The sequence below is a fragment of the Paenibacillus sp. J22P218 genome (assembly GCF_056269195.1).
The window spans coordinates 461370-576712 of sequence record NZ_JBWDNL010000005.1 but is presented as its reverse complement, the minus strand read 5'-3'; the positions used below and the strand labels follow the sequence as shown (position 1 = coordinate 576712).

Annotated in this window: 96 protein-coding genes (2 of these 96 cut by a window edge); 61 read left to right on the top strand and 35 right to left on the bottom strand. The window is 51.6% G+C overall.

Annotated features, from left to right (window positions below):
• The 7 genes from AC0YN0_RS23585 to AC0YN0_RS23555 all read left to right on the top strand — a co-directional run.
• Window positions 1-416, top strand: partial view of a family 78 glycoside hydrolase catalytic domain gene (locus tag AC0YN0_RS23585; protein WP_475823461.1) — the end only. It extends 2248 nt beyond the left edge of the window; 416 of the gene's 2664 nt are visible here — the last part of the coding sequence; its start codon lies beyond the left edge, outside the window; its stop codon occupies window positions 414-416.
• 673 nt (window positions 417-1089) lie between these two features.
• Entirely contained in the window at window positions 1090-1983 is an 894-nt protein-coding gene (locus tag AC0YN0_RS23580; RefSeq protein WP_442052499.1) for an ABC transporter permease, read from the top strand.
• 3 nt (window positions 1984-1986) lie between these two features.
• The gene (locus AC0YN0_RS23575; RefSeq protein ID WP_442052498.1) at window positions 1987-2883 is read left to right on the top strand and encodes a carbohydrate ABC transporter permease; all 897 of its coding nucleotides are present in this window, start codon (window positions 1987-1989) and stop codon (window positions 2881-2883) included.
• Window positions 2884-2958: 75 nt separating this feature from the next.
• Window positions 2959-4662 carry a type 2 periplasmic-binding domain-containing protein gene (locus AC0YN0_RS23570; protein ID WP_475823460.1) on the top strand — a complete coding sequence of 568 codons (1704 nt, stop codon included), beginning with the start codon at window positions 2959-2961 and terminating at the stop codon, window positions 4660-4662.
• Window positions 4663-4760: 98 nt separating this feature from the next.
• Entirely contained in the window at window positions 4761-6548 is a 1788-nt protein-coding gene (locus AC0YN0_RS23565; protein WP_475823459.1) for a cache domain-containing sensor histidine kinase, read from the top strand.
• Window positions 6548-8146 carry a response regulator transcription factor gene (locus tag AC0YN0_RS23560; protein WP_475823458.1) on the top strand — a complete coding sequence of 533 codons (1599 nt, stop codon included), beginning with the start codon at window positions 6548-6550 and terminating at the stop codon, window positions 8144-8146. Before AC0YN0_RS23565 ends, AC0YN0_RS23560 begins: the two co-directional genes overlap by 1 nt.
• A 41-nt stretch (window positions 8147-8187) precedes the next feature.
• Window positions 8188-11007, top strand: coding sequence for a sugar-binding domain-containing protein (locus AC0YN0_RS23555; RefSeq protein ID WP_475823457.1), 2820 nt, complete (start codon window positions 8188-8190; stop codon window positions 11005-11007).
• A gap of 52 nt (window positions 11008-11059) precedes the next feature.
• Here AC0YN0_RS23555 and AC0YN0_RS23550 read toward each other — a convergent pair whose 3' ends face one another.
• On the bottom strand, window positions 11060-11803 hold the full coding sequence (locus tag AC0YN0_RS23550) for an SDR family NAD(P)-dependent oxidoreductase (RefSeq protein ID WP_475823456.1): 744 nt from the start codon (window positions 11801-11803) through the stop codon (window positions 11060-11062).
• 131 nt (window positions 11804-11934) lie between these two features.
• On the opposite strand from AC0YN0_RS23550, the gene AC0YN0_RS23545 reads away from it, so the two are divergent.
• The 3 genes from AC0YN0_RS23545 (at window position 11935) to AC0YN0_RS23535 (ending at window position 14098) form a co-directional block, all read left to right on the top strand.
• Entirely contained in the window at window positions 11935-12930 is a 996-nt protein-coding gene (locus AC0YN0_RS23545) for a Gfo/Idh/MocA family protein (RefSeq protein ID WP_475823455.1), read from the top strand.
• A gap of 75 nt (window positions 12931-13005) precedes the next feature.
• On the top strand, window positions 13006-13257 hold the full coding sequence (locus tag AC0YN0_RS23540) for a hypothetical protein (RefSeq protein ID WP_475823454.1): 252 nt from the start codon (window positions 13006-13008) through the stop codon (window positions 13255-13257).
• Window positions 13258-13378: 121 nt separating this feature from the next.
• Window positions 13379-14098: a YebC/PmpR family DNA-binding transcriptional regulator gene (locus AC0YN0_RS23535; protein WP_475823453.1), complete on the top strand. Its 720-nt coding sequence runs from the start codon at window positions 13379-13381 to the stop codon at window positions 14096-14098.
• Window positions 14099-14162: 64 nt separating this feature from the next.
• Here the strand turns inward: AC0YN0_RS23535 and AC0YN0_RS23530 are convergent, their stop codons facing one another.
• Together AC0YN0_RS23530 and AC0YN0_RS23525 are read right to left on the bottom strand one after the other, a co-directional pair.
• Window positions 14163-15725, bottom strand: a complete 1563-nt coding sequence (locus tag AC0YN0_RS23530; protein ID WP_475823452.1) for a sensor domain-containing diguanylate cyclase — start codon at window positions 15723-15725, stop codon at window positions 14163-14165.
• A 130-nt stretch (window positions 15726-15855) separates the two neighbouring features.
• Complete coding sequence (locus AC0YN0_RS23525) at window positions 15856-16410, bottom strand: GNAT family N-acetyltransferase (RefSeq protein WP_475823451.1); 555 nt, start codon at window positions 16408-16410, stop codon at window positions 15856-15858.
• Between the two features lie 719 nt (window positions 16411-17129).
• On the opposite strand from AC0YN0_RS23525, the gene serC reads away from it, so the two are divergent.
• Together serC and serS are read left to right on the top strand one after the other, a co-directional pair.
• Window positions 17130-18224, top strand: coding sequence for a 3-phosphoserine/phosphohydroxythreonine transaminase (gene serC / locus AC0YN0_RS23520; RefSeq protein ID WP_475823450.1), 1095 nt, complete (start codon window positions 17130-17132; stop codon window positions 18222-18224).
• A gap of 14 nt (window positions 18225-18238) precedes the next feature.
• Window positions 18239-19516 carry a serine--tRNA ligase gene (serS, locus tag AC0YN0_RS23515; protein ID WP_475823449.1) on the top strand — a complete coding sequence of 426 codons (1278 nt, stop codon included), beginning with the start codon at window positions 18239-18241 and terminating at the stop codon, window positions 19514-19516.
• A gap of 75 nt (window positions 19517-19591) precedes the next feature.
• Here the strand turns inward: serS and AC0YN0_RS23510 are convergent, their stop codons facing one another.
• Entirely contained in the window at window positions 19592-20242 is a 651-nt protein-coding gene (locus AC0YN0_RS23510; RefSeq protein WP_475823448.1) for a DUF2306 domain-containing protein, read from the bottom strand.
• A gap of 103 nt (window positions 20243-20345) precedes the next feature.
• Window positions 20346-20918: a TetR/AcrR family transcriptional regulator gene (locus tag AC0YN0_RS23505; protein WP_475823447.1), complete on the bottom strand. Its 573-nt coding sequence runs from the start codon at window positions 20916-20918 to the stop codon at window positions 20346-20348.
• A gap of 247 nt (window positions 20919-21165) precedes the next feature.
• On the opposite strand from AC0YN0_RS23505, the gene AC0YN0_RS23500 reads away from it, so the two are divergent.
• The 3 genes from AC0YN0_RS23500 (at window position 21166) to AC0YN0_RS23490 (ending at window position 23027) form a co-directional block, all read left to right on the top strand.
• Window positions 21166-21348, top strand: a complete 183-nt coding sequence (locus AC0YN0_RS23500) for a DUF3934 family protein (RefSeq protein ID WP_442048781.1) — start codon at window positions 21166-21168, stop codon at window positions 21346-21348.
• Between the two features lie 13 nt (window positions 21349-21361).
• Complete coding sequence (locus tag AC0YN0_RS23495) at window positions 21362-21919, top strand: hypothetical protein (RefSeq protein ID WP_475823446.1); 558 nt, start codon at window positions 21362-21364, stop codon at window positions 21917-21919.
• 340 nt (window positions 21920-22259) lie between these two features.
• Window positions 22260-23027 (top strand): PIG-L family deacetylase, encoded by a 768-nt coding sequence (locus tag AC0YN0_RS23490; RefSeq protein WP_475823445.1) that lies wholly within the window; start codon window positions 22260-22262, stop codon window positions 23025-23027.
• A 58-nt stretch (window positions 23028-23085) separates the two neighbouring features.
• Here AC0YN0_RS23490 and AC0YN0_RS23485 read toward each other — a convergent pair whose 3' ends face one another.
• Both AC0YN0_RS23485 and AC0YN0_RS23480 read right to left on the bottom strand, forming a co-directional pair.
• The gene (locus AC0YN0_RS23485) at window positions 23086-24276 is read right to left on the bottom strand and encodes an oxalate decarboxylase family bicupin (RefSeq protein ID WP_475823444.1); all 1191 of its coding nucleotides are present in this window, start codon (window positions 24274-24276) and stop codon (window positions 23086-23088) included.
• Window positions 24277-24332: 56 nt separating this feature from the next.
• Window positions 24333-25241 (bottom strand): LysR family transcriptional regulator, encoded by a 909-nt coding sequence (locus tag AC0YN0_RS23480; protein ID WP_475823443.1) that lies wholly within the window; start codon window positions 25239-25241, stop codon window positions 24333-24335.
• A gap of 133 nt (window positions 25242-25374) precedes the next feature.
• On the opposite strand from AC0YN0_RS23480, the gene AC0YN0_RS23475 reads away from it, so the two are divergent.
• Window positions 25375-26115, top strand: coding sequence for an SDR family NAD(P)-dependent oxidoreductase (locus tag AC0YN0_RS23475; protein WP_475823442.1), 741 nt, complete (start codon window positions 25375-25377; stop codon window positions 26113-26115).
• Window positions 26116-26199: 84 nt separating this feature from the next.
• Here the strand turns inward: AC0YN0_RS23475 and AC0YN0_RS23470 are convergent, their stop codons facing one another.
• Window positions 26200-26556 (bottom strand): winged helix-turn-helix transcriptional regulator, encoded by a 357-nt coding sequence (locus AC0YN0_RS23470; RefSeq protein ID WP_475823486.1) that lies wholly within the window; start codon window positions 26554-26556, stop codon window positions 26200-26202.
• Between the two features lie 188 nt (window positions 26557-26744).
• On the opposite strand from AC0YN0_RS23470, the gene AC0YN0_RS23465 reads away from it, so the two are divergent.
• Window positions 26745-27914 carry an MFS transporter gene (locus AC0YN0_RS23465; RefSeq protein ID WP_475823441.1) on the top strand — a complete coding sequence of 390 codons (1170 nt, stop codon included), beginning with the start codon at window positions 26745-26747 and terminating at the stop codon, window positions 27912-27914.
• Between the two features lie 48 nt (window positions 27915-27962).
• Here AC0YN0_RS23465 and AC0YN0_RS23460 read toward each other — a convergent pair whose 3' ends face one another.
• Window positions 27963-28952: a lipoate--protein ligase gene (locus tag AC0YN0_RS23460; protein ID WP_475823440.1), complete on the bottom strand. Its 990-nt coding sequence runs from the start codon at window positions 28950-28952 to the stop codon at window positions 27963-27965.
• Between the two features lie 66 nt (window positions 28953-29018).
• On the bottom strand, window positions 29019-32411 hold the full coding sequence (locus AC0YN0_RS23455) for a DEAD/DEAH box helicase (RefSeq protein ID WP_475823439.1): 3393 nt from the start codon (window positions 32409-32411) through the stop codon (window positions 29019-29021).
• Between the two features lie 320 nt (window positions 32412-32731).
• Here AC0YN0_RS23455 and AC0YN0_RS23450 point away from each other — a divergent pair, with 320 nt between their 5' ends.
• The 3 genes from AC0YN0_RS23450 to AC0YN0_RS23440 all read left to right on the top strand — a co-directional run bounded on the left by AC0YN0_RS23450 (window position 32732) and on the right by AC0YN0_RS23440 (window position 35256).
• Window positions 32732-33712, top strand: a complete 981-nt coding sequence (locus AC0YN0_RS23450; protein WP_475823438.1) for an aldo/keto reductase — start codon at window positions 32732-32734, stop codon at window positions 33710-33712.
• Window positions 33713-33781: 69 nt separating this feature from the next.
• Window positions 33782-34339, top strand: a complete 558-nt coding sequence (locus AC0YN0_RS23445; RefSeq protein WP_475823437.1) for an NUDIX domain-containing protein — start codon at window positions 33782-33784, stop codon at window positions 34337-34339.
• Window positions 34340-34533: 194 nt separating this feature from the next.
• Complete coding sequence (locus tag AC0YN0_RS23440) at window positions 34534-35256, top strand: DNA-binding response regulator (RefSeq protein ID WP_475823436.1); 723 nt, start codon at window positions 34534-34536, stop codon at window positions 35254-35256.
• 1676 nt (window positions 35257-36932) lie between these two features.
• Here the strand turns inward: AC0YN0_RS23440 and AC0YN0_RS23435 are convergent.
• Both AC0YN0_RS23435 and AC0YN0_RS23430 read right to left on the bottom strand, forming a co-directional pair.
• Window positions 36933-38315 carry a YheC/YheD family endospore coat-associated protein gene (locus AC0YN0_RS23435; RefSeq protein WP_475823435.1) on the bottom strand — a complete coding sequence of 461 codons (1383 nt, stop codon included), beginning with the start codon at window positions 38313-38315 and terminating at the stop codon, window positions 36933-36935.
• Between the two features lie 91 nt (window positions 38316-38406).
• On the bottom strand, window positions 38407-39159 hold the full coding sequence (locus AC0YN0_RS23430) for a YheC/YheD family protein (protein WP_475823434.1): 753 nt from the start codon (window positions 39157-39159) through the stop codon (window positions 38407-38409).
• A gap of 243 nt (window positions 39160-39402) precedes the next feature.
• On the opposite strand from AC0YN0_RS23430, the gene AC0YN0_RS23425 reads away from it, so the two are divergent.
• The 3 genes from AC0YN0_RS23425 (at window position 39403) to AC0YN0_RS23415 (ending at window position 43151) form a co-directional block, all read left to right on the top strand.
• Window positions 39403-40443: a YheC/YheD family endospore coat-associated protein gene (locus AC0YN0_RS23425; protein ID WP_475823433.1), complete on the top strand. Its 1041-nt coding sequence runs from the start codon at window positions 39403-39405 to the stop codon at window positions 40441-40443.
• Between the two features lie 160 nt (window positions 40444-40603).
• Window positions 40604-41860: a C40 family peptidase gene (locus AC0YN0_RS23420; RefSeq protein WP_475823432.1), complete on the top strand. Its 1257-nt coding sequence runs from the start codon at window positions 40604-40606 to the stop codon at window positions 41858-41860.
• Window positions 41861-42068: 208 nt separating this feature from the next.
• Window positions 42069-43151, top strand: coding sequence for a CapA family protein (locus AC0YN0_RS23415; RefSeq protein WP_475823431.1), 1083 nt, complete (start codon window positions 42069-42071; stop codon window positions 43149-43151).
• Between the two features lie 102 nt (window positions 43152-43253).
• Here AC0YN0_RS23415 and AC0YN0_RS23410 read toward each other — a convergent pair whose 3' ends face one another.
• Window positions 43254-43775 carry a C40 family peptidase gene (locus AC0YN0_RS23410; protein WP_337100221.1) on the bottom strand — a complete coding sequence of 174 codons (522 nt, stop codon included), beginning with the start codon at window positions 43773-43775 and terminating at the stop codon, window positions 43254-43256.
• A 331-nt stretch (window positions 43776-44106) separates the two neighbouring features.
• Between AC0YN0_RS23410 and map the strand changes: the two genes are divergently transcribed.
• Entirely contained in the window at window positions 44107-44850 is a 744-nt protein-coding gene (map, locus tag AC0YN0_RS23405) for a type I methionyl aminopeptidase (protein WP_475823430.1), read from the top strand.
• A gap of 79 nt (window positions 44851-44929) precedes the next feature.
• Here the strand turns inward: map and AC0YN0_RS23400 are convergent, their stop codons facing one another.
• Window positions 44930-46729, bottom strand: a complete 1800-nt coding sequence (locus AC0YN0_RS23400) for an ABC transporter substrate-binding protein (RefSeq protein ID WP_475823429.1) — start codon at window positions 46727-46729, stop codon at window positions 44930-44932.
• A 126-nt stretch (window positions 46730-46855) separates the two neighbouring features.
• Here AC0YN0_RS23400 and AC0YN0_RS23395 point away from each other — a divergent pair, with 126 nt between their 5' ends.
• Window positions 46856-48352 carry a DUF4153 domain-containing protein gene (locus AC0YN0_RS23395; RefSeq protein ID WP_475823428.1) on the top strand — a complete coding sequence of 499 codons (1497 nt, stop codon included), beginning with the start codon at window positions 46856-46858 and terminating at the stop codon, window positions 48350-48352.
• Window positions 48353-48381: 29 nt separating this feature from the next.
• A complete protein-coding gene (locus tag AC0YN0_RS23390) occupies window positions 48382-49266 on the top strand; it encodes a metallophosphoesterase (protein WP_475823427.1) in 885 nt (294 codons plus the stop codon).
• A gap of 161 nt (window positions 49267-49427) precedes the next feature.
• On the opposite strand, the gene AC0YN0_RS23385 is transcribed toward AC0YN0_RS23390, so the two are convergent.
• Together AC0YN0_RS23385 and AC0YN0_RS23380 are read right to left on the bottom strand one after the other, a co-directional pair.
• Complete coding sequence (locus AC0YN0_RS23385) at window positions 49428-50459, bottom strand: ParB/RepB/Spo0J family partition protein (RefSeq protein ID WP_475823426.1); 1032 nt, start codon at window positions 50457-50459, stop codon at window positions 49428-49430.
• Between the two features lie 68 nt (window positions 50460-50527).
• Window positions 50528-51355, bottom strand: a complete 828-nt coding sequence (locus AC0YN0_RS23380) for a hypothetical protein (RefSeq protein ID WP_475823425.1) — start codon at window positions 51353-51355, stop codon at window positions 50528-50530.
• A gap of 276 nt (window positions 51356-51631) precedes the next feature.
• Here AC0YN0_RS23380 and AC0YN0_RS23375 point away from each other — a divergent pair, with 276 nt between their 5' ends.
• The 4 genes from AC0YN0_RS23375 (at window position 51632) to AC0YN0_RS23360 (ending at window position 54921) form a co-directional block, all read left to right on the top strand.
• Window positions 51632-52540, top strand: coding sequence for an aldo/keto reductase (locus tag AC0YN0_RS23375; RefSeq protein ID WP_475823424.1), 909 nt, complete (start codon window positions 51632-51634; stop codon window positions 52538-52540).
• Window positions 52541-52751: 211 nt separating this feature from the next.
• Window positions 52752-53150: a VOC family protein gene (locus AC0YN0_RS23370; protein WP_475823423.1), complete on the top strand. Its 399-nt coding sequence runs from the start codon at window positions 52752-52754 to the stop codon at window positions 53148-53150.
• A gap of 167 nt (window positions 53151-53317) precedes the next feature.
• Window positions 53318-53776, top strand: a complete 459-nt coding sequence (locus tag AC0YN0_RS23365) for an RrF2 family transcriptional regulator (protein ID WP_475823422.1) — start codon at window positions 53318-53320, stop codon at window positions 53774-53776.
• A gap of 122 nt (window positions 53777-53898) precedes the next feature.
• A complete protein-coding gene (locus tag AC0YN0_RS23360) occupies window positions 53899-54921 on the top strand; it encodes an LLM class flavin-dependent oxidoreductase (RefSeq protein WP_475823421.1) in 1023 nt (340 codons plus the stop codon).
• A 194-nt stretch (window positions 54922-55115) separates the two neighbouring features.
• On the opposite strand, the gene AC0YN0_RS23355 is transcribed toward AC0YN0_RS23360, so the two are convergent.
• Window positions 55116-55745, bottom strand: a complete 630-nt coding sequence (locus tag AC0YN0_RS23355; RefSeq protein WP_475823420.1) for a M15 family metallopeptidase — start codon at window positions 55743-55745, stop codon at window positions 55116-55118.
• Between the two features lie 218 nt (window positions 55746-55963).
• Between AC0YN0_RS23355 and AC0YN0_RS23350 the strand changes: the two genes are divergently transcribed.
• The 5 genes from AC0YN0_RS23350 to AC0YN0_RS23330 all read left to right on the top strand — a co-directional run bounded on the left by AC0YN0_RS23350 (window position 55964) and on the right by AC0YN0_RS23330 (window position 60226).
• The gene (locus tag AC0YN0_RS23350; protein ID WP_475823419.1) at window positions 55964-56407 is read left to right on the top strand and encodes a MarR family winged helix-turn-helix transcriptional regulator; all 444 of its coding nucleotides are present in this window, start codon (window positions 55964-55966) and stop codon (window positions 56405-56407) included.
• A 30-nt stretch (window positions 56408-56437) separates the two neighbouring features.
• Complete coding sequence (locus tag AC0YN0_RS23345) at window positions 56438-57412, top strand: ring-cleaving dioxygenase (protein ID WP_475823418.1); 975 nt, start codon at window positions 56438-56440, stop codon at window positions 57410-57412.
• 49 nt (window positions 57413-57461) lie between these two features.
• Window positions 57462-58076 carry an alpha/beta hydrolase gene (locus AC0YN0_RS23340; protein ID WP_475823417.1) on the top strand — a complete coding sequence of 205 codons (615 nt, stop codon included), beginning with the start codon at window positions 57462-57464 and terminating at the stop codon, window positions 58074-58076.
• Window positions 58077-58232: 156 nt separating this feature from the next.
• Window positions 58233-58691, top strand: a complete 459-nt coding sequence (locus tag AC0YN0_RS23335; protein ID WP_475823416.1) for a hypothetical protein — start codon at window positions 58233-58235, stop codon at window positions 58689-58691.
• 89 nt (window positions 58692-58780) lie between these two features.
• Window positions 58781-60226 carry an amidase family protein gene (locus AC0YN0_RS23330; protein ID WP_475823415.1) on the top strand — a complete coding sequence of 482 codons (1446 nt, stop codon included), beginning with the start codon at window positions 58781-58783 and terminating at the stop codon, window positions 60224-60226.
• A gap of 12 nt (window positions 60227-60238) precedes the next feature.
• On the opposite strand, the gene AC0YN0_RS23325 is transcribed toward AC0YN0_RS23330, so the two are convergent.
• Both AC0YN0_RS23325 and AC0YN0_RS23320 read right to left on the bottom strand, forming a co-directional pair.
• A complete protein-coding gene (locus tag AC0YN0_RS23325) occupies window positions 60239-61132 on the bottom strand; it encodes a DUF6999 family protein (RefSeq protein ID WP_475823414.1) in 894 nt (297 codons plus the stop codon).
• A complete protein-coding gene (locus AC0YN0_RS23320) occupies window positions 61129-62994 on the bottom strand; it encodes a 3-oxoacyl-[acyl-carrier-protein] synthase III C-terminal domain-containing protein (protein ID WP_475823413.1) in 1866 nt (621 codons plus the stop codon). Before AC0YN0_RS23320 ends, AC0YN0_RS23325 begins: the two co-directional genes overlap by 4 nt.
• Before the next feature lie 163 nt (window positions 62995-63157).
• Between AC0YN0_RS23320 and AC0YN0_RS23315 the strand changes: the two genes are divergently transcribed.
• The 3 genes from AC0YN0_RS23315 (at window position 63158) to AC0YN0_RS23305 (ending at window position 65318) form a co-directional block, all read left to right on the top strand.
• Entirely contained in the window at window positions 63158-63706 is a 549-nt protein-coding gene (locus AC0YN0_RS23315) for an RNA polymerase sigma factor (protein WP_475823412.1), read from the top strand.
• Window positions 63651-64748 carry a DUF4179 domain-containing protein gene (locus AC0YN0_RS23310; protein WP_475823411.1) on the top strand — a complete coding sequence of 366 codons (1098 nt, stop codon included), beginning with the start codon at window positions 63651-63653 and terminating at the stop codon, window positions 64746-64748. The genes AC0YN0_RS23315 and AC0YN0_RS23310 overlap by 56 nt, the downstream gene beginning before the upstream one ends.
• A 129-nt stretch (window positions 64749-64877) precedes the next feature.
• Window positions 64878-65318 carry a disulfide oxidoreductase gene (locus AC0YN0_RS23305; RefSeq protein WP_475823410.1) on the top strand — a complete coding sequence of 147 codons (441 nt, stop codon included), beginning with the start codon at window positions 64878-64880 and terminating at the stop codon, window positions 65316-65318.
• A gap of 71 nt (window positions 65319-65389) precedes the next feature.
• Here AC0YN0_RS23305 and AC0YN0_RS23300 read toward each other — a convergent pair whose 3' ends face one another.
• Both AC0YN0_RS23300 and AC0YN0_RS23295 read right to left on the bottom strand, forming a co-directional pair.
• A complete protein-coding gene (locus tag AC0YN0_RS23300) occupies window positions 65390-67807 on the bottom strand; it encodes a hypothetical protein (RefSeq protein WP_475823409.1) in 2418 nt (805 codons plus the stop codon).
• Between the two features lie 89 nt (window positions 67808-67896).
• Window positions 67897-68952, bottom strand: coding sequence for a M42 family metallopeptidase (locus tag AC0YN0_RS23295; RefSeq protein ID WP_475823408.1), 1056 nt, complete (start codon window positions 68950-68952; stop codon window positions 67897-67899).
• Window positions 68953-69140: 188 nt separating this feature from the next.
• On the opposite strand from AC0YN0_RS23295, the gene AC0YN0_RS23290 reads away from it, so the two are divergent.
• Entirely contained in the window at window positions 69141-69770 is a 630-nt protein-coding gene (locus tag AC0YN0_RS23290) for a hypothetical protein (RefSeq protein ID WP_475823407.1), read from the top strand.
• A 161-nt stretch (window positions 69771-69931) separates the two neighbouring features.
• Window positions 69932-70792 carry a DUF4362 domain-containing protein gene (locus tag AC0YN0_RS23285; protein ID WP_475823406.1) on the top strand — a complete coding sequence of 287 codons (861 nt, stop codon included), beginning with the start codon at window positions 69932-69934 and terminating at the stop codon, window positions 70790-70792.
• Between the two features lie 6 nt (window positions 70793-70798).
• Here the strand turns inward: AC0YN0_RS23285 and AC0YN0_RS23280 are convergent, their stop codons facing one another.
• Entirely contained in the window at window positions 70799-71107 is a 309-nt protein-coding gene (locus AC0YN0_RS23280) for a thioredoxin family protein (RefSeq protein WP_475823405.1), read from the bottom strand.
• A 96-nt stretch (window positions 71108-71203) separates the two neighbouring features.
• Here AC0YN0_RS23280 and AC0YN0_RS23275 point away from each other — a divergent pair, with 96 nt between their 5' ends.
• The 3 genes from AC0YN0_RS23275 (at window position 71204) to AC0YN0_RS23265 (ending at window position 73145) form a co-directional block, all read left to right on the top strand.
• On the top strand, window positions 71204-71500 hold the full coding sequence (locus AC0YN0_RS23275; protein WP_475823404.1) for a hypothetical protein: 297 nt from the start codon (window positions 71204-71206) through the stop codon (window positions 71498-71500).
• An 89-nt stretch (window positions 71501-71589) separates the two neighbouring features.
• Window positions 71590-72108 (top strand): hypothetical protein, encoded by a 519-nt coding sequence (locus AC0YN0_RS23270; RefSeq protein ID WP_475823403.1) that lies wholly within the window; start codon window positions 71590-71592, stop codon window positions 72106-72108.
• A 221-nt stretch (window positions 72109-72329) separates the two neighbouring features.
• Window positions 72330-73145, top strand: a complete 816-nt coding sequence (locus AC0YN0_RS23265; RefSeq protein WP_475823402.1) for a BclA C-terminal domain-containing protein — start codon at window positions 72330-72332, stop codon at window positions 73143-73145.
• Window positions 73146-73352: 207 nt separating this feature from the next.
• Here the strand turns inward: AC0YN0_RS23265 and AC0YN0_RS23260 are convergent, their stop codons facing one another.
• Both AC0YN0_RS23260 and AC0YN0_RS23255 read right to left on the bottom strand, forming a co-directional pair.
• Entirely contained in the window at window positions 73353-74987 is a 1635-nt protein-coding gene (locus AC0YN0_RS23260) for a response regulator transcription factor (protein ID WP_475823401.1), read from the bottom strand.
• On the bottom strand, window positions 74977-76812 hold the full coding sequence (locus tag AC0YN0_RS23255; RefSeq protein WP_475823400.1) for a sensor histidine kinase: 1836 nt from the start codon (window positions 76810-76812) through the stop codon (window positions 74977-74979). The genes AC0YN0_RS23260 and AC0YN0_RS23255 overlap by 11 nt, the downstream gene beginning before the upstream one ends.
• Before the next feature lie 198 nt (window positions 76813-77010).
• Between AC0YN0_RS23255 and AC0YN0_RS23250 the strand changes: the two genes are divergently transcribed.
• The 15 genes from AC0YN0_RS23250 (at window position 77011) to AC0YN0_RS23180 (ending at window position 97677) form a co-directional block, all read left to right on the top strand.
• Window positions 77011-78378, top strand: coding sequence for an ABC transporter substrate-binding protein (locus AC0YN0_RS23250; RefSeq protein WP_475823399.1), 1368 nt, complete (start codon window positions 77011-77013; stop codon window positions 78376-78378).
• Between the two features lie 196 nt (window positions 78379-78574).
• The gene (locus AC0YN0_RS23245; RefSeq protein WP_475823398.1) at window positions 78575-79459 is read left to right on the top strand and encodes a carbohydrate ABC transporter permease; all 885 of its coding nucleotides are present in this window, start codon (window positions 78575-78577) and stop codon (window positions 79457-79459) included.
• Between the two features lie 28 nt (window positions 79460-79487).
• Window positions 79488-80381 (top strand): carbohydrate ABC transporter permease, encoded by an 894-nt coding sequence (locus tag AC0YN0_RS23240; RefSeq protein ID WP_442048729.1) that lies wholly within the window; start codon window positions 79488-79490, stop codon window positions 80379-80381.
• Window positions 80382-80883: 502 nt separating this feature from the next.
• On the top strand, window positions 80884-81768 hold the full coding sequence (locus AC0YN0_RS23235; protein WP_475823485.1) for an ABC transporter permease: 885 nt from the start codon (window positions 80884-80886) through the stop codon (window positions 81766-81768).
• Between the two features lie 43 nt (window positions 81769-81811).
• Window positions 81812-82714: a carbohydrate ABC transporter permease gene (locus AC0YN0_RS23230; RefSeq protein WP_337100189.1), complete on the top strand. Its 903-nt coding sequence runs from the start codon at window positions 81812-81814 to the stop codon at window positions 82712-82714.
• 101 nt (window positions 82715-82815) lie between these two features.
• Window positions 82816-84483: an extracellular solute-binding protein gene (locus tag AC0YN0_RS23225; RefSeq protein WP_475823397.1), complete on the top strand. Its 1668-nt coding sequence runs from the start codon at window positions 82816-82818 to the stop codon at window positions 84481-84483.
• 92 nt (window positions 84484-84575) lie between these two features.
• Window positions 84576-85718: a response regulator transcription factor gene (locus AC0YN0_RS23220; RefSeq protein ID WP_475823396.1), complete on the top strand. Its 1143-nt coding sequence runs from the start codon at window positions 84576-84578 to the stop codon at window positions 85716-85718.
• 42 nt (window positions 85719-85760) lie between these two features.
• Window positions 85761-87551, top strand: coding sequence for a sensor histidine kinase (locus AC0YN0_RS23215; protein WP_475823395.1), 1791 nt, complete (start codon window positions 85761-85763; stop codon window positions 87549-87551).
• 224 nt (window positions 87552-87775) lie between these two features.
• On the top strand, window positions 87776-88576 hold the full coding sequence (locus tag AC0YN0_RS23210; RefSeq protein WP_337100185.1) for a TerC family protein: 801 nt from the start codon (window positions 87776-87778) through the stop codon (window positions 88574-88576).
• Window positions 88577-88685: 109 nt separating this feature from the next.
• Window positions 88686-89318 carry a thymidine kinase gene (locus AC0YN0_RS23205; RefSeq protein WP_475823394.1) on the top strand — a complete coding sequence of 211 codons (633 nt, stop codon included), beginning with the start codon at window positions 88686-88688 and terminating at the stop codon, window positions 89316-89318.
• Between the two features lie 3 nt (window positions 89319-89321).
• A complete protein-coding gene (locus AC0YN0_RS23200) occupies window positions 89322-89801 on the top strand; it encodes an MEKHLA domain-containing protein (RefSeq protein ID WP_475823393.1) in 480 nt (159 codons plus the stop codon).
• A gap of 171 nt (window positions 89802-89972) precedes the next feature.
• Window positions 89973-90689 (top strand): hypothetical protein, encoded by a 717-nt coding sequence (locus tag AC0YN0_RS23195; protein ID WP_475823392.1) that lies wholly within the window; start codon window positions 89973-89975, stop codon window positions 90687-90689.
• Window positions 90682-91422 carry a hypothetical protein gene (locus AC0YN0_RS23190; protein WP_475823391.1) on the top strand — a complete coding sequence of 247 codons (741 nt, stop codon included), beginning with the start codon at window positions 90682-90684 and terminating at the stop codon, window positions 91420-91422. Before AC0YN0_RS23195 ends, AC0YN0_RS23190 begins: the two co-directional genes overlap by 8 nt.
• A gap of 199 nt (window positions 91423-91621) precedes the next feature.
• On the top strand, window positions 91622-94270 hold the full coding sequence (locus tag AC0YN0_RS23185) for an NPCBM/NEW2 domain-containing protein (RefSeq protein WP_475823390.1): 2649 nt from the start codon (window positions 91622-91624) through the stop codon (window positions 94268-94270).
• A 206-nt stretch (window positions 94271-94476) separates the two neighbouring features.
• Window positions 94477-97677: a fibronectin type III domain-containing protein gene (locus AC0YN0_RS23180; RefSeq protein WP_475823389.1), complete on the top strand. Its 3201-nt coding sequence runs from the start codon at window positions 94477-94479 to the stop codon at window positions 97675-97677.
• Between the two features lie 79 nt (window positions 97678-97756).
• Here the strand turns inward: AC0YN0_RS23180 and AC0YN0_RS23175 are convergent, their stop codons facing one another.
• From AC0YN0_RS23175 to AC0YN0_RS23145, 7 genes are all read right to left on the bottom strand, one after another.
• Window positions 97757-98293, bottom strand: a complete 537-nt coding sequence (locus AC0YN0_RS23175; protein ID WP_475823388.1) for a superoxide dismutase family protein — start codon at window positions 98291-98293, stop codon at window positions 97757-97759.
• 113 nt (window positions 98294-98406) lie between these two features.
• On the bottom strand, window positions 98407-100677 hold the full coding sequence (locus tag AC0YN0_RS23170; RefSeq protein ID WP_475823387.1) for a sulfatase-like hydrolase/transferase: 2271 nt from the start codon (window positions 100675-100677) through the stop codon (window positions 98407-98409).
• 45 nt (window positions 100678-100722) lie between these two features.
• Window positions 100723-101508, bottom strand: a complete 786-nt coding sequence (locus AC0YN0_RS23165) for an ABC transporter permease (RefSeq protein ID WP_475823386.1) — start codon at window positions 101506-101508, stop codon at window positions 100723-100725.
• Window positions 101509-101535: 27 nt separating this feature from the next.
• Window positions 101536-102324, bottom strand: coding sequence for an ABC transporter ATP-binding protein (locus AC0YN0_RS23160; RefSeq protein ID WP_475823385.1), 789 nt, complete (start codon window positions 102322-102324; stop codon window positions 101536-101538).
• A 4-nt stretch (window positions 102325-102328) separates the two neighbouring features.
• Window positions 102329-103372: an ABC transporter substrate-binding protein gene (locus tag AC0YN0_RS23155; RefSeq protein ID WP_475823384.1), complete on the bottom strand. Its 1044-nt coding sequence runs from the start codon at window positions 103370-103372 to the stop codon at window positions 102329-102331.
• Window positions 103373-103402: 30 nt separating this feature from the next.
• Window positions 103403-104335: a formylglycine-generating enzyme family protein gene (locus tag AC0YN0_RS23150; protein ID WP_475823383.1), complete on the bottom strand. Its 933-nt coding sequence runs from the start codon at window positions 104333-104335 to the stop codon at window positions 103403-103405.
• Window positions 104328-104822: a MarR family winged helix-turn-helix transcriptional regulator gene (locus tag AC0YN0_RS23145; protein WP_475823382.1), complete on the bottom strand. Its 495-nt coding sequence runs from the start codon at window positions 104820-104822 to the stop codon at window positions 104328-104330. The genes AC0YN0_RS23150 and AC0YN0_RS23145 overlap by 8 nt, the downstream gene beginning before the upstream one ends.
• Window positions 104823-105072: 250 nt before the next feature.
• Between AC0YN0_RS23145 and AC0YN0_RS23140 the strand changes: the two genes are divergently transcribed.
• Window positions 105073-106005 carry a DUF72 domain-containing protein gene (locus tag AC0YN0_RS23140; RefSeq protein ID WP_475823381.1) on the top strand — a complete coding sequence of 311 codons (933 nt, stop codon included), beginning with the start codon at window positions 105073-105075 and terminating at the stop codon, window positions 106003-106005.
• A 327-nt stretch (window positions 106006-106332) separates the two neighbouring features.
• Here AC0YN0_RS23140 and AC0YN0_RS23135 read toward each other — a convergent pair whose 3' ends face one another.
• On the bottom strand, window positions 106333-107199 hold the full coding sequence (locus AC0YN0_RS23135) for an AraC family transcriptional regulator (RefSeq protein ID WP_475823380.1): 867 nt from the start codon (window positions 107197-107199) through the stop codon (window positions 106333-106335).
• Between the two features lie 156 nt (window positions 107200-107355).
• Between AC0YN0_RS23135 and AC0YN0_RS23130 the strand changes: the two genes are divergently transcribed.
• Together AC0YN0_RS23130 and AC0YN0_RS23125 are read left to right on the top strand one after the other, a co-directional pair.
• Window positions 107356-109689, top strand: a complete 2334-nt coding sequence (locus tag AC0YN0_RS23130) for a glycoside hydrolase family 95 protein (protein ID WP_475823379.1) — start codon at window positions 107356-107358, stop codon at window positions 109687-109689.
• A 169-nt stretch (window positions 109690-109858) separates the two neighbouring features.
• Window positions 109859-112918 carry a CBM35 domain-containing protein gene (locus AC0YN0_RS23125; protein WP_475823378.1) on the top strand — a complete coding sequence of 1020 codons (3060 nt, stop codon included), beginning with the start codon at window positions 109859-109861 and terminating at the stop codon, window positions 112916-112918.
• An 873-nt stretch (window positions 112919-113791) separates the two neighbouring features.
• Here AC0YN0_RS23125 and AC0YN0_RS23120 read toward each other — a convergent pair.
• The 3 genes in view from AC0YN0_RS23120 to AC0YN0_RS23110 are tightly spaced (at most 12 nt apart) and all read right to left on the bottom strand, a layout consistent with a single transcriptional unit that may run on beyond the window.
• Window positions 113792-114559, bottom strand: a complete 768-nt coding sequence (locus tag AC0YN0_RS23120) for an ABC transporter permease (protein ID WP_475823377.1) — start codon at window positions 114557-114559, stop codon at window positions 113792-113794.
• Window positions 114560-115321, bottom strand: coding sequence for an ABC transporter ATP-binding protein (locus tag AC0YN0_RS23115; RefSeq protein ID WP_475823376.1), 762 nt, complete (start codon window positions 115319-115321; stop codon window positions 114560-114562). It abuts the gene before it with no gap.
• A 12-nt stretch (window positions 115322-115333) separates the two neighbouring features.
• Window positions 115334-115343, bottom strand: the final stretch of a protein-coding gene (locus tag AC0YN0_RS23110) for a pentapeptide repeat-containing protein (RefSeq protein ID WP_475823375.1). The gene runs 860 nt beyond the window's last position; only the last 10 of its 870 coding nucleotides appear in the window; its start codon lies beyond the right edge, outside the window — the gene reads right to left on this strand; it ends in the stop codon at window positions 115334-115336.

The window sequence follows — 115343 nt, the reverse complement described above, 5'->3', positions numbered from 1 at the left end:
CTGAATTTTGGACGGATGATTCCCGTTCCCGAAACCACGATATGATGGGACATATTTTGGAGTGGCTGTATAAGGAACTGCTAGGTATATCGTCAATACGGGATGCTTACAAGGAAATCCTCATTGCACCAGGTTGTTCGGGCTTAATCCAACGTGTAACAGGCAGCCATCGCTCTGTTAGAGGCGAGATTCATGTCGATTTCATGTCCGAGGCGAGTGGCTTGCGGTTAGCGGTCAGCTTGCCTCCGAATACAAGCGGAACGATTAAGCTTCCTATTGCGTCGGAAGAAACGGTAATCATGGAGAGGGACAATTTGATCAACTTTGAAATTGTTCAAGAGCATGGGCGTCTATTTGCAATTAGTCGCGTAGGTTCAGGAAGTTACCAATTTGAAGTACGACAAAAAGCAGATTAACCAAGAAACCGTAGATTTCATATTTTCTAATTTAAGATGAAAATAAGTTTGAAAAATTAGTTGGAACAAGGCTCGTGAACCCTGGTGCTGTTGGTCATATCATTTTTCAAACTGTGCTGGGGATTTCATGCCTATTGTAGAATGGCTGCGAATGCGAGCGAGCTGGAGAAGAAGTGCATCGCCTTTCTTCAGCCGCTCATAATCTAACAGCGGCTGCGTACTTGTATCTTTTTTGTGGGAGCCGTATTGCTGCTTCCTTTGCTCAACGTCGTTACTCCGATGCCCAGTTCCCGGGCTAACTGCGTTTTCTTATTCGTTTGTTCTAGATCCTCAAACGTCTTCCGTCGAAACTCTTCGCTATAACGCTTGCGTTTCTCTTCCATTGCATTCACCTCAACCTATTATTATCAATAGCATTGCAGGTCTCCATTAACGCGTGTCTACTAATTGGTCTAATCGCATGCGGGCGGATATACGTCACAGAGGCTGATTAGGCTGTATGTTTTCCACTCAAAAGAACTCTTGGCGCAGTAAAGACCATTTTGATTGTACGAAATCCATCTAAATAGTCGTCAAACGTCCAATCAATACGATGAAAATCCAATCACCGTTATATGGTTCAACTCCCCGTAAGCACTTACAATTAAGAGCAGAAGGGGGGAACTTAGACATCATGTTAGCAAGATTATACAAATACCGGTGGCAATATGTAATGATATTTCCTGCCGTGCTGCTTCTGTTTCTGTTCAATTATGTACCGATGGCGGGGATTCAAATCGCCTTCCGCGATTTTCAGATCGGCTCCTCCATTTGGGAGAGCGCATGGGTAGGCTTGGACAACTTCGCGTTTCTACAAGAACCGCAGTTTTGGGTCGTCGTCAAAAATACGCTGTTCATCTCGGTGTTGAAATTCATATTCGGGTTTCCGGCTCCGATCATCCTTGCCTTAATGATCAATGAATTAATGCATAACGGCTTCAAGAGGTTCGTTCAGTCCGTTAGCTATTTGCCCCATTTCTTCTCGTGGATTGTCGTCGCTTATATTCTGCAGTCGTTTCTGACGCTGGACGGAGGATTAGCTAACGATCTGATTGCGAGGATGGGCGGGGAACCTATCTTCTTCCTCGGATCGGAGCAATGGTTCCGACCTATGATTATCTCCAGTGGATTGTGGAAAGAGGTAGGCTGGAATACGATCCTGTATCTTGCAGCTATATCGGCAATCGATCCGCAGCTGTACGAAGCGGCTAAGGTCGAAGGAGCAGGGAAGTGGTCGCAAATCAAGCATGTCACCATTCCGGGCATTATGCCAACCGTATCGATCGTCCTTATCTTGAGCATTCCGAGCTTGATCGCCGTTGGCATGGATCAGATTTATCCGCTCATGAACCCCGCGAATATGCAGGTGGCGGATGTGCTGGATACGTATGTGCTGCGAACCGGCCTTCAGCAAGGGTATTTCGGGATGGCTACCGCAATTGGCCTGCTATCGTCCGTTATTAGCCTTATCCTAGTCGTACTCACGAATCAGCTATCCAGAAAATTGAACGGTGAGGGGTTATGGTAAGTAATGAAACGTACAACGGGTGAAAAAATATCGCAAGGCATCGTTATCGCTCTCATGCTCCTGTTATGCTTATCCGTGCTTTATCCGTTCGCTTATATGTTGGCGATATCGCTGAATGAGGGGACGGATGCGGCGAAGGGCGGAGTTTACTTATGGCCGAGAGCGTTTACGCTGATCAACTATGAAATCGTGCTTGGAAATGAAGTGATCCAGCATGCCTATCTCATTACGATTGCTCGTACGGTTGCAGGCACAATCGCCGGGCTTCTCGTTACGCTCATGGTCGCATTCGGTTTATCGTATCACCAGGTTCCGTTCCGGAAATCGATTCTGAGCTACATTTTGCTCACGATGCTTTTCAGCGGCGGACTTGTTCCGCTCTACATTCAATTGTATAACCTAGGGCTGATCAACAACTTCATGGTCTACATCATCCCGGGCATGTTCTCGGCTTGGAATATGTTCGTCATGCTGAAGTTCATTCAAGGCATTCCCGAGGCGCTCATCGAATCGGCGGAGCTGGACGGCGCAGGGCCGTTCCGTATCTTGTTCCAAATCATTGTGCCGCTGTCGAAGCCGATGCTCGCGGCAATCGGATTGTTCACCGCCGTCGGGCATTGGAATGATTGGTTCGCCGGCGCGTTCTTCGTGACCGAACAAGATCTGATTCCGGTACAGACGTTCTTGCAGCAGCTGCTGCAGGCCCAGGATATGTCGGCCATCTTAGGATCAAACTCGAATCAAGAAGCTTTAGCCAGAGGCTCGCAAATGCAGAACGTAACGCTCATGTCGGTGAAGATGGCTACCGTAATGGTAAGCGCGATTCCGATTCTGTGCGTGTATCCGTTCCTTCAGAAATATTTCGTGAAGGGCGTATTGATCGGCTCCGTCAAAGGGTAACAGCAAGCTGCTAATGGGTATAATGACTAACCATATACCAGTAATATCGATATTGAAAAGGGGAGAAAAACGAACATGTTGAAGGGCAAATGGGTACAGAAAAACAGCCTTCTTGCGATTGCGGCGGTTTTATTGGTTTCGGTTATTGCGGGCTGCTCCGGTTCGAATAATGCGAACAAGGAACTAAACGGCGCAAACACGGAACAAAGCGGTGGCGGAAGCGCGACGGGTCCGCAAAAGTTCAATCTTTGGCTGGGCTGGTCGACGACGATCAACAATGACAGCCTCGTGCAAAAATACTGGAAGGAAGAAGAGCCGGGCGTAGAAGTGGCGCTTGAGGCGACGCAGGGGGACGCGGTAACCGCGCTTAACCTGAAGCTGAACACGGGCGGCTTCAAAGACGCAGCCATATTCGGCCGCAGCGATATCGTCAAAGCGGCGATGATTCGCTCGAATAAAGTGCTTTCGGTCGAGCAATATTTCGATATGCCTGATAAATATCCGAACCTCGCGGCGATTCCGAAAGTATATTTGGATCAAATGAAGGATGCCGAAGGCCATATCTGGTCGATTCCGACTTGGTTCGATCAGAATCCTGACAATCCTTGGCCGGGCTGGGCTTCGCAATCATGGACCGTTCGCACGGATGTGCTGGAGAAAGCGGGAATGAGCGTAGCGGATTTGGCTACTATTGAAGGAGTGGAGACGTTCCTGAAAAAGGCGTCCGAGCAGAAAGACGAGTCGGGCAAGTCTCTTCTGCCGCTTAGCTTCCTGATGGATCCTAACGATACGGCCGGTTGGAACGACGAGAATGCGGTACTGAGCACATTCGGCGTCACGACGAGCGGCGGCATTATTCCGGTAGAGAAGAAAGGCGACCAATTCGTCCTTATGTATGACGATTCGCAGTATAAAGCGGCTTATCAGTGGATGAACAAAATGTACCGTTCCAATCTGATCGATCCGGAAGTCGTAACCGACAAGAAGGAACGTTATAAAGAGAAAAACAAAGCCGGACGCGTAGCGATGAATGTGGGTACCTTCTTTAACATAGACCCTGATATATGGGAAACGCTCGACGGACCGACGGAGCCAGGCTGGTTCTATCAAGTCGTTCCATTCCCGAAAGTAGCCGGCGTCGAGAAGCTTGGTGCGAATACGGTCATCAATCCGTATCCAGGCTATGATGTCTACATTAGCAAAGACAGCAAAAACATTGATGCGATTCTTAAGTTCCTTGAGTATTCGCTGCAGCCGAAGGCCGAGCAGCAAAACGTTATTAATGAAGGGCCGGTAGGCAAGTTCTGGGACTGGGTCGACCAACCGCTTGGTCTTTGGGAATATATCGATGCCGAATATGAGAAGGCGCGCAATTCCGGCGAGCCTGCTCAGAAGGCAAAAGTCACACCTGAGCTGTATATGCTTTCTTCCTACAATAACGATTGGTATCCATGGTGGAACTATGGTTCAAGCGACAAGGCCGGCAGCAAAAAAACGGCAGAGTTCACAGCGGCGGTAGGACAGATGGGCGCCGTTCGCAGCATTCAAACGCATGACCTTGTTAAGGCGAAGGAAGGCGGACTGATCGAGAAGTATTTGCCTGAGCTCGAAAATATCCGCAAGGAATACAGAGCCAAATTCATTATGGCGACCAGCGACGAGCAATTCGAGTCGACTTGGAACGCTTTCCGCGATGCCCTCGAGAAACGCGGCCACTGGTCGGAAGTGAAGCAGGAATGGCAGGAGCAATATGACATCTTAGCTAAAGAGCAAGGCTAGTTATAGTCACGGAAGGAGCAGTTCCCTCGGGAGCTTGCTCCCTTTTCCATTGTTGCGATCGCTATTTTGCCATTAAACTATGGAGAGGGGGAATTCCAATGACATTGCGCCGCAGCCTGGAAAGAATCGTTATCCGAATCACGAGCAAGATGAATCTTCGCGGAAAAATATTTTTTCTCTACGGAGCTATTATATTCGTCCCTACGATATTGCTGGGGATTGTCGCGGGTTATTTAGCACTGCAAAGCTTTAGAGATAATTATATGGTCACCATTAAAGAGGCGATGCGCCAAACGGTTCAAAATATCGAGGTTCGCAAGCAAAGCTACGACGTGCTTGCCACGCGTACGGCAACGGACGGGGAGCTTGTAGCGCGCTTAAGCCGCGATTATTCGAATATGTTCGAGCAGCTCAATACGGTTGAGTACGTCGATCGCTCCTTCGTCTTTACGAGTCAATATTTGCCGGGAATCGATGACTTCCGAATCTATCATACGAATACGATGTTAGTCCAGGACGGACGTTTGCTGTGGAAACCGGAGGGGCGCATTTTGCGGCCGGGCTTTACCGAAACCGATTGGTTCGCGAGCGCTAGCGGGGATCCAAGCGTATTAACCTGGAGCAACGTCAACAAAGACAAACTCGTCATTTCGCATAAAATTATGAGTCCGTCCGGCAATATGCTCGGTCTCATCTATATGCTGCTAGATTACAAAACGGTATTCGGCAAGCTGTTCGACCGGCCGTTCAGCGGTTCGGGCGAGCTGTCGATTATCGACGACAACAGCACGATCATCGTCTCCTCCGATCCCCAGAAGATCGGCTTAAAGCTTCAAGCGACATCGCTGAATGATTACTGGGAGGAAGCGAGCCTTACCGAGGGCTTGATGGTCGGCGGCAATTTGCTTATGGTCAGACCAATCGATTCGAATTGGCAGGTGGCCGCGCTGATTCAGATGGATGAGCTTGAGAGCCAATCGAAGACGATCCTATACGGCATTATTGCCGCTATACTCATTTTTTTGTTATGCTCCACCTTCTTAATAATGACCGTATTGAAAAATGTCGTTTGGCGCATCCGCAAGCTTGGTACCCGCATGTATGATGTCAGCCAAGGCCAATTCGACGTCAGCATTCGGAATACGGAGAAGGACGAGCTTGGCGAGCTTGAGGTATTATTCAACTCGATGTCCGGACGTCTAGGTGGGCTGGTAGAAGACATTACGCAAGCGAAGCTCAAGGAGCGGGAGCAATCATTCAAGGCGTTGCAGGCCCAGATCAATCCGCATTTTATTTATAATTCGTTAAGCCTGCTGAGATGGCGGGCGATGGATTTGCAGGACGATACGCAGCTGCGCACGATCGATGCACTGACTGCCTTTTACCGGCTGGCGCTGGACAATAAAATCAATGTGACGCAAATAAAAGGCGAGCTTGACCATGTGAGAGCTTATTTGGAAATCCAAGAGATGCGTTATCCGGGCCGTGTGAGCATCGAGTGGAATATCGATCAGGAACTGCTCGACCTGTATACGATCAAGCTGTTGCTGCAGCCTATCGTGGAGAACTGTTATTTGCACGGGAACATTACGGGAAAGAAGGACGGGTTCATCCGCATATCGGCGCAGCTGGAGCAGGATAACGTCCGATTCGAGGTGTTCGATAACGGCAGAGGCATCCAGGGCGATATGCTGGAACAAATCCGGTTAGGGAAGCAGGCGGGGAACGGCAACGGCTTCGGCACGGCCAACATTCGAGAGCGGCTACAGCTTTATTTTGAGAATAAGCATGAATTTACGATAGACAGCAAAGAGAACGAGTGGACGGCGGTAACGATTATTATACCTGCATGCGCCAATAGGCCGCAGATCAGGAAGGTGATGTGATGTTGTTAAAAGCGTTGATTGTCGATGACGAGCCTACCCATATTCAAGGACTGATACGTTATATCAAGTGGAATGATCTTGGCTACGATATTCCCTTCACGGCAGAGTCCGGTCACGAAGCGCTCGAAATCATGCGGAATGCTCCTGTGGATGTACTCATATCGGATGTTTCCATGCCTGTTATGACGGGGATCGAGCTTGTCGCGAAAGCCAAAGCCTTCCATCCGCAGCTTCAAGTGCTAATGATCAGCGGCTATAACGAATTCGAATTCGTGCAGGAAGCGATGAACGTCGGGGCGCAAGCCTATGTCCTTAAGCCGATTAAGGTGGAAGAGGTCGAGAGCAAGCTAGGCGGGTTTCGGAAGACGTTGACGAAGCTGCTGCAAATCGAGGAACAGGCGCAGGAGCTGCAGGAGAAAGTGTCCGGCAGCCTGGACATCGTCAGAGAACGGTTCGTGGCGGATGTGATCGTGGAGGCAGGCATCGATCTTGACATGCTGCATTCATGGGGGCGGTTGCTGGAGCTTCCCGCAAGCCAGCAAGAAATCGGGTTAATCGTCTTCGGCTATGATCAGTTCCACTCTTCGGGACAGGATGCGAGAGAGCGGGTCGTGATCGGCACCGGATTTTTGAAAGCGGTTCATGTCGGGCTGTCCGATTACCGGCATGTATACGTTGCGAAGACCGGTACGGATGAGATTGTCGCGTTGCATATTAATTTGACTCCCATCGAACGGGCAGCGATCGAGAAACAGCTTCTGTTCATCCAAAACGTCATGCAGGAGCAATACGGCTCAACGGTCACGATCGGCACGAGCAGAGTGTGCACGACATGGGAAGAGGTGCCGTCGCTGTACAAGGAAGTGAAATTCATGATGGCGAGATCCCGCTTGATGGAAGGCGGACAAATTTTGCATTATGACCGTTTGGACGAATCCGATTTTCAACAATTCAGGCTGCGTGAAGAGATAATCCCCGAAATTATCGGGCTTACGGAAACGGCTGCGGATGCGAGCGAGGTTGTCGATTACGTGAACAATGTTTTCGATATGCTGCTGTCTCAGCCCTCGATGTTGTTTACGTATATGCAGGCATTCGGAATGGCGCTTCTCAGCGAGCTCGCCCGCAAGCAGAAGTGGAACAAAGAGCTGGGCGGGGAAATGAATTTGGAGATGTGGCAGAAGCTGATCGATTGCAGGAGCGAGGTGCAGATCCGGGAAGTGGTGCTTGATTACGTGCAGCGCTATATGGTGATCGAAACGAAGGGCGAAGCGAACCAAAGACATAACCTGATCGGCAAGGTGACGGAGTATTTGGAGGCGCATTTCCAAGATCATATCACGGTGAAGCAGCTCGCAGAGCTCCATCATTTGAATGCGAGTTACTTGAGCGTCCTGTTCAAAAAAGAGATGGGCAAGACGATATCCGATTTTTTGCAGGAAACGCGCATGAATAAAGCAAAGGAATTGCTTCGCGATCCAAACATTAAGATCTACGAGGTGTCAGAGCAGGTCGGATTTCAAACGTCGGCGTATTTCGCTTATTTGTTCAAGAAGACAACGGGCTATACGCCGCAGGAATTTAGAGATTACCATTAAGGCAATATCAAGCCAAGGACGAGGACTGGGGGCATATTCATATGATCATAGATTCAATAGCGGGTGCGTGGAGATTTTGCCTAGATGCGTCAAAGCAGGGCATCGAGCGTCACTATTTTAAAGAGAAGCTGCAGGAAAAGATTCAGTTGCCCGGGACGACGGCGGAGAATAAGAAAGGCGAGTATAACAAAGCTAGGGAAATTGCCCATCTTACAGAAGCCTACCCGTTAGTCGGGTATGCCTGGTATCAGCGCGAAATTGAGATTAAGGAAGAATGGGCGGGCAAGCCGATTCGGCTGTTTATGGAACGAACGAGAGTAACGCAGGTGTGGATCGGGGAGCAATGGATTGGCTCGCAGAACAGCGTCAGCGCGCCGCATGTCTATGAATTTGGAGTAATGAAGCCTGGTAATTATACGTTAACGGTACTTGTCGACAATAGCGGATTGCCGATAAAAGGCGGTCATATGACTTCTCCCGATACGCAGACGAACTGGAACGGGCTGCTCGGCAGACTCGAGCTTCAGGCGATGGAATTGATTCGTCTGGACAATATCCAAGCGTTCCCGGATGTAGCGAATAAGTCCGTTCGGTTGAAGTTTGACGTGCATAACGATACAGCAGTTACGGAAGGTGTCTATGTTTCAATTGCGCTCGCGGACATGATAGGGGAAGGAGCAAGCTGCGATACACCTCAGGAAAACACAACTTTGCTTCAAGCGGTACCGGGAAAGCAGACGATGCAAGTCAGTTATGAGCTTGGGGAAGAGATTGCGTTATGGAGCGAATTCGCGCCAGTCCTATATCGCCTGCGCATCGGTCTTGAGGCGGCAGCGAGCGGGAGCTCGTACCGTGATGAGCGGTTTGTAACCTTCGGTATGCGTCAATTCGCAACGGAAGGAACACAGTTTACGAATAACGGCAGCAAAGTCTTTTTGCGCGGCAAGCATGATGCGCTTGCTTTCCCTTTGACGGGTTACGCGCCGATGACTGTCGAAGAATGGGTACAGGTGCTGTCTATCGCCAAATCCTACGGTATCAATCATTACCGATTCCATACTTGCTGCCCGCCGGAAGCGGGATTTATGGCTGCCGATCTGCTCGGCGTCTACTTCGAACCGGAGCTACCGTATTGGGGGGCTTTTCAAGAACCGGGGGACAAGGATTACGACGAAGCGAGAGCGGAGTATTTGCGGAGCGAAGGTTTGCGTATACTAGATGCTTACGGCAACCATCCTTCCTTTGCCTTATTCACGCTTGGCAACGAACTGCATGGAAGCCGCCCGGCAATGTCGGCGCTTCTGAAGGAATATCGGGAGCATGACAACAGACGCTTGTACGCCGAGGGAGCGAACAACTATTTCTGGGCGCCATCGTTTTCGGAGGAATCGGATTTCTGGGTGACGATGCGAACGGGGGTTGGCGGCTCGATCGTGCGGGCTTCGTTCTCTCACGCGGATCTGCCGCTTGGCCACGTGCAGACTAGCTACCCTTCAACGGTCGTAGACTATAGAGACAATCTGCCGGACGCTCCGATTCCGATCGTCGGACATGAGATCGGTCAATTTCAATCGTTTCCGAATTTTGACGAGATCGATAAATATACAGGCGTCTTAGAGGCGCGCAATTTTGAAGTGTTCCGCGAACGGCTGCAGCATGCCGGCATGTTAAGTCAAGCCGATGATTTCTTTAAGGCATCGGGACAGCTTGCGGTTATATGCTATCGCGAAGAAATCGAAGCCGCTTTGCGCACGCCTGGCTTCGGCGGTTTTCAACTGCTCGATCTGCAAGACTTTCCCGGCCAAGGAACGGCATTAGTCGGCGTACTCGATGCGTTCATGGAATCCAAAGGGTTCATCGAACCGGAGCGTTGGCGCGAGTTCTGCTCGGACATCGTATTGCTTGCGAGATTTCCGAGGTATACGTATACCGTAGGCGAACATTTCGAAGCGCAATTGGAAATGGCGAATTACGGCGGCATCGCGCTTGAGGACGTTCAATTGGAGTGGTCGCTTAAGCAAGGAGAGAGGTTCATCGGGAATGGAATGACTGCGGCCAAGGATGTAGGCCAAGGCATATTGGAGTTTATGGGGACGATTCGAATCGATCTGTCTCACGCAGAGCTAGAGGCACCAGGCAAGTTGGAGCTGGAACTGAGATGGAAGGGCAGCGCGGTCACGAATCATTATCCGATTTGGGTCTATCCTGCGGACGTTGATACGAATCCGGCCGATTCCGTTCATATCCGCAGGTCGCTTGACGAAGAGACAGCCGAATTGCTTGCGGGCGGCGGTCGGGTGCTGCTTATACCTGATCAAGAGCAGCTCACCTCCCACATTCAAGGATTTTTTGCATCGGACTTCTGGTGTTATCCGATGTTTCGCTCCATTTGCGAAGGGAATAATGCGGCGCCTGCACCGGGAACGCTCGGCCTGTTATGCGACGAGCAGCATCCCGCGTTCAAAGCGTTTCCGACCGAGTTCCATAGCAATTGGCAGTGGTGGCCGATTGTCATGAACTCGCGTTCGCTTATTCTGGATGAGTGGCCGGATACATTCCGTCCAGTCGTACAGGTCATCGACAATTTCGAGCGCAATCATAAGCTGGGTCTAATTGTCGAAGCTAAGGTAGGCAATGGAAGCTTGCTTGTATGCGCAAGCGATCTGATCGGGCAGCAAGATAAGCCGGAAGCGCGCCAACTGCTGCATAGCTTGCTGCAATATGCGGCTTCCGCGGACTTCAAGCCGTCCGAGGAGTTAAGCTTCGAGCAGCTGCGCGCGGTCTTAGACCCGAATGCGGCGGTCGAAAGGCAGTCGCATCGCGGAGAAGCTGTCCTTAATCCTTCTTACCCGAACGAATAACAATAGCCGCCCTGTCTTCTAAGCACAGGGCGGCTAGCTTATGTGTAATCGTCTATTGCGCGGTGTAGCCGCCGTCTACGAGCAGCGTTGTGCCCGTAATGAAGGAAGCATCATCGCTCGCTAAGAACAAGACGGCTTTGGCGACTTCTTCAGGCTTGCCGAGGCGTCCCATCGGATGCAGCGAGACCAAATGCTGATTGAGCGCTTCATCACGTCCCGCGATCAGCGGCGTATCGATATAGCCGGGACAGATGGCATTCACGCGAATGCCTTGCTGCGCGTAATCGATGCCCATCGATTGCGTCAGCAGCTTGACGCCGCCTTTGGCTGCGGCGTAGGCGTTCACTCCGCCTTTGCCGACGTGGCTATGGATCGAGCCGCAGTTGACGATCGCGCCGCCTGTTCCTTGCTCAAGCATCTGCTTCACGGTATACTTGCCGCTATAGAACACGCCGGTTAAGTTAATATCGATCATGCGCTGCCAGTCTTCCCCAGTCAGCTCATGGACCGAACCGCCGGCTCCGATGCCGGCGTTGGCGAACAGAATATCGAGCTTGCCGTATTTGGCAACTGTTTGGGCAACCATATTGGCTACGTCAGCTTCTTTGGACACATCTGTCTTCACGAACAGTGTATCGAAGCCCGCTGCATTCATCTCATCGGATACGGTTTGTCCGCGATCGGAGTAATCAGCGATAACGACCTTTGCGCCTTCTTGGGCGAACAGCTTGGACGTTACTTCTCCAATGCCGCTGCCTCCGCCGGTTATAATGGCTACTTTATTTTGAAATCGCATATTTTCAGCTTCCCTTCTGTATGTCAAGTTTGACCAGTTACTAGTATGTCTTAAGCACGAGCTTTCGATTATGATGAAATAACTTTATAATAAGGTTAGCTATTATTATTCATTAAGGGGTGGACGAGAACGTGACAGTGAAAACGATTAATTGGGGTATCGCAGGTCCGGGCGGGATTTCTTCGAAATTCGCTACTGACTTGGCACATGCTGAAGGCGCCAAACTAGTAGCCGTTGGGGGAAGAAACCTAGAGAAGGCCGAAAGCTTCGCTAGTAAATTCAATATTCCTCGTGCTTACGGCAGCTTGGAAGAGCTTGCCGCTGACGAGGAAGTAGATATTGTTTATATCGGGACGCTGCATCCTGCCCATAAAGAAAACGCGCTTATGCTGCTGCGCGCAGGCAAAGCGGTTTTATGCGAGAAGCCGTTCACGATGAATGCGGCGGAAGCGGAGGAAATGATTCAATTGGCGCGCCAAAGCGGCGTGTTCTTGATGGAAGCGATGTGGACGCGTTACTTGCCGCCGATTCGCAAAGTAAGAGAATGGCTGGCAGAGGGTCACATTGGCGAAGTGCGCATGGTTAAGGCCGACTTCGGCTTCAATATCGGTTGGGCGCCGGAAAGCCGCCTGCTTGATCCGAAGCTTGGCGGCGGAGCGCTTCTGGATGCGGGCATCTACCCGATATCCTTCGCTTCAATGGTATTTGGCGAGCAGCCTGCGAACATTATGAGCAGCGCTCGAATCGGACAGACTGGCGTGGACGAGCAGTTCTCCCTCTTGTTCGAATACGAGGGCGGCAGGACAGCGGCTCTGAACGGCGCAGTTCAGCTTGGTATGGTGAGCGACGCTTATATCTACGGCACGAAAGGTTATATTCATGCGCCGAACTTCTTGTTCGGAAAGTCGGCTACGCTGCATGTATCCGGCTCGGAACCGGTTCGGTTCGAGGACGGCCGCGAACAGAGCGGCTATAACTTCGAAGCCGAGGAAGCGATGAATTGCTTGCGCGAAGGCAAGCTGGAGAGCGCAACGATGCCGCTGGACGAGACGCTTGCGATTATGCAGACATTGGATACGATCCGTTCGCAATGGGGCTTGCGCTACCCGGCGGACGAGCAAGTCTAATAGACACAGCTGAATTTATAATCGAGTCGCCGGGTACGTGACCGGTGGCTCGATTTTTTTGGGAGGGCAAGACAGATGGCATTGGAAGCAGAGAAAGCGGCGGTCGTCGCGGTAACGGGCGTGCCGGCCGAGATGCTGGAGCAGTCCGAAGGTTATGATGGAAGCATTGTGTTCGTATCCGGGCTAACGGGCAAAAGATACTCCGTAGCGTCAGTAAGCGAGGTTGCGGCTTGGACGGACGAAGAGAAGCAGGATATGCAAATGTTCGGCGAGCATGGAGGATTATGCGTCTATGAGCTTAAGGCGTGGTGGGGCAGTTTACTCTAATAATCGACAATCCCTCTGCGGCGGGGTTGCATTCCCCTGCGGATAACCTATAAAATATTAGTAATCACGTACAAGCATCATTCACGTACTTAATTTATGAGCGAAAGAGAGCGGGAACAGTATGGGACGTAAGTGGAATAATATTAAAGAAAAGAAAGCTTCGAAGGACGGGCAAACAAGTCGTATCTACGCTAGGTTCGGACGCGAGATCTATGTAGCGGCGAAATCCGGCGAGCCGGATCCGGAATCGAACCGCGCGCTGAAGGTTGTGCTTGAGCGTGCAAAGACGTACAACGTGCCGAAAGCGATCATTGACCGTGCGGTTGAGAAAGCAAAAGGCGGTGCGGAAGAGAATTACGACGAGCTTCGTTATGAAGGCTTCGGGCCTAACGGCGCGATGGTCATCGTCGATGCGCTTACGAATAACGTGAACCGTACCGCGTCCGAGGTGCGCGCTGCCTTTACGAAGAACGGCGGCAGTTTGGGCGTTAGCGGCTCCGTAGCCTATATGTTCGATGCAACAGCGGTTATCGGTCTTAGCGGCAAAAGCGCCGACGAAGTATTTGAGATTTTGGTGGAAGCGGAAGTGGACGTTCGCGACGTCATGGAGGAAGAAGACACGGTAATCGTTTATGCCGATCCCGAGCAATTCCATGCCGTACAGGAAGCGCTTAAGAACGCCGGCATAACCGAATTCTCGATTGCCGAGCTGACGATGCTTGCTCAGAACGATCTGACGCTGCCTGCAGACGCGCAAGCGCAGTTCGAGAAAATGCTTGATGTCATCGAGAATCTCGAAGACGTGCAGCAAGTGTACCACAACGTCGAGCTGGAAGAGTAGAACTTAGAAGCTAGAAGAAGAGACGGGGCTGCGGCCACGTCTCTTCTTTGGTTATATTCAAGTCTTAACCTATGCTTACTTTGTTTCTTCCTGATTGTTTGGAACGGTATAAAGCGTCATCTGCCGTCTGCATCATGACCTCCAGCTCGCCCTGGCTGTCATCGATGGAAGCGACCCCAATCGATACGGTAATAGGCTTCCCGATTGGACTGACGGCTTGTTCGATGGTTGTTCGAATATGCTCTGCGAGCAGATAGGATCCGTCTAGATTCATATTTGGCACCAGGATAACAAATTCTTCCCCGCCGTATCGGCAACAAACCACATCATCGTCGTAGCTTGTCAGCTCTAACATATTCTGAGCAAGAAACTTCAATACCTCATCGCCCATTGGGTGTCCATAAGTATCGTTTACGCATTTGAAGTGGTCAATATCGAGAATCATATAACAGAACGGCGTATTCGAATTAATCCAGCTCTGCAACACCTTATCCATCGTTCGCCTGTTGTTTAACCCCGTCAACGTATCCTTTTGTGCTTCGGTCGCGAGCGTATGAATTTGTTCCTGCATCATGCTGATCGCTCTTGTCATTGCTTTTTGAAGCTGCTTGGCTTCATAGTACCAGCTCTGAGTTTTTGGAAACGGCATCGCTTGATTGCTTTCATTCAAATTTTCTGCGAAATGAGCGAGCTTATATAAAGGCCGGGAAATGTATCGGATCAAGACGAAAGCCAAAGCGATTAGCAATAAAATTAACGGAACGGAATATAGGCAAATGTTCCAAATCAAATTTCTAGCGGAAACCGTTACGGTAGAAGCAGGAGTTTGGGATACAATTCCCCAACTGGCTTCCGGAACGGGAGCATATCCGGCGTTCATCTTTTCGCCAACCGTGTTCGTTACCACTTTTGTGCCAATGTGGCCGCTTACGACTTGCTGAACAGCAGGGTTTTCCAGCACGACATCGCCTATTCTCGTTTTGTCGGGGTGGTATAGCAGCTCGCCTTTGTTGGAAACGACATACACATAGGAGCCGCTGTCACTACTGGTATGCGTGCCTAGTACGCTCTCTAATATATTTGATTCATGCAGATAGATGGAGCCAGCCAAAAACCCTTTGTAATCGCCTGACTGATCGAAGATTGGGACGGATACAAGAATAATAAAGCGTCCCGTAATGGCGATATAGGGCTCTGAAATTAACGGTTTCTTAAGCGCAAGCGCTTGTATCGCAGCATCGCTGGTCAACGTTTTGTTCACGACACCGAGAGCCTCCGGCGAACTGAGCAGGACAAGACCTGCTTCGTTCACGACGAATAAGGAGTTGAACATATTATTGCTTCGTTTGATGAAGTTAAGCGTTAATTGAGCGTTCTTCAAATCTTGATGAGATATGTAATCGGCAGATTCGGTTAATGTTTTTTTGGCAGAGGTTAATAGATCGTTAGTCGTCTGGGCAAGCTTCTCCGCGTTGATTCGATTGAATTCGAGCGTGCTGGAGATAAGTGATTGTTTGTCACTGTTGTAACCGACAATAGCGCAGACGACAAGCGTGACGAGAACCGAGAAAACGATGAGTATATTAACTAAATTATTAAGGGTAAGTCCTCTGTGCTGTGTTCGCATAACGATGTACTCCTTGTCCCCAATTCACTTACATTACTGTATATATATTTATTACATTACAGTAATGATAGGTAAGCGTCAAAGACAAGTTGGGCTATAGGAAATAACATCATTGTCGTGCTTTGCGGGTTCAATGCCTCTTAAGCGTATAATGGTGGAATCTCTCACCGTCGATCTCGATTTGCCCGGCAGGTGTGAAGCCGCAGCGCAGAATGACCCCAATAGAGCCCGTATTATGCGTAAGGGCAAGCGCGTGAAGCTCCGTAACTTGGGCCTGAGCGAATAAATAATGAATTAGCCCTGATGCCGCTTGCGTCGCATAACCTTTGCCTCTATGATCTTTGGACACGGCGTACATAATCTCGCGATTCGGCTCTGGCAGCTCTTCCTTCGGACCCGTGCAGCACCAACCGATAAAAGCGCCGGTTTCCTTATGAATAATGCCTAAGCGAAGTCTTATATCGTGAACGGGACGCCCTTCCTCCACGGTCTTCAGAAATTGTTTGTTTTCCGGAATTTCATAGTTCGCTATCCAGTCGGCGCGCTGCTCCTTCGGCACGTTCCAATCCGGCAGAAACGTATAAATTTCCGGTTGCATCGTCAGCGCCTGCAATTCATCCAAGTCTTCAAGCTGGTATTCCCGCAAGTAGATATCTTTGCAGTCAATCGTAAATAATGGATTCATAGGGGATGATTGTTCTCCGTTCTAAAAGTGATTTGGTTTGTCGTCGCTGTTGCTGGTATTACTCTTTACTTTAACATGTGGCTGTTATGGAGCGATCGGTATAAAATGGTTTTAAAGAATTGATGTTTCATGTAATCAAGATCGCTTAGCGTGTTCGCCAGTCGCGGGATGCTGGCTAGATGTTCGGTAAAGACGGCTATATTGGATTTCTGCAGAGTAGAGAACCTCTAAGGGCATTGTTTAACTGCTAGATTGGATATTTGCAGCAACTTCCCGCTTGAATGGGTAAAGTGGCGGTATTCGGAGCAAAGTTAGTGCGAATATCCAATATAGGCTTTGAATTTCCCCAATATCGGCAAAAGTTAATGCAAATATCCAATATAGACACTACTAGTGAGGCCATTTCAATAATAGCGTACCGAATTAAATAGTTGTGTTGACATTCCTTTCGCTGCGTGTATATAATGTGTGCAATATCAAACATTCGGATCATGCCTATGAAGAGATTCCAACTCGGAGGCGTTCTCGTCAAGAGTGTTCCCTAGCGGAATACGTCCTAAGTTAACCGGCCCGCCCGTTACCGCGGAACCAAGAGGATCGAGACAGCGCTTGTCGCTGCTTCGGTCAAGTTGGGTGGCACCGCGAGCAGACGCTCCTCGTCCCAATAAGACGAGGGCGTCTTTTTGTTTTCCAAAAAACGAGGAAACGGACGGTGCAACATGCAAAACATGAAGCGGAATTACAATTTCAACCCGGGACCGGCGGCGCTGCCGCTGGAAGTATTGGAGGAGGCGCAGCGGCAATTCGTTGCCTACGGCGGAGGCGGCATGTCGATTATGGAGATGTCGCACCGGAGTGCGGCGGTCGAGCGGATGGTTGCGGAGACGGAGGAGCTGTTCAAGAAATTGCTCGGACTTCCCGATACGTACCGGATCTTGTTCATGGGCGGAGGAGCAAGCATGCAATTTGGTCTCATCCCGATGAACTTTCTGAAGGAGGGGCAGACGGCGCATTATATACTGTCGGGCAGCTTCTCGGATAAAGCCTATTCGGAGGCTCGCGCTGTCGGCAATGCGGTCGTGGCGGCGAGCAGCAAGGATGCGAAGTGGCGCGTGCTGCCGGATACCGCTGATCTGCCGATCGGGGAGGATGCGGCTTACGTCCATATAACGACGAACAATACGATTGAAGGCTCGCAGTTCGGCTCTATTCCGGACACGAACGGCGTACCTCTGATCGGCGATATGACGAGCGACATCATGAGCCGTAAGCTCGACTTCAATCGATTCGCAATGTTTTATGCGGGAGCGCAAAAAAATCTAGGGCCGGCGGGAGTGACGGTAGCCGCGATTCATGAAAGCATGCTTGCCGGCTGCTCGGATCGCATTCCGACGATTATGAAGTACAGCACGTACGCGGACAACGACTCGCTGTACAATACGCCTCCGGTTCATTCGCTCTATATGACGAAGCTCGTATTGCAATGGACCGAACGCCTTGGCGGCGTTGCGGCAATGGAGCGGCTGAGTCAGCAGAAGGCTGCCCTGCTCTACGGCGTTATCGATGCAAGCGACGGCTTCTATCAAGGCGTCATCGAGCAGCCTTATCGTTCGAGCATGAACGTAACTTGGCGCATGAAGGACGAGGCGTTGGAACGCCGGTTGATTGCAGCAGCTGAGGATCTCGGCATCGAAGGACTGGCCGGACATCGCAGCGTCGGCGGCTTGCGTGCGTCGATCTATAACGCTGTATCGCTTGAGGCGTGCGAAGCGCTTGCCGACTTGATGACAGACTTTCAGCGGACTCGCGGTTAAGGGAGGGATTACTCATGCTGAACATGGCATTTATTCGCGAACAGCAAGCGGTGCTTGAGCAGATTGCGGCTAAGAAAGGCATCGAAGTATCCATTCCCGAGCTGCTCGAGCTTGATGATAGGAAACGCGGCTTACAGCAAACGATCGATGGTCTGCGGCATACGCGCAATGCACTCTCGGAGCAAATCGGCATAAAGCTGTCGAAGGGCGAGCAGCAGGATGCAGAGAGGATGAAGCAAGAGGTAAGGCAGACGAATGCGGCTTTAACGGAGCTAGAGGCCGAGCTTGGTGAGTTGAATACTAAGCATGAGCGTTTGCTGCTGCTTGTGCCTAATTTCGTATCGCCCGATACACCGGACGGGGCATCGGATGCAGACAATGTGGAGATTAGGAAGCACGGCGAGCCTCCGGGATTTGAATTCGAGCCGAAAAATCATGTGGAGCTGGCCGAGCATCTCGGCATGCTCGACATCGCGCGCGGTGTTAAGATCGGCGGCAGCCGCAACTATGTGCTGAAGGGTGCAGGCTTCCATTTGCATCACGCCGTTCAACGCCTGGCGATGGATGTGCTCGAAGCAGACGGCTTCACGCCAATGGACGTGCCGATGATGGCTCGGGGCGAGTCGTTCCGCCATTCGGGATTCCTGCCGCTCGGACAGGAGCAGCTCTTCCGCCTTGAGGAGGACAATAAATACCTCATCGGCACCTCGGAGGTGAGCCTCATATCGGGCTTCAGCGACGAGATTGTGGATGCTCGCGTACCGATCCGATTAGCGGCAATGTCGGCCTGCTTCCGCCAAGAGATAGGCTCGGCGGGACGGGATGTGCATGGATTGTACCGTGTGCATCAGTTCGCGAAGGTCGAGCAGGTTGTTATCTGCGAGAATGACCCGGCGCTCTCGGAGCGTATGCTTCAAGAGATGACTGCGAATGCGGAGCGAATTCTGCAACTGCTGGAGCTCCCTTACCGGGTCGTGGCTGTATGTATCGGCGATATGTCGCAGAAGACGTATAAACAATTCGATATCGAGACCTGGATGCCGAGTAGGCAAGCGTACGGGGAGACGCACTCGTCGTCGAACCTGCTCGACTTCCAAGCTCGCCGCGCCAACATTCGTTACCGTGCGGCTGACGGGAAGCTGCGTTATTGTCACACGCTTAACAATACGGCTGTGGCAACGCCAAGAATATTAATTCCTCTGCTTGAGAATCATCAGCGTGAGGATGGCAGCATCTACATTCCGAAAGCGCTGCGGCCTTATATGAAAGGCATGGAATATATAGAAGGTTAGCCGCAGCTTCCACAGATGAAAGGCGTCCGCTTCGATCGAAGGATCGATGCTGGACGCCTTTTTGCGTGTGTCTGCTTAAGCGCTCAATGTATTGCGCGTCGCCGGACGCTTCTTCCTGCGGATCAGCCATTCCGCCACAAACAGATTCGGAATCCAGCAGATCCAGGCGATCACGGCATAATAGATATCAAAGACTTCTTGCCCGAATAAAACCATGGACAGCGGCAAATAGGCGCGAAGCGTTACGCCGGCGAAAGCAAGCGCGTAGCTCCGCAGCATCCACTTGCCATGCGCGGCGGGATCGCGGCGGACGATAATCGCCGCTATGCCGATGCCCGTTGAGATGAGCCATATGATCGCAAGTAGTCCGAAACCTAACATGCCGGAGATACCTCCGGATGCATAGAACGACAAGTAGAGGCCTGTTACTCCGCCAACTGCTATTGCAAGCGTATAGAGCATGCCAATGGCCCGATGTAAGCCCAGATGCGTCAGGCGCAGCCTTTTCACGAACTGCAACCAGCCGATTAGCAAGGCGAATGCCGCCGACATGGCATGCACGGTGAGCCACGTCATCCAGCTTCCGCTCAGCTCCATCTCTTCTTTTTGCTGAACGAACGGAGTTTCCCTGCCGTCAAGAACGCCGTATAATACAAATCCGTATAAGGCGATTGCAATTGCAAATATAGCTGTAACCCATATGCCTACACAGCTTTTCTTCTTCATCGCTAGCCCTCCTTATTTTTTATTGACCTATGGTCAGTTAAGGGAATAGCTTTACCCTCTGCGGCGTGATGGACTCGCAGCAAGGCAAGCATTAATCTACTGCCTAAATGCCGCCTAGAAGGAAGGTTGCATATTGCTCGGCAGAGGATAGAACATCGGCATAAGCGCGTTTCATCGCAATGTGACGGGATACGAAGCCGTGAAGTCCAAGAAACAGCATCCAAGCTGTAGCATTGCCTTCTTCCCCTATTCGATCCATACACACTTGCACCGTTTCGGAGAAACGATTAAAGCAGCGCATCTGGTCGGCGGCGACATTGCAATCAAGCTCAGGATCGTTCATCATGAACATCATTTCGTACGATTGCGGACGATCGAGGCCAAACTTGATGTAGCCGGTCAGCACTTCATGAAGCAGCGTTATGCTTGGAGTCTTTCCGGCAATCGTCTGCTCAAGAACATCGCGCAGGCGGTCAAAATCTTGTTCGACAACTCGGGCGTACAACTCGGCTTTATCTTTAAAGTGATAGTAGATCGCTCCGTGACTGCAGCCTATGCTTAACGCCAGCGCGCGCATCGATACCGCGCGATAGCCGAATTCGATGAATCGCTCGCGGGCAGCCTCCAATATTTGATCTCGCCCCAGTTCATTGGCTGCGGTAGGTCTAGGGCTCATTAACTTCCCTCCTTATATGGTGAATTGATTATTTTCGTCATAAGCAAGATGTAGCTCCATTATTGACCGATGTTCAATTAAAATCAACCATTATTTTCAAGTTGCGAATGAAGGGTAAAGCATTGAAATTTGGCGTGCGGATATAAATAAAGAGGGCAGCAAGATTTTACAAGGCGAATTAATGGTATAATGGATGCTATCGACAAGAATGGAACGATAATGACGATGTTGGAGTGGTGAAGCAAGCATGGTAAAAGCAAAAGGCGGAACAGGTAGAGGCACGGATAAGAAAGGCTGGAATCGTTGGCAGGCTAGCGCTAAGAAGAAAGCTGCGAAAAAAATATTCGGCAAGCCTCAAGGCGCTAAAGGCGCAGATGCAAAAGGCGCAGACGCAGCAGCGAAAACGACGGCGGCTAAGAAGCCGCAATAAAGCAGGTGATTCCATGGAAGAGCATACACAAGCATCGCCTTCGGCAGAAGCAGAGGCAGAAGCGAAAGCGATATTCGAGCAATATAGAGGCAGTCTTGTAGCCATGCACAAAGCGGGTGTATTAGTACCGTATAAGGCTCATGGCATAAGTGTGGAGATAGAGGCCCAGTGGTACGCAGATATAATGGAGTCGCTTGCCAGCCGGCTGTCGATTATGAACGGGGAAGCGGTGACCGAGCTGGAGGCGATGGCTAAATATTACCCTTCTCCTGCGATATTGGAGCGGGTAGTGTCGTTCGCCTCGAGGCATATCTCCGGCGCGGATAGCTTGGTCAAGCTTGTCTATGCGGAGAAAATGATTCAGCTCATCAAGTTGATGAAAAAAACAATAACGCCCGATCTGTTGCATAGCGCATGCAAAACGACGGATCGGACGCTCAGAGACCTTATATCGCAGCCGCTCATTGTGGATGAAGGCCATTCGTTGCAGTCGTTTCAATTGAGAGACAAGCGTGCGCTCAACCTAAGAGCCAAGAACAGCTTGGATCAAATCGAAGAGCTGCTAAATTGAGATAGCTTAGTAGTAAATGAGGCTGCTATATTGGCCAATATAGCTTCCTCGGCAACTATGAAGACGGTGATCCAACCATCGCCATATGTACGGCATGCGGATCGGCGCCAGCCTCCAGAAGTATACGCACTGCCCAATATTCCTCGCATTCTACCGCTTTCCAAAAAATAAGATCACAGCAAAGCTTGCCACGCCAAGAAGCAGCATAAAGAGATCCTCTCATTTAAAAGCATGTTATGGCAGCAATTCAATGAGGACGGGCTAGTTTATTTATTTCTGTAAGCGTGTAACATTTGGAATAACCGTTGCGTTAGAAGATTGAATACAGGAGGTGCTTCTAATGCAACAACATTTAGTTGCTGTAATCGCCCATCCCGATGATGAATTCATGGCAGCAGGCTTACTCATACGGGCCAAAAAGCATGGATACCTTACGCATTTGATTTGCGGCACGCAAGGAGAGGCAGGCCGTATCAAAGGGCAGCATTTTCGCGGCAATAGGGACGAGGAGCTGAGAACGATCAGGCAGAAGGAATTCGGCGTGTCCTGCCTACTCTTGAATATAGACAGCTATCACACTCTCGGCTTGCCGGATAATAGGGCTGAAGCTTGGAATATCGAAGAGTCGGCTGCCGAGCTGGAAGCGATTCTGTTAAGCATTGGCTCCTCGGTTATTGTTACGTTCAATAGTGACGGCGGCAATCGTCATCCAGACCATGTCGCGATGCACCAGATGACGGTGCAGGCGTTCGGCGGGCTGCCGAAGAACGATTACATACTCTATTTCAGTACGCTGTTTCCCAAAAGCTTCTCGGAGGCCCATACGTTGCTGAAGCTTCCTCCGCCGATCATGGATCAAATTACGATCGATGACAACGAGGTATCCGCCATCGTCGCCTTATCCAAGGAAGAACATCTTATGAAGCTTACCGTGCTTGATATATACAGAAGCCAATTTCCGGATGAACGAGGATTATATTATAAAATGCCTTTGAAAATGCTGGAGACGGTATCGAGGTACGAGTGTTACGAAAATTTTGCTGGAGGGACAGTTGCGGACCCTTCGGATTCAAGCCGCTCTGACATGTTGTTTGATATGTTTTTGTGAGAGATTACATATAAATAATGAAATGGTGCGGAGCGGCCTTTGGCCGATTCTAGCACTTTTAAGGATAATAGGTGAAGCCGGGAAAGCGGACAACGGGCGACTTAACCTTATGCAGCTTGTTCGTGAACGCCTCATCGACGTTCAGGTTGCTCTCGACGAGCGGCTTAGGCGTGAGCGCCATCCATTGATTCAGTGAAATGTCGAGGAAGCGGTCGCTCTTGAACATTTCGAGAAACCATAGCGACTGCTCGCCTGTATTCTGGATATAGTGGCCGTAGGCAAAAGGCACGTATCCAACGTCGCCGGCTCGGTAATTGAACGTGCGCGCGACACCGTTGCCGGCGAATACGGTCATCCTGCCTTGACCGCTCAAGTAATATTGCCACTCGTCTTGATTCGGATGCCAGTGAAGCTCGCGCATGCCGCCGGGCTTGATCTCCACAAGCGCTGCTGCTATGGTCTTGGCAATCGGAAAATTGGTCGAGTCCACGATTCTTACGCTTCCGCCGGACGTCTTGATCGGCGGCTGCGCCAGCAGCCGATGCTTGAAGCTGAGCGGAATGGTGCCATAAGGCGATGCGATAGCTTCCGATTGAATAGGACCTGGAACATCAGTCTGATAGATATACACCTGTTCGCTTGGAATGCGGCTGAAGTCGCTGACAGGCACGCCGAAGTTCGCCGACAGCACTTCGGGCGGCGTATGCGCGAACCAGTCGGAGATCGATAGCGTGTTAAGGTCGGAGAAGCTGCCGTCGTCGAAGACGAGCAGAAATTCGCAACCTTCGGCGAGCCCTTGTATGGAGTGGGGCAAGCCGGCGGGAAAATACCATAAATCCCCTTCCTCGACATCGGCGATGAAGTTCCGTCCTTGTGCGTCGACGGATGTGATGCGCGCGCTGCCGAGCAGCATATAAGCCCATTCGGCCTGCTGATGCCAATGCATCTCGCGCACGCCTCCTGCGGTGAGACGCATGTTCACGCCTGCCAGTGTCGTTGCAATCGAGAGATCTCGCACCGTTATTTCCCGCGACCAGCCGCCTTCATTCAACTGCATATGCGTATCCGAGAACGAGAACTTCAAGTTCGGTATTAAGCCGGCATCCGTTGCCGGAGGAACGAGCATATCGGGATTCTCCCGATCTCTCATAATATCGCGCGGTCCGTTGTCCGTTGCTCCTTCATTGCCTCTGATCGGCTGCGGAATGTCGCCATAGAAACCGCCGTATTTGGTTGCGTCTTTATCCATTCGTGCAAGCCCCTTTCCATCGAGCTGATCCGTGTCGCATAGCGAAATGCTTCTACTTACAACTGTATGCCCAGGGCTTGGTTCATATGTTGAAGCTCATGCTTCAAGTACTGATATAGCTTCGAGACGGCAGGCTTCATCGGATGAAGGGATGTTTGGCATGCAATTCCGCTCGTCATATGAATGCCGTTATTATTGATCATACGGATGACGGTGCCGGCTGGTGGCGGCTGTAGGATAACCATGGGAACAAGCGCAATGCCCAGTCCGCATACGACATAATGCGGGAGAGCGGCCATGCTGCCAATTTCCATAGTGTCAGAGGCGATAGAACCCTGTTGATGGAGCAGGAAAGAAAGCTGCTTGCGGTAAGGGCAATTGGCTGATGTGATCAAGAGACGATGTCCCTGAATATCGCTTAGCTCAATATTTGCTGCACCTGCAAGCGGGTGCTCCTCGGGCAGCAATAAGGCGAAGGGTTCGGTAAAGAGCGGTTCAAAATAAAGCCGCTCTCCCAACTCAGGAGCGGAGCCTATTACAATATCAAGCTCATTCTGCTGCAGCCGTTCGCAAAGCGACGGCGTACTCGCTATCTCAATGGATATATGAATGCGAGGAAAGTTAGCCATGAATCCAGATAGTAAAGGCGGAAGACGGTAGCTGGCCGTTGGTTCGGTGACGCCTAAGCGGATATGGCCCGCCTCGCCTGAACGCGCATCAGTTATAGCGGCTTGAAGCCGCTCCAAGTCTTGGGCAATAGGGAGACTCTGTTCATAGAACAGTCTGCCGGCCTCGGTCAGCTTGAATTTCGTTCCCCGTTCTATGAGTTGAACGCCGAGATCGTTCTCTAATCGCTGAATTTGCATCGTGACGGTCGACTGCGCGTAATTGAGTTCTTCGGCAGCACGTTTGAAGCTCCCGTAAGCGACAATGAGCTGGAACGATTTGATCGCTTTAAGGTCCATGGCAGCTGTGCGCCTCCTTTTAAGAGTTCAATAATATTGAATTGACAATTCGGATAATTCAATTATACGTAATCGAGGCCGCGTAATAAAATAAGAATAGGTATACAATTCGTTTAATCGAGGGGGAGCTTATATGGAAGTACAGAACAAAGTCGCACTAATAACCGGAGGAGGAACGGGAATAGGAAGAGCAGTCTCGATTGAATTGGCAAGGCGGGGCGCAAGCGTTGTGATCAATTATGCGCATTCAGAAAGCGAAGCGGAGGAGACGGTCCGTATTATCCAAGAAGCAGGAGGTCGGGCCGTTGCAGTCAAGGCTGATGTATCCAAGGACAAGGAAGTTCGGGAGATGGTGGAGCTGGCATCACAAGCATTCGGAACAATCGATTTTCTCGTCAACAATGCGAGCATCACCAGGCATATACCGCTTGACGATCTGGATGCCGCAACCGAGGAAGTATGGGACGAGCTCTACGATGTCAACGTGAAGGGAATGTTCTTCTGCGCCAGGGCGGTTGCGCCTCTGATGAATCAGAACAAGCAAGGAGCCATTGTCAATGTAGGAAGCATTGCCGGTCTGACGGGATCAGGCTCTTCGCTGCCTTATGCGGTGTCGAAAGCGGCCGTGCATGGGTTAACTAAATCGCTTGCTCGTGCTCTTGCACCAGCCATTCGAGTGAACGGCGTAGCGCCCGGCGCCGTAGCGACGAGATGGTGGGAAGGCCGCGAGGAGCAAATGAAGAAGTTAAGCGGTAACGTGCTGCTGGAACGGGTATCCTCGCCGGATGAAATCGCGATGCTCATATGCTCGCTTTTGGAGCAGGATTCGATGACCGGGCAGATCGTAACCGCGGATTGCGGACAGACGCTCTAAACAGGTTGACGTTAGGAATGAAAAAAAGCTGAGAATGGCGCCAAACGACGGCCGACTCGGCTTTTTTGTATGGTTGTATGGTTGTTAGCCGCTAGTGGCAACGTCATCCGTAAGGCTCTTTTTGCCCCATTTTTGCATCCATATATCCATTTCATTAAGGGCATAACGAAAGTCTTTTCCTTTGTCCGTAAGAGAATATTCAACGGTTACTGGCACAGTCGGAAATACTTCGCGGTTCACGATACCCGTTTTCTCCAGATGGCGCAGAGTGTCCGTAAGCGATTGCGTCTTCACGACCACTATGTTTCGTTGAAGCTGCTTGAATCTTTGCGGTCCTTTATTGAGCTCGGCAATGACTAGAAAAGACCATTTTGCTCCAAGAATTTGTAACACCTCGCAAATGGAAGACAGTTCTTGAACATCTTCCGGGTTATTCTCCATCTGCTCACTCATAAAAGCTTCACCCTTCCTTATAAGCTTACTTATTGTAAGTAGATCCATTTAACAGGACAATGTCCAAATACTTTGCCTTCTTACATTAATATTGTTACCTTATTATAATGACAATTAATCGAGTAAATGCAAGTGCAAATTCGATTATTTTGTAGAGATGGAAGGGTGAAGGAACAATGAACCGATTTATTGTTTACGTGATCGCGCTAGGCGCGTTTCTAGCCGGATCTGCTGAGCTTGTCGTATCTGGAGTGGTGAGTGCGATCGCTAGCGATATGGATATTTCGTTAGCCTTGGCGGGGCAGCTGGTGACGGCTTTCTCGCTTTCGTTCGCTATTGGCACGCCAATCCTTATTGCTTTAACGGCACGCTGGGCTCGTAAAAAAGTGCTGGCTGGAGCCATTGCCGTATTTGTCTTCGGCAGCCTCGTTGCGCTGTTTAGCTTTAATTATGAGACGTTAATTGTATCGCGTATTATTCTTGGAGCCAGTGCGGGGGTGTACTCGGTTGTTGCCATTAGCTCGGTAGCGAAGCTTGTTCCCCCGACTCGAATCGGCGCTGCTATCGGAACGATTGCTTTCGGCTTCAGCGCCGCGATGGCTCTTGGCGTCCCTATCGGGGTAGCGATTGCCGATTGGTGGGGCTGGAGGTCGATCTTCATCGTGCTCGGTGCGCTTAGCTTGGTCATTCTGTTTATTCTGCTACGCATGCTGCCACAAATCGAAGGGGATGCCCATGCTTCATTCCGGTCGCAGCTTACTGTATTACGCAAGCCTGCCGTTAGCACGGGGCTTCTCATCTCGCTTATGGTATGCGTAAGCCATGCGGTGCTGTTAACGTATATTGCGCCTTTCTTAACGGATATTCTTCATATGAACAATGTGGCGCTTGGCGCAGTTATGCTGATGCTTGGGGTGTTCGGCGCCATAGGTTCGCGGATCGGGGGTTACGGTGCGGATAGATGGGGCGCAGGACAAATGATCGTGGGCAGCTTGATTATTACTTCGCTGTCGCTTGCCCTCGTGCCAGTTTTCACGATCGTTCTCATCGTTGAGCTGGCACTGCTGGCGTTATGGATGAGCTCGGTCTTTATGACGGCGCCGGCGCTAAATATGTATTTCATTCAGCAATCGCCGCAGTCTTCCAACTTCGTGCTCAGTATCAACTTATCCATCATCCATCTAGGCATTTCGCTTGGGGCAGGAGTGGGTGGAGCGGCTGTTAATGCTGCCGATACCGTGCTTTACCATCCTTGGTTCGCAAGCGGAGCGGCTTTGCTGGGGCTCACTGCAGCGGTGTTATCGTTGTCGCTGCGGAAGAAGCATGTCCATCCGATTGCGCAATAATACAGAACAGCCCCTGCTGCCACGAATGGAGCAGGGCTGTACCCTTACTTATAGGAGCTCAAGCCACTGCTCTTGGGTGACGGGGCCGAAATAGTACGGCAGGTCGATGCCGCTCACGAGCTCCTTCAGCGCAGCCGCGTCATACCGCGTGCCGATGAGGCGCTGCGCGACTTCGCCGCTGTCGCCTCTGCCGAAGAAGTCGCCGAAGATGGCTGCATCTACGATGACGCCTTCCTCGACCTGCAGGCGCACGTCGAAGGTTCCGGCGCCTTCGATCCGCTTCGACTGACGCATGTTGAAGGCGGGCGAGCGTCCGTAGTTCCACTCCCAGCTGCGGTAGCGCTCGTCCGCTAATTTTTGCACATTCGCCCAGTCCTGCTCAGTCAACTCATAGAACGGAATTTCGCTCTGATCCTCGAATATCGATGCCAGAATATGCTGACGGAATTGCTCGATTGTCATCGGTTCAGCCAGAAACTCCGTAATGTTCGCTACACGGCTGCGTATCGATTTTGTCGATTTCGACACATATTTCTCGGCATTTGCTTTCAGCGCGGATACGACGTTCTCCATCTCCGAATCGAATAGCAGCGTGCCATGACTGAACATTTTGCCTTTGGTGGAGAACTGCGCATTGCCCGAGATTTTGCGCTCGCCGACCTGAAGATCGTTGCGTCCCGTCATCTCGGCATCAACGCCGAGCTTGCGAAGCGCGCGGACGACAGGCTCCGTGAATTTCTTGAAGTTGTGGAACGACTGTCCGTCATCCTTCATGATGAAGCTAAAGTTGAGGTTGCCGAGATCGTGATAGACAGCCCCGCCCCCCGACAGACGCCGAACGACGTGCAGCTTGTTCGCCTCGACATATTCGGCGTTGACCTCTTCGACCGTATTTTGATTTTTGCCGATGATGATCGAAGGCTCATTAATATAGAAAAGCAAATAATCGTCGTTGTCAGGCAACGAGCGAAGAATGTATTCCTCCAAAGCCAGGTTAAGCGCCGGATCAGTTATGTTGTTATTGCTTATGAAACGCATCGTCTCACTCCTTCATTAGTTGCGGTTACACGCATTATACTCCGTAGCGAAGCGGCGTTCAACGCTCTAGCCCTCGAGCATGAGCAGCTCGCGCACATCCTGCTCGGTTAACGAGGTGAATGCCTCTTCGCCGCCAGATTGCACCACTTCATCGATGAGGTTCAGCTTGCGCTGCTGCAGATCGTACATTTTGTCTTCAATCGTTCCTTGCGTCACGAGGCGAATAATCTGTACGACGTTGCGCTGTCCGATCCGATGCGCGCGATCGGCCGCTTGCTGCTCGACGGCTGGATTCCACCATAGGTCGTACAGAATGACGGTATCGGCGCCGGTCAGGTTAAGGCCGGTCCCGCCAGCCTTAAGGGAGAGCAGGAACAGCTCGCGCTCTCCGGCATTGAACCGGCTGCACAGCTCGACGCGCTCGGCAGCAGGTGTACTGCCATCGAGATAGAAGTGGGAGATGCCTTGGTAGCCAAGCTGCTGTGCGATCAGGCCGAGCATCTGGGTGAACTGCGAGAAGATGAGCAGCCGCTTGCCCGCGCTCCGGCATTCCTCGATGATCTCCAGCAATTGCTCCAGCTTGGCAGAGCTTCCTTGGTAGCCCTCCACGAACAATGCGGGATGATCGCATAGCTGGCGAAGCCTCGTAATGCCTGCCAGGATGCGAATGCGATGTTTATTGAAGCTGTCCTTGTTAAGATGCTGCACCGTGTCTTGTCGCAGCTCGGCCAAGTAGGCGACGTAGAGCTTCTTCTGTTCCGGCAACAGCTCGGACGTCTGGATCGTTTCGATCTTCTCCGGCAGCTCGCCAAGTACGTCGCGCTTCAAGCGGCGCAGTAGGAAAGGCCGGATGCGCTTTGCGATCGTCTCGCGCTGCATCTCGCCGAACTGCCGGCGGCCGGGGAACAGCCCCGGAAATACGGCGTCGAATATCGACCATAGCTCCTCCAAGCCGTTCTCGACGGGCGTGCCTGTCAGCGCGAAGCGATGCCGTGCTTGCAGCGCCTTGACGGCTTGGGCTGTCTGGGTCGCGTAGTTCTTGAACGCTTGCGCTTCATCTAGGATGAGCGTATGGAACGCTTGATCTGCATAGTGCAGGATATCTCTGCGCAGCAGCGGGTATGACGTAATGATGACGTCCGTTCGCGCGGCGGTTGCGGCGTGGCTCACGATGTCATTGCGCTCCTCCTTCGTGCCGTCGGCGATGACGACGCGCACATCGGGAGCGAAACGATGGAACTCGTTAAGCCAATTGTACGTCAGCGAAGCCGGTGAGACGACGATAGCCGGAAGCCCCTCGCTTCGGATTTCGGGCAGCATGGAAATGATGAACGCGATGCTCTGGATCGTTTTTCCGAGACCCATATCGTCAGCCAGGATACCGCCGAATCGATAATGGGCGATGGTACGCATCCATTGGTAGCCATAGATTTGATAGTCCCTTAGGATGGGGACGAGTGAATCGGGAACGGCAAATTCGAGATTATCCGGATTGCGCATGTCGTCGAGCAACTGACGCAGCGACTTGCCGAGCTTGACCGTATCGCCTCGCGTCTGCCGATCGAGCAGGCGAAGGGCGCGAACGGCAGGCACGCGCAGATGCGCTCCATATTTGCCGAGAAGCTCGTCGCTTACGAAACCAAGCTCATTGATGAGCTTAATGATTTCTTGAAACTGTTCGGTTTCGAGCGGCATGAGGCCGCCGCTCGGCATCCGGTAATATTTACGTTTTTCGCTGAGCGACTTCAAAATACCTTTTATTTCGCTCTCTGGGATACCGTCAATATTGAAGGTAAATGCGAGCCAATCCGTTCGTTCGTCGACATCTATACGGACGCGAGGCGGTGGATGCTCGTTGAACAGTCTAAGCTTGACGGCGCCGGTCGCATGAATCTCGGCAAGCTTCTCCAGCTCAGGAATAATATGATATAGAAAATCGTATTGCGCGTCCTCGTCGTCGATGAAGAAGCCGCCTTCTGTTTTGCCGAAGCTCTCTTGCTCCATAAGCGCCATAATGCGCCGTTCCTGCTCGCCGTCGCGCATAATAATGCGATCCGAAGCACGCTTCGCCGATTCGCTGTTCAGCGGGTTAATGACGAAGCGGCCGTAATGGAATTCCATGCCGATCAGCAGCCGATCCTTGATGCGGTCAAGATAGAGCTTAGCCTTAAGCGGCACCTGCATGATTCGCTCGGATACCGCCTCGGAGATATGGACTGTGCCGAGCTTCATTAACCCCGGTATGACCTTCTCCATGAAAGGCTCTATCTGAGCCGATGCAATCGTAATATGCTGATTGTCCGTCTGATCCAGCATCAGCTTCAGTTCAGCCAAACGGCTGCATAGGTCCGCCGTTGTCTGCAGCAGCTTGCCCTCCGATAAGACGAGCCCATAATCTTCCATAACGGCGATTCGATCAATCCCTTGCACCTCAAGACGGCAGCTATCAGCATCGGCTGAAGTTGCTTCCGTTTGGTCGAAGCGGAACTGCAGCGGGATTGCTTCATCGGAGACATCGATGCCTTCGTAGAGGCGGCCGTCCTGCTCTAGCCTTGCTGTTCCCGCTTGGCGAAGCACTGGAAGCAGCTCTTCCCAAGAAGCAGGGGGCAGGAGCAGCATGCGCTCTCCGCCCGCGGCGCGGTTATTGCCGGAGTAGCCGAGTGCAGTCTCCCGTATCAAAGCTTCATTCCGGTAAATACGGATTAGCAGCTGCAGCACCGCATCATCCTCCGCACGGAAGCTATGGATGGCCGGATCATAGATGAAATGTTTCGAGAACGGGTAAGGCTTCCTTCGCTCTATGGAATGAAGAAAGTCTCTGATTCGCTGAACGATGTAAGGCCGACGCGCAGGCCCTGCCTTCAGCTCAATGCCGAACATCAGCTTGCGCTGGCCATATTCGTGCAGCTTCAAGGTGAACTCCGTCTCCAGCCGCGTTCTGGAATCGAAGAGCGCACCGGCACCGGTCGGCCTGACGGGCTTGTCTCCGAATAAGCCTAACAAGCCGCTTACGATTCGCTGGCTATCCTCTTCTTCTTGGGCATGCGTGTTGGAGGAACGCCGAGAATGAGCGGTACGTTTATTAGCTCTGTCGGTGAAAGAAGGGCGGCTGTCTTGCCCATCTAGAAGGGAATGGGAATGGATCGGCGCGTCGTCGCCGAATTGCTGCTCGTGGATATGCAGCAGCACGGCTGCAACATGCTTGCACAGCTTATCGGACGAATAGAAGGCAAGACAGGAGCATTCTGCGTCAACGTCTCCGTTGCCGTCTACATGAACGGTTATATGATAGCGGTTGTTGCCGTGAACGACAGCCTCGTAGCTGTGAGTGAAGCCTGGAGCAGCAGCATCTTCTTCGGTTAGCGTCACGCTTCCTTCCTGTTGAAGGGCTTCGCCTCTCTCATAAGCTGTCTCTCCGCATAATAATTTGATAATACGCTTCGTTATTCGAAAGCTCATAGCCTTTTGCTCATTCCTTTTGTGGTGAACTTTTATTTTTTTACCACGTTTAAGTTCTCTAATGCGAAAAGCATAAAGAAAATTATTCCGATTGGCGATAAAAACTTCTGTGCTTCCGAAGCCAGTTTGCTACGCAAACCTGCAGGTCGCTCATCTTCGAAGTACTTCGATAGGTGTTTTTCTCATATTAACACATCATGGAGAGGAGTTCTTTAAGCAGAGGAGGCGGGCTTAGACGTGCGCGCACGGACAAGTGTGGAATCGGAGGCAGATTGCAGTATAATAAAGTTATTTCATAGACAGAGGGAGAGGTGCAGATTATGCAATATCGCAGATTGGGCAACAGCGGCTTGAAGGTTTCGGCGCTTGGCCTCGGCACGAACGCTTTCGGCAAGCGGGCCGACGGCGATACGTCGAAGAGAATCATAGACTTAGCAATTGAGCGAGGCATTAATTTTATTGATACGGCTAACATTTATGCAGGCACTGAATCCGAGCGGCTAATTGGCGAGGCGCTTGCCGGCAAGCGGCAGCAGGTCGTATTGGCGACGAAAGCAGGACTTGTCAGGGGGCCTGGCGACAATGAGCGAGGCTCGTCGAGGTATCATTTGCAGACGGAGCTGGAGCAAAGCTTGAAGCGGCTTAAGACGGATTATGTCGATCTGTATCAAATACATACGTTCGATCCGGAAACGCCGCTGGAGGAAACGCTGCGCGCGCTTGAGGATATGATTCGATCGGGTAAGGTTCGATATATTGGAGCTTCCAATTATTATGCATGGGAGCTGATGAAGGCGCTTGGCATCAGCGACCGACTTGGCCTGAATCGGTTCGTCTCGACGCAGACGAGCTATTCGCTTGCAGACCGTACGCCGGAGAAGGAGCTTGTCCCGATGTGCCTGGATCAAGGCGTCGGCATAATTCCTTATTTTCCGCTTGCGGGTGGGATATTGACCGGGAAATACAGTGCAGCGGACAAGGCGCCCGAAGGGTCGCGCGGTCAGACTGATCCGAGCTTCGGCCGCTTCATAACCGAGCAGACGCTTGCGCTTAGCGATCAAGTCGCAGCGCTTGGCGAGCAGGCTGGCATCAGCCCAGGCATTATGTCGCTCGCTTGGTTAATGAACCGACCAGCTGTTTCGACGGTAATCGTCGGCGCTACGCGCGAGCAGCAGTTGGAAGATAATCTGCTGAGCGCCGAGCTGCAGCTCGATGCGGGGCTTATGAATGAGCTGGATGAGATCAGCGGCCCGTTCCGCAATGGCAAGCCGCTGGCCGTCTATCGGCTGCCTAAGAAATAGGTAATGGGCACGGGCGGCGCGTAACCGTAAATAGATGTGAAGACTTACTTGAGGGCAGAGGTGACAGTGGTGGAAGTTAATTTTTGCATAACTTGCGGAAGCAAAATGGAGTCGCGAGATGTCGACGGCACGGTCAGAAGAGCGTGTACGGCTTGCAGCTACGTGCATTGGGGCAACTACAGCATCGGCGTCGGGGCGCTTGTCATGAAGGAGGATAAGCTCCTTCTTGTTCGCAGGGCGCAAGAGCCTGGCAAAGGCTACTGGACGAATCCGGGCGGCTATATCGAGCAGCTCGAACCGATCGAAGAGACCATTCGGCGTGAGGTGCAGGAGGAATGCGGCATCGATGCAGCTGTGAAGAGCGTAGTCGCGCTTCGCGATCAGCCAAGGGGCATTCATAATATCTACATCGCCTTTGATATGGACTATGTAAGCGGAGATCCGACGCCGGACGGCGTAGAGGTTGATGCCGCGGGCTTCTTCTCTTTGCAGGAGATGGGGACGATGAACGTAGCAGGATTCACCCGCTGGCTCGTTGATGTCGCTTACGGTGCACGCTCGGAAGGCTTGCTGCAGGATACGAACCCGATTGTTCCTCTGAACGGGTACGGGTTGTTCCGGACTTAAATGTAGGTTGCGGCAAATTGCGTTACTGACTGCGCTACAGCAATGATATATAATGATAGGGACTAGGAATGATAGTTTTTTAGCGAAGAAAGTAGAATAACATAGACATATCTGGTGAAGCACACCGTTCATCCTTGGACTATTCGTCCGGGAAGAACGGTGTTTTTTTGTAAATAAACTAGCTAATAGGGAGTGTGAGGCTGTTGAATGGCGGCGGGAAAGTAAATGTAAGTGCAGTTGATCAGGCATACAGCAAGTGGATCGAGCTACATATTGGGAGACGTGATGTTAATAGTGAGCGCAGTCGCAGATTAGTTGAACGGAATGACCATGGGGAGAATTCCTTTGTTAAAAGCGTGTGGTGGCCGGTTGTTGGCAACTTGGATGAGCTCCATCCCGAATATGAGGTGAACGATTATCGGGACGGCAGCCGATTTCTTGATTTTGCTTATATTCGCGGCGATTATCGGATTTCAATTGAAATAGATGGCTACAACACGCATCAAAGGCATGCGTCGCGCAGAACGTTCGGAGACGATCGATTCAGACAGAACCAGTTAGTGTTGGATGAGTGGAAGGTGATTCGATTCTCTTACGACGACATTGTTGATAAGCCAAGGCAATGCCAGCAGTTCATTCAACAATTGCTAGGGAAGCTCTACGGCATGGGGCGCCAACCAGTTGAAGAGCTAGATCTGCCGGCGAGCACGTGCGAACTGCTCAGATGGGCGATCAAGCAGGGTCCAGAATTTGTGTTTAGTCCGAAGGAGGCGAGGTTGAGGGTAGGTGTATGTCACGCATCCATTCAAAAGTACCTGAAACAACTCAGAAACCTGCATCTTATTGAACCGGCCTCGGGTAGTCAGCGGATTCGTGCCTACCGCCTAACGGAGAAGGCGGTAAAGCTTCGGTTGTGACGGGTTACTGAGCGGAATAGAGCTAGAAGACAGCTCTATTCAACAAATTGTGGTGTGTTGGAGACCGATAGAGATAGAAAGTATCTCTAGCGGCAAGGGGGAGCGTCGAAAGTGAGCATACGGCGGGGATGCTGAACGGAATAGAGCTAGAAAATAGCTCTATTCAACAAACTGAGGTGTGTTAGAGAAACATAGAGATAGAAAGTATCTCTATCTGCAAGGGGGAGCGTCGAAAGTGAGCATACGGCGGGGTTGCTGAACGGAATAGAGCTAGAAAACAGCTCTATTCCACAAATCGAGATGTGTTGGAGACGGATAGAGATAGAAAGTATCTCTATCGGCAAGGGGGAGCTGCAAAAGTGAGCATACGACGGGGCTGCTGAGCGGAATAGAGCTAGAAAACAGCTCTATTCCACAAATCGAGATGTGTTGGAGACGGATAGAGATAGAAAGTATCTCTATCTACCAAGGTTGGCATCGAAAGTGAGCGTGCGGCGGTGCTGCTGAGCGGAATAGAGCTAGAAAACAGCTCTATTCAACAAATTGGGGTGTGTTGGAGACAGATAGAGATAGAAAGTATCTCTATTGGCAAGGGAGAGCGGCGAAAGTGAGCATGCGGCGGGGGTGCTGAACGGAATAGAGCTAGAAAACAGCTCTATTCAACAAATTGGGGTGTGTTGGAGACAGATAGAGATAGAAAGTATCTCTATCTGCAAGGGAGAGCGGCGAAAGTGAGCATACGGCGGGGGTGCTGAACGGAATAGAGCTAGAAAATAGCTCTATTCAACAAACTGAGGTGTGTTAGAGAAACATAGAGATAGAAAGTATCTCTATCTGCAAGGGGGAGCGTCGAAAGTGAGCATACGGCGGGGTTGCTGAGCGGAATAGAGCTAGAAAATAGCTCTATTCAACAAGTGGAGGTGTGTTGGAGATGGATAGAGATAAAAAGTATCTCTATCTGCAAGGGGGGGCGTCGAAAGTGAGCATACGGCGGGGATGCTGAACGGAATAGAGCTAGAAAACAGCTCTATTCAACAAAATTGTGGTGTGTTGGAGACGGATAGAGATAGAAAGTATCTCTATCTACCAAGGTTGGCGGAGAAAGTGGTCATACGGCGGGGTTGCTGAGCGGAATAGAGCTAGAAAACAGCTCTATTCAACAAAATGGGGTGTGTTGGAGACCGATAGAGATAGAAAGTATCTCTATCTGCAAGGGGAGCGTCGAAAGTGAGCATACGGCGGGGATGCTGAACGGAATAGAGCTAGAAAACAGCTCTATTCAACAAGTGGAGGTGTGTTGGAGATGGATAGAGATAAAAAGTATCTCTATCTTCCAAGGTTGGCGGCGAAAGTGGTCATACGGCGGGGATGCTGAACGGAATAGAGCTAGAAAACAGCTCTATTCAACAAATTGTGGTGTGTTGGAGACAGATAGAGATAGAAAGTATCTCTATCGGCAAGGGGGAGCGTCGAAAGTGAGCATACGGCGGGGATGCTGAACGGAATAGAGCTAGAAAATAGCTCTATTCAACAAACTGAGGTGTGTTAGAGAAACATAGAGATAGAAAGTATCTCTATCGTCCAAGGTTGGCGGCGAAAGTGTGCATTCGCATACGCGAGCCACATCCGAACGCCATAAAGAGGAGCGTGCCCACATCGGCACGCTCCCAACAGCTCTACCCCTTGAAGCCGGAGACGAAGAAGGCGTATTGGACGAACTTCTTCACCGAGGGACGGGCTTTGCTTCCGTCTGGATCGAGAGGGGAGGTGTCCTCCTTGGACGGCTTCGCGTTGACCTCGATCAGCCATACCCGCCCCTGCGTGTCGATCGCCAGATCGATGCCGAGCTCGGCATAGTGGCCCACGATCTGCGATTCAATCCCTTTGGCGATCAGCAGCGAGGCGCGCCGCAGCTTCGTCAATCCGCCCGCCGCCGCGGAAGAGCCCGTTCGCGCCAAAGCGGCTTTGACGGTGCTGATCGTTCCGCCCCGCGCTACGTTCGAGACGAACTGATTGTTGTCGGCGATCCGCGCTACGATCGAAGTAACGGTCCATTGCCCGGTCTCGCCCCGCTGGACGAGCGACCGGAAGTCCAGCGGCCGGCCGCCCACCGACAGCAGCTTCAGTCCGCGCTGAATCTGATGCTCGCTTTTCTTCAGCTTGGCGGCAAGCGAGCCGTACAGCTGATCCAGCGTTGCGAAGGTTTGCGCACGAATACCGGTCACATTGTTCATATGGCTCGTATATCCAGCCTCGGGAAATTCGCTCCGATACACCTTCACGATGCCTTTCCCCAGGCTTCCGTTATTCGGCTTAATGAAGACAACATCGTATTTGCTGCACATCGACTTCAGCAACTTAGCGCCCTTAAGCGGATAAGACTCAGGCAGGTAGGCGCGCAGCGAAGGCTCCTTGATAAGAGCTCCGAATACTTCCGTCTTATTCAAATATTTCTCATTGAAAAATACGGCATTATGCCGTTTCTTCGCATTTCTCACGAACCTCTGCACGTCCGGCAGCTTCTCCTTCTTGCGGGACGTGATTCGGTTATAGATGACATGGGGGACGGGAAAGCGCCCACGCACCCATTTGTCCGTATAATGCCAACCCTTAACTGCGTCGCCCGTGCTGACGATATCTTCCCCTGTGAAAAAGAAGATGGAGGCTCCATAGCTTTTGCAAAGCTCGGATAGCTCTTGGCAGAAAGTCGTATTGGGACCGAACGGCAGTAGGGTAGAGTGCCGGTTAAAGCGGCTGACAATGACCCCGATCAGCGGACCAAGCTGCACCGTCTTGGAGGAGCCTTTATAGTTGAAGCTTAGCACCTGGTCATGGACGACGCCCCATCTGGCGGCTAGCGCTGCATCGATTTGCAAGAAGCTGCCGTCAGGCGATGGCTCAGCCGTTATCTCTTGCCTGGCAGAGCCGAACGATAATGTCAGGGGCGTGCGAAAGGGAATGCTCCATTTCTTGGCGTGTGCTTCGCTGAGCAACAGTAGTGGCTCGCCTGCAGCGAACTCTTCCTGAGTGATGCGCAGCGTTACCTTTGTACTATTCATGAATACTCCTTCCCAGCACCGACTTGTTCAAACGATTCCTCTGCAAGACAGCGGAGTCGCGAAAGGCCGATAAAGCAGCAAGCAGGCGCTGTTAGGCGGATGTAGATCGGATAGCGCGAACGGACGCCGCGATCTGACCGTACAAACGCGGGTTTGAATGATAGCGGAACAGCTGGAATTGAGGCTTCGTATTGGCTTCTACCAGCCATATTTTGCGTTCCGTGTCGATAGCGATATCTAGCCCAAGCTCGGCAATCTTCGGAAAATGCTCCTTCATCGCAGATGCGATCAACAGCGATATATCCTTAATTTGCAAATACCACTCCTTGCCTTCTTCCTTCGATACGCCAAGCGCGTCGTATAGCCGAATGGCTTTGCCGCCGTTGCTATGGTTCGTCACGAAGCTGTTCGGCGCGGCAACCTTGCCCATAATGCCGAAGAAACGCCAATCGCCTTCCGGCCTAAGATGCATCAGTGCGCGAAAGTCGATCGGTTTGTCTTCAATCTTGATCAGATCTATGCCTTGCTGGACGATATAGCGCTTATCGCCGATCAGATGCTTTAGCTTCAGCGCAGCCAGCTTCTTGCTTGGATATTTATGTGTGTAGTAAGCGGTTCGGATAATATACTCTTCTTCCTCGCGCGAGACCTTCATTACGCCTTGCCCTTTCATCCCTAGATCCGGCTTGAGGAAGAGGACGGTATATTTATCGATCATTTGGATAAAATTTTTCGGCGTGAACAGCATCGTGTCGGGCAAATATTCCCTAAGCAGCGGTTCACTCCAAAGCGACTCATGCTTTAGCCACTTTCTTCCGGGATACCTGATCTGTTTGGCCTTCATGGTGAAATCTCCTCCGTGCTTCACGTAAAAGCGACTGTACGAGCGTGCAATAGGCTTCGATCGACGTCCTTTATGTTATTCGCACAGCTCCCAATGCGTACCTGTCCTCTGTCGCATTCATGAATTGGGTTATCGCCTAAGGCCCGCCTGCGGGCGAATGTCATAGGATAATGTACGGCTCCAAGCTGCAAGTCTAAGGCATCCAAGCAGAAGAGCAGATTGAGACAGGAGAGCGAATCCATCATGACAAAAATATTAGGCATAATGACGCATCGGGTGTCCCGTCCGCAAGTGTTCAGCCGCCATGCGAAGTCGGCAATCGCGGAGAAGTTCGACGGCTTGCTGATGTACACACCGCGAGACGTGAATATGAAGAAACGGCAGATTAGCGGCAATCTATATAAGAACGGCAGTTGGTCGAAAGCGACAATCCCTTTTCCGCCAATCAATCTCGACATCGGCTTCTACTCGCCCGAGGATATGCACAGAGCAACGATCGTAAAGAAGAGCAGTCAACTGCCGTTCACGGGCTATGGTCTCGGCAACAAGTGCAAAATTCAGAGCCATCTGGTGCAGTCCTCCTATTTGAAGCCCTACTTGCTTCCAACAGAACAGGTGAAGACAGCCGAAGCATTCGTCTCCTTCGTGAAGAAGCATGAGAGCGTCATGCTGAAGCCGATCAACGGCTGGGGAGGAAAAGGGATCATTCGAGTCACGCTTCATAAAGATCATTTCATCGTACAGCGGGACGGCAAGGACAATCAGCAGCTGCCGCGCGCGGAGCTAGCGAAATATGTTCGAGGCGTGCTGGGGAGCGGCAGGCATCTGATGCAGAAGTGGATTGATATTCGCAATACGAAGGGAAGCGTATTTGATATTCGCGCTCTTTTGCAGAAGAATGGATCGGGGGATTGGCAGACGAGCGGAATGGCGGTACGTGAAGGGAAACGAGGCAAGATTACATCGAACATCAAAAGCGGCGGCGACGCCTACGACGTTTCCCAGTATCTCACAAATGAATTCGGTGCCGAGATGGGGGAAAAGCTTACGGAAACGGTGACGGAGATCGCAGAATACATCCCTTCGTTCTTGGAAAAATCGTACAAATCAAGACTGTCAGAATTAGGGATCGACCTTGCCGTCGACAGGAGCGGCAAGCCGTGGCTGATCGAGGTTAACATAAAGCCCGGGAAGATGATCATGAAGCGGGTTTACGGGCAGAAGGCATGGGAGCAAAGCCTGCATATCGGTTATCAATACGCTCGTCAATTATTAGAAAAATAAGAAAATTTTCGCCCGAAATCGCTTTCATTAGGAGACGATGGACGGCTTACATATGGAACAGGCTGACAGAAATAAGGCCTTTGGTTAGATATACCAAGGAAAAGGGGGTGTAAATCTTGCTATTATAGGGATACATCTCAACGAGGGAGCTGATAGATGGATGAAGAAGAAGATTATCGTATTATCGCTGGCACTTTCACTAAGCGCGACGGGCGTTGCATTCGGCGCGGCAAGTTCAACGAAGGCGGACGCTGTAGCCAAATACAATAAGTATATTAATGCTGACAGTTATGTAAAAGATGAATTGTATAACGTAGCAGACTTCCGAGCCAAATACGTCGGACAATCGGAGACGCTAGCATATAAGCTTGTAGAGCGGGCAATATGGTATATGGAAAACGGCTATTTCGTTTATGGTCATGGAAGCAAGGCGTATGCCAAATACGGCTACGAGGATTGCTCAGGATTCACAAGTCTCGTATACGGCGACTTCGGCTATAGCATTACCGAAACGTCCAAAAATTATGACAGTGTCGGCACCAAAGTAGCAGGCGTAGGCAAGAAAAAAGTGAACGGCAAATGGCAGCTGACCGGAATTGAGAACTTACGAATTGGCGATTTGCTGACATGGCAAACAACCGACCATATTATGCACGTAGCGATCTATATGGGAACGAACCGTGATGGACAACCTGTCGTAATCGGTACGCGAAGCGATGGCAACCCAACCGCGCTCGGAACGGTAGACAGCTGGTCCTATTGGTGGGGAGAGAACTTCCACTCGGCAAGACGCGTTCTGCCAGACTCCGCCTTCACAGGCATGGCAGGCAAGACAGAGCAGGCGCCAGTAATACCGAAGTCCTACATACTTCCGCCCCAAAAATCGATCCCAAAGTGGGATAGCCCTATCGTACAACAACCGGACCCGACACCGCAACAGCCGGAAATTGTCAATCCAGGGGAAGAGCAGTCGGACAAGCAGTATGTGGTAACGAAGAAGGGCTGGGTTTCGCTGAAAGCGTCGGCAAGCTCAAGCTCGGCAACTGTAGGGCGACTGGAACTAGGACAAAAGGCTGAGCTTGTAAAAAAGGTCAACAGCTACTGGTATCAGGTCAAAGTGGACGGGAAAACGGTCTACATTACGACGAGCAGCACGTATACGGACGTCATCGGAGGGTCATCATCCGGTTCCACAACGCCGCAAGCGCAGAAGAAGGATTATGTGACGACCGTCAAAGGGTGGGTTTCGCTGAAAGCGTCGGCAAGCTCGAGCTCGGCTACGGTCGGCCGTCTGGAGCTGGGACAGAAAGCGGAGCTAGTAAAGAAAACGAATAGCTATTGGTATGAGGTCAAAGTGGACGGCAAGAGCGTCTACATTACGACAAGCGCTACGTATACGAAAGTAATCAACGAGTAGAGAAACAGCAGGAAGGGATGAAGTTCCGCCGATACAAGCGGGGCTTCATCCCTTCCTCATTTTTTTTTGACGGACAAATTATGATCTAGGCACTTATCCATACGGAGTCATTCGCCTATTCATATACTGTGTTGTGCTGCGGTCTAAGACCCCGAGGGAGACCGCTCGCTTTCACTTTTTGGCAAAGGTCATAGAACGGAGATGAATCATGAGCACGGACATTACGATTGCCGCGGTCGGCGATTTTCTAATGAAGACGAGAATTATTAATTCAGCGAAGGTGTCAGGCGATAAGGGATATTCGTTCGATCCGATATTCGAGCCTGTCGCTTCCCATCTGTGGAGCGCGGACTTTACGATCGGCAACCTGGAGACGAACTTCGGCGGGCCGAAGGCCAGCGACTATTCCATTGTTAAGCGGCATCCGAAGACGAATTGGCCGATGTTCAATTGTCCCGATCCGTTCGCCGATACGCTTAAGAACCTTGGCTTCGATGTGCTAACGACGGCCAACAACCATTGCATGGATTGCGGAATAAGCGGCCTTAAGCGCACATTGAACGTTTTGGATAAGGTAGGCATCGCACATACGGGAACGTTCCGTTCGCAGAGTGAGTCGCAAGAAATGCTTATTCATGAGGTCAAGGGTATTAAGATTGGCGTACTCGCTTATACGAAAACAACAAATAAAATTCCCGTTCCAGCCGATCACAGCTGGGCAGTCAATCTTATTGACAACTCGAAGATTGTAGCCGATCTGAAGAAGCTGAGAGCGGCGGGCGCGGAGCTTATTATTGTATGTATGCATTTCGGCAAAGAATACGGCATGTATCCGATTGACCAGCAGAAAACGCTCGTTCCCTTATTATTCAAGAACGGAGCCGATATTATTCTTGGCGCGCATTCGCATGTTATTCAACCGGCGTTATTTTATGAATCACGAGATATATGGGGCGCGAGCAAGCGCAGATTCGCCATCTATTCCCTTGGCAACTTCATCTCGACGAGGCTGTATTACAATGACCATACGCTGACCGGGCTCATTACGCACATTCAAGTTCGCAAGAACGACAACGGCAAGATCGAGATCAGGGACGTAGAGTTCATTCCGACGTGGACGCGCATTACGCGAAATGGGGCGAGAAGCAAGTTCCGCATATTGCCGCTGGCGGAGACGATCAAAGCGCAGTCGGGAGGCAGCAGCGAGCTGATACGGATGAAGAAGATGCATGAGCATGTGAAGCGGCATCTGAAGCGCAGCTCCGACGCGCCAGAACTGAAGGTTATTTAAAAATAATATTACCCTATTAACGCATCGTCTTGTCTGCCGCGCTTAATAGGGTAATATCGTTTTGTCGCCTTTAATGGCTATGATTGCGTTTTCGGAGAACGTTTACTTAATGACGCGTCTCGCAACGACGAATCTGTCTTTGTAGTAGCTGCCGCTGTAAATGTTGGAGATGACAACGTCTTGGCTGACGCTGGCGTTGTGGATCATTTTGCCGTCGCCGATGTAGATGCCTACATGACCAACGTCGCTTTTGTTTTTCGAGCCGCTATTCCATGTAAAGATCAGATCGCCTTTCTCGAATTTGCCCCATGAGACCTTCGTTCCAACCTTTGCTTGAGCGTCGTCGTCACGATTAACGAGTGTTACGCCGACATTCGCAAGTCTGTATGCCAAGTATGTGAAACCGGAACAGTCCGTTTTGTATGGAGGTTTGCTCTCTTGACGCTGATTCCAGTGTACGTAATCCACTTTATTTTTAAGGGAAATAGCTGTTTGGACAACCTTGTTTCGTTTTGCCTCCACGGATGCAGATGCTGCGAAGCTCACATCGTGTAACAATGCCGCAGCAGGAATGCTAACCGCCATCATGAGTACCGCAAGTTTTGTTTTGAATCCTTGTTTCATTAGGGTATCGCTCCTCTTCAGTAGTGTCTCACGTATTATAAATTTAAAAAATAAGCCGCGAACACCCTGCAAAAATTGGCATGGAAACCTACTCTATTCCTGTTGCCTTGGTGCAAAACGAGCGCTGGCGCAGGTTTGACGCGTTATGCCCAATGAGAATGAGAATGTATGAATATTTTTTTTCTTGTTATCGTGCTAGCGCTATGTTAGAATGCCGTATTTCCGTTATTTTACGGGTTAGATCAGGTAGTAAGCAGCTGTAATCAGTGATACGATTAGATAAGAAAAAGAAAGATGAAACCAACAACTAGAGATGGGAGCGGACGGAATTATGACTGCAGACACACAGAAGGATATAGATGGACTTAAGGAGATCGGACGCATTGTTGCGATTACTTTGAATGAGATGAAGCGGCAAGCGGAAGCGGGAATGACGACGAGAGAGCTGGATGAGCTTGGCGGACAGCTGCTTAAGAGCCACGGTGCTTTCTCCGCGCCGAAGAAGGCTTTCCAATTCCCAGGGCATACGTGTATCAGCATCAATAATGAAGTGGCGCACGGCATACCGGGCAGCCGCAGAATAGAGCCTGGCGATCTGGTCAATGTCGATGTATGTGCGGAGAAGGACGGATATGTAGCCGATACAGGCACGTCTTTTCAAATAGCTCCTTATACGGAGGAGATTCAGCGGCTCTGCAGCTTCACGCATGAAACGATGATGAAAGTCATTTCCTCTCTCAAGCACGGGGTAAAGGTGAATCAGATTGGCAAAATGTTCGAGCAGCAGGCGAAGCTTGGCGGCTATCAGATCATCGGCGATCTGTGCAGCCACGGCGTGGGCCGAGCGGTGCATGAATGGCCGCAAATCTCGCCTCTCTATAATAAGAGAGATAAGCGGGTGCTTCGCGAAGGGCTTGTCATAACGATTGAGCCGTTCCTTTCCACCGGCGCGGATTATGTCGTGCAACAGGCGGACGGCTGGACATTGTGTACACCGGACAACAGCGTTGCGGCCCAGCACGAGCATACGATCATTATTACGAAGGAAGCTCCGATTATTTTGACGGTGGCTTAGCGAATTTGGGAATGACGAAGAAGCTGTTCAAGGGCATGTATAGTCGCCCTCTACAGCTTCTTTTTTTGGTTACTAACGGTCACGTAAACCAAATGTCGCGAAATCGAACCCAGCCGAGCGACTCAAGCGAAATTCCTCGTATGGACGGATGGAAAGCGGTCTTCAAATGCTTTCGGTATAGAAACATAAGGCTATGCGAGTGCTTTAGCTCATCCTCAATCGCCAGAAACAACGCTTTCCGCTTTTGCGGGTCGGCCTCGGACAAAATCGACTGAAGCTGCTCGCCGAGCGTTGCGTACATGGCCGGCAGCATATGCTGCTGAATGCTCTTGTACAGGTCAATGAGACGAAGCTCCCTGTGCTCGTCCAGCATAACGGCGAACAAGAGCAGATCGGCTTCGAGCCTTGCTTTTCCCTTGAACTGTTCGGCAGCAATAAGCGTTATTTCAATGGAGACACCTGCTTCCGTGCAGACTTGCTGAATAAGCGCGGCATCCGCTTCATACTGCGGGATCGTCGCCAACACAAGCGTTTCCCCGTTATAGCCGGCCTCGGCTAGCCGTACGCGAATATTCGCAGCAGACAAGGCGGGTTTGTGTTCAATTTCATTCGAAGCAGCTGCAGACTGCAGCGACCAGAAGCTGTCCCCTTCTTCAATGACATCGCCGGAGAGCAACTCTAACAATCGCTCCCGGCTGATGGCCTCATCAATTGTTTCGCGGATCGCGGGATTCGCAAGCGGACCATGCTTGAGCTCATTGACCGTTACGAACTTGCAGGTCATGCCGGATTGGCGAACCTGCTGCCACTGCTCGCTCGCCGCTTCGCTCATTCGCACATTATGCATGAGCTGGAAGCTCTCCAGCTCGGGCTCCATCAATCCGCGCTCTGTCGTCTCCTCTACCGTCCATATTTCTACCCGATCCAGAAAGGCTCTCCCCTGGAAATAGGGAGCGAACGCCTCCAGTACCCATACGCCTTGTTCTTGACCAGCCAGCTTGAAAGGTCCAGTGCCTATAGGGCTGCCAAGGAATTGCCCGCTCTCCGGGTCGCATCCGTTTTGCGGTACGATAGCGGCGCGATTCGTAGCGAGGAATGCCAAAAATGCTTCGTTCCGTTCGGCTAACCGAATGCGAATTGTCGTATCATCCGGCGTCTCCATCGATGCAATCCCGGCGTAGACCCATCCGTGAAGCCCGCTCGGGGCTAGTGCACGGAGCCGCTCCAGCGAATACTTCACATCGGATGAAGACAACTCTCTTCCATTATGGAACAATACGCCCTTCCGCAAGTAGAAGGTCCACAGCGTTCGACTCTCATCGACGTCCCACGCATGAGCGAGATGCGGCAAAATCGACTCGCCTTTCGCATCCATGCGGACAAGTCCGTCGAACAGCTGATTAACGAGATGGGATTCACTCGTGTAATGAATAGCCGCAGGGTCAAGGGAATGGATACGCTGCGGAAGCGGGAAGCGTAGGATGTCGGTACGACGGTTGCCCTGCACCTCGGAGTGAAAGCCGAACTGTCCAGTAAGCCATTGCTGGAAGCGGCCTTGTACGTTTGTGGACTGCTGCGCCGACTGCACGATCGCAAGCGCGCCTTGCAGATCCTGCTTATGGACAAGCTCTTGCGCCTCTTGGAGCAGCAGGGCATCAGCGCCTGCTAAGAAGGTGAGCAGAGAGCGGTTGCCCCGACCGCGCTTCGGCTGCCATTGCAGCCAATTCTCCTGCTGCATCCGCTGCAGCAACATAACCATATTGCGGTGCGTGCATTCCAGCAATTCGGCGAGTTCCTGCGTAGTGGCTTCTACTGCTGAGCCCTCCTGCACATGAGAGTAAGCGCGTCTTAACGTGATGTAATGACGGCGTATTTTCACCAGTGAAACACTCCCGTTCTTAAAATATGAAATTTCCAGTTCGGAACTTGCACTTTTTGTTCTTGTTTTCTAGGTTACAATAAAAGGAGCTTCATCACAAATTGTGCAAAAGTAGAGGTGTAACCAATGAGAGATCCGGCGCCTTGGCAGAAGAAATACGATAGAATGGTCGTACTAGCCTGTGTTTTCGGACTTCTGAGTCAATATTTGTTCATAGATACGAGAGCGGGTCTGTCCATGCTGCTGTTTGTGGCCGCCTTTTATGGACTGTTTTTCTATGCAGTGAAAGGACGAATTGGCGGCTTCGAGAAGTGGAGGGGGCAATTCAGCTCGGCGTGGATTTTATTTGTGCCGATTGGCTTACTGACATTGACCTACAGCTTGTTCGCAAATGACGTATTCCGTGTATTGAATCGATTTGTTCTATTCGCGCTCATTATCTCGCAGACGGTGCTGCTGACGAAGAGCAGCGCCCTCCCTTGGTATCGCGGGAAATTTTACAGGGAGCTGCTGTTCTTGAGCCTCATAAAGCCATTCTCCTATGTGACAGTGCCATTCGGCTTGATCGTCAGCCGGCTGAAGGATCAGGAGAAGGGGGATGCGAAGCATTCCGCGTTCAAAAAAGTCATCATCGGCCTGCTGCTCGCCGCTCCGCTGCTTATTGTCGTCATTACGCTACTGGCGTCGGCAGATTCGATCTTTCAGTCGTGGCTGAACAATATTCCCGGGCTGTTCCAGGTAAGCGCCGTAGACGAATTCATTGGCCGCGGTCTTTATGGCGCAGTTGTCGCGCTCTACGCTTTTTGTTACATATGGGTGCTGTTGTTCCGTAAATCCGGCGGAGAGTCGAAGGAAGCTCCATTGCAAGCTGCAGGCGCAGGCGATCGGGGAAAAATCATGCTCGATCCCGTGACCGCAGGTACATTTCTTCTAAGTATGAATGCGGTATACTTATTGTTTGTGAGCATCCAATTCTCTTATTTGTTCGGCGCGGCAGGCGGGATGCTTCCCGATGGTTCGGCTTATGCCGAGTACGCCCGCAAAGGCTTTGTCGAGCTTGTTATCGTGTCTGTTATTAATGTATGCCTGCTTCTGGGAGGTCTTCATCGAATACGCCGAGCTGGCCGAGGCGCGGAGTTGGTACGGAAGCTGTCGTTGACGTCGCTTATCGTATGCACGCTCGTAATGCTCATCTCTGCTTACAGCCGTCTTTCTTTATATGAAGAAGCATACGGATATACGCAGGTTAGGCTGCTCGTACACGGCTTCATGATTTATTTGACAGTGCTATGTGTCATAGCTGTGTTCCGTATTTGGAAGGAACGCTTCTCACTCGCCAAAGCCTACATCGGCGTATCGATCGCGGCGTATGTACTCATGAACTATTTGAATATCGATGCGAGAATCGCGGGCAACAACATCGAACGATTCCATCAATCAGGCATTATTGATATGACGTATCTAAGCACGCTTTCCATGGACGCGGCTCCTGCGATCTATCGATTGGAGAAGCAGCATCCTGAGCTTGAAGGCATAGACGTGGCTGTATTGAATTGGAGACGCGAGGCAAGCTCGCATGGCAAGTGGAGGTCATGGAGCGTGGCGATACAGAGGGCTAAATGAGAGTTGGTTAAGAAAGGAGAGGGGGACCTATGCGTTTTGCAAGGCTACGAATGACGAAGAAGAAATGGTTGATTGCAGTTATTGTCGTCATTGCATTAGGAGTTCCGTTCTTATATTTCGAAAATAACGCGATTACGACGACGACGTTCCGTATGCAATCGGATAAGTTACCCAGCGGCTTCGATCGATACCGCATCGTACAGTTATCAGATTTGCATAGCAAAATGTTCGGCGATAATCAAAGCCAATTAGTCCGCAAGGTGGCTAAGCTGAAGCCTGATCTCATTGTCGTGACAGGCGATTTGGTGGATGCTAGGCGGTATAACGCGGAGACTAGCTTGACGGCGATGCGCGAGATGCTGAAGCTCGCGCCCGTATATTACGTGACGGGCAACCATGAATGGGGTTCGGGACGCTATGGCGAGCTCGAGGATGGTCTGATTGAGCTCGGCGTTCAGGTGATGCGAAATGCCGGTCAAACCATTAAGCTGGGAGATGGAAGCTTCCGCTTAATCGGCATCGATGATCCGACGTTCGACGGCAGAACATATCGGGGGAGTGTAGGCGCTGACGAGAGAATACGGAAGGTGCTTCATTCATTCGATGAAAAGACAAACAACACGCAGGAGGAACCTTTCACGGTTCTGCTGTCCCACAGGCCTGAGATGTTCGAGGTCTATTCGAACAACCGAATCGATCTGACATTCTCCGGCCACGCGCATGGCGGACAGATCAGGCTGCCTTTCCTCGGAGGACTGATGTCTCCGAATCAAGGCTTGCTGCCCCGTTACGACGCGGGCAAGTTCGTGAATGAATCATCAACGATGATCGTTAATCGCGGATTAGGAAACAGCACCTTCCCGCAAAGGCTCTTCAACCGTCCGGAAATTATTATGGTTGAGCTGACGCGATAGGTGGAAAAGGGCAAAAAGAGCCCCGCAGCAACGGGCTGCGGGGCTTAAAGTGTTTCTATATTTCAAAAGGGGGTTGAGACTTATTATAGCCCTCTATTATTAAAGAGGGATGAAAGAAATATTTCAATACGATTACAAATTATTGCTAATGTACTGTAATGTTAGGTTTGAACTTCATTCGCAGCCGATATAAGCTGCTTCACGGCGTTCCATTCGGCGAGATGTTTCTCCAGCGTGTCGATCAACTGATCGAGCATATGCGAGAAGCCAAGCTGATCCGCGGCATCGATGTTCTGCACGGAGGCTAGCAACGAGCTGCTAAGCGGGCTATGGCTCGGTATGGACGAAATAAGCTTGTAAAGCTTCGCTTCAATTGGAGCGGCAGCAACGGTGGCGGTCTGTGCGCTGCCTTCATGGACGGTGCTATCAGCAGCCCCGGCCGCAGCAGGGGCAGGCTTCGGCTCGGCGGGCTTAGCGCGCTCCGCCTTGTTCTGCTCATGGGTCGCCCAAGTTTCGAGCAAGCCGCTGCCTGTCTTGAACAGAAGCTTCGCTTTCGTGCTTTCCGAGATCGTCTTGTCCTTGAACAGCTTTGCGATCTTCTTTACATCGCTGACCGGCAGCTCATCCCGCGCGGCGATGAGCGCGATCGGATCGCGATGCTCCATCGGCAAGTCCTTAAGCGGCAGGAGTTGATCTTCGGTCAGCTTGTCTTTCCGAATCTCTGTTCCGCTGACAATCAGCTTCTTCACGGCATTGCTGAACTTCAGCAGCTCACACTTGTTCTTAATGTACGATTCCGGCTTGCCCAGCTTGCCGGACAAGTATTTGGTCGAGCTGCGGAATTTCGGGTCGTTCAGCAGCTTGTTGAACGCTTCTGCCTCTTCGATTGGAGAGAACCCTTCCCGTGTTAAGTTCTCCGCGATTTGCTCCAAATAAATTTCCAGCTCGTCCGTCACGGTGGACACGATACACGGCATAGTAGGCAGTCCAAGCATCTTGCAAGCTTTGTATCTTCTATTGCCGTAAATAATTTTGTAACGTCCGTCGCCGGTCGTTCTGACTTTAATGGGAGACAATAGGCCGATCTCCCCGATGCTCTTCATAAGCTCCTGCAACGCTTCATCGTCGAATTGGTATCTAGGCTGATCTTTATCCTCGTCAATTAAATCCGTAGCTATCTGTATAATATCCATATCATTTCTCCTATCGTTAAGTTAGGCTAACCTATTATAACCTACATAACGACATCTGGAAATTAAACTCAAACGATTTGCTTGCTGGTTGCCGCGATAATTGAGGCTATTTGTCCCTCGTAGCCATGGATTTTTGTTTTGTTGTCATTGATTTGCTTCGCGTAGTTCAGCAGCTTCGCGAACGAATCAAGCGTCCACTTCAATTCCCCTCTCTTAATCGCGTCCTTTACTATTCGAGTCTCCGCATCGAACAGCTTCTTGGTGCTGCTGTTCGTACTTTTGGCTGCCTTGATCTTCGCTTCATAAGGCTCGATACCCGAAAGAAGCTTCTTGTACGTTGCGATCTTCTTCGCGGCAGCCGCTTTCGCTGTCTTATAGGCGGCGTCCTTGCCGCGAATATCCTCGCGAGCGATGGCGACGGCAATCTTAAGACTGTCCACCTGGGGCTTCAGCAGCGCGACAGCCGTCTTGCTGTCGATGGACTTCGCCAGTCGCATCTGGCTGTTCTTCTTCTCGTACAGCGCGAATAAGTCAGCGTATTTGTCGCGAGTTTGGTCTGCTTCGGCCTTCAGCTTCGCAAGCTTGACGGCGTCGACCTGCTTGATCTTCTCCTTCACGGCGGTCTCGGCTGCCGTGTTGCGGTCATGCAGCTCGGTTATAAGCTTGTCCCACGACACCTCTTGCTTCTGTGCAGCCAGCAGATCGGTATATTGCTGCTTAAGCTTGGCAGCCGTTGTCTTGTCGGCGCTCGCGGTCATTTTGTCGAAGGCGGATTTGTACGTGACGGTGAGCTCGAACGGGGCGGCGAAGGCAGCTGGTACAGCTGTGGTTACTGCGACGACAATCGCAAGCAGCATCGTGGCAAGCAGAATCGGCCATCTTGCATTCATAATCATAAATGTTAACCTCCTCGGAATTTGACCCGCGGCAGAACGCAAAAAAAGCACCGGCAAGAAAGGGCGCGAGCGCGCCTTCTCTTACGGGTGCTTCCATCGTAAGCGGGTCGGTATTTGGTTAATTTCCACCAATATACAGGACGGGCAGGAGATTCGTCAAGCGAAATAGAAATGGATTTTAGGCGGTCAACCGTCTAAAATTGAGTTCTATCGTTTTGTATATACGGGATGTCATTTAGGCTTCTATAAGAAGCTATTAGAGGAGGGAAATTACGGGTGAGAAAAAATCAATTAGGAAGTTCGGATCTGTTTGTTAGCGAGATCGGTCTCGGCTGCATGTCGCTTGGAACGGACAAGGAAGCGGCAATGAAGCTGGTCAAGCAGGCGCTTGAACTTGGCGTCAATTTTTTCGATACGGCAGACCTGTACGATGACGGCTTGAACGAGTCGATCGTAGGCGAGGCCATTCGCAGCAGGCGGCAGGACGTCATTTTAGCTACGAAAGTTGGCAATCGGCGCGTGCCGGGGCAGGAAGGCTGGGTATGGGATCCTTCCAAGGCATACATCAAGGATTCGGTGAAGGGGAGCTTGCGGAGGCTTCAAACGGACTATATCGATTTGTATCAGCTGCATGGCGGGACATTGGACGACCCGATTGATGAGACGATTGAGGCGTTCGAAGAGCTGAAGCAGGAAGGACTCATCCGTTATTACGGCATATCGTCGATTCGTCCGAATGTTATTCGAGAGTATGCGAAGCGTTCGAATATGGTGAGCGTGATGAGCCAGTACAGCATTCTAGATAGACGGCCTGAGGAAGAGGTACTGCCGCTGCTAGCCGAGAAGGGCATTAGTCTGATCGCCAGAGGGCCGGTCGCGAAAGGGATATTGACCGGCAATGGAAGCGCCAAGGCGGACAAAGGTTATTTGGACTACAGCAAGGATGAGGCGATTCACGTTCGGGAACAGCTTCTCGAGCTGGACTTGCAGGGGCGCAGCCTGTCGCAGGCAGCGATTCGTTATGCGCTGTCATCTCCGGCGGTCGCTATCGCTATACCGGGCGCAAGCTCGTTCGAGCAACTGCGGCTTAATGTGGAGGCTGGCAACGCTGCGCCGCTATCGGATTCCGAGCTTGAAGCGATTCGTAGCATCTCGCGCGCTAATCGTTATGAGCAACATCGTTAATAGGCAAGGGTTCTAGGCAGGAAAATGGGCAAATCTCGCTAAAGAGATTTGCTCTATTTTTGTTGTTTACAGAACAAATGTTCTGCGTTAATATGAGCTTGTGGTTATCTTTTCCAATACTTACAATCGGCTGAGAATAGGCTGGGTTTGAAAGAATATCATTCGGAGACTTGGGTGAACTGATTCGCTTAAGATATGAGGAGAGAATAAGATGATTAAACGGATTGAATGCGCGTATGTCCCAGTCTCGGATGTGGAGAGATCGGCCAAATGGTATGAAGAAGTGCTCGGCATGAAGCTTCGGTCAGCGATCCAGCCAGGCAGAGGAGCGATTATGATTATGGGGGACGGCGGATGGTTGTTTTTGCAGCCAAGCCCGAATATGACGCCGCTTACTTTTGCGACAACAGGCTGGGCGGAAGTGGGCGAGTCGTTCGAAATGTTCCCGATCTGCTTCGAGACGGACAATATTCAAAAGCTGTATGAATCGTTGCGGCAAGCTGGTTTATGGCTCGAAGCTGAGGTTCGTGATGAAGGTACCTGCGGGCATCAGCTTAACTTCAAGGACCCGGATGGGAACAAGTATCAGGTGTGGCAGCAGCCGGAGTAATCGAAGGCAAGCAGCAGTGAGCGGAACAAGACGAGTGGTCGCCAATGATCGCTGATGAATTTTAGGCGATTGGCGACTGCGGTCTACTCCGCTTTAAGACATGATGATTGACTTCATTAACTGTATGAAATAGAATTACAGTATCCTTCATAGGGGGCGTTACATCGATGAATAGTGAATTCACAGTCGCTGTTCACAGCCTTGTGCTGCTGGCTTACTTGCCGGAGCATATGGCGAGCAGCGAGACGATTGCGCGGAATGTATCGACGAATCCGACTCGTATTCGCAAGATTATGAGCATATTGCGCAAGCATGGATTTGTGAGCACGAAGGAAGGCATTGGCGGCGGATATATTCTGAATTGCGAGCCGCAGCAGGTCACGCTCGCGGAAGTATACAGAGCTTTCGGCGGCGGTGCGCTTAAGCCGCACTGGTGCTCGGGCAATCCGGACGAGGAATGTCTCGTGTCCGCGAATATCGAAGGCGTAATGGATCATTTCTTCCATGAAGCGGAGCAATATTACGTATCGTATTTGGAACAGAATACGATTCAAACGGTGCTTGAACGAATCCGGCTCTGTCAGCAGAGTCAGAAGAAGTTATCCGGGCAGCCGCAGCAATCGTAACTGGAGCAGGCATAACGGAGCGGGCGCAACCGCAGCCGGTTATGGTCTACTCCTAGCTATAATGTATTTTTATTATATACAGTTACTGTATCTACAACCAATACAATAAAGCAGGTGAACGTATGTCCATAGGTAATGAACAAACGCAACACAGATCGATTCCGTTGTCGGTATTGGACGTCTCCCCTATTATAGAGGGCGGCACAGTAGCGAATTCGCTGCATAATACGCTGGATCTTGCCCGTCATGCGGAGCAATGGGGCTATAACCGCTTTTGGCTCGCGGAGCATCATAATTCGCCAAGCATCGCAAGCTCGGCAACCTCTGTCGTAATCGGCCATGTAGCTGCCGGCACATCTACGATTCGCGTCGGTGCAGGCGGCATCATGCTGCCCAATCATGCCCCGCTCGTTATTGCCGAGCAATTCGGTACGCTTGAGGCGTTATTTCCAGGGCGCATCGACCTTGGTTTAGGGCGAGCGCCAGGCACTGACCAACTGACAGCAGCAGCGCTTCGCGGCGGTCGACGCAGCAATGGGCTCGACTTCCCAGATCAGTTGGAAGAGCTGCGCGCCTTCTTAGAGCCGGGAGGCTCCGCGCTTAATCGCGGTGTAAGAGCGATTCCCGGTGAAGGACAAGACATTCCGATATGGCTGCTCGGCTCCAGCGACTTTAGTGCGAATCTAGCCGGACAGCTTGGTTTGCCATTCGCTTTCGCAGGACATTTCTCCCCAGGCTTCACGGTACCGGCGATGAATCTGTACCGAAGCAGCTTCCAGCCTTCCGAAGTGCTGGAGAAGCCTCATGGCATGGTGGCGGTCAACGTAATTGCCGCCGATACGGATGAGGAAGCGATTCGACTATCGACGTCCATGCAGCAGCTATTCCTGTCCTTCGTCCGCAACCGTCCAGGCCCGCTGAAACCGCCGGTCGACAATATGGATGAAGTATGGAGCGAGCAAGAGAAGGTAGCGATACAGCAGCAGCTTGGATCGTCAATCATCGGCAGTCCCGATACGGTTAAGCGAAAGCTGGATGACTTCATTGCCGCGACAGGCGCGGATGAAATTATGATAGCGGCACATATTTACGATCATCAGGCTAGACTTCGTTCGTACGAAATCGTATCGAGCTTATACCAATAAGCGAGAAAGAAACCTCCAAGTGACTGCAACTGCGCAGTCGCTTGGAGGTTTCTTTTGTGATGCAATAGAAAAATATCAATGGCCAACCTTCAGGAAAATGGATTTCATCCAATCAAAAAGAGCAATTGGCGGCGAGAGCGGTGTTTGCATGGAATAAGTCCAGGCATAGCACCACTCATGCCACACCGGTTGTTCTATTCTACCTGAGGACGCTTGCCCCGCAGCAGCTCGCGAATGGAGTAGCCGAAGTCCATTTGTAGATGGGGATAGTCCTTGAAGTTGTCCCAATCTCCGCCCCAAGTAAAGCCAAGCTTCTTCGCGATCGCGACAACCTCCATCCAATCGGGTTTACTATTCCCGTTTCCATCATATTTCATATCCCACACGACATCGCCGTCCTTCGTTCGAAGCGCGAAGTCGATCGCAAGCCCGTAATTATGATACGAATGACCGCCGCGAACTTGCGTCACGACAAGCCCATCCAATGATCTTCCTTGCTCGTACAGCGCATTTTGCTCCTCAGTGGAACGGAAGCCGTCCGTAATCAATATCGTAATGCCAGCTGCGGCAGTTTGCGTGATTAGCTCTTGTTGTTTGGCTGCAACAATCGGATGTAATTCCGTAACGGGAGGCACATTAATTTCAGGTGTGAAAGGCAGCTCTGCGCCTGATCGTTGAAGCAGCTTCCAAGCTGTAGCTGCTATAAGGAAAGTAATGATGAATATCAGGATCTGATTGCGTCTGCGCCTGCTTGCCGACTTCCGACTAGAGGGAAGCGGAGGCTGAGGCATTGTGCCGGGCGTAAAGGAAGTGCGTTCAATCATTCGTGTTCTCCTTCAAATGTTGCCGATAAATATCGGTATTATGGCTGTATAAGTATTCTGCAAAAGCGGGATAAGTTATCCGCTAATATTATCATACGAGCTATGTTTGCGCCCTAGTCTTAAGTCTAAAGTAAGAAATGATAATGAAAAGGTAAGCAGTTGACAAATCATCAGTTTAGATCTAAACTGAGTACATAAAGAAGAAACGAGGTGATAAGTTGGAGCCAAACGATACAGCGTCTGATTACAGCAAGCAAGACGAACGATTAGGGTTGTTGATCTGGTACCGCTTGTCCCGGGTATACGGTCATAACGTTCGCGAGACGCAGCAGCATTTGAAAAGATGGGATTTGACGGTTGCTCAATTCGATGTGATCGCACAGATTGGCGAACAAGGAAAGCTTACGCAGCAGCAGCTTGCGGATAAGCTGTTCGTCACTAAGGGGAATATTACGCAGCTGTTAGTGAAGCTGGAGGAGCAAGGGCTCATTACTCGCGAGCAGCAATGGAAGATCAAGCTCGTATCGCTAACCGACAAAGGAAAAGCGCTATATGCTGAAGTTGTTCCTAAGCAGGAGCGGTTCCAAGTGTCGCAGTTCGATGCTTTGACGCGAGATGAGAAGAAGCAGCTCGTACGACTATTGAGAAAAATTCAGAAGTAAAAAATACATCCATTTTGGGAGGTCCATACTATGCAATTAAAAGGTATCCACCACGTATCCGCGATTACTGGCAAAGGGTCTGCGAACTTTGATTTTTATACAAGAATATTAGGCCTTCGCCTTGTAAAGAAAACCGTCAACCAGGATGACACTTCGGTGTATCACTTGTTCTACGGGGATGAGAAAGGCAATCCGGGAACGGAATTGACGTTCTTCGAATTTCCGGGTGTACCGCAGAACCGCGCAGGCGTGAGCAGCATCTCGACAACTTCCTTGCGTGTTCCAAGCGATGCGGCGCTTACGTACTGGAAAGAGCGTTTTGCCGAGTTTGGCGTCGAGCATGACGACATTATCGAACGCGCCGGTCGTCAGACATTAGCTTTCCGCGACTTCGAGCGCCAGCGTCTCGTGCTTGTCTCCGACGAGAACAACGTGGGCGTAGCAGGCGGCATACCGTGGGAGAAAAGCCCGGTTCCAGCGCAATATGGCATTATCGGCTTAGGTCCGGTTCAACTGACTGTCCATAATGCAGAACAGACCGCTCTCGTGTTGACACAACTTATGGGCTTCCGTCAGAAAGGCCAATACGCATCGACTGTCGCAGGACAAAAAGATATTGTCGTCTATGAGACCGGAGAAGGCGGCAGCGGCGCGGAGATCCATATCGAGGAGCGGAACGATCTGCCTCGCGAGGTGCAGGGCGTCGGCGGTGTCCATCACGTTGCCTTCCGCGTCGACAATGACGATGAGCTGCGCGAGTGGATTGAGCACATCCGCGGCGTAAGAATTCCAAACTCGGGTTTCGTGGATCGCTTCTACTTCCGTTCGTTGTATTTCCGCGAGCCAAACGGCATCTTGTTCGAGCTTGCAACTGACGGACCTGGCTTCGATACGGACGAGGATATCCATCATCTCGGCGAAGCGCTTTCCTTGCCTCCATTCTTAGAAGGCAGAAGAGCACAGATCGAAGCGGGCTTGCAGCCGCTCAGCACGCCTATTGGATAACGATTAGAATAGCAATCGAAGATTGAAAATATAGAAAGGTGTGAGGAGTATGAAACATATTTTTGAGCAAGGCGACAATCCGAATGCGCCGACGCTGCTGCTGCTGCATGGAACGGGAGGCAGCGAACAGGATTTGCTTGGAATCGGGCGAATGATCTCTCCGGGCTCATCGATGCTAGGCGTGAAGGGCAATGTATCCGAGAACGGTGCTCCGCGTTTCTTCCGCCGTCTGGCAGAAGGCATCTTCGATGAAGAGGACCTGATCTTCCGTACGGAGGAACTGAAGACGTTCGTCGACGAGAGCGCGGAGCAATACAAGTTCGATCGGAACAACGTTATCGCTATCGGCTATTCGAATGGCGCAAATATTGCAGGCAGCTTGTTATTCCACTATAAAGACGTGCTGAACGGCGCGATTCTATTCCATCCGATGGTGCCGCGAAGAGGAATCACACTGCCCGATCTAGGGGGAACCGCAATCTTTATCGGAGCGGGCGACAACGATCCAATCTGCCCGCCGAGCGAGACGACGGACTTGGCTGCCTTGCTGCAAGGCGCATCCGCTGAGGTGACGCTGCACTGGGAAAGCTACGGACATCAACTGACGCGAGGCGAAGTGCTCGAAGCGGCAAAATGGTTTAATACGAACTATGTTACTAACTAAATAGTGATCACAAGTGGGAGCCCAATGCTGCAAGAGAGCATTGGGCTGTTTGCTGTTTGGATGGCGGTTCTATAAATGTTAGAACTGCAATCTGCTGCGTATAGGGATTATGCTGAGCATATAAGAGAAGATTCGTAACCCTGAGAGGAGAATAATATGTTTCGGACATGGAGCAGGAATCAAGTATTCCAGTATGTGGCATCGAAGCTGAATGGATCAGGTGTGTTGTATTTGTCGACGATCCTCATTATTAAGGGATTTTATTTTGAAGACTGGCCATCTACGGCCAAAAATCCGCTTCTGTGGTTTTGTTATTACGGTTACGCAACTATATGGTCTATTCTCGTCGATTTTCTGACACGCAAGACGATTCCGGAAGATCGAATTTTTTACAAGATCCCGCTCTATCTGTTTGGCGGCATATTACCTTTTGTGGTAATGATGGGCGGATTGAACCTTTTTTCGATGATAGCCAGCCTAATTGGAGTAGCATGCGCCAGTATTTATTACGGCGTCTCGAACTATGCTTATCATGCTAAGAGATTATGGCCGTATTTGGGTATCCTGTCGCTCGCGATGACCGGTTTTCTCATTGTGTTGGTTTTTCTGAAATAACGTAATTTTTAATTTGAATCAAAGTTTATCTTCTTCATTGCCACTCTGTTTTCTATGATTAAGATAGCTGTCAAGAGAGGGTGCGTACGATGAATAGGAACGTCGAGTTGGAACAATGGATAATAGAAGCGGATATAGGGAGCATGAAGCTCGCTATGGAAAATGGAGACTTAAGCTCGGAGCGGTTGACGGGGGCTTATTTGAACCGGATTAAGAAGTTCGACGGCAAGCTTAGGTCGGTGCTGGAAGTGAACCCGGATGCGCTAGAGATTGCTAGAGAGCTGGACCGGGAGAGGATAGAGAAAGGCAGCAGGGGACCGCTGCATGGCATACCGATTCTGCTCAAGGACAATATTGCTACGAAGGATCGGATGCATACAAGCGCAGGATCGCTGGCGTTAGCCGAATCGATTGCCGCTGAAGATGCCGCACTGGTCGAACAATTGCGCCTTGCAGGCGCTGTCTTACTCGGGAAGACGAATATGACGGAATGGGCGAACTTTATGGCTAACGGCATGTGGTCGGGCTACAGCGCAAGAGGCGGGCAGACGCTCCATCCGTACGGACCGGGCGAGCTGTTCGTCGGCGGATCAAGCTCCGGGTCGGCTGTAGCTGTGGCGGCTAATTTAGCAGCGGCCGCAATCGGCACGGAAACGGACGGCTCGATCATTGAACCGGCTAGTCAGAATATGGTCGTCGGCATCAAGCCGACGGTCGGTCTTATTAGCCGCAGCGGCATCATTCCAATCTCTCATAGACAAGATACGGCAGGGCCTATTGCACGGACGGTGACGGATGCGGCAATATTACTAGGGACATTAACCGAAATCGACTATACGCCATACTTGGATGCGATGTACTTGAAGCAAGCGCGCATCGGTATTCCGCGCTTCTACTATCGTCGTCTGCATAAAGAAAGACTTGCGATTATGGAAGAAGCGATCGCGATGTTGAAGGAGCAGGGAGCGACAATCATCGACGATGTGAAGCTGCCTTGCGAGGACGCAGAATGGGAGCATGAGCTGCTCGCGATTGAATTCAAGCAAGGCGTGAATGCTTATTTGTCTGCGTTGCCGATAACACCTGATGTTTCCGTAAGCAGTTTGCGCGACGTGATCGCCTTCAATAAGGAGCATGCGGAAGCCGCATTGAAGTACGGACAAGGCGTGCTTGAATGGTCGGAGACGATGACCTTAACGACGGATGACCCTGCTTACTTGGCAAGAGCAGCCCGCACGAAAGAGAGGGCTCGCGGGCAAGGGATCGATTATACGCTGAATGAGCATCACCTGGATGCGCTGCTGCTGCCGGCGATGCATGACGAGCAAGATCCTGCTGCTATAGCAGGTTATCCGCTCATAACCGTTCCTGCAGGCTGGTCCGATAAAGGCTATCGCCATCCGAACGACTTCTCGACGAGAGGACCGTTCGGCATCGCCTTCATGGGAACGGCATCTAGCGAGCCGACCTTAATTCGGCTCGCCTACAGCTTCGAGCAAGCGACGAAACGCCGCTTCCCGCCTGATCTGGAATAATCGCGCCCCGCGTTAAGCCGGAAGCCCAGGCTCTTGCTCCTGTTTATGCTTCAGCTCGACGAGCAGCGCATGCATCTGCTCCGTCGCGAGCCCATGCAGGACGAGCCGGAAGCCGGCTCTTAGCGTCGTCAGCGGCACCATCGGATGCTTGTTATTAATGAGCGCAAGCCGATCGTTGCTGCCGATAATTTTCGAAGCGAGAATGCCGATCGTTTCATCCAATTGCAATGAATTCGTAGCCCGCCAGAAGTCGTTGTCGGTCAGAAATAGCTGATACACGGGTGTGAAGCACTCGATCGCCGTCGTCAAATCCATGAAGTTCGTCCACCGCCTCGGCATCGGCTCGATAGGCAGCGGGCTTGACGTAATGGCCGCGAAGTTAAGCCGATCTTGCTTCGTCACCTCCAGCTTGTTGTCACGCAATTCCTTGTTCAGATTGATGACGAAGTTGTATAAGTTGAGGTCATGGATGAGGAACAGATCATCCTTCACCGGCTCCAAATTCGTTGGCTTGAGCGGATTCATTGTGATGTTCACGCCCGGCACGTTGTCGCGAATAAACTGCAGCACTTCCGATCCGAGGTAGAAATGGCGAAGGATCATATAATTGGCGCTCGGGCTGACGAACGTCTTCATGCCCCAATGCAGCACACGGTGCAGCAAACGGGAAGACGTGAGCGCCTTCGGCACGATGATCTTGTAGATTTGCAGCAAAATAATCAATAGACGGGCAAACGGGCGAAGCAGCGGAAGCAGAAACTGCCGCGATCTGCTGGAGCAATCCTTCAAATAGGCGGCCTTCGCCTCTTCATTGAACGGAATGCTCTGATCGAGATAGATCGCGAGAAAAGGATTGGGGTCATTCCGGTCATGCTTCATATTACGGAAATAGTCAGCCTCGCTCATATGTTATTCAGCTCCTCTAACTGCAGCAAATATAACCGTGCCGTCGTCTTGGCCGTCTTCACGATGCGTGCGGCAATGTCCGCTGTCAGCAGCGGATGCTGTACGACCGTCTCCAGCCGCTCGAAGTGCAGCTCGTCGGAATCGCTATGATACAGCAAGAACGACACCTGCTCGTCGACCAGCCCAAGCTGGTCGCGAATCATTTCCCCCCAGTAACGCGCCATCCGGCAGCCGAGTCCCTCGATAATCCACATCGCGCCGATGAGGTCGACGGGATTGTCGCGGCTCGCACGCTGGAACAGGTAGGCGGACAACGCCTCGCTGCCGATATTTTTCTCCCCTGATTGAATAGCCTCCAAGTCTCCACCCACAGCTACATAATTACGCTCCAGTATTTGAAAATCACGGTGCTCATCGCGGGCATGCGCTATGAACGTCGAGCGAAGGTCGATATGCTCGATCGGGATGTAAGACGCTGCCCGCGCGATCCATTGCGAGCCGTCGATGACCTGCTGCCGAATGTTTTCCATCAATGCTTTGTAGTCGTTGATCGTGAACTTGCCCTCGTACAGCTTGCGAATAACGGGTACGCGGGCCAGCTTCTGCTCGAAGTCGATCCATACGCGTACAAGCTGGCGAACGAGCTGCGCCTGCACATCATTGGACGCGTCATACGCAAGCTGCGGGGCTTCGGGCACGCGCTCCTCGAATGGAGCTTTATTAGCTGTATCCTTCGAGCCGACCACCGTCAACAGCATATACGAGGTTTGGAATCGGCCGCTCTCCGGCACCATGCACAGCACCCTTTCGCCAGGTGTCAGCTTGCCGCTGCTAAGCAGCTCCTCCAGCATAATGTAGATCGATGCCGCTCCCGTATTGCCCCTCGTGTATAGATTCGTGAACCATTTCTCCTCGGGAATCGTTAAGCCGCCCAGCTTCAGCAGCCGGAATATTTCGTCGCGGAAGAAGTGCGAGGAATAGTGGCATACCATCCAATCAATCGAGGAAGGATCGACGGCGCCTTCCTCCACAAGCTCGAAGAAACGATCGACACCAACCTTCGGCATTTCATTCACTAGCCGAATGTCTTGCTTCAGATTCATCGCCCCGTCGTCGGCTGCGTCATGCACGGACTGATAATCATGCCAGCTGGCAAGCTCCTTGTTTTCTTTGTTAAACCCTGCGTACATACAGACGTCATAGCTGTTCGCATACGACTTGTTGTCGATCCACTCAATGCGAAGAGACAGACCGCTTACCGCCGGCGTGTTCTGTAAGACAGCTGCTCCTGCGCCGTCCGACAGCATGAAGCGCAGGAAGTCGGTGTCGAACGGAACGGCGCTGTCGCGATACGCTTGCTGCGCTTCGAACCGCGTATGCTTGAAGACGCGGCTCGGAAATTCGCTTGCGCACGATATGGCAATGCGGCTCTCGCCGGACAGCACTTGCAGATAGGCATTTTTCATCGCCTGCATACCGCTGGCGCAGACCCCGTGATGCGTCGCGATTTCCATGACGGGCAAGCCGGTCTCGGCATGAACCATACTCGCGAAGCCGGGAACGAGCAAATCGCCCTGCGTTGTGCCGACGGCGAGGAAGTCGATCCCTTCATCCAGCGCGTTCGAATGGCGCGCGAGCGCATCTTGAATGGCTAAAGCCGCCATCTCGGCGTTGCTGTATAAGCTCCGTTGCTGCTTGTCGATCGCATAGTGACGGTAGCGTATTTTATTTTGCTCGAGGATGCGGCGTTTGGACTTGGAGCTCTTGCCGTTAATTCGGCCAAGATAGTCTTCCATCTCTTCATTGCCGATAGGCTCTCCCGGCAGAAATTTTCCCATGCTCGTTACATAAACGTGATTCATCCTGTACACCTCCTGAAGGATATGGTATATATCCCATAATCGCTTAAGGGGCTAGTAACGGATAGTTCCAACTTTTTATGGTACTGGTGCGTTACCCTAATTTTTTGATGAAACCATTTCCGTTCTCATGTGTCATTGTAGTAGGGAAGAGGGTGAGGGACAGTTGGAGATTGATAAGCAATTAAAGGAATGGATGGAGCAATATTACGATCGGCTCTGCTATGTAGCCTATACCTATGTGCGGGATCGGAGCAGAGCGGAGGATGTCGTGCAGGAGGCATTCGTAAATGCGTATCTCAAAGTGCGGCAATTGAAGGATAGGGATCGGCCGTACCCATGGCTCGTTCGAATCGTCATTAATCAATGTCTGAACACGATCCGGAATCAGAAGCGGGAGAAGCTGGCTGAGCATGTTCCGGAGATAAGTATCGCCAGCACGGAGGACGTGTACATGCAGCGCAGCAGAGATAAGGAAGTGTACGCAGGCATTATGGGCTTGGCAGACAAATTCCGGATACCGATTATTTTGTATTATTTTGAGGAGATGTCGGTCAAAGAAATTGCCTATGCTCTTGCAATCGGTGAGGGAGCGGCGAAGACGCGGCTGGCAAGAGGACGGAAACAGTTAGAGAATCGATTAAGAAGAGGTGATAGCGATGAATTTGGAGAGTCGTATTCGTCAGGCAAAGCCGGTCTATCTCCACGCTATTAGTGATCAAGCGGTAGAGGCTGTATGGGATAAGCTGCAGCAGCGGGAGACAGCCACGGTTCAAAAGAGAAGCCGCGTAGGCAGAGGAAGTATTGCTATTGCAGCCGCGGCCGCGGTTATTATATGCCTCATAGGTTCAGGATTCGTGTCGCCAATGATGGCGAGCGCGCTTAACCAACTGCCGCTTATCGGCGGGTTGTTCGGTCAGGCAGGCGATGCCGGACTGCAGACGGTCGCTGAGCAAGGGATGATCCGGAATGTGAATACGAGCGTAACCCATGACGGTGTGACGTTCACGATATCGGATATGATGTACGACGGTACTCGCATTTCGATGGTGCTGACGAGAGAGACGAGTGACGGCAAGAACCCGCCGCTTAAGAAGTGGGTGGACAAATCGAGGGATGTGTATATTGCTGCTTTGAAAAAAGGCGAAACGCCAAGCGATGTCATCGAAGTTCGCGCGAATGGTGTAAAACTGTCCGTCTCGCGTCACCTGGCCTCTGATATTGCGTATCATCATTCCTCCATTCTAACAATACAGCCGGACGTAGGAGCAACCGGGTCATCGGCATTCGATTTGCCGGAGCGTTTCGAATTCGAGGTTAAGATTCAGGATGCGACGATTAATCAAGAATTCAAGCTGACCTTCCCTGTTGACAGGACGACGAATCAATATATCGTGCTTGCCTCTGAGGAAACGAAATCGTATGGCGATTATGATATGAGCATTAGTAAGCTGGAAATGACGGAAGCCACGATGCAGCTTGAGGTTTTGCTGAACTTCAAGGCAGGCCAAGAGATGGAACCGATCGGCGATTACATGAACTACGACATCGTGAATGAAAGAGGAGAGGTCGCAACACTGCTAGGCGGAACTTCTACCCCTGGGGCAGCCGAGAACACGTATCTGAATGTTCTAATGTTCGAGCCGTTCAAGGAATTGCCGAAGACGCTTATCGTTAAGCCTTACAAACAGGAGAACACAAGGGAGAAGCAGTACTTGAAGGATCTAGAATTTACGTTGCCCGTCGTCGCAAAATAAAAGAGAAGCTAGCATGAGGCGGAACGATGTCTTTTACTGGCTACGGATAGCTCGATCGAGTCATGTGCGGAAGCGGCTTTTTAAGCGAAAATAAGAGAGAGTTCGTTTAAAGAGCAAGGAGGGCTTGGCTTGACGGAAGAGCAGGAGAAGAAGGTATCGTTTTGGCTGTTTACCGCTTGGGCAGTTGCCGTATTGGCTACGTCGGGAAGCTTGTATTTCAGCGAGGTTCAACATTTTGTACCTTGCAGCTTATGCTGGTTCCAACGCATATTCATGTATCCGCTGACGCTGCTGTTCATAGTGGCGTATGCCAAGGGGGATAAAGGCATCGTGTCGTATGCACTGCCCCTCGTGACGATCGGCGGAGGTTTCTCATTGTACCACACGATTTTGCAGAAACTGCCGCATGATTCGGCGCTTAGTGCATGCGGTCCGGTTTCGTGCAAGGGCGACTATCTCAACTGGTTCGGCTTTATTACGATACCGATGCTTGCGCTAACAGCATTCATCATCATCTTGGTCGCGCTGCTTCGAATTAGAGCGGTTGTGAAACAATCGGAACAAATATGAGATTGTCAAAAAACCCAACGTTCGCAAGAACGCTGGGTTTCTTTGTTTTTAAGGATTCCACTTGATTCTTATTAGTTATAGCTTAATAAAACGAAAGAAGGCTCATCGCCGGCGTTGCCTTCCATTTTGAAGGTACTATAGTAGCCTTCGACGACCGAACGGCTGATGTTCTGGGTCTGCATATCGATCTTCACGATTTCGGTATATAGCGGTCTGCTCGTCTCTCCTTGTTGCATAAGCTGGCGAAAGCGCTCTTCCAGGTCGCTATGCAGTATGAAGTAAATGCTATTCCCATGCCTCATAAGTGGACCTATATCCGCATAGTTTTGGCGGAACACCGTATTCACCTCATTACGAGCCAAATCGATCGCCAATATCCGATAGCCTTGAATTAGATAATACAATTGCGATGCTTCATCGACGATCAAGGTGCCTTCCCCCCGCGTTGTCATATCGTAGATGCCGTCAGGAATGGAACGAGGATACGCGAGCGTGCTTAACCAATTTCCTTGTCGATCGAACCGTTCGAGCCGATGGTCAAGTAGCACAATGATCTCGTCCTTGTAAGGGACGATTTTCACTTGCGCTTGGGCGTTGATCGTGTAGCCTATATAAACTGAGCGTGACTTCTGTTTCTTGGCATCGTAATGATAGAGGAAACCGTCTAAATAATACCAAGTAAGCCCTGATGATGTATCCTCGTACAATTGATGCGGCATGAAACCCTCGAACATCGTTTTTTTCTTGTTCGCGGTGGATTCGAATGGTAAGGATTTCGTATTCAGAAGCTTGAATTGATCATCAACCGTAGATCGGCTGGCGATCGATGTAATAAGCAATTGTTCGCCCTCTGCGGTTAATTGATAAGGAGTATGAATCGGGAATTCGGCTTCAAGCTCCAGCTTGTCATTCAGCTTGATGACGCGTGAAGCTTCGGTATCCGCGATCCACCAAGCCTCTTTCCAACGAACGAAGTCCATTGCCCCCCGTCCGCCAGAGGCCTCTCCGATTGATACCGTAACCGTGACGGGAAGCTGGCCAAGCTCGCGCAACTGCCCGTCTGTATATTCATAGAAATAACGATCGTATAACACAAACCATTGGGATCCATACTTGCGGAATACCTTCGCATAACCATAATCCCCTTCTCTTCTTACTTCTTCCAATGCACCCAGCAGCTCATCAGGAATTGAATCATTCGTATTGTAATCCTGATAGCTCCATTCCGGAATCTCGTAGCTGAAGTATGAGGGAATATAAGCGGGACGCTCTTCTTTCTTGACGGTGAACTTTTTTAATGGTGAAATCCATAAATGGCCGGGAGACGCTTCTTCCGTGTTCACGAAATCATACAAGGAAATATATTCGGTCCTTCCTCGCACGTTGTACTCCGCAAGCGCTCCTTTTGTCGTGATCAAGCGGGCTTCTCCCGTTGGAAAGGCGGCATACGTAGGTGTATTGGCATCAACAGGAGTCTGTTCTTTATACTGAATGACTTCAATCTTCTCTGGCGCAGCACGGGTGAAGGTATAGTTATTCAAAGTCTGCCACGTGCCGTCCCATAGCCTCGGCTCATAGGGCATATACTCAAACGATAGGTCGAGAAAGGAGAGCGCCTCATCGCCAGCTTCATTGCTGAAGCGCCCTATGAGGCGGTTACCAAGTTCATTGAGAGAGAATACCTGTCTTACATCGGTTAGGCTATAGTCTGCATAACGCAGTACATAAGGATGTGCGGATTGAAAATAGAGAAGACTGCTGTAATCATCGGCAAAGCTATAGATGCTCGAACCTTCAGGTAAAGGAAAGACATGGACATTAGAGAAATAACGAAGCTGATTGTTTGTCCCAGGCTCATTCGGATCTGGGGTGAACGATAGTGGTCTGCCGTTGGGGATCCATTCTTTATGGGAGGGTGCGACTATATATTCGGAGAAGTTGGATACGCCATTGCGCGCCGTGATGAGAAAGATACGAGGTTCATTGGCGGCCGTTACGGCTAGCACCTGCTGCGGTCCGAAGTAGATATTGTCCAGCTCTGTAATGGCAGGGGTAGGCTCTGTCTGCACAGAGATCCATGCGCCGCGATGCCCTTCTTGCTCGGAGTTGCTGTCGATAAGCTGTGTGCCAATAAGCAGAGCACTCTCGCTAACCCATGCTTGTGTGGGGAGAGATTGTTTCCATGCATAAAGAACTCGCTCGTCTACTCCGTCCGATGAGTAATAAAGTTGCGAGTTCTTTACATAAATGCTGCTTAGATCCTTCTTCCATAGCACAAGCGGTTCTGCCGTATCGGGATCAAACGGTTCGGCGGGAGGGCTCCAGTCCGGCGTTGTGTCAGCAATCGGCTTTACTTGAACAGGAGGTGTTGCGGCAGGAATGACCGAATTGTTTTTTGTATCGAATGTCCCAAAAAGATAAAATATAACCGCCAGCACCGGAATGCCGATGCTGACGATCGTTATCATACGCCGTCTGCGCAGCTTCATAATAGCCACTCCCTCACTCGATCGCATAATTTATTCCATTTATAGACGAATGATGCAGATCGGATGTTGCTGTCAGCGGTGTTATATCTTCATTCCGATTCCATTACATAAGCGAGCAGCAGCGCCGCCGTGTTGACGACCGCGTCGGCATGTGTCCGTTCCATGCCGTGCGAGGCATGAACGCCTGGACCGATGAGGGCGGCACGGATATTGCTTCCTCCGCGCAGTGCAGCGGAAGCGTCCGAGCCGTAGTGCGGGTAGATGTCGACGGCGTATGGGATCTGCTCGCGCTTCGCCAGCTCGATCAGACGGCTCGTCATATTATAATCGTATGGGCCGGAGGAGTCTTTGGCACAGATTGATACATCCAGCTCCGTCGTGGTTAGATCGTCGCCGATCGCCCCCATATCGACGGCGATCATTTCCGTAATGTCGCTCGGAATGTGGGAGCTGCCGTGCCCAACCTCCTCATAGGTGGACAGGATGAGCTTGAGCGTATGAGCCGGAGTCTGGCCGGTCCGCTTCAGCCATTCCAGCAAGCCGAATAACGCAGCTACGCTAGCTTTATCATCGAGATGGCGCGACTTGATCCAGCCGTTAGGCAATACGCGCGTTCGAGGGTCCCACGAAATGAAATCGCCGACGGCGATGCCCAACTTCTCGGTATCTTCCTTGGATTTCACGGATTCGTCGATTCGAATCTCCATATTCGCTTCCTCGCGTTTCCAATCGCGCGCATCGGTATACACATGAACGGAAGTTTTGGAAGACAATACCGTTCCTTCGTATGTACGGCCGTCGCGGGTATGAATCAGACAGTACTCGCCCTCAACGGTATGCATGTTGTATCCTCCAACAGGCGTGAAGCGGATCATGCCGTTCGGCTTGATGGAGCGAACCATAGCCCCAAGCGTATCGACATGGGCCGATAACCCGATGACTCGTTCGGTGCCGCGTCCTGGCAGTGTAATGATTGCATTGCCTTTTGGCGTCATTTCGAGCGCGTAACCGAGCCTTCCGATCTCTTCTTGCACGTATTTCATAATGTCCATGCAGTACCCGCTGGGGCTCGGAATTTGCAGCAGCGCCTCCAGCTGGTTAACGATATAGGGTCGGTCAAGCTGTGTTGCATAGGTCTCGGACATAGTCGGGGCTCCCCTTTTGTTTGTTATTTGGAGTTAATTGTTATATGACCAATATCAGAAATCGTGGAAATAGTTGCGAATACTTGTTAAGAGTAACAGTAAGCTAAGCAGTATGCCAAGAACGAGTATTGGCTCATTCGCAAAAAAATTCCAAAAATATGAAACATAACCGAATCGGTGACGTTTAAATGAGAGCTGCAGCATTTCAATATTCAAGAGGGGGATCTAGTTTGGTTGGCTTTATTGTATTCTTAGCGGTCGCAACGATTTCATTTATTATCTTTTTGGTGCTTGGTTTAAGTGTCTCGTTTAATAATTTCGAGCGCAGTAAGGATAGGCGATACAAAAAGTATTTTTTAATTAGTATGTTCATTTTTCTTATTTCATTGATCGGCTGTACGGGAAATATGCCCGATGAAGTGGAGCAAAAGATTAGAAGACAATTAAGCGAGAATGCGCCGAACGCTAGCCCTGCTGCCTCGACTGCCGTACCATTGCTTCATACAAAAAACGGTTCGGCGGGAACGGATCCAACGAATAATCCTATGTCTACTGAAGCGCCAACCGAAGTAACTGGCAATGAGAATGATAACGGCACTAATGATGATGATAATGATGATAATGATGATAATGATGATAATGATGATAATGATGATCCAAAGAAGAAGATTAAACCAACTGCCAAGCCTAGCGCCACCAAAAAACCTGCTGTGAAGCCCTCGGTTACCAATAAACCGGATTCGAAGTCAACAAAGAAGCTTATTCCGGACGCCAATCAAGGTACAACGAGAAAACCAATCGCAACGAAGAAACCTTAAATCTAAAATAAGCATTAGAGGCAACCTGCCAGATAAAGTGAAAATACAGGTTGTCTCTTTTCATTTTTGCAAATAGTCGCTTCTGTCGCACGTATCTTTATGTAACAATTATCCGCCTAGCCTCGTCTAGCCTAATAATGAAAGATGGGGGAGAACCAGATATGGGAAAATGGAAAACGGTGATTGCAGCACTTATGATGTGTTTGCTGCTTGCAGCATGCGGCAGTAACGAACAGAAACAGGTCCCCGGTACGAATACTAGCTCAGAGTGGAGAGACGATTACGATATCAATGAATCGAATGATGTTATTGCGATGCATAACAGAGTCAGCAATTGGGAGAAGATTGATTCGTTCACGGATGGGAATGAGGGCATGCAGCGGATCGTGCATTACACGATCGAAGGAGATCCTATCTTTTATGATTTGAAATATAGCAAAAGCGGCTTCCAGCTTCGTTACGATAACAGTGAAGACAAGTTCGGCTCGCCGCTCGTGAAGGTGTACGATTGCAAAGGGTTCGAGAAGCGCGAGTCGGAAGTTGCTCTACGTTATACTTTAACCGGCTGCAAGGGTGAAAGCGACGAAATTGACGTGCTGACGCTAGACTATAACGTCTCGGAGCAGGATTTGTTCGAATTCACGTTGTTGTACGGCATAACGGAGAAGAACGAGATTCATACGGCAGAGCATAAGCTCGTCAAGGATCTTCAGAATGGAGAGGTTGCGGAGCTGTCCGACTTCACGCTTACGAGTGAAGAACGCGGTCTCATCTACAAGGAAATGGTTCTTGCTAATTATTTGGAAGAGAAGAAGCTGTCGGCCGCATGCGACGTGAAGCCTCATGCCAGCTACAACTTAACCGTTCGTATTAATGGCGGCGAGAGGCATTATGAATGGTCGGAATGCAACAGCGGCGAAGATAACGAGGCGATGACGAAGATGGTGCAGAAGGTTATCGCGATCGTAGAAGGGAAGGAGGAGTACAAGGCGCTGCCTAAGGTTAAAGGGGGCTACGATTAAGGCGTGCTAGCGAAGAAGCGAATAAAGATGCTGAGCGGATTGCATCGCATATTCCTTGCGTACAGGGGAGCCGCCCTCTAGCACGACGAGGCAAGGGACGCTTGCGATTTGCCATTGGTCGCGCAGCTTAGGCGCATAGTTAATGTTTATCTTGTAGAGCGGGGTCTTGACGCCTGTCGCTTCGGCAATTTCGAGCATTCGCTCTCCGACCATGCAGGTGCCGCATAACGGCGTGAAGAAAAAGACGCCAGCCTGGCCGCCGTTTTGTTGGATTCGATCTAATAAAGTTGCTTCTTCGAGCTCTTGGATAGCCATGTTTACGCACCTCTTACTTCACTTATTACTTGTAATTTACTATATTTTATTCAGATATTCAATCTATCCGCGCCATGAAAAGGGGAGTAGTGCTTCATGATTATGAGGAAAAGAACGGTCGGGATCGTTATTGCTGCTGTTATCGTTCTATTATGGGCGGCAAGCTTCTTATCGCCGGAATGGACGATTAGAAGACATATTTTGGAGAGTTTGCAGCCGATTAATAGCTTAAAGGCGGATATTTCGACGACGAGCAGGGTGGATCCGCAGTATGGGTATTTATATAGTGTGGACGGCTACATGAACAGGGCAACAGGCGACGAGCTTGGAGCGGTTTATTTGAAAAAAGCGGGCATCTTCTGGTACGTAGCTAGCGCAGGCACAGGGCCTTGATGTTATAGGATGTTTAGAATAGGGACATGAATGGAATGTGAAGTGAACCGCAGCGGTTCTCGAAAATAATTAGATGAGGTGATGAAATCGTGGTATCCCGAACTCGGAAATTCGTATGGCTTGGCATCATTGCGGCGGTACTATGCGCAGCTCTTCTCATGTGGCTGTTGCTGCAAAAGGGGAGGCAGGTTGAAACTCTCACTCATCTAAATGAGAACCTATCCGCTGCGAGCGTGCAATTAGCTCAAACCGAGGAGAAAATAATCGCTTTGTTCGGTGAAGGCGATTATGTGGAAGGCTTCGGCGGATATCTTCGGACCTATGAGGACAAAGGCATTCGCATCGGTTTTTCCGGAGACAAGGACAATGATCTTTATGGCCAAGTGAGCTCCATTGCCTTTTGGGAACCAGCCTATGCCGTGTATGGCATCAACATTGGAGATGATAGGAGGGCTGCGATCGAGATGCTGTTGTCGCAAGGCTATGAGCATTTGACGGAGGGATTATATCGAAATGGCGAATACGTCATTTCACTGAGCGGCGCTGCTAAGGTAGAGCTCATTCAAATTTGGTTCGACGACAAAGATCTGAGGGACAGACAGTATTAATGATAGTGGCGGTTTCTGCTCCAAGGTCTAATAGTTGGTAGGTAAATTCTATTAATCTATATCCGACCATAATTCAAGAACGATATATATACCTTTCTGATGCTAGTATATACCTATTTTTTGAATAAATAGATAGCCGTCTATCCGATTTGAGATAAATGTCCATGCCTCCAGCACACCATTAGAGTACTATACAGTAAATCAAAGTGGAGGTGTGTGCATTGGGATGTAATAAGCCTAAGAGAAAAAGTAGTTGTATAAAAGTGGATACGCTTGTCTGGCCATCTATGGAACCTAAAGGTACAAAGAAAAAGTGCAAGCGGAAAAGAAAAGATTGCTGCAAAAAAATCATCATCAGAAAGAGAATTGTTCGTGTAATACGGAATATTAATAGTGCTGGTAGTGTAGGCTCAGCAGGATCGGTAGGATCGGCGGGCAGTGTAGGTTCAGCAGGGTCGGTCGGCCCAGCTGGAGAAGTAGGCTCGGCGGGCAGTGTTGGGACAGCGGGCGCAGTAGGTTCAGCAGGCGCGGTAGGCGCTGCAGGTTCTGTAGGCGGCACTGGAGCTACTGGAGCTACTGGAGCTGCCGGTGCTACCGGTGCGACTGGTGCCACCGGTGCGGCAGGTGGAGTTTCACAGTACGGGTATATTTATAACCTAACTTCTCGAGTCGTTGCATTAGAAGAGGATATTATTTTTGATACGAATGGTATTCTTACGCCAGGCATCACGCATACCCCAGGAACGACTCAGATTTCGGTCAGTGAGACGGGCCATTATGAGGTTACTTTTTCCGTGTCGGGTCAACAACCAAACCAATTTACGATATTTTTAAATAACGCGCCCGTTGCTGGAACCGTATATGGATCGGGTGCCGGCACTCAGCTAAGCAGCGGTCAGGTAATAGTCGCTATGTCGGCCGGTGATTTTATTACGCTGCGAAATCACACTTCAACTGCCGGAGTTACTCTTCAGCCTCTAGCCGGAGGCACGCAAATAAACGTAAATGCCTCTATTGTTATTAAAAAGTTAAATTAGTTGGGAATCGTAGAGATGCTATTCGTATCCTCAGAGTCTACTTTGGAGTGTTGCGAATCGTAGGAGCGCTATTTGTGCAAAATAGCGCTTTTTTCGTTGAATTGATGGAAATAAGGTGTCTTAGATTCGCAACTGATCCAGATGGAGGGGATTCGGCAAAATAGCGATGCTGGAATTCCTAACGGCAGGCGTACGGGCGGACCGATTCTACGCCTGCTTCGAGGCGTAGTTTTTCTGGTACTGCCGTGGCGTCAGCCCGGTCCACTTCTTGAAGGTGGAGCTGAAGTGACGCTCCTCCTGATAGCCGACGAGCTTGGCGACGGCGTATATTTTGTAGCTCTCGCGGAGCAGCTCCTTCGATTTCTCGACGCGGAACTGATGCAAGTAATCGAGGAAACCGACCCCCAGCTCTTGCTTGAACAGCGAGCTTAAGTAGCTGTTGCTGACGAATGTCTCCTTCGCGGCAAGCTCCAGCGTCAGGTTCGTATTATACTTTGCTTTAATAAGCTCAATCGTCGCTTGCACGGTGCGGTGAACCGTCTTCTGCTTGGAGACGGCTTCCACGATGCTTTGGACGATCTTCTGCAGAATCGCCGCGCACTCCTCCAAAGTCTCCATCCTCGGAATGCTGTCTACTCCATTAACGACACTATCTTGCCATTCGATCGACGGGGCGCTCCGCTCTTGGGCGAACTTCTGCAGCTCCAGTAGGAGGCCTGTCGCCCGCAACACAACATCTGCTTTCGTATATCGTGTATTGTCCCTAATGTAGCCGAAAATGGCTTCGATTACGTCGACCGCGGCGCCGTATTGTTCGTTCTGCAGGAGGGTGAGCAGCTCCTTCTCCATTCGGTGCAAGTAAGCGTCGTCGAGAATGGACGTCCGCGAGGTCGAATGTTCCGGCGATTCGCTATACAGATAGATGCCGCCTTTGCCTTGGTAGAATCGTCCCTCCATCGCAGACAACGCTTGTTGATAGCCGGTGTGCGCATAGTCGACGGAAGCTTGGATAGAGCTAAGCGACAAAGAGATGGACAGCTTCAAGAAAGCTTCCAGATTCGCTTGCAGTGTGCGCAACGACTGCTCAACCTGCCAAGCAGGCGTGTCAGGCCCGCAGCTGCCGATCCATAACATCTCATCGTCATGGCGGAATACTTCAATCTTGCCGCCATATAGAGGAGCTAACGATTCGCCGGCAATATTCAGCATGGCGTAACGAATGAGCTCAAGATCCTGCATCGTCTCGAACGCTCGCGTACTGCCGCCCGAATCGATCTGGAGCATGCCGATCTGGATGGGTCCATTATCGAGAGAGAGGGATACCTCTTGCATAGCAATGGAGCGGTTCTCAAGCGGCATTAGCGGCTGTTGAACCCATTGGGACAGAATTTGATTTTTGAGCAGATGAACATTTCGCTTCCACGTCCGGTTGAGCGCCTTCACCTCGTTGCCGCTCGATTCCATCGCCTCGATCTTGCCCTTCACTTCAAGAATTACGCGTATAATATCTGCCGGCATGCAAGGTTTGAGCAAGTAATCGGAAACGCCAAGCTTGATCGCTTCTTTCGCATATTCGAATTCGTTGTAGCCGGTAAGCAGCACCGTATGGAACTGGGCGCCGGTCGCTCGCGCCTCGCGAATAAGATCAAGCCCATTCAAATATGGCATCCGTATATCGGTCAGCAGGAGGTCGGGCGGATCGGAAATAATCATATCCAGCGCTTCGCGGCCATTCGCCGCTTCGCCCGAAATCTCAATGCCGTAGAGCTGCCAATCGATTAAACGAACGATTCCTTCACGGAACGACTGTTCGTCCTCCGCCACGATCATTTTAAGCGACATGTCCGTCGACCCCCTGTTTAATTCGAACTTGAACTCTCGTACCGATGCCTTCTCTGCTCTCGATATCGAATACCGATTGCTCATAGAACAATGCTAGCCGCTCCTTAATGTTGGACAACGCCATCCCCGAATGCGATACGACCGTGTTGCTGTTGCGGACTGGCATGCCTCCCTTGCCAAGCAGCCTATTCACCTGCTCCTCGGGCATGCCCGGCCCGTTGTCCATCACCTCGAGAACAGCCCACTCCTGCTCGGCATACGCCCGAACATAGATGATGCCGTTGCCTTCCGACGGCTCGATGCCATGAATAATGGCATTCTCGACGAGCGGCTGCAGCAGCAGCTTCGGCATCTGCAATCTGGCAATAACGGGATCCATCTCGATCTCGAAGCTGAACCGGCTCGTGTACCTTTTTTTCTGCAGGAACAAATAGTGGCGGACAAGCTCCATCTCCTGCTCCAGTTCGACGTATTCGTTGCCGCTGTTAAGGCTTAATCGGAACACCTGCGACAGCGATACGACCATCTCCGATATTTCGTTATCGCCCTTCTGAACGGCGCTCCAGTTAATCAGATTCAAAGTGTTGTATAGAAAATGAGGGTTAATTTGCGATTGCAGCGCCTTCAGCTCCGCCTCCCGCTGTTTAAGGCTGGATGCGTACACATCGTCGATAAGCATCTTGATCTGGCTGACCATTGAATTATACAAGTAGCCGAGCCGGCCGATCTCGTCATTGCCGGTGAAGCTGACGCGCTGCGAGAAGTCGCCGATTTGCAGCGCTTTCATCGAATGCATCAGCTTCTTCATCGGATTCGTTACAACGCGGGCGATCACCCAGGAAAGCAAGATCGCGATGATGCTCACGATCGCCATGATCGTTACCGTGGCCGATCCAATATGGTTCAGCTCGGCGACGAGCGTGCTGCGGTCTTGAATGACGACCGTATGCCAACCGGTCACCTCGGAATACGAGTCCGATACGATGAAGCTGTCGTTCCGTTGCAGCGCGTCGAGCGCCATGCCCGGCTCGATATCGTCGCTAAGCTCCTGCTTGACGAGCGGGATGCTCGTAATCGGCTTGCCGATCCACGATATATCGGTGGCGGCAAGCACGATGCCTCGCTCGTTCACGATGAACTGCGCGCCATCGCCATCGCTTTGGCCGTAACCTTTGTCATGGAACAGACTTCGGCTGAGCTTATCGGCGTCGAGGCCGAGGATGAGCACGCCGTTTTGCTTATAGTCGTAGAAGCTCTTGAAGTTCTTTATGAGGACAAGCTTGTAATGGTTGTCTCCGGTCAATATATTGTCGGAGGGGATCAGCATATCCCATATCACTTTGCTCTTCGATGCGTTCAGTCGTTCGTAGTAGGAGGTCAGCTGGAAGGATGGCAAGCTAATGGCGCTTGCGATGCCGGTCTGCGTAATGGTGAACGGCTGTCCATTGGAATCGTCGCCGGGTACGGGGTACAAGATGAGCGATTGGATCGTCTCGCCCGTTACCATAAGCGGCAGCAGGCTCTTGTAGACCAGGTCGCGGCGCTGCGGCGTGTCGCCGTTCATGACCATGCCCTGAACGGTCGGATTGAGGAACAGGTAGTTCGCGAAGCTAAGCGTATTGTTAGCTACGAAGTCGAGCTGATCCTTCGTCTTGAGGGCCATGCTCATCTGGGCTTGTCGAATCTTATCGACAACCTCGCCGGAGGCGATCGTATACGAGTAGAAGCCTGTAATGCCGACAGTGACGATCAGCAGCGGGATGACGAGCGCGAGCAGCTTGCGCTGCAGCGGCATATTTCGCAGGGAGGGAGACAGTAGCTTCATACGCTTCACCTTTTTTAATAGAAATGTAAGAGTAAAATCAGTATAGCAACAATTTTCCTTCATGCGGCGGTTTTTTCCAATCATCCAAAAAATGAAGCATCTCTTCTAAATTATGAAGCATATTTTGCCGAAACTTAACACGATATAATGAGTGCAGAACAGGGCATGCCTGGTCAAACAAATGAAGGTGGGGTTTGGATGAAAAGATTACTGCTCGTATTCGCAGCCGTTATTCTCGTGTTCACGATTGCGGCCTGCAGCTCAGGCAAAGAAAACAACGAAGGCAATAACAAGAGCACGAACGCTCCGAAATCGACCGACAAGCCGGCGGCTACCGAAGAGGCCAAAGAGCCGGAGCCTGAACAAATTACGCTGAAGTTTTTCACGGCGCTTGCCGATCGCGCAAGCGGTTCAGGCAAGATCGAACAGGACATTATCGATGCCTATATGAAAGAAAATCCGAACGTGAAGATCGAAGTAGAGGCGCTGCAGGATGAGCCCTACAAAGCGAAGGTGAAAGTGTACGCTTCGACGGATGCGTTGCCAGATATTATTCAATCTTGGGGTCAGTCCTCCTTCATCAAACCGCTTATCGACAGCAACATGCTGCTTGAGCTGAACCCTGGCGATTTCACGGAAAACAACTTTGTAGCGGGCGCTACCGACGGCTTCTCGCAAGGCGGCAAGCTGTACGGATTGCCAAGAAGCACGGACTTCCTGGTCATCTACTACAATAAGAAGCTGTTCGCGGATAACGGCCTTAACCCGCCGACAACGAAAGAAGAGCTGATCGAAGTATCGAAGCAATTCAAGGCGAAAGGCATCAATCCGATCACGACGAACGCGATGGAAGGCTGGTCGCTGCCGATCTGGTTCGAATATGCGGCTCAGCGCGCAACGGGCGATTTCAACAAGATCGACCAAGTTCTTGAAGGCGCTGGCAAGTTCGCAGGCGATGCAGACTTCCTGACCGCGGCACAAGATTTGCTTGCGCTTGCGGAGAATAAGGCGCTTGCCGACGGCTTCTTGACGGCAGACTACGGCACGTCCCGCAACCTGTTCGGCCAAGGCCAAGCCGCGATGTACATCATGGGCAACTGGGAAGCGGGCCTCGCGCTTGACGAGAACTTCCCGGAAGACTTCCGCAATAACGTAGGCGCTATTCCTTACCCAGCATCGGACAAAGGCAAAGCATCCGATGTAGCGGCGTGGTTCGGCGGCGGTTACTCCGTATCGAGCGCATCCAAGCATCCGGAAGCGGCAGTCGCTTTCCTGAAATATTTCTTCAAGCCCGAGAACTGGGCGAAGCAAGTATGGCAGACAGGCGCAGGCACGCCGGCGCAGCAATTCGAAGCGTTCCTCACCGGTACGGAGACGTCGCTTCAGAAGGAGCTGGTCTCGATATTCAGCTCGATCTCTTCCTCCAGCGGCACCCCAGTGCTCGATAAAGGAACGGAGGAGTTCAAGACGAAGGTGATTGAGGCGCACCAGCAGCTGTTCGGCAAGCAAATAACGCCGGAGCAGTTCCTTGATCAGATGGACGCGGCAGTAGCCGTATTGAAATAGCAAGCCGGATAAGGAGCAGGAGAATTCAAGTTCACATATAAGAGTGTATAATATTTGCTGCTTATTACTGTGCTTATATGTCACCGCGAAACGATAGCTGTTGCCGTCAAAGGACGGCGACAGCCGTTTACGCTTGGGCTGCTCCTTGTCTTCACTACATTTTCTCACTAAGCAAGGTAAGGGAGTAGGAGAGGCCATGCATAAGCTGCTGAGCAATCGATTGACGATATTATGGCTTGTAGCGCCTGGATTATTGTTGTTTCTGTTCATGGTTTGTTTTCCGATCGCCATGAGCGCTTATTACGGTACGACCAATTGGACGGGGCTTGGCGATTACGAATTCGTCGGCTTCAAGAACTATTCCAATATTTTGTTCCATGATCCCGTCTTCTGGCGTTCATTGCGGAACGCTTTGCTGCTGCTCGCCGCGACACTGCTTATTCAGCATCCGATCGCGCTGCTGTTCTCCATTCTCGTTACGCATGCCGGGAGGCTGGAGAAGCTGTTCCGGACCGTATTCTTCATTCCGGCCGTTATTTCCGTTGTTGTTACTTCGAAAATGTGGGTTAGCGTATTCCATCCGAACTACGGGATGTTAAATAAAGCACTCGACGGGGTAGGGCTCTCTGCCTGGAAGCAGGATTGGCTCGGCGACCCTCAGCTAGCTATCTGGTGCATTATCGTTGTCGTCATGTGGCAAGGATTCGGTTATGCGCTGCTGCTCTATTACGCAGGCTTGCAAGGCATTCCGAAAGATTTATTCGAGGCGGCAGAGCTGGATGGAGCAGGACGGGTGAAGCTGTACACGAAGGTGGTCATTCCCCTGCTAACGCCAATGGTCCGCGTTGCGGTCGTTATTGCAGTAACCGCTTGTCTCAAGCAGATGGAGACGGTCTTCCTAATGACGAACGGCGGACCGGCCAATACGACCCAGTTCATAGGAAACTATTTGTATAAGTCCGCTTTCACGTCATCTTTGTACGGCTACGGCAACGCCATATCCGTCGTATTCGTCATCATTTGTTTATTCATTACCGTCGCGATGAACAAAGCGTTCAAGAAGGATGTCGGCGAGTTCTAACTAGACTAGCTAAGGAGTGAGTATGTCTATGGAAGCTATCAAACCTATCACGGCGACTCCGCGGCAGCCTAAGAAGTTGAGGCAGCGGCTGACCGTAGGTGCGCTGCTCGGTCGAACGACCCTTCATACCGCATTGTGGATCGTCGCGCTAATACAGATTTTTCCCCTCGTATGGCTCATCAATTATTCGTTTCTCAAGAGCGGCGACTTCTTCGGCAGCAGTCTGCTGAAGTGGCCGAAGTCGCTCGAGTGGCAGAACTATCACAATGCGTTTACCTACGGCAGCGTGCCGCGCTTTCTGCTGAACAGCTTGATCATTACAACGATTACGATACTCGTAGCCGCCGTGCTATCGTTAATGCTAAGTTATGCCTTCTCGCGAATGGAATGGAAGCTGCGCGGCACGACGCTTTCCTTCATCATGCTGGGCATGATCGTCCCGATCCATGCGACGCTGCTGCCCAACTTCATCCTGTTCGATCAGCTTAGTCTCATCGATAATCCATTGTCGCTTATTTTGCCGTATATCGCATTCTCTCTGCCGATCAGCACGCTTATTATATCGGGCTTTCTGGAGACGATTCCGAGGAGCATTGAGGAGTCCGCCGTCATGGACGGCTGCTCGGTGTTCGGTGTGATCTTCCGCATTATATTGCCGATGACGAAGCCTGCGATTGCTACCGTATGCATTATGAATTTCATCAGCTGGTGGAATGAATTCATTATGGCGAATACGTTCCTGACGTCGGAGAGCTTCAAGACGCTCCCGTTCTCGATCATGAAGTTCGCCGGGCAATACTCGTCTAATTACGGCGCCCAGTTCGCTGTTATGACGATGATCGCTCTGCCGACAGTCATTACGTATCTGCTGTTCACCGAGCAAATGTCGCGCGGGATTACGGCGGGAGCGGTCAAAGGATAACAAATAGAGAAACGGCCGTGCAGGCACTTGTCCCTGCGCTGCCGTTTTTTTTGTTTGTCCTACTGTCCGCAACATTCCTTCTGGATGGATATTGAATTTTAGGTGGTGTGTCCTAGCTTTTTGATTGGATTTTGTGCAGTCATATGGACAAAGTAACTTCGCTGAGGCCAAAATGCCAGTTTTGACTGTATGTTTTCCACTCAAAAGTCGCTTAACAGGCGATTGGGGCCGATTAGACTGTATGAAATACAGGCAAAACGTCATATCAGCGGGTGAGACCGGGCACTCCAATCCCCCTTCAAAAGCTGACTTGACCATAAAAATGAAAGCGTTGTATTTTGATACATTCCGTTGTTTTGTTGAGTAGAATGAGGGCGCTTACAAGATTAGAATTACAGTATCAAATAGAAATGGGGGGTAATCATCCTTGCAGTCACCTGTCTCCGTTAACACGCCTGTTAAGGCAGCCAGAACGGAAAAGCCGGCTTGGAAGCGGTTTCTGATGCAATGGCAAGTTCAAGTCATGATCTTTCCGGCGCTTCTGTTCATACTCGTTTTCAACTACATTCCGATGTACGGCGTGCTGATGGCGTTCCAGGATTACAACTTGTACAAAGGCTTCCTGAATAGTCCCTGGGCAGGGTTCAAGCATTTCGACATGTTCTTCAACTCCCCTGACTTTTTCCGGGTTATCCGCAACACGATCGTAATCAGCGCCCTGAAGCTGATCATCAACTTCCCGGCTCCGATCGTTCTTGCGCTCATGCTGAACGAAGTGAAGAACATGGCATTCAAGCGGATCGTTCAGACGATCAGCTACTTGCCGCACTTCCTGTCATGGGTCATCGTATCGGGCTTCACGATTTCGATGCTGTCCGTCGATAACGGCAGCTTGAACATTTTGCTCCAAGCGCTCGGCATAATCGATAAGCCGATCAACTTCTTGTCGATGCCGGAGAACTTCTGGGCCATCATTATCACGACGAACTTGTGGAAGGAAGTCGGATTCGCGACGATCGTCTACTTGGCTGCGATTGCAGGGGTCGATCAGAGCATGTATGAAGCGGCTTCCATAGACGGCGCAAATAAGTTCAAACAAATTTTTCTCATTACGCTGCCGTCGATTACGCCGGTCATTATCATCTTCTTGATTCTTAGCATCGGAAACCTGCTTAACGCGGGCTTCGACGATCTGCTCCTGCTCGGCTCAAGCCCGATGCTGCGCGACGTCGCGGATGTAATCGACACCTATGCGTATCGAACCGGCATTATTAACAACCGATTCAGCTATGCAGCCGCAGTCGGATTGTTCAAGGCCATTATAAGCGTCGGCCTTCTGACAGGCGCGAACTATATCGCAAGAAGAGCAGGGTCGAGCCTATGGTAACCGTTAGCTGTGTCATTTATTTTCAGAAAAGTGGTGAATCCTTGTGAAGCTAAGCAGCGGAGACAAAACCTTGCATACCTTCATCTATATATTCCTCGTCCTGCTTGGAATCGCAACGCTGTATCCGTTCTGGAATGCGGCAGTCATTTCCTTCAACGTCGGTATGGATACCTCAAGAGGGGGCGTCACGTTCTGGCCTAGGGCGTTCACGCTGGACAACTATCGAATCGTATTCCAAGACGGCAGAATCGTAACTGCCTTCTATATCTCGGTGCTACGGACGATCTCCGGCACGATTCTATCGATCTTCATGACGGCGATATTCGCATACGGCATGTCGGTCAAAGGCGTCATGGGCAAAAAGTTCTACATGGTGTTCGCCGTCATTACGATGTATTTCAGCGGCGGCCTCATCCCCTACTACCTGCTTAACGTCGAGCTTGGTCTTATGAACAAGTTCATGGTTATGGTTATACCGACTGCCGTCAGCGTCTTCAATATGATTATATTCCGCACGTTCTTCATGGGCTTGCCTTCGGGCCTTGAGGAATCGGCGCGAATCGACGGGGCTAGCACGTTCGGCATCTTTTTTAAGATTGTACTGCCATTGTCCGGACCTGTATTGGCTACGCTGTCATTATTCACCGCCGTCTATCACTGGAACGATTGGTTCACGCCGACGATCTTCATTACGAAGACGGAGCTATTCCCGGTACAGACGATGCTGCAGCAAATTCTGAACTCGAACATCATGTCGGAACAGCTTTCCATTGCAACGAAGGGCAACGCTTCCGCTGCCGACGCGCTCAGCCGGATGCAGAGCGTAACGACCAAATCGCTGACGATGGCGACAATGATGGTTGCAACAATCCCGATTATTATGGTATATCCGTTCGTACAGAAATATTTTGTGAAAGGCGTGCTCGTCGGCTCGCTGAAGGAATAGGCGCTGGAATGGGAGTATTCGATCCTGCCGCCTAGCTACCGGCGGGTTATGAATAGATAAATGAAAGTTAAGAGTACAAACATAACGGGAGGGTTTAAAAGATGAAAGGAAAACAGCTGCTCGTTCTACTTACGGCGCTAACTGTTACCGCAAGCATGACCTTGGCCGGATGCTCGTCGAACAACGACAAGCCTGCCAACGACCAGAAGCCTGCTCAAGGCAGCAACAACGGTGGTAACAAGGAAGGCGACAAGAAGGAAGAAAGTGGTTTTGTATTCGGCGAAGAGCCATTCACTTTCACCTATTATGTTAACTACGATTGGTGGACAACCGAGCCATGGGGTGCTAACCCGAACAGTAAATGGGTTCAAGAGAATAAGAAAGTAACGGTTGAGCCGATTCAATCCGGCGGCGCAGCTGCACAGAAGCTAAGCACGATGATCGCATCCAAAGAGCTTCCTGACGCAATGATGATGGACCGCGGTCCGGACGTTGAGCGTCTGAGATCAGCAGGCGTACTTGTTCCGTTAGATGACTTCATCGATAAATATCCGAACCTGAAGAAGTGGGCCGGCGAAGAGACGCTGAACATGCTTCGCTCTAGCGACGGTAAAATCTATCAATTCCCGAACTGGTTCACGGCTGCTCCTACGGGCAATGGCGGCTGGTTCGTCAACTCGAAAATTTACAAAGAGCTTGGTTCTCCGAAGCTTGAAACGACGGATGACCTGTACAGCTACCTGAAGCAAGTGAAAGCTAGCTATCCGGACGTTGTGCCTCTCGAAGTCGGAAGAACGGCAGAAGGCGTGGAAGTCATGTTCCCAGGCTTCGGCGAAGGCAATACGACGGCCTACAGCCATATGAAATCTTATCCGGACGGAGACAAATTCCGCACGATCTATGATAATGAAGCATGGAAAGAAAATATGGTATACGCAAGCAAGCTGTTCAGAGAAGGACTTATTACGCAAGACGCGATGACACAGAAGGAAGATCAAGTGAAAGAGAAGCTGGCAACAGGCCGCGTAGCGGTATATGTGGGCGGCAATGCAACGAACGTCGGCAGAGAAGGCCACAATACGTGGAAAAACGCTGACCCAAGCGGCGGTTATGAATTCGTCTGGCCAATCGTTAAGCCGGGCGTAGACAAAAACAATGTATTCCCGAATGGCTACAACGCGCTCGGCTGGAACGTCAACGTCATTACAACGAACGCGAAAAACCCTGAGGCGATCTTCGCATACCTGGACTGGATGGCGGGCGAAGAGGGTCAACGGATTATGTTCTTCGGTCCGCAAGGCTTGTATTGGGATGAGTTCGACGCAGACGGCGCTCCGATTCCGAACGACAAGTGGTACAGCACGCCGCAAGAGCAGAAGGATAAAGAGAAGCTCGAGGCCTACGTATGGGCTGGCAACGCGACTTATGTAGATACTTCGAAAACGAAGATCGAAATGATGCTTCCTAAGGAACAACAAAACTGGGGTGCGATCGCGCAATTCAATGTCGCTTGGAAGACGTCGCACAACAACACGGAGTACAATAATATCGATCCGGCTCCGGAAACAGAGGAAGGCATTATCAATCAACAAGTAACCGAGCTTGCGGCTGAATACTTCGGTAAAATGCTGTTCGCGAAGAGCGACGAAGAAGTGCTTAGCTTGATCGAGCAAGCGAAAAAAGAGACGGACGGTCTCGGCTTCCAAAAGGTTCTGGATTACCGTACGACGAAATGGCAAGAAAACGTTGCGAAAATCAACGGCAAGTAATATATTCATGTAGGCTTCAAGGTCAAGAGGGTGTACGCCGCCAGGCGTATGTCCTCTTCTTTGGGCTTAACGGCGCTTAAGGAGGCGGGATCATGTACAAAGTGTTGCTAGTGGACGACGAGGAGCTAGAGTTGAAAGGCATACGAATGCTCGTCCCATGGAACGAGCTGCAGATGGAGGTTGTCGGCGCATGCAACGACGGATTCTCGGCGCTTCAATTTCTTAACGAGAACGAGGTCGATGTGCTCGTATCCGATATTCGGATGCCGATCATGACAGGCATTGAGCTGGCTGGCAAGGCGCAGACGATACGTCCTGGCCTTAAGATTGTATTCGTAAGCGGGCACGAGGATTTCAATTACGCAAAAGGGGCCATTGCGGTCAATGCGAGCAGCTATGTGCTCAAGCCGGTCGGCGATGCGGAAATATTCGAAGCGTTATCCGGCGTGCGCAGCACGCTTATCCGCGAGCGCAATCAGCAGCAGTGGGAGCAATCGCTTAAGCAATCGATGTCGTATTTCCTATTCAGAGGCAAGAACAGCGGTACAGGCTTCGCTCCGACGTTCGATATAGCGCAAGCAAGCCCCGCTAATTTGGATGCCATCGTAGAGAGCTTGCTTGTTGCGATGGCCAACCATGAACTGGAGCGGATGAAGGATTTTCTTGATGAATTGTTCTTTAATGTGAAGCAGATTGGCAGCGACAAGGCTGCATTGCAAGGTTATGTGACGTATATCGTATCGAAGCTCGATACGTTCTTGAACGATTTGAACGAGGATTTGAGCGTAATTCTGGAACGTGACGCTATGCAGGTGGATCAGCTGTTTCAATATGACGACATTCACGCCTTCCATGGTTGGCTGACGACGACGGTAAGCCTTCTAGCCGACAAGCTGCAGAGCAAGCAGCAGCGCAAAAATATGAAACTAATCCGAAAAATCGAGTTATATATAGATATTAGATTGCATCAGAACGTGACATTGAAGGAGCTGGCAACCGCATTCAGCTTCTCGCCCAATTATTTAGGGCAGCTCTTTAAGGAGGAGACAGATGAGCATTTCAGCGACTTCATGACGCGCAAGCGTGTGGAGAAGGCGAAGCTGCTGCTTAAGGATACGAGTCTCAAAGTGTACGAGGTTGCCGATCAGATCGGCTGCGGCAGTCTTGCCTACTTCAGCAAGCTGTTCAAGGATGCAACCGGCATGACGCCGGGCGATTATCGCAAACGAAGCTAACTAATGGCGATCAGCCCGCAGAGGGGACGAGGAGACGAAGCAATGGCAGCAGCCAGCAAGAGACAGAGACGAATGATTCCTTTCGGTTACAAGCTTATGGCATCGTATCTCGTTATTGTACTTATACCCGTTATTCTGATCGGTTACTTTGCCTATACGACTTCCGTGAAAGCGATTACGGAGCATGCGAAGTCGACCATCCAAGGCACGCTCACGCAGACGAAGGAAAATATGATGTATCAGATTGATCAGCTTCAGCGAACGTCCGATCAGTTGTACTGGGACTATGCGCTGCAGGATGACCTTCGGCTGAATGAATACAGCTGGACAATCTATGACAAGACAATGAAATCGATCGTGCCGAAGCTGCAGAACGCCATTAACTTAACGCCGAATCGGGCGCTGCTTAAGTTTTATATTACGAATAAGACGTATCCGGAAATATACGCCGTGCCGACGAAGGGGAGCAACCCATTGCTATTGGTCGATTCCTTCGAGCTGTTCCATATGGATCGGATCATGAATACATATTGGTTTAAATCGTTTCAGACGAGTGAAGTCGACGCGGAAAAAATTGAAAGCCGATCCTACTGGCGCCAGATCGAGGAGGACGCGAGATACGATAATATCTCTTTGCTTCGGCCGATGTTCGATTATAAAAAGCAGAAGCAGATCGGTTTCATGCGTATTATCGCTCGAATGAGAGATATTGCCGGCAGCGCGGATTATCGGAAATTCGGCGACAAGAGCAGCGTTATTATTTTGAACGAGAACGATCGGATCATTCATGCCTCCTCCAAGGAAACCTCCTACCCGGCATACGCAACGTGGACGGAGGATCTGTCACGCGGACATCTGACTGTCGTGGAGAAGCTTCCGAATGTCGATTGGACGATTATTGCTTTAATTCCGCATAAGGATCTGTCGAAGGAAGCCGATAAGGTGAAATGGCTGACCGTTTTAATATGCTTAGGCAGTTTCATCGTGCTCTCCAGCATCAGCCTGTTCATCTCGCGTTTCTTCTCCGTTCGCGTAACGAAGATCATTCGCTCGCTTAATGCCTTTCGCGAAGGACGCTTCGATAAGCGAATTCAATATTCGGGCAATGACGAGTTCTTCCAAATCGCTGAAGCGTTCAACGATATGGGGCGGCATATCAACTCGCTCATCAAGGAAGTGTACGAAGTTAGGCTGGAGAAGAAGGAGGCGGAGCTTGAAGCGCTTCAAGCGCAGATCAATCCTCATTTTCTTTACAACACGCTGTCGTCAATTAGTCGCCTAGGCAAGTTCGGCGAGATCGACAAGCTCGATCAGATGGTAACGGGCCTCGCTAAGTTTTACCGGCTGACGCTCAATCATGGGAAGTTCATTATTCCGGTGGAGAAGGAAATCGAGCAGGCAAAGACGTACATCGAAATTCAGAAGATCAAATACGGCAGCCGAGTTGAGGTTATGTATGACATAGAAGCGGACGTCTACGGGTATGATACGGTTAAGCTTGTTTTGCAGCCTTTTATCGAAAATATTTTGGAGCATGCGCTGTTCCAAAGCTGCATAACGATCAAATTATGCGCATATCGGGAGAAGGACGCCATTGTATTTAAAATAATCGATGACGGCGTCGGCATGAAGCCGCAGCATGTTCTAGCGATCAATCAGCGCAGCGGCGGAGATCAAGCAGGTTACGGCATTCGCAACGTCGATGAGCGAATCAAGTTGCAGTTCGGTCCGCAATATGGCGTCGAGATCGGCAGCCGATTTGGCGCGGGCACAACCGTCCTTATCCGCATTCCGTTATATAAGGAAAAAAATTTTAAAAAAACTGAAACCTAAATATTCTGGGCTTCGTAACTATACGGTAATCAGAATGCTACACAATTGCATAGCGTTCTGAACACTCCAAAGGGGAGTAGCTTTTACAGTAAAGTCGTCATTACGAGAATGACCTTCTCCGGCTTTATTGGCAACGTCAACGTTGTTAGCCAGACCTTTGCCTATTTAGGCAGAGGTTTTTTTTATGCCTCGGGAGATACTACAAACTAAATGGAGGGATCAGCATGGAATTATCACTGTTGTTGGAGTACGGTTGGGTATTGCTAGTATTGATCGTACTGGAAGGTTTGCTCGCGGCGGATAACGCGCTCGTGTTGGCTATCATGGTTAAACACTTGCCAGACGAGCAACGCAAAAAAGCATTGTTCTACGGTTTGGTCGGAGCTTTCGTGCTTCGTTTCGGTTCCTTGTTCGCCATCTCGTTCTTGGTGGACGTATGGCAAGTTCAAGCGATAGGCGCTTTGTATCTGTTGTTCATTGCGTGTAACCACATCTTCCGAAAGCTTCTCATCAAGAAAGCCGAGGACGAAGCCGACGAGGCGGCAGGCAAGCCTGCTAAGCAGAAAAAAGGCAGCAGCTTCTGGATGACGGTCGTTAAGGTCGAGATTGCCGACATCGCTTTTGCCGTTGACTCGATTCTTGCGGCAGTTGCGCTTGCGGTTGCGCTTCCGGCAACCGGATTAGGTACGTTTGGCGGCATGGACGTTGGACAGTTCACTGTTATCTTCCTTGGCGGATTTATCGGTTTGCTTATTATGCGTTTCGCGGCATCCGCATTCGTCAAGCTGCTGGAGCGTAAACCGGGTCTTGAGCTTGCGGCGTTCTTCATCGTAGGCTGGGTAGGTGTTAAGCTCGCTGTTATTACACTTGCACATCCGTCCATTGGCGTTGTATCCGAGCACTTCGCGCATTCGACGGGCTGGAAGCTGACGTTCTACATCGTACTCATCATCATCGCGGCGCTTGGCTGGTTCTTGTCGAGCGACAAGGAAGAAGAAGAAGGCAAATCCAAAGCAACTGCTTAATGAGCAGCAGGATCAGATTCAGATGAGTAACCGAATAAAGTTGTTGTCCATTGCGCCGATATCTTCCTGTATAATAGTTGTACGGATACGTTAGGTGGAGGAGATACAGGTGGCACAGCTTTATTACAAATACGGAACGATGAACAGCGGCAAGTCGTTCGAGATTATTAAGGTCGCCCACAACTACGAAGAGCAAGGCAAGCCGGTCCTTATATTCTCGCCATCGGTCAGCGCCAGAGGCGAGGTAGACCGAGTCGGCTCTCGCGTAGGCTTCGAGCGTGATGCGATACCGGTTCACGACGAAACGGATCTGTTCGAAAGCGTGAAGTCGTTCCTGAATCCGGGAGCGCAGCATAAGCAAATTTATTGCGTTCTTATTGACGAAGCTCAATTTCTGAAGAAACATCATATATTGGAGCTGACGCGGGTTGTAGACGAGCTGAACATACCCGTCATGGCTTTCGGGCTGAAGAACGACTTTCAGAATCAGCTGTTCGAGGGAAGCTACTATTTGCTCGTGCAAGCGGACAAGATTGAGGAGATCAAGACGATCTGCTGGTATTGCGACCGCAAGGCGACGATGGTCATTCGCTTTCGAGACGGCCAGCCGGTCAATGCGGGTGAGCAGATTCAAGTTGGCGGCAACGAGGATTATAAGCCGGTATGCAGACGCTGCTATAACAATGCTTTCCGCGGAGAAAAGCCTGCAGGTGGCGCTTTGACAGCGCACGAGGAGGCGTAAGCGATGACGGACTCGTTAAGATCAGGCGTTGGAGCAACGGAGGCACATGCGCTGTTGCTAATGGACAGCTACTTGCGCTGGACAGGCAGGGAGCTCGTCGACCGAGAGTCGTTAAGTAGTATGACGTCAGCTGCGGACTTGTTGTTTCAAGCCCCGAGAGTTATATTGTCGCATGGCACGGAGGCTGACCCTGTATTAAACTTCGGCAATGCGCTTGCGCTTAAGCTGTGGGAGATGGAGTGGGACAAGCTGACGAGCATACCGTCGCGCTTGACTGCAGAGCCGCTGGAGCGGGAGGAACGCGACCGATTCTTCACTTTGGTGACGGCAAACGGTTATGTTGATGATTATACCGGTGTGCGCATTTCCAGCTCGGGGCGGCGCTTCTATATGAAGCAAGCTACCGTCTGGAATCTGATCGACGAAGCAGGCGTCTATAGAGGACAAGCCGCGACGTTCACGAATTATAGTTTCATCGAGTAAGATGGAGCAAGAGGAGATAGGCTGTACCGAGGGTGACGAAAGTTGCCGACGGTACGGCCTTTTTTTTTGCTGTAGGCTATGTCCCCTATGTATAAAAAGGATTACATTCCCAAATCAGCGTGTTAGAGTAAAAAGAGGGGTTCTGAGCGACTGCCAGGAAGGGGAGATCAAGTGCTGTTATTTCGAATGGAATGGTTTGATAACGTTGTAGCGGTTATCGGATTATTGCTTGGATGGTCAATTTTATTGGCGCTAGTCTGGCAAAAGTATCGGCGAGCGGTCAAGAAACCTCGTTTATGGCGGGCTTTGATCGTTTTTTTCATAAGCATCATTGCTTTCAGTATTCAGGTGACAATCGGCGGAACGACGGCGAAGTTTGCGGTCTTGCCGCTCGGTGTATGGGTAGTCTATCTCGTTACGGCAAAGACGACTTGGAAGCAGTATCGTGCGATAGCTTGGATTGGCTTTTTGGCAAATTATATTTTTATGGCATCGCACTTGGCTGCTTATTATAGTCATGAGGTAATTTATCCGAAACGCGAGGTTGCTACCTATATTGCGAACGTGGATTCCGCTGGTATTGCATCCATCCATCCGTCAGCCCCGGAAGCTGTCTTCGATCGGTCATTATTCCAGTCGAAGCTTAATTCCTTGCGGCCGGAGGAAATGAATCTAAGCATGGACTGGTATTATGAGTCCAGGGACAGCGGGCGCGAGCGGTTTCCATACGCATTAATAGGCGTGGAACCGAGATGGGGCAGCGGCATTCATGCTGAAATCTTTATCCAGTCTGATGGCAAAGGTTTATTAGTCTCCAGGGGAGATCAATATTATTACTACGTCTCTGAGGAGCCGCTCATTGAGGTAGGGGGGCGTGCCGATGAATAAGAAAATCGTAATGGCGATGCTGCTGGCCGTTATTGCGGGGGTTGTGCTGTTTTTACAGATTGGAGTAAAACCGAAGGAACTACCTAATGCCGAGCAGGCTGCGGCAGCCATTATCAATCAATATCCAGAGGCTAGCGTGAAGAGTATTCAAGACATCGTCAAGCTGGACGCTCGACATGCTTTCGTTCCATTCATAACCGATCAAAGCGAGCATGGAATGAGCTTTTGGGTTTGGGGCGGATTCAAGTGGGAGATCAGCGCGATTCAGATTAATGTTTATCCACATATATGGGAGCTTCGGGCGAACGATCCGTCCAGCCAATACATCGTATGGAACATGAGTCAGGGATCGAAGATTCAAGACCTAACCTTTTATTTTATACGGGATAGGAACGGCGGACGGACGAACGGAGCGGACTACTATAACCCGCGCATTCAGATGGAATGGAAAGCTATTCTTGCGGAACGGTCGTATGGCGCCGTGAAAATCCCAAAGGAATGGGCGGCTATGCTTGAGACGGATGGACGTATGCAAAGCGCTAAGCTGCGGAGACCGTTCATGTTCGAAGTTAATCCTCGGATTTCTTCGTATTATATCGGATATATACCAACCTTATCGGGGGAGAAGGCGACGCCTTTCGCCCATAACGTTAGCGGAGGCTGGAACAATGGATCCATTGATTTGGAATTCGTGCGTATACTGAATGAGGCAGAGCTGGAGTTTCCCCGTTAATTGCTCGACAAGCCTCGACAGCGGGAATGGAAATAATACAGCTATTAGCCATATGTACAGCCTGCAAGTAAAGTAAATCGAGAATTGAACAGTTTCGAAGCGTTATGCCAATGGTGCAAGATAGAAGGGCGGAAGCAAGGTATCCGGACAGGGTACCGCGTTCCCGCCCTATTCTATTGGCAAGGGAGAGATAGTAGTGATGAAATCCAAACGAGCGCGGGTCAGCCTATTGTTGTCGCTGTCGCTGCTGTTGGCGGCAGGACCGCTGCCGGGGGTACAAGCATCGCCAGGCTCTGCGGGAACGGTAAGGTCCATCGCCGAGTACGGCGCGAACGGCACGGATACGTTGGACGACAAGGCAGCCATACAAGCAGCCGTCGATGCCGCATCGCCAGGAGACACGGTTCTCATTCCTAAAGGTACGTATTATTTGTCTGGCACGGTATATGGCAAGTCGGGAGTTGCAATTAAGGGCGCGAAGCAAAATCAGTCGATTGTGAAGTTCACCTCAGAGTCGGATACATACATGATCTATTTGCAAAATGTAACGAACGCTTCCGTATCGGATATGACGCTTGACGGCAACAGCAGCTTAATTGCGATGTCGGCCGTCGCGGTATCGGGCGGCAGCGACAACAGCATGAAGAACCTTCGGGTGAAGGACTTTACCGCCACTGAAGGATTCGGCCCGCATGCGCTGTTCGTTGATAACTCGCCGTACGTAACGATTTCAGGAAATCATATCAACAATATTGGAATCGCTTCCATATGGGGCGCTGGCATACGTGCCGGATGGGGCTCTTCGCATGCCACGATTGAAGGTAATGTCATTGCCGATACGGGCCGCGGCGGTATTCTCGTGAACGACAACAGTCCGTGGGCCGTCGTGCGCAGCAATAAAATTACGGGTTCGGGGCTGAAGGAGCACGGTCTCGCCATTGAATTGCATACAAACGTGGACAATTCCATTATTGAAGACAACCAAGTCGACTTCTGGATCAGCGCGGTCCGCTCCAGCAAGATTGCGGTTCGCCGCAATATCATTCAGCCGAAGGACGGCCGAGTCGGCAACATCGGCCTGGAGATTATGGCAGACGATGCGATTACGACCGATAACCTCGTGAACGGCGGGCAGCAGGTCGGGATTCAGCAGTCGCCGGGAACGGGGCATCAATATTGGGGCTACAACATCGTGAAGGACATGGTCATGTGGGGCATGCAGCTTCAAGGAGAAGGCACCGGACAGACGGAGCAATTCCAATACTTCTATAAAAACAGCTTCATTAATACGCAAGAAGGCAATCCGAAAGCGAATTATCCCGGGTATGACGGCAACGGCGTCCGGATTCACGGAAGCTCGCAGAACTTAACGTTCGACAGCAACCTGATTGCGGGTAACGGCCGCAAAGCGATCGAAATAACAGGTGCCGCAGGCGTTGATAGGCTGAGCTTCACGAATAACCTCATTACGGGCAATAAAGGGATAACGATGGATCCGTATCCTGCTGCGGCCGAGCATCTGGAATGGTCCGGCAATATCGTGCTCCGCAACGGCAGCAATGTGCAGCCGCAGTCGCGCGGCTTCCAAAATAAGAAGCCGGCGGCCGACTTCTCTGCTCCGGTTCTCATCCGCGTAGGAGAACCCGTAAAGTTCGCTGACAGCTCGATCGACAGCGACGGTACGATCGCTCACCGTCTATGGGACTTCGGCGACGGTCTGCCAAGCACAGCCGTCTCGCCGACCTATGTGTATGATAAAGCGGGTATTTACCGCGTAACGCTGGTCGTATGGGATAACGAAGGGCGATCCCACCTGAAGGAGAAGAGCTTGCTCGTTAGGCCGGGAATGCCTGATCGTGAAGCTCCGGTTGTGCCGACAGGCCTGGCATCACCGTCGCAGACCGATGAGACGGCAGAGTTGAGCTGGCAAGCGGCATCCGATAATGTGGGTGTCGTTGGTTATGACGTATATGTGGATGGAGTATTGCAAGGGACGACGGAACCGGGTGAAACATCGTACACGGTGACAGGTCTAGCGCCATTAACGACGTATAGCGTGACTGTACGTTCTAAAGATGCGGCGGGTAATGTATCGGGAGCAAGCTCGGCGCTTTCCGTTACGACGGAGGCACCTGACTCGTCACCGCCTACAGCGCCCGAGAACCTGACGGCCGCAGCAGCCAGCGCGACAAGCGCTACTCTCTCTTGGTCGGCATCCTCCGATAACAAGGTTGTAACGGGCTATGAAATATACCGTAATGACAGCCTGATCGGTACAACCTCAGGAGCAACTGCAACTTCGTATACGGCTAAAGGGCTGCTGCCGGGCACGACGAGCAGCTTCACCGTGAAGGCGAAGGACGCAGCCGGCAACCGCTCGGATTCGAGCGCGCCGGCATCGGTCACGATGAACGCGCTGACATCGGCTGTTTATTTGAGCGATTATGCTTGGGATTCCGGTACGGCAGGCTGGGGCAACATCCAGCTCGATAAGTCTTCGGATGGCCGGCCGATTACGTTGAATGGCGTTGTCTATGCGAAAGGTTTTGGAACGCATGCCGCTTCTGAGATTGTATATACGGTTGGCGGTGCTTATCAGAAATTCCAAGCAAGCGTCGGGGTCGACGACGAGACGTACGGAAACGGTTCTGTCTCCTTCGAGGTATGGTTGGACGGGGTGCTTGCTTACGACAGCGGCGTCATGGATGCGAATTCGGAGACGATCGATATCGATGTCGATATTAGCGGTGCGCAGCAGTTGAAGCTCGTCGTCACGAACGGCGGCAACGGAACGGATTGGGATCACGCGGATTGGGGCGATGCCCGGATCCTATTTCAAGCGGAGTAAGCAGGAATCAGTTACTTGAAAGCGAACGGGCCGCCCGTTGATCGAGCGGCCTGACGTTTGCCGGATAATCGTTGGGATATAAGTTGAGGAGGTGAGGCTTACGGGCATGTCATGCAGATATACCAAGGGGTAATCGCATCATGACGGGGATAAAGACAGAAACCATTCTGTAACAAATTCAATTAAATTGAAGCGAGGGATGACTAATGACCAAATTAAGCAAGCGACCGAGGATGAAGACGCGCATATTCAGCGCCTTGTGCGCATTGTCTATGCTGCTGCCGATCTTGCCAGTACCGGCCGTATTCGCCGCAACGCTCGACATCACTTCTTATGGAGCCGCCGGCAACGACACGGTGTCCGACAGCGCCGCCATACAAGCTGCCGTCGACGCGGCATCGAGCGGCGATACCGTCCTTATTCCTGCAGGCACTTTTTACTTAACGAGTACGGTTAACGGCAAGTCTGGCGTGAAAATAACTGGTGCGAACCGCGATACGTCGATCATTAAATTCAATTCGTCTTCGGCGCTAACCTTCTTCTCCATGTACAATCTGACCGGCGCTGAAGTGTCCAACATGACGCTGGACGCGAACAATAGCACGGTCCCGCAGTCCGTAGTCATTTCGGAAAACGGCAGCGGCAACAAAATGTTGAATCTCAAAGTGAAGGATATAGGCACGTCATCGGGCTTCGGTCCGTTCGCCCTATACGGCGTCAATACCGATAATCTGACCATTTCGGGCAATATCGTCACGAACATCGGCGTCAACTCCGACTGGGGCGGCGGCGTACGCGTCGGCTGGGGCTCGGACAATGCGTTGATCGAGAACAACGTTATTCATCTTACAGGTCGCGGCGGTATTTTCGTAAACGACAATAGTCCGGGGGCGATCGTCCGCGGCAACACCGTTACCGGTACAGGCAAAAAGATGGAAGGTCTCGGGATTGAGCTTCATACGAACGTAGACAACTCCATTATCGAGAACAATAACGTCGATCACTGGATCAGCGCGGTACGTTCCTCTTATATCGCGGTACGCAACAATATCGTGAAGGCAACGGACGGAACGGTAGGCAACATGGGGCTGGAAGTCATGGTCGACCACGGCGTAACGAGCAACAACCTCGTCGACGGCGGTCAGCAGGTCGGCATGCAACAATCGCCGGGCACGGGCTATCAGCTCTGGAACTACAACACCGTCAAAAACATCGTCATGTGGGGGATGCAGCTGCAGGGCGAAGGAACGGGACAAACGGAGCAGTTCCAATATTTTTATAAAAACGTTTGGGAGAACGGACCGATCGGTCATCCTTCGGCAGCCTATCAGGGTTATGACGGGAATGCGGTCCGTATCCACGGCAATACGAAGAACATTACATTCGACAGCAACCAAATCATTAACAATGGGCGAAAAGCGATCGAGATTACGACGGCAGGCGGAACGGATCGCCTCAGCTTCGTGAACAATACGATTACGGGCAACGGCGGTCCTTCCATCGATCAATATCCGTCTTCGGCGGCGGATCTCGAGTGGAGCGGCAACACGGTCAGCGGCAACGGCACGAATACGCAGCTTACGAGCCGCGGATTCAGCGATCCGAAGCCGGTAGCGAACTTCACGGCGCCAATGACGGTTCAACTCGGCCAGTCGGTGACGTTCACGAACACGTCCACGGACAATGGCACGATCGTCGAGCATTTATGGGATCTGGGCGAGGGTCTGCCGGTTACGACGGTCAGCCCGACGTACACGTATCAGAAGCCGGGTACGTATCAAGTTATTCTCGGCGTTTGGGATAACGGCGGCAGAGCGCATGTGAAGGAGCAGACGATTACGGTTGTAGCCGGGCCGCCGGATACGACGGCACCATCCACGCCCGCTAATCTGACATCGCCTGCGAAGACGAACACGAGCGTAACGCTTACGTGGAACGCTTCTACTGATAATGTCGGCATCGCAGGTTATGAGGTTTACGCGAACGGCGGTCTTGCCGGTACGACGATCGGCGGCAGCTCGACTTCGTATACCGTGACGGGTCTGACTCCGAACACGGCATACAGCTTCACCGTGAAGGCGAAGGATACGTCCGGCAATATGTCGTCAGCGAGCAGCGCGCTAAGCGTTACAACAGACCAGACGCCGGTTGCAAATTGGGAGCTGTGCGCGGGCGAGAACAATATGTGCAGCTTCACGGGCACGAAGGAAGTCCGCTACGGAGCGGGCAGCAGCTTCAATTACGGCACGTACACGAACGGCGTTATGTGCTCCAACAATACGTTCGGCGATCCGGCACCGGGGCAATATAAATCATGCTTCGTGAATACGGCATCAAACGGCGGTGGCGGCGGAGATACGCAAGCTCCGACGGCTCCAACCGGATTAACTTCGCCGGCTAAGACCTCGACAAGCGTAGACTTATCGTGGACGGCATCCACGGATAACGTAGGCGTAACGGGTTACGAGATTTATAGAGGTACGACATTGGCCGGCACAACGACGGGGGCTACGACCTTTTCGGCAACAGGGCTCTCGCCTAGCACGGCATACAGCTTTACAGTGAAAGCGAAGGATGCGGCGGGCAACGTATCGGCGGCAAGCTCCGCGCTTAGCGTGACGACGAATGCGCCTGCAGGCGACACGCAAGCGCCTACAGCGCCGACAGGTTTAACATCGACGTCAACATCAGCATCGAGTGTAAGCCTTTCGTGGACGGCATCGACGGATAATGTAGGTGTGACAGGCTACGAGATTTACAATGGATCTTCGCTTGCGGGTACGACGACAGGAGCTACGACTTACACGGTAACAGGCCTGTCGGCAAGCACAGCCTATAGCTTCACGGTAAAAGCGAAGGATGCGGCGGGCAACGTATCGGCTGCAAGCAGTTCCGTTAACGTAACGACTAGCGCATCGGGCGGTCAGACGTCGACAGGATCGATAACGCGCGAATACTGGACGAATATAACGGGACCGACGATCGGCAGCATTCCGGTATCGACAACGCCATCTGGCACGTCCTCGCTAACGAGCTTCCAGGCGCCTTCGAACTGGGGCGACAATTACGGTACGCGTATCCGCGGTTATATCGTGCCGACAGTAACGGGAACCTATCAATTCTCGATCGCGGGCGACAACAACAGCGTGCTTTACTTAAGCACCGACAATACGGCGGGCAACAAAGTACAGATCGGCGAAGTCGTCGATTGGGTGGGCGAGCTGAGCTTTACATCCTACACGAACCAGCAATCCGGCCAAATTACGCTAACGGCAGGGCAACGCTATTATGTAGAAGTGCTGCATAAGGAAGAGAGCGGCGGCGACCATGTAGCGGTAGGCTGGAAAACGCCGGGCAGCTCCACGTACTCGGTCATTGATGGTGCGCATCTGGCTCCGATTCAATAGGCTTTAAAGGCATATAAAAAGCATATCCCCCTAGCCGTGGCGGAAGGGGGATATGCTTTTTTATACTGTAAACCTACAATTACTTCACGACGCCGCAAGCAATCCGAGCGCCGGAATTGCCCGATGGATCGGTTACATAGTCATCCGCTTTCTCATGGATGACAAGCGCTGCGCCGTCGGCCTTAATGATCGAATTCGGTTGTCCCTGCTTGAGGGTGACAACGGCAGTCTCTAGATCGGCGGTCACTTTGCCGTCCGCGCCGACTTCGATATTCGGAAGATCGCCTCCGTGGAAGCCCTTCGGATTATTGAAGCCATGCTGCTTTTGCGTCGGGTTGAAATGGTCGCCCGCCGTCTTGAAGTCCGGAGCCTCGCATTTGCCGACCGCATGAATGTGGATGCCATGCTTGCCCGGCGAAAGCTTCTCCGCTTCAAGGTGGATAAGCACCTTATCGTCTTTCTGAGTCAGCGTCGCTTTGCCGATCGCCTGATTCTCGGCATTTACGATCGTTATCGAAGCGCCGTGCGCCTCATTGCCTTCATGTGCAGATGCGGCTCCGAACGCTTGCGTTTGAAGCATCAGCAGCAGTGCCGTCGTAATCGCGAAAATTTTCATATTGAATCGTTTCCCTCCACATACGGATCATGATATGCAGCCGCTTGCTTAAGCAGAGCATCTCTAGTATGTGTATAAATATGGAAACTATTCATGGAGGCCGAACCTAGTTATTATTCTGTAGCGAGCTCTACGGCAAGAAGCGATTCCAGGTCGGCGGAATAGCCGCCAAGCGTATATACGACGTTGTTCAGCTTACCGCTGAAGCGGAACGGCGACGCATAGGTCGGGCTGACCGGTGTCGGGTTGTTCTCGCCGACGTGGAATTGTTCGTTCGAGAAGCCGAGATAGCCCGTATGACCAACATGGCCTTCGCCGATTTTGGTGCCGTTCGCATACAGTGTCGCCACACCTGCATTGTCGCCAGTTTTGGCGAACCGGAACGTCACAGTAACGGCGCCGGCAGGCAGCTCGGAGTCCGAAGTAACGACATACTGGACACCGTAGGAATGATTGTAGAAGAACGTTAGCCGATTATGCTGCACATATAGCGAGTAACCTCCGAAGCGGCCGCCTTGGGCAACGATTACGCCCTCGTCCCGGGTGCTGGAGCGATCCAAGCCGGCGTTGATTTCGAAAGGCTTGTTGCGAATATCAGGCGCCTTGGCGAACGGCAGGCCGAATGACGTTGGATAGAACGTGCGCGATACGACATCTTGCTTAGCCGGACGAGCGGACTCGATGCTTCTTACCTTCGCGATAATCGAGCGGCCGTCAAGCGGCAGCACGCCGTTGCGGCCGGCTTCCGCCCACCATAGGTCGACAAGCTCGCGCAGTCTTTCCGGCTGCTCGGCAGCTAAATTGCGCGATTCGGTGAAATCCTCGGCGACATGGTACAGCTCCCATTCATCTTGGGCAAATGGCGTATTCGGCTTATGGATAGCGACAGCCTTCCAGCCATCCTTCCAAATGCCGCGGTTGCCGATCATTTCGAAATATTGGGCAGGCTTGCGCGACGGGCCGTCCGCATCCTCGAACGTGTAAGCTAGACTGGTGCCGTGAATCGGCTGCTGGCTTACGCCTTTGTACGTATCCGGCGCTTCGATGCCAAGCAGTTCCAGCACGGTAGGCACGATGTCCGTCACGAAGTGGAATTGGCTGCGGACCGTGCCGCCTTTCTTGATGACGTTCGGATAATGGATGATGAGCGGGTCCTGCACGCCGCCGGCATGGACGAATGATTTGTACCATTTCAGCGGCGTGTTGCCTACTTGCGCCCAGCCTGCCGGATAGTGATTGTTAGCGAGATGGGTGCCGATCTCGTCGATCCGCTGGAGCTTCTCCTCGAACGATTCTTTTAGTCCGAATCCTTCCGCCCAACTATGAACGGTTCCTTCGTCGCCGCCCATGGCGCATGCACCGTTGTCGGAGAGAAGCACGAGCAGCGTATTGTCAAGCTGTTCGATTTCCTTCAAGAAATCGACAAGCCGTCCGATATGCTCATCCGTATGCTCGAGGAAGCCGGCAAACGCTTCTTGTTGACGCGCGAACAGCTTCTGTTCGTCGGCCGTTAGATCAGCCCATGCCTTCACGCCTGGATTGCGCGGCGGCAATACCGCATCCTGCGGAATAATGCCAAGCGACTTCTGACGCTCGAACCATTCCGTCCGGGCAACGTCCCAGCCCTTGTCGTATTTGCCTTTGTACTTGTCGACATACGCCTTAGGCGCATGATGTGGGGCATGAGTCGCGCCGTACGCGACGTAGGCGAAGAACGGTTTATCCGGAGCGGCCGACTTCTGGTCCCGGATGTATTGAATCGCGCGATCGGTTAAATCCTCTGTCAAATGATAACCTTCTTCGACGGTCTTCGGCTGCTGGACGGGACGGTTATCCTCGACCAGATCCGGGTTCCATTGGCTCGTAGCGCCTTCCAGGAAACCGTAGTAGCGCTCGAAGCCGCGTCCGAGCGGCCAATTGTCGAACGGTCCGGCAGCGGAATGCTCGGCTGCCGGAACGAGATGCCATTTGCCCACGGCGAACGTATTGTAGCCTTCTTCGACTAATATTTCGCTCAGAAGCGCGGTTTCTTTGCTTACTTTGCCGCGCGTGTTCGGGAAGCCGCTGTCGAAGCCGGATACGAAGGAGACGCCGGTCGCGTGCGGGTTGCGTCCGGTCAGCAGCGCCGCTCTCGTCGGGGAGCAGACAGCTGTCGTATGGAAGTTGTTGTATCGGAGGCCGCCTTGAGCCAACGCGTCGATGTGCGGCGTGGCAATATCGGAGCCGTATGAGCCTAGATGGGCGAAGCCAAGATCGTCAAGCAAGATGACGACGATATTGGGAGCTCCGTCTTGCGGCTTCGCGGGCTGCGGCCAATGGGGGACGGAGTCTTCGACGGCTGCGCTGATGCGGCCTTGGAATTTTTCTTTTTTCCAGTTAGACATAATAGATTCCTCCTAAAGGATAGTACGAGCGTAATTACGTATGGATTAGAATTGGCGAACGCGGGAGCCGCCCGTATTCACGATGCCGTAGCGGCCGAGAAGTTTCCGTCCGGTCAAGCCGAGCAAACGGTCGGTCAGGAAGCCCATTAGGCCAAGGATGATCAAGCCGACGAAGATCCAGTCGGTCTTGAAGTACAGGCGCGAATTCCAGATAAGGAAGCCGACGCCTTCGTTCGCCGCAACCATTTCGGCGCCAATAATAGCCATGTAGGAAGTGCTCATCGCGAGGCGGACGCCCGTGAAGATATAAGGGATAGTCGCTGGAATGACGACATGGAACATGATCTGCGTCTCCGATGCCCCCATGCTTCGGGCGGAGCGGATTTTATCCTCTTCAATCGCCATCACGCCGGTCAAGGTGTTCAGGATAACGGTAAATATCGTGCCGTACATGATCAGAATGATTTTGGACTGCTCGCCGATGCCGAACCAAAGCATGAACAGCGTAATGAACGCGAGCGGCGGTATGAATCGGATGAAATTCAAGATCGGTTCGGTAACGGCGCGAATGCCTCGAATTCGTCCCATCAGCAAGCCGATCGGAATCGCGATCAGACTGCCGAGCAGCCATCCAACGAGCACGCGGTAGAAGCTGTAGGCGATATAAGTGAACAACGAGCCGTCCTGTGAAAGCTCGACGGCCGCCTTCAGCGTACGATACGGCCCGGGTAAAAAATCGGGATTGGAGGCCATCGCCGCCAGCTGCCAAATAAGCAGCGCTCCGAGCCATGGCAGAATGCCCAGCTTCAGCAGTTGTTTGAATAATGTCATCTTCATGCAGCTCCTTGGGAAAGAACGTTATTCGTCAAAATGATTTTGAATCGTGCCGAGCAGCTCCAGCACCTTCGGGTCGGACAGATCTCTCGGGTATTCAAGCGGGATGTCGTGCAGGTCGGTAATCTGCGAGGAAGGACCGACGGACATGACGCCGACCCGTTGGCCGAGCAGAATCGCTTCCTGAATGTCGTGCGTGACGAAAATAACCGTCTTGTTCGTCTGCCTCCAGATGCGGATTAATTCCTTCTGCATCGTCCGTCGCGTCATCGCATCGAGAGCGCCGAACGGTTCGTCCATGAGCAGGATCGCGGGATCATTCGCCAGCACCCTTGCGAGCTGCACGCGCTGCTTCATGCCGCCGGAGAGCTCCTTCGGGAATTTGTCGGCATGGCCTCCGAGTCCGACGAGCTCGATATAGCGGCTCGATATTTCATGGCGTTCAGCCTTTTTGATCTTTTTCATTTTCAGGCCGAATTCGACGTTCTCGCGCACCGTAAGCCAAGGGAAAAGCGATGCGTCGGCTTGCTGGAACACCATCGCCCGTTCGCTGCCGGGGCGCTGGATTTCCTTGCCGCCCAGCGCGATCTTTCCTTCCGTCTTGCCGATGAAGCCGGCAATCAGATTAAGCAGCGTCGACTTGCCGCAGCCGCTCGGGCCGAGCAGAATGAAGAACTCGCCGCCCTTGATCGTCAGATTGATGTCTTTGATAATATAATGCGGCTCCTTGTTGGCGACGGGAGCATGGAACGATTTGCGCAGGTTTTCGATATGAATCGGTTCGGACTGCTTTAATGGCTGCACGGTGATCATCCTCTCACGGTTTGTAGGTAACGGAGTCAGGGAATGCTTGCTTAAGCGGCTCCAGAGACAGCTTTGTTTTTAGATCGAAATCCTGCTGCAGGATGCCTTTGTCTTTGATGAACTGCTTCATTTCCTCCAAATGGGCGAAATCTTCCTGCGTAAAACCGATCGTATAGGTGAGCTGCTCCAAATCTTTCAAGACGCCTTCCTTAGGCAACTTCAGTTCCTTGAACGCGAGCTCGGCCGTTTCTTCTTTGTGGCCTTCAACGTAACCAATAGCTTCGGATACCGCTTTTAAAATGTTTTCGACCGCTTCTGGATGCTCCTCGATAAATTTGGTTTGAAGAACGAAGTAGGACGAGATGTTCGCTTCGGCCGAAGAGAGATCTCCGATCTTCTTGGCACCGTCGAGCGCAAGGAACTTGTCGATGAAGATGCTTGCCGCCCATACGGCGTCGATCTGTCCTTTCTGTACCCCGATAAGCGCTTCGTCCGGCGTGCTGTACGGAACGAACTTGATATCATCGGGATTGATGCCTTCGTTTTCTAGGAATTTGTACCAAATGTATTCGTATACGGTGCCTTTAGCAACGCCAAGCTTCTTGCCGACCAAATCCTTCGGCTCGTTAATGTCGTCGCCCTTGGCGATTAGAACGGTAGCCGCAGCTTGATTCTCGGTCTCGCGGGTCAGCGTGCTTACGACTTTAAAGTCGCCTTTGCTGAGCGAGTTGAGGAGGGCGTAATCGGCGGCCGTTCCCGTGTCCGAGCGTTCTACGAGCATGGCGTTGATTGTATCGATGCCGTAAGCGAAGTTGGCTATTTCCGCGTCGATGCCGTATTTGTCGAAGATGCCTTGCTCCTCGGCAACCCGGAATTGCAGCGAGCCTCCTGCCGCCGTATCAAGCGCGAAGCGCACTTTGATTGGTTTGTCGTCTGCGGCGCCGCCGCTCGCCGAATTGGCATTATTGCCGCAAGCCGATGCTACGAGCGTTATGGAAGCCAACAGGATGGCTGCAGCCGTTTGTTTCCATTTGAATCGGTTAAATGGTTTCATCATCAATCACTCCGTTTATTTGTTATATAAATATTAGACATCCCGTACGCAGCGGAAGCCCATATGTCCCGTCGAGCTGTCAGGCGTATTGGACGTTCTCGCCGCGACTCTGTACCGGTTGCAATACGATTCGTGGCAGAGATAGGAGCCGCCGCGAACCGCTTTCTGCTGCTTGCCTGCATCAAACCAATTCGAGCACCATTCCCAGACGTTGCCGGACATATTGTAGAGGCCGTAACCGTTCGGCAAGTAGGAGCGGGCAGGCGCGGTTTCCGCGTAGCCATCGTCGGCCGTATTGCTGACCGGGAATTGCCCCTGCCAAATATTGCAGCGATGCTCGCCTCCAGGGGTAAGCTCGTCGCCCCATGGGTACCGCTTCTGCTCCAGCCCGCCGCGGGCGGCGTATTCCCATTCTTCTTCGGTGGGAAGACGCTTGCCGGCCCATTCGCAATAGGCAGCGGCGTCATTCCAAGAAAGATGAACGGCGGGGTGGTCTTGCCGCGATTCGATATCCGAATCGGGTCCCTCCGGATGGCGCCAATCGGCGCCGTCGACCTTCCACCACCAAGTCGCTCCAGGCACGGCCGCGTCTACCTTCGCTGCCGTTGTCTTCGATACGAATAGATGGAAGACGAACGACCAACCGAACTGTTCGGCTTCCGTGATATAACCTGTCGCGTCGGCAAATGCCGCGAATTGCTCGTTCGTTACTGTCGTTGCATCGATGTAGAACGGTTTAACCGTCACTTCGCGGACAGGACCTTCGGCGTCGGCGGGAAAACCTTCCTTGCTGTCCGTTCCCATCAGGAAGCTTCCGCCTGCCAAATAAATCATCGATTTCGACGTTTCAGGCTTGCGGGAAGGTGAGGCAATCGTTGCTGCTGCGGATACGGACAGTTTCTTGGGCAAGGGGGTGACGACGCCCCGCTTAGCCGAGCAGCAAGATGGCTGAAGCTGCTCACTCATGGACGGTCTCTTCCTTAAAAATTTCATTGAATTCTTTCATGAGCACATCGGAATAGCCATGCAGCTGACCGACGACCCTTTTGCAAAAATCGAGCATCAGTAATTTCTCGTCTTCCGAGAAGGTTTGGAACAAGATGCCTCTCGAGTCTGATTTGCTGCCATGCAATCGCTCAATGAACTGTATTCCTCGATCGGTTAACTGCAGCATCATAACGCGACGATCGCTGTCGGGCCGAGTTCGGAAGACATATCCGCCTTCTACGAGCTTGTCGCATAGCGCGGTCGTCGCTCCCGGCGAGAAGTCGAGTGCTTCGGATAGTGCGCCCGCCTTTTGCGGTCCTTCCATGTACAGCTTCGATAGTACGACAAGCTGCGGCGGCGATATTTCGTCGTTAATGAGTACCTTATCGCGCTCGACAACGAATTTTCGGATCATTTTGCGGAATGTCTCGTCCAGTTCTATGTCCAACGGTAGCTTAGCGGTCATTGTCCCTCCTCCAGAAAAGCCCAACAAAAAAGGCTTCCGAACGCATCGGGTATAGGTAGCAGCGCTTTGTGCGCAAGCCATGCTTCATACCGATATCTGTTCGGAAGCCATTGGTGGTCCAGTAGGCGTTCCTGTTTCCAAATTTATTTTGATGTAAAAATAAAATATCATAATAATTCCTACCTGTAAAGTAGGGAATTAGAAATTTGATTGCGTCCTTATTTCCATTTATAGTAAAGGGAAAAGAAAAATGGTTGAGGTGAAGGGAATGCCGATTGAAATCGGATTGGCCGGCTGGGGCGATCAGGATCGGCTGTACAAGTCGGGGACGAGAGTTAATGAGAAGCTGGGCGTGTATGCGAAGCATTTTTCGGTCGTCGAAGTGGATAGCACCTTCTACGCGATTCAGCCTAGGGAGCGGTTTGCCAAGTGGGTGACCGATACTCCGGAGACGCTTCGCTTCGTTGTGAAGGCGTATCAGGGGATGACGGGGCATCTGCGCGGAGCGGGGGCGGCAGCAGCCGTCGCCAAGAACGGAGCGCTGCAGGACGGCATGTTCGGCGCGTTCCGCCATATGCTGGAGCCGGCGATTGAGGCCGGGCGGCTAAGGGCAGCGCTATTTCAGTATCCGCCGTGGTTCGATTGCACGCGCGAGAACGTACAGCTGCTTCGCGAGGCGAAACGTCGGATGGAGGGCATTCCATGCGCGCTCGAGTTCCGCCATCAAAGCTGGTTCACGCCGGAGATGCGTGCTAAGACGATTGAATTCATGCAGAAGGAGCAATGGATTCACAGCGTTTGCGATGAGCCGCAGGTGCATCCGGGCTCGGTGCCGACCGTCCTTGAGACGACGGATGAAGAAGTGACGATCGTGCGGATGCACGGGCGCAACGCGTCCGGCTGGAAGCAGAGCAGCGCGCCGAATTGGCGGGACGTAAGATATTTGTATTGCTATAACGAGGCCGAGCTTACGGAGTGGGCGGAGCGGCTTCTTCTGTTAGAGCAGGGCAGCCGTCACGTTAGCGTTATCTTCAATAACAATTCCGGCGGGGATGCCGCCGATAACGCCAAGCAGCTCATGGCGATGCTGGGCCAGCGCCGTCCCGACGGCGGCGATCCGCTCGAGCCGAAGGAGCGGGAGTTGCCTGCCGCGGAGCAGCTTGATTTATTCGACTTGAATTAGTTTAACGTTGCGCGGTGCCCAGTTAGGGACACAGACGACTCTAACCTAGCGATAATCGGTATTTGGCGGACGTTGCGGACACAGTAGGCACTAATGGACAGGAAATGAGCTGCGTAAGCTGATTTTCAAGGGATTAAGGTCGATAGTGTCCGCAACGTATCTCCAATGCAAGTATTTGCGCGGATAAGGTCATCTGTGTCCGTAATCCAGATCGAAGGATGGAATGAGCACGTTGCCGAGTAGTGCCGTGTGGGGCAACTAATAGCTAACGAATAGCAATAAAAAGCGTTGATAAGCGTCCTTAATTGGACCTGATCAACGCTTTTTTTATGGCGCTCCCGCCTGAAGTCTGTAAGCGCGCGGGCTGATGCCGTGGAAGGCGCCAAACTGGCGGGTAAACGGGTGGATAGAGGTGTAACCGAGCTTGTCCGCGATATCGGTTACGGAGAGGCTTGTCTCGATGAGCAGATGAGCGGCTCTCTTCATGAGCAGACGATGCCGGTAGGCGCTTGGCGAGTAGCCGGTCTCGCGTTGGAACAGCGCATGAAAATACGAGCGTTTCAGTCCGCACATGGCCGACCATGCATCAACGGATGAGCGTTCTTCAGGATGCGCGTCCAGATGGGCGAGCAGCTTGACGATCCGGTAATCGCTCGGCTGACGGGTATGAACGGCGTTATACCAGCTGAGCATCCAGGCGTACAGCAAGCTGTTCGCCAGTTCGGAGCGGTAGTAACGGGTCTCTTCGAACAGCTTGGCAAGCGTGACGAACGAATCGTACAGCCATGGGAACGGCTGAAGCGAGAAGCGGCTTGGCAGCGTGGCAAGCTCGGGACATTCCTCCTCGGTGGAGACGGTCTCGAACGAGAACGGCTCGGGCGCATGAATGAAATGCCGGTTAAGCGAGACTGGACTCGCCGCTTCCGTTGTCCACATATCGCAATACAAATTATAAGAAGAGAGCGGCTGTCCTGCTCTTACATGAAAGGCATGGGGCTCGCCGGGCCGCAAAAAAATAAGCGTTTTCCGCTCGATCGGGTACAGCTTGCCGTTCACTTCCATCTCGCCGGGGCCGTCTTCGAAGAGATGAAAGGCGTAAACGCTGCATACGCGCAGCTTCTCGTTCCAGCTACCGTCATACAGATAGCGCATCGAATCTCCGAGAAAAGGTTTCAGCTCGTTCAATGTTTTCATCATGCGTCTCCTTAAGATAGCGGACTATTCGTCAACTGATAGGATGGGTGGTCAAATACGGATTCGTTATTCAATGGTACAATAATGGCGAATTTTACGATAGTGGCTGATTCATGGCAAAGGACAATCAATCAAATGAGTGAGGGGATACGAGTTATGAAATTACGATACAACGGGCCGGCAACAGGCTGGTCGCAAGGGCTGCCGCTTGGCAATGGACAACTAGGAGCTGTTTTGCACGGCGGAATTGGCAGCGAAACGTGGAATATGACGGAGATCACGTTCTGGTCGGGCAAAAGCGAGCGTTTCGGCGGCACGCCGGACGCCAAAGGAAGGCTGTCTCAGATGAGGGAAGCCTTCTTTCGCGGCGATTACGTCGAAGGAGACAAGCTGGCCAAGGAGACGCTGCAGCCGAAGAAAGGAAACTTCGGAACCAACTTGTCGCTGTGTGACGTCCTCATTACTTATGGGCATGAGGGCGAGGACGTAGTAAGAGAGTTGGACCTGGATACGGCGGTTGCTGCTGTAACCTATCGAGACCAGGATGGTGTGCCGATACAACGCGAATATATCGCTTCCCATGCCGATGGCCTCGTAGCTGCACGAATCACAGGTGAGCGGAAGGCAAGCGTTTCCTTTACTTTGCGGTTACAGGGACGGTCGGATACATTCGCGGTGTGGAGCGGCGAAGATGGAGAGAACATTGGGTTTCGCTCCCAAGCGACGGAAAATATTCATAGCGACGGAACATGCGGCGTATTGGCGCAAGGGTTGGTGAAAGTTGCCATCGAAGGAGGAAGGCTGCGCAGCGAAGACGGGCAATTGACAGTGGAGGAGGCCGATGCGGCGGTCATTTATTTTGCGGTGGCAACGGATTATGGACGCGATGGCGATGAAGGCTGGCTCAAGGAAAGCGAGGAGAAGGTCGATGCCGCGATACATTTAGGCTTCGATAAGCTAAAGGAAAGACATATTGCCGACTATCAGGCGCTATACGGACGCGTAAGCTTGGAGCTTGGCGGATCAAAAGAGGCTTCCGCGCTGCCTACCGACGAGCGTGTTCGACGGCTGCGGAACGGGAAGACGGACGACCTGGCGCTTATTGCGCTGTTCTATCAATACGGGCGTTACTTGACGATATCGGGATCACGCGAAGATTCGCGGCTGCCGCTTAATCTTCAAGGCATTTGGAACGACGGGGAAGCGAATCGTATGGCATGGAGCTGCGACTATCACCTCGACGTAAATACGCAGATGAACTATTATCCGACAGAAATAAGCAACCTGGCCGAATGCCATGTTCCGTTGATGAATTATATCGAACGTCTGTCGGTGGCGGGACGGGCAGCGGCAGAAGATTTCTATGGCGCCGAGGGCTGGGTCGCGCATGTGTTCTCGAATGCGTGGGGCTTCGCGTCTCCAGGCTGGGAAACGTCGTGGGGGCTTAACGTAACCGGCGGCCTCTGGATTGCGATGCACATGAAGGAGCATTACGAGTACGGACAGGATCGCACGTTTCTCGCTCGGCAGGCTTATCCGGTCATGAAGCAGGCGGCTCTATTTTTCCTCGACTATATGATCGTGCATCCCGAGTATGGCTGGCTCGTAACCGGGCCGTCGAATTCGCCGGAGAACAGCTTCTACCCGGGCGCGCAGGAGAATGGAGCGCAGCAGCTGTCGATGGGCAGCACAATGGATCAAATGCTGGTGCATGACCTGTTCGTCTTTTGTCTGGAATCAGCAGAGCTCCTGCAAGTCGATGCTGAGCTTCGCACGCAACTGCGGGAAGCAATCCGCCAGCTGCCGCCTCTTATGATCGGCAAGCGGGGACAACTGCAGGAATGGCTGGAAGACTACGAGGAAGCGCAACCGGAGCATCGTCACTTATCTCATCTGTACGGCTTGTTTCCGGGAAGCCAGATCGATCCGCTTCAGACGCCTGAGCTTGCTGACGCTACCCGCAACACGCTGATCGGGCGTATGCAGCAAGGAGAGCTGGAGGATATCGAGTTCACGGCGGCATTGTTCGCGTCTGGCTTCTCGCGTCTGCATGACGGCGATCGCGCCGCGAGTCATGTCCGCCATCTGATCGGCGAGCTATGCTTCGACAATCTGCTCTCGTACTCGAAGCCGGGCGTGGCCGGGGCGGAGACGAATATCTTCGTCATCGACGGCAACTTCGGCGGCACGGCCGCAATCGCCGATATGCTGCTGCAAAGCCATAAGGGCGAGGTTCATCTGCTGCCGGCGCTTCCTCAAGACTGGGCTAACGGCTCCTATCGCGGTCTACGTGCTAAGGGCGGTGTAGAGGTGAATGCGGCTTGGGAGAACGGCAGCCTCACGGAGGCTGTCCTTACGGCAAACCAAGCATGCGAGGTGAGCGTACGATACGGCGGTCAAGTCGTTAAGCTGCCGCTTGAAGCTGGAGTAAGCCGCAGAGTGGATGGCGGACTTAACGTCGTTATGGATATGGCAGCAAAGATCGACTAAATGGATGTTGTGCTGAGTGTGGGGCATTCGAAGTATTGCCCCCAAATAAGGCGGTTTGAGTTACTGATCGTTAAATATTGGGATTGTTCGGGCCTGTCCGCTGTTTTACATTGGAAGTGCGATTGAAAGCGCTTTACCAATTAACGCGGCGAATAGGAGGAAATGATGAATGGTTAAGAACGATAAGGTGCGTTTCACGCGAGGCTGGCTCGTACTGCTCGCGGCTGTATTGCTTATGCAGACCGTGTATCTGTCTCCGTGGAAGAGTGCCGATTCGAACGTTGAAGCTGCTGCTCCGACAGCCGAGGAAACGCAAGACTTGTCGGCTGCGCTGGCTACTGATGGTTACTCGTTCGAAGCAGAGGCGGAAGGCAATGTGCTGTCCGGGAGAGCGGAGCGCAAAACATGTGCGGAAGCTACCGGATGTTCGGGCGGCGGGGTCGTTGGAGGGCTATGGGACAGCTCGTCGGTAACGATGAACGGCATTACGGTGGAGGAAGCAGGTATCTATACGATGACGGTGCATTACATCTCGGGCGATCCGAGGTCGTTCGCCGTCAGCGTGAACGGCGGTGCAGGCGATCATTACGATCTCCCGCGCACGGCGGATTGGGAGACGCTTGGCACGTATGCGATCGAGATTGAGCTTCAGGCGGGCAGCAATACGATTCGTTTCGATGACGAGGGCGGTTACTCGCCGGATATCGATCGAATCGTGCTCAGCGAATCCGGCACGGGCGAGCCTGGTGGACCGGCCACCGGTTACGAAGCGGAAGCTGCCGTGAACGTGCGGACGGGCAACGCCGCAGTATCCGGCTGTCAACCTGCTACCGGCTGTTCGGGAGGCCTTAAGGTAGGCAATCTATGGGGCGGATCGACATTGCAGTTCCGAGATATAGCCGCAGAGGAAGCTGGCATCTATACGCTCAGCGTCTCGTACGTATCGGGCGATCCTCGTCCGGTGTCCATCAAGGTGAACGAAGGACAGTCCGAGAACTATGCGCTGCCGAAGACCGCGGATTGGGACACGCTTGGCGTATTTACCGTCGAAGTGGAGCTGCAGGCCGGCATGAATACGATCACGTTCGATGACGACGGCGGCTGGTCGCCGGACATCGACAAGATCGAGCTCGCGAAGGCGGGCGGCTCGGGAGAGGATCCGGGACCGATCGACGATATCGGACTCATCGGCGCTGTCATCGGTTCGGCAAAGCATGGATCGATTAAAGTGAGCGCCCATGAGAAAGGAGCTGTGTTCTCGACCAAGTCGTACAGCATCACGTACAATACGGACTCGGGCTTATCCGCTTATGCATGGGGAGGCAAGACGCTCGTTAAGGGCGCTTATGCAACCGCGCAACTGAATGAACAACTGCTCGACAGCCGCAAGTACGGCGAGCATCGCTTCAAGCTTAGCGAGGTCGCGAAGATCAAGGATGGACACGGCAAAGGCATTCGCATCACGGTAGAGAACCGCAGCGAAGGACTGCCGACGATGAAGCAGACGTATCAGCTGTACGAGGATCAGCCTTATTTTCTCGTATCGCAGCAGATTGTCAGCGGTACGACGGTAAGCGCTAGTGATATAGCGCCAATCGTTGTTAACGCGAAGGGCGGCGTGGACATCGGCAGCTATGGCGACAACCGCGTGCTCATCACGCCTTTCGACAACGATATGTGGTCCCGTTACCAAGCGCGGACGATCAATACGCCGTTGAATAACAACAATTACGTAAGCTCGGAGATGACGGCGATCTATGACAACGTCAGCCGCGGAGGTCTCGTTATCGGCTCGGTGACGCATGATACGTGGAAGACCGGCATTTACTGGAGCGGGTCGAATGATCGTTTGAACAAGCTGAAGGTATACGGCGGATTTACTTCGCAGACTTCTACCCACGACACGCTGCCGCATGGCCAAGTGTCGGGCAAGACGATAACGTCGCCGCAGATCGCGGTCGGTTATTACAGCGATTATCGCAGCGGACTGACGAGTTATGGGCAGGCGAATGCGGCAGTAGCGCCACCGCTGAAGTTCGACCGCGGCGTTCCATCGGGCGTACCGGTCGGCTGGAATAGCTGGGGCGCGTACGAAAGCTCGCTTAGCTACGATAAGGTCGTCAGCGTATCGAACTTCTTCAAGGCCAATCTGCAGAAGTCGTTCTCGAACAAAGGAACAGTCTATATTAACATGGATTCGTATTGGGACAACCTGACCGAGCAACAACTGCGCGACGCGGTTAAGGTGATCCGCAAGAACGGTCAGAAGGCCGGCATCTATTATGGACCGTTCGTTTATTGGGGCGACAATATGGCGCAGCCGGTCGAAGGAACGGACGGCAAGTATACGTATGGCGACATCATCCTCCGGGATGCGAACGGCAATCCGCTGCCGAAGGTTGACGGCGCTTATGCCATCGATCCGACGCATCCGGGCTCGAAGCTGCGCGTCGAATATGTTTTCAAAAAGTTTATCGATTACGGCTTCGAATACATTAAGATCGACTTCCTGAGCCATGGCTCGTTCGAAGGGCAGCACTACGATCCGAAGGCGCAGACCGGTATTCAAGCGTACAATCAAGGCATGGCGCACATCAACAAAGTGCTCGGAGGCCGCATGTTCATCAGCGCGTCGATCGCGCCTCTGTTCCCTAGCCAATACGCCCATGCGAGACGCATATCCTGCGACATAGACGGATCGCTTGGCCGCACCGAATATCAGTTGAACAACCTGACGTACGGCTGGTGGCAGAACGATACGATCTACAGCTACACCGATCCGGATTATATGACGCTTGTGAAAGGCGGTTCGTATAACGCCGCGCAGACGAGAGTAAACGCCGCGGCGATCTCGGGAACGGTCTTCATGAGCTCGGACGACGTTAACGATCCGAACGCGCAGCAGCTTATGAAGTCGCTGCTTACGAACAAGCGCGTGAACGACATCGCGACGATCGGCAAGGCATTCCAGCCGGTCGAAGGCAATACGGGCTCGGCAGCAGCGGACGTATTCGTCATGAAGGATAAGGACGAATCCTATATCGCAATCTTCAACTACACGAACGAAGCGGCAGTGAAGTCCATTGATCTGACGCGCGCGCTCGGCGTTAAGTTGGCGGCGAAGCTGCAGTTGACGGATGCGTGGACAGGCGCGAAGCTGGAAGCGAAGGGAACGCTTGAAGTCAGCTTAGAAGGCGCGCAATCGAAGCTGTACAAAGTATCGAGATGAAATCCTTCGTTAGAATGGGCCAACCAGTTTTTACTGGTTGGCCTATTTTAGTATGCGAAACCTGGTTACGTACTTAGGCGACGCTAATAGGAACAAAATGCTTTTGTGACAGATTTACGGATAAGGTCCATACAGTCCGCAAGATCGTTCAAATCCAATGGTTGAATAAGCCGGATTTAGTCTGATGCTAAGCAAAGGGGAGTGTAAGATAGAGTGTTCGAAAGCGAAGGATCGGCATAAGCTACATAAATGTTAAAAAGGAGGCGAATTTACCCTATGAGATATACAGTAAGGTATATACCTCTCAACCGAATAAAAGAAGGCGGCATCTCGTCCAAGCTTACTCGGCGGATCAAGGAATTGCGTAAAACAGCCCAGGATTGCATGCACATGCTCATTGTTCGCAAAAGCAAATCAGAAGGCGGGTATATTGTAGTAAGCGGGCACAGCAACTTGGATTACCTCAAAAAGCATACGAAAAAAATGACCGCGGCATGTCTGGTTGATGAAAGCAAGGTATCCTCAAGGCTATTCCCGTTTATGCAACACTTCCGGAAGCAAAAGCTGCTTGATCAAGTTCCCCACATTAAACCCGAACGGTTCGTTGGAAGCAGCTGGTCGATTATAAAAAGATTTCTCAAACAAGATCCTCGTTTCAAAAACTTATCCCGGTCGCAGCAAATCAAAGTTCTCCGATTGGGACTCCAATATAAAAAAACGACAATATCCTCAATGAGAGCCAAAGTTGACGAGTTGCTAAAATAATGTTGGGACTGACAAGGAACCGCTATAGGCGGTTCCTTTGTCATATTGCATAGATATACTGCGATAGTTAGTAGCTGTAAATCATATTTTTATAACGTCTGGCCTTTTTTATACCCTGTTTTTGTACACCCTCATTGCGAAGAAATAAGCTACGAGCAATATGCCGACGCACCATGCAAGAGCGATCCAAATATCATTGCCTACCGGCTGATCCGACAGCAGCGCACGGATGGCTTCCACGATCGAGGTTACCGGCTGGTTCTCGGCAAAGGCGCGAACGACTGAAGGCATCGAATCGGTCGGCACGAACGCCGAGCTGATGAATGGCAGGAAGATGATCGGATAGGAAAAGGCGCTTGCGCCCTCCACCGAATTAGCGGTCAGTCCGGCAATTGCTGCGACCCAAGTTAATGCCAGCGTAAACAGCATGAGGATGCCGGCCACTGCAAGCCACGGCAATATCCCTGCCGGCGAACGGAAGCCCATAATCAACGCTACGAGAATGATGACGACAACCGAGATGGCGTTGGATACCAGTGAGGTCAGCACATGCCCCCACAGTAAGGTAGAGCGTGAAATCGGCATAGTGTGAAATCGCTCGAATATGCCTCGTTGCTTATCCAAAAACAGGCGGTAAGCCGTATAGGATATACCGCTAGCAATCGCAATCAGCAGGATGCCTGGCAACAGGTAGTTCACATAGTTATCCGTACCGGTTTGGATTGCGCCGCCGAACACATAGACGAACAGCAGCATCATTGCAATCGGAGTGATGCAGACCGTAACGATGGTATCCATACTGCGGGTAATATGGCGCATGGATCTTCCAAGCATAACACCCATATCACTGAAAAAATGTTTCTCTATCCGCTCCATTTACTTTCCCTCCTTGTTGCCGATGATCGCGAGGAAGATTTCCTCCAAGGTCGGCTGTTTCTCGACATACTCCACCTTTGCGGACGGGAACAACTTTTTAAGATCCGAGAGCGTGCCGTTGGCGATGATTCTGCCCTCGTGCAGAATGGCGATTCGGTCGGCAAGCTGCTCGGCTTCCTCCAAATACTGCGTCGTCAGAAGGACCGTCGTGCCGCCGTCGGCAAGCTCCTTGACTACCTTCCAAACCTCGATGCGCGCCTCGGGATCAAGCCCGGTGGTCGGTTCGTCGAGGAATATGATCTGCGGTTTGCCGACAAGGCTCAAGGCGATGTCGAGCCTGCGGCGCATGCCGCCTGAATAAGTGGATGCCCTGCGGTCGGCGGCTTCCGTCAAGCCGAAGCGTTGAAGCAAGTCGTCCGCAATCTGACGCGGATTTTTGAGGTGTCGCAGCTTGGCAATCATGATCAGATTTTCCCGACCGGTCAATATTTCGTCTACGGCGGCGAATTGTCCGGTCAGACTGATCGCCTGCTTCACATGGTCAGGCTTTGACGCAACATCGAATCCGCCCACGGTGGCGGTGCCGCCGTCTTGTTTGAGCAGCGTGGTAAGGATTTTGACAACCGTTGTCTTGCCAGCCCCGTTGGAGCCGAGCAGGGCGAAGATGCTGCCCTTTTCCACCTCGAAATCTACGCCCTTTAGCACATGAAGCTGCTTGTAGGACTTTTGCAGTCCAGTCACTTGAATCGACTTCGTTAGCATAGGAACCCCTCCTTATTTAATT

Excerpts from the sequence above, each read along its gene's own strand:
- AC0YN0_RS23505 (WP_475823447.1), bottom strand. The coding sequence starts at position 20,918 with ATGAGCCCTAGACCTACCGCAGCCAATGAACTGGGGCGAGATCAAATA.
- AC0YN0_RS23130 (WP_475823379.1), top strand. The coding sequence starts at position 107,356 with ATGAAATTACGATACAACGGGCCGGCAACAGGCTGGTCGCAAGGGCTG.
- AC0YN0_RS23560 (WP_475823458.1), top strand. The coding sequence starts at position 6,548 with ATGTTGTTAAAAGCGTTGATTGTCGATGACGAGCCTACCCATATTCAA.
- AC0YN0_RS23135 (WP_475823380.1), bottom strand. The coding sequence starts at position 107,199 with ATGAAAACATTGAACGAGCTGAAACCTTTTCTCGGAGATTCGATGCGC.
- AC0YN0_RS23165 (WP_475823386.1), bottom strand. The coding sequence starts at position 101,508 with ATGACATTATTCAAACAACTGCTGAAGCTGGGCATTCTGCCATGGCTC.
- AC0YN0_RS23425 (WP_475823433.1), top strand. The coding sequence starts at position 39,403 with ATGACAAAAATATTAGGCATAATGACGCATCGGGTGTCCCGTCCGCAA.
- AC0YN0_RS23430 (WP_475823434.1), bottom strand. The coding sequence starts at position 39,159 with ATGAAGGCCAAACAGATCAGGTATCCCGGAAGAAAGTGGCTAAAGCAT.
- AC0YN0_RS23275 (WP_475823404.1), top strand. The coding sequence starts at position 71,204 with ATGATTATGAGGAAAAGAACGGTCGGGATCGTTATTGCTGCTGTTATC.
- AC0YN0_RS23215 (WP_475823395.1), top strand. The coding sequence starts at position 85,761 with ATGGCAGCAGCCAGCAAGAGACAGAGACGAATGATTCCTTTCGGTTAC.
- AC0YN0_RS23310 (WP_475823411.1), top strand. The coding sequence starts at position 63,651 with ATGAATTTGGAGAGTCGTATTCGTCAGGCAAAGCCGGTCTATCTCCAC.
- AC0YN0_RS23530 (WP_475823452.1), bottom strand. The coding sequence starts at position 15,725 with ATGCGAACACAGCACAGAGGACTTACCCTTAATAATTTAGTTAATATA.
- AC0YN0_RS23380 (WP_475823425.1), bottom strand. The coding sequence starts at position 51,355 with ATGATTATGAATGCAAGATGGCCGATTCTGCTTGCCACGATGCTGCTT.
- AC0YN0_RS23255 (WP_475823400.1), bottom strand. The coding sequence starts at position 76,812 with ATGAAGCTACTGTCTCCCTCCCTGCGAAATATGCCGCTGCAGCGCAAG.
- AC0YN0_RS23525 (WP_475823451.1), bottom strand. The coding sequence starts at position 16,410 with ATGAATCCATTATTTACGATTGACTGCAAAGATATCTACTTGCGGGAA.
- AC0YN0_RS23550 (WP_475823456.1), bottom strand. The coding sequence starts at position 11,803 with ATGCGATTTCAAAATAAAGTAGCCATTATAACCGGCGGAGGCAGCGGC.
- AC0YN0_RS23320 (WP_475823413.1), bottom strand. The coding sequence starts at position 62,994 with ATGAATCACGTTTATGTAACGAGCATGGGAAAATTTCTGCCGGGAGAG.
- AC0YN0_RS23460 (WP_475823440.1), bottom strand. The coding sequence starts at position 28,952 with ATGCGTTTCATAAGCAATAACAACATAACTGATCCGGCGCTTAACCTG.
- AC0YN0_RS23250 (WP_475823399.1), top strand. The coding sequence starts at position 77,011 with ATGAAAAGATTACTGCTCGTATTCGCAGCCGTTATTCTCGTGTTCACG.
- serS (WP_475823449.1), top strand. The coding sequence starts at position 18,239 with ATGCTGAACATGGCATTTATTCGCGAACAGCAAGCGGTGCTTGAGCAG.
- AC0YN0_RS23160 (WP_475823385.1), bottom strand. The coding sequence starts at position 102,324 with ATGATCACCGTGCAGCCATTAAAGCAGTCCGAACCGATTCATATCGAA.
- AC0YN0_RS23345 (WP_475823418.1), top strand. The coding sequence starts at position 56,438 with ATGCAATTAAAAGGTATCCACCACGTATCCGCGATTACTGGCAAAGGG.
- AC0YN0_RS23495 (WP_475823446.1), top strand. The coding sequence starts at position 21,362 with ATGGAAGAGCATACACAAGCATCGCCTTCGGCAGAAGCAGAGGCAGAA.
- AC0YN0_RS23260 (WP_475823401.1), bottom strand. The coding sequence starts at position 74,987 with ATGTCGCTTAAAATGATCGTGGCGGAGGACGAACAGTCGTTCCGTGAA.
- AC0YN0_RS23200 (WP_475823393.1), top strand. The coding sequence starts at position 89,322 with ATGACGGACTCGTTAAGATCAGGCGTTGGAGCAACGGAGGCACATGCG.
- AC0YN0_RS23435 (WP_475823435.1), bottom strand. The coding sequence starts at position 38,315 with ATGAATAGTACAAAGGTAACGCTGCGCATCACTCAGGAAGAGTTCGCT.
- AC0YN0_RS23190 (WP_475823391.1), top strand. The coding sequence starts at position 90,682 with ATGAATAAGAAAATCGTAATGGCGATGCTGCTGGCCGTTATTGCGGGG.
- AC0YN0_RS23285 (WP_475823406.1), top strand. The coding sequence starts at position 69,932 with ATGGGAAAATGGAAAACGGTGATTGCAGCACTTATGATGTGTTTGCTG.
- AC0YN0_RS23120 (WP_475823377.1), bottom strand. The coding sequence starts at position 114,559 with ATGGAGCGGATAGAGAAACATTTTTTCAGTGATATGGGTGTTATGCTT.
- AC0YN0_RS23540 (WP_475823454.1), top strand. The coding sequence starts at position 13,006 with ATGGCATTGGAAGCAGAGAAAGCGGCGGTCGTCGCGGTAACGGGCGTG.
- AC0YN0_RS23360 (WP_475823421.1), top strand. The coding sequence starts at position 53,899 with ATGTCCATAGGTAATGAACAAACGCAACACAGATCGATTCCGTTGTCG.
- AC0YN0_RS23290 (WP_475823407.1), top strand. The coding sequence starts at position 69,141 with ATGAGAGCTGCAGCATTTCAATATTCAAGAGGGGGATCTAGTTTGGTT.
- AC0YN0_RS23150 (WP_475823383.1), bottom strand. The coding sequence starts at position 104,335 with ATGAGTGAGCAGCTTCAGCCATCTTGCTGCTCGGCTAAGCGGGGCGTC.
- AC0YN0_RS23415 (WP_475823431.1), top strand. The coding sequence starts at position 42,069 with ATGAGCACGGACATTACGATTGCCGCGGTCGGCGATTTTCTAATGAAG.
- AC0YN0_RS23340 (WP_475823417.1), top strand. The coding sequence starts at position 57,462 with ATGAAACATATTTTTGAGCAAGGCGACAATCCGAATGCGCCGACGCTG.
- AC0YN0_RS23580 (WP_442052499.1), top strand. The coding sequence starts at position 1,090 with ATGTTAGCAAGATTATACAAATACCGGTGGCAATATGTAATGATATTT.
- AC0YN0_RS23115 (WP_475823376.1), bottom strand. The coding sequence starts at position 115,321 with ATGCTAACGAAGTCGATTCAAGTGACTGGACTGCAAAAGTCCTACAAG.
- AC0YN0_RS23410 (WP_337100221.1), bottom strand. The coding sequence starts at position 43,775 with ATGAAACAAGGATTCAAAACAAAACTTGCGGTACTCATGATGGCGGTT.
- AC0YN0_RS23390 (WP_475823427.1), top strand. The coding sequence starts at position 48,382 with ATGCGTTTTGCAAGGCTACGAATGACGAAGAAGAAATGGTTGATTGCA.
- AC0YN0_RS23420 (WP_475823432.1), top strand. The coding sequence starts at position 40,604 with ATGAAGAAGAAGATTATCGTATTATCGCTGGCACTTTCACTAAGCGCG.
- AC0YN0_RS23490 (WP_475823445.1), top strand. The coding sequence starts at position 22,260 with ATGCAACAACATTTAGTTGCTGTAATCGCCCATCCCGATGATGAATTC.
- AC0YN0_RS23365 (WP_475823422.1), top strand. The coding sequence starts at position 53,318 with ATGAATAGTGAATTCACAGTCGCTGTTCACAGCCTTGTGCTGCTGGCT.
- AC0YN0_RS23240 (WP_442048729.1), top strand. The coding sequence starts at position 79,488 with ATGGAAGCTATCAAACCTATCACGGCGACTCCGCGGCAGCCTAAGAAG.
- AC0YN0_RS23475 (WP_475823442.1), top strand. The coding sequence starts at position 25,375 with ATGGAAGTACAGAACAAAGTCGCACTAATAACCGGAGGAGGAACGGGA.
- AC0YN0_RS23355 (WP_475823420.1), bottom strand. The coding sequence starts at position 55,745 with ATGATTGAACGCACTTCCTTTACGCCCGGCACAATGCCTCAGCCTCCG.
- AC0YN0_RS23225 (WP_475823397.1), top strand. The coding sequence starts at position 82,816 with ATGAAAGGAAAACAGCTGCTCGTTCTACTTACGGCGCTAACTGTTACC.
- AC0YN0_RS23455 (WP_475823439.1), bottom strand. The coding sequence starts at position 32,411 with ATGAGCTTTCGAATAACGAAGCGTATTATCAAATTATTATGCGGAGAG.
- AC0YN0_RS23175 (WP_475823388.1), bottom strand. The coding sequence starts at position 98,293 with ATGAAAATTTTCGCGATTACGACGGCACTGCTGCTGATGCTTCAAACG.
- AC0YN0_RS23280 (WP_475823405.1), bottom strand. The coding sequence starts at position 71,107 with ATGGCTATCCAAGAGCTCGAAGAAGCAACTTTATTAGATCGAATCCAA.
- AC0YN0_RS23295 (WP_475823408.1), bottom strand. The coding sequence starts at position 68,952 with ATGTCCGAGACCTATGCAACACAGCTTGACCGACCCTATATCGTTAAC.
- AC0YN0_RS23140 (WP_475823381.1), top strand. The coding sequence starts at position 105,073 with ATGGTTGAGGTGAAGGGAATGCCGATTGAAATCGGATTGGCCGGCTGG.
- AC0YN0_RS23170 (WP_475823387.1), bottom strand. The coding sequence starts at position 100,677 with ATGTCTAACTGGAAAAAAGAAAAATTCCAAGGCCGCATCAGCGCAGCC.
- AC0YN0_RS23330 (WP_475823415.1), top strand. The coding sequence starts at position 58,781 with ATGAATAGGAACGTCGAGTTGGAACAATGGATAATAGAAGCGGATATA.
- map (WP_475823430.1), top strand. The coding sequence starts at position 44,107 with ATGACTGCAGACACACAGAAGGATATAGATGGACTTAAGGAGATCGGA.
- AC0YN0_RS23235 (WP_475823485.1), top strand. The coding sequence starts at position 80,884 with ATGCAATGGCAAGTTCAAGTCATGATCTTTCCGGCGCTTCTGTTCATA.
- AC0YN0_RS23480 (WP_475823443.1), bottom strand. The coding sequence starts at position 25,241 with ATGGACCTTAAAGCGATCAAATCGTTCCAGCTCATTGTCGCTTACGGG.
- AC0YN0_RS23335 (WP_475823416.1), top strand. The coding sequence starts at position 58,233 with ATGTTTCGGACATGGAGCAGGAATCAAGTATTCCAGTATGTGGCATCG.
- AC0YN0_RS23300 (WP_475823409.1), bottom strand. The coding sequence starts at position 67,807 with ATGAAGCTGCGCAGACGGCGTATGATAACGATCGTCAGCATCGGCATT.
- AC0YN0_RS23125 (WP_475823378.1), top strand. The coding sequence starts at position 109,859 with ATGGTTAAGAACGATAAGGTGCGTTTCACGCGAGGCTGGCTCGTACTG.
- AC0YN0_RS23500 (WP_442048781.1), top strand. The coding sequence starts at position 21,166 with ATGGTAAAAGCAAAAGGCGGAACAGGTAGAGGCACGGATAAGAAAGGC.
- AC0YN0_RS23245 (WP_475823398.1), top strand. The coding sequence starts at position 78,575 with ATGCATAAGCTGCTGAGCAATCGATTGACGATATTATGGCTTGTAGCG.
- AC0YN0_RS23220 (WP_475823396.1), top strand. The coding sequence starts at position 84,576 with ATGTACAAAGTGTTGCTAGTGGACGACGAGGAGCTAGAGTTGAAAGGC.
- AC0YN0_RS23145 (WP_475823382.1), bottom strand. The coding sequence starts at position 104,822 with ATGACCGCTAAGCTACCGTTGGACATAGAACTGGACGAGACATTCCGC.
- AC0YN0_RS23465 (WP_475823441.1), top strand. The coding sequence starts at position 26,745 with ATGAACCGATTTATTGTTTACGTGATCGCGCTAGGCGCGTTTCTAGCC.
- AC0YN0_RS23470 (WP_475823486.1), bottom strand. The coding sequence starts at position 26,556 with ATGGAGAATAACCCGGAAGATGTTCAAGAACTGTCTTCCATTTGCGAG.
- AC0YN0_RS23570 (WP_475823460.1), top strand. The coding sequence starts at position 2,959 with ATGTTGAAGGGCAAATGGGTACAGAAAAACAGCCTTCTTGCGATTGCG.
- AC0YN0_RS23325 (WP_475823414.1), bottom strand. The coding sequence starts at position 61,132 with ATGAGCGAGGCTGACTATTTCCGTAATATGAAGCATGACCGGAATGAC.
- AC0YN0_RS23510 (WP_475823448.1), bottom strand. The coding sequence starts at position 20,242 with ATGAAGAAGAAAAGCTGTGTAGGCATATGGGTTACAGCTATATTTGCA.
- AC0YN0_RS23370 (WP_475823423.1), top strand. The coding sequence starts at position 52,752 with ATGATTAAACGGATTGAATGCGCGTATGTCCCAGTCTCGGATGTGGAG.
- AC0YN0_RS23450 (WP_475823438.1), top strand. The coding sequence starts at position 32,732 with ATGCAATATCGCAGATTGGGCAACAGCGGCTTGAAGGTTTCGGCGCTT.
- AC0YN0_RS23485 (WP_475823444.1), bottom strand. The coding sequence starts at position 24,276 with ATGGATAAAGACGCAACCAAATACGGCGGTTTCTATGGCGACATTCCG.
- AC0YN0_RS23185 (WP_475823390.1), top strand. The coding sequence starts at position 91,622 with ATGAAATCCAAACGAGCGCGGGTCAGCCTATTGTTGTCGCTGTCGCTG.
- AC0YN0_RS23575 (WP_442052498.1), top strand. The coding sequence starts at position 1,987 with ATGAAACGTACAACGGGTGAAAAAATATCGCAAGGCATCGTTATCGCT.
- AC0YN0_RS23395 (WP_475823428.1), top strand. The coding sequence starts at position 46,856 with ATGAGAGATCCGGCGCCTTGGCAGAAGAAATACGATAGAATGGTCGTA.
- serC (WP_475823450.1), top strand. The coding sequence starts at position 17,130 with ATGCAAAACATGAAGCGGAATTACAATTTCAACCCGGGACCGGCGGCG.
- AC0YN0_RS23535 (WP_475823453.1), top strand. The coding sequence starts at position 13,379 with ATGGGACGTAAGTGGAATAATATTAAAGAAAAGAAAGCTTCGAAGGAC.
- AC0YN0_RS23385 (WP_475823426.1), bottom strand. The coding sequence starts at position 50,459 with ATGGATATTATACAGATAGCTACGGATTTAATTGACGAGGATAAAGAT.
- AC0YN0_RS23565 (WP_475823459.1), top strand. The coding sequence starts at position 4,761 with ATGACATTGCGCCGCAGCCTGGAAAGAATCGTTATCCGAATCACGAGC.
- AC0YN0_RS23180 (WP_475823389.1), top strand. The coding sequence starts at position 94,477 with ATGACCAAATTAAGCAAGCGACCGAGGATGAAGACGCGCATATTCAGC.
- AC0YN0_RS23155 (WP_475823384.1), bottom strand. The coding sequence starts at position 103,372 with ATGATGAAACCATTTAACCGATTCAAATGGAAACAAACGGCTGCAGCC.
- AC0YN0_RS23555 (WP_475823457.1), top strand. The coding sequence starts at position 8,188 with ATGATCATAGATTCAATAGCGGGTGCGTGGAGATTTTGCCTAGATGCG.
- AC0YN0_RS23210 (WP_337100185.1), top strand. The coding sequence starts at position 87,776 with ATGGAATTATCACTGTTGTTGGAGTACGGTTGGGTATTGCTAGTATTG.